Origin of the sequence: Janthinobacterium sp. SUN120, assembly GCF_030397735.1 — a bacterium.
In the GTDB taxonomy this organism is placed as follows: domain Bacteria; phylum Pseudomonadota; class Gammaproteobacteria; order Burkholderiales; family Burkholderiaceae_D; genus Janthinobacterium; species Janthinobacterium kumbetense.
Map to the genome: position 1 here is coordinate 288,358 of NZ_JAPUBW010000003.1, position 110,423 is coordinate 398,780.

Annotated in this window: 113 protein-coding genes and 1 other RNA gene (2 of these 114 only partly in view); 63 read left to right on the forward strand and 51 right to left on the reverse strand. The window is 62.9% G+C overall.

The annotated features are described in order from the left end of the window. The 5 genes from O0879_RS19130 to O0879_RS19150 all read right to left on the reverse strand — a co-directional run. A protein-coding gene (locus O0879_RS19130) for a GGDEF domain-containing protein (protein ID WP_099389628.1) crosses the window boundary here: on the reverse strand, positions 1-923 show its 5' portion. 43 nt of this gene lie to the left of the window's left edge; 923 of the gene's 966 nt are visible here — the first part of the coding sequence; it begins with the start codon at positions 921-923; its stop codon lies beyond the left edge, outside the window. 258 nt (positions 924-1,181) lie between these two features. Then, positions 1,182-1,559: an HPF/RaiA family ribosome-associated protein gene (locus O0879_RS19135; protein ID WP_034781728.1), complete on the reverse strand. Its 378-nt coding sequence runs from the start codon at positions 1,557-1,559 to the stop codon at positions 1,182-1,184. Between the two features lie 224 nt (positions 1,560-1,783). Further along, the gene (locus tag O0879_RS19140) at positions 1,784-2,449 is read right to left on the reverse strand and encodes a DUF1345 domain-containing protein (RefSeq protein WP_099665226.1); all 666 of its coding nucleotides are present in this window, start codon (positions 2,447-2,449) and stop codon (positions 1,784-1,786) included. Positions 2,450-2,489: 40 nt separating this feature from the next. Further along, positions 2,490-3,761, reverse strand: a complete 1,272-nt coding sequence (locus O0879_RS19145) for an MFS transporter (protein WP_289913378.1) — start codon at positions 3,759-3,761, stop codon at positions 2,490-2,492. Between the two features lie 77 nt (positions 3,762-3,838). After that, the gene (locus O0879_RS19150) at positions 3,839-4,864 is read right to left on the reverse strand and encodes a CDP-6-deoxy-delta-3,4-glucoseen reductase (RefSeq protein ID WP_251349880.1); all 1,026 of its coding nucleotides are present in this window, start codon (positions 4,862-4,864) and stop codon (positions 3,839-3,841) included. A 12-nt stretch (positions 4,865-4,876) separates the two neighbouring features. Between O0879_RS19150 and O0879_RS19155 the strand changes: the two genes are divergently transcribed. The 4 genes from O0879_RS19155 to O0879_RS19170 all read left to right on the forward strand — a co-directional run bounded on the left by O0879_RS19155 (position 4,877) and on the right by O0879_RS19170 (position 7,080). Then, entirely contained in the window at positions 4,877-5,794 is a 918-nt protein-coding gene (locus tag O0879_RS19155) for an SDR family oxidoreductase (protein ID WP_289918202.1), read from the forward strand. An 83-nt stretch (positions 5,795-5,877) separates the two neighbouring features. Next, the gene (locus O0879_RS19160; RefSeq protein WP_034759943.1) at positions 5,878-6,138 is read left to right on the forward strand and encodes a hypothetical protein; all 261 of its coding nucleotides are present in this window, start codon (positions 5,878-5,880) and stop codon (positions 6,136-6,138) included. Positions 6,139-6,328: 190 nt separating this feature from the next. Further along, entirely contained in the window at positions 6,329-6,598 is a 270-nt protein-coding gene (locus tag O0879_RS19165; protein ID WP_077400508.1) for a hypothetical protein, read from the forward strand. 242 nt (positions 6,599-6,840) lie between these two features. After that, a complete protein-coding gene (locus O0879_RS19170; RefSeq protein WP_029496207.1) occupies positions 6,841-7,080 on the forward strand; it encodes a hypothetical protein in 240 nt (79 codons plus the stop codon). An 87-nt stretch (positions 7,081-7,167) separates the two neighbouring features. On the opposite strand, the gene O0879_RS19175 is transcribed toward O0879_RS19170, so the two are convergent. The 3 genes from O0879_RS19175 to O0879_RS19185 all read right to left on the reverse strand — a co-directional run bounded on the left by O0879_RS19175 (position 7,168) and on the right by O0879_RS19185 (position 11,901). After that, positions 7,168-7,884, reverse strand: coding sequence for a hypothetical protein (locus O0879_RS19175; RefSeq protein ID WP_289899922.1), 717 nt, complete (start codon positions 7,882-7,884; stop codon positions 7,168-7,170). A 189-nt stretch (positions 7,885-8,073) separates the two neighbouring features. Next, entirely contained in the window at positions 8,074-9,933 is a 1,860-nt protein-coding gene (locus tag O0879_RS19180; RefSeq protein WP_289918206.1) for a CHASE domain-containing protein, read from the reverse strand. Positions 9,934-10,134: 201 nt separating this feature from the next. Next, the gene (locus O0879_RS19185; RefSeq protein ID WP_251349883.1) at positions 10,135-11,901 is read right to left on the reverse strand and encodes a glutamine--tRNA ligase/YqeY domain fusion protein; all 1,767 of its coding nucleotides are present in this window, start codon (positions 11,899-11,901) and stop codon (positions 10,135-10,137) included. A gap of 161 nt (positions 11,902-12,062) precedes the next feature. Here O0879_RS19185 and O0879_RS19190 point away from each other — a divergent pair, with 161 nt between their 5' ends. The 4 genes from O0879_RS19190 to O0879_RS19205 all read left to right on the forward strand — a co-directional run bounded on the left by O0879_RS19190 (position 12,063) and on the right by O0879_RS19205 (position 14,635). Then, positions 12,063-12,356 (forward strand): DnaJ domain-containing protein, encoded by a 294-nt coding sequence (locus tag O0879_RS19190; protein ID WP_010395442.1) that lies wholly within the window; start codon positions 12,063-12,065, stop codon positions 12,354-12,356. Positions 12,357-12,452: 96 nt separating this feature from the next. After that, positions 12,453-12,965, forward strand: coding sequence for a hypothetical protein (locus O0879_RS19195; protein WP_034781751.1), 513 nt, complete (start codon positions 12,453-12,455; stop codon positions 12,963-12,965). Beyond that, the gene (locus O0879_RS19200; RefSeq protein WP_289899924.1) at positions 12,955-13,743 is read left to right on the forward strand and encodes a hypothetical protein; all 789 of its coding nucleotides are present in this window, start codon (positions 12,955-12,957) and stop codon (positions 13,741-13,743) included. Before O0879_RS19195 ends, O0879_RS19200 begins: the two co-directional genes overlap by 11 nt. 19 nt (positions 13,744-13,762) lie before the next feature. Then, a complete protein-coding gene (locus tag O0879_RS19205) occupies positions 13,763-14,635 on the forward strand; it encodes a hypothetical protein (protein WP_077400518.1) in 873 nt (290 codons plus the stop codon). A gap of 28 nt (positions 14,636-14,663) precedes the next feature. On the opposite strand, the gene O0879_RS19210 is transcribed toward O0879_RS19205, so the two are convergent. Beyond that, a complete protein-coding gene (locus tag O0879_RS19210) occupies positions 14,664-15,566 on the reverse strand; it encodes a LysR family transcriptional regulator (protein WP_289918210.1) in 903 nt (300 codons plus the stop codon). A gap of 107 nt (positions 15,567-15,673) precedes the next feature. On the opposite strand from O0879_RS19210, the gene O0879_RS19215 reads away from it, so the two are divergent. Then, positions 15,674-16,948 carry an MFS transporter gene (locus O0879_RS19215; RefSeq protein WP_289918211.1) on the forward strand — a complete coding sequence of 425 codons (1,275 nt, stop codon included), beginning with the start codon at positions 15,674-15,676 and terminating at the stop codon, positions 16,946-16,948. A gap of 5 nt (positions 16,949-16,953) precedes the next feature. Here O0879_RS19215 and O0879_RS19220 read toward each other — a convergent pair whose 3' ends face one another. Next, positions 16,954-17,607 (reverse strand): hypothetical protein, encoded by a 654-nt coding sequence (locus O0879_RS19220; protein WP_289918213.1) that lies wholly within the window; start codon positions 17,605-17,607, stop codon positions 16,954-16,956. A gap of 167 nt (positions 17,608-17,774) precedes the next feature. On the opposite strand from O0879_RS19220, the gene O0879_RS19225 reads away from it, so the two are divergent. Next, the gene (locus O0879_RS19225) at positions 17,775-18,101 is read left to right on the forward strand and encodes a hypothetical protein (RefSeq protein ID WP_289918216.1); all 327 of its coding nucleotides are present in this window, start codon (positions 17,775-17,777) and stop codon (positions 18,099-18,101) included. Between the two features lie 5 nt (positions 18,102-18,106). Here O0879_RS19225 and O0879_RS19230 read toward each other — a convergent pair whose 3' ends face one another. Both O0879_RS19230 and O0879_RS19235 read right to left on the reverse strand, forming a co-directional pair. Next, positions 18,107-18,979: a LytTR family DNA-binding domain-containing protein gene (locus O0879_RS19230; RefSeq protein ID WP_289918218.1), complete on the reverse strand. Its 873-nt coding sequence runs from the start codon at positions 18,977-18,979 to the stop codon at positions 18,107-18,109. Then, entirely contained in the window at positions 18,976-20,106 is a 1,131-nt protein-coding gene (locus tag O0879_RS19235; protein WP_289918220.1) for a histidine kinase, read from the reverse strand. The genes O0879_RS19230 and O0879_RS19235 overlap by 4 nt, the downstream gene beginning before the upstream one ends. Positions 20,107-20,303: 197 nt before the next feature. Between O0879_RS19235 and ugpQ the strand changes: the two genes are divergently transcribed. Further along, a complete protein-coding gene (gene ugpQ / locus O0879_RS19240) occupies positions 20,304-21,044 on the forward strand; it encodes a glycerophosphodiester phosphodiesterase (RefSeq protein ID WP_289918221.1) in 741 nt (246 codons plus the stop codon). A gap of 137 nt (positions 21,045-21,181) precedes the next feature. Here the strand turns inward: ugpQ and O0879_RS19245 are convergent, their stop codons facing one another. Beyond that, positions 21,182-23,239: a TonB-dependent receptor gene (locus tag O0879_RS19245; protein WP_289918222.1), complete on the reverse strand. Its 2,058-nt coding sequence runs from the start codon at positions 23,237-23,239 to the stop codon at positions 21,182-21,184. A gap of 158 nt (positions 23,240-23,397) precedes the next feature. On the opposite strand from O0879_RS19245, the gene O0879_RS19250 reads away from it, so the two are divergent. The 6 genes from O0879_RS19250 (at position 23,398) to O0879_RS19275 (ending at position 30,913) form a co-directional block, all read left to right on the forward strand. Beyond that, entirely contained in the window at positions 23,398-23,856 is a 459-nt protein-coding gene (locus O0879_RS19250; protein WP_289899931.1) for a transcriptional repressor, read from the forward strand. A 119-nt stretch (positions 23,857-23,975) separates the two neighbouring features. Further along, on the forward strand, positions 23,976-26,588 hold the full coding sequence (gene alaS / locus O0879_RS19255; protein WP_289918223.1) for an alanine--tRNA ligase: 2,613 nt from the start codon (positions 23,976-23,978) through the stop codon (positions 26,586-26,588). A gap of 205 nt (positions 26,589-26,793) precedes the next feature. Further along, the gene (locus O0879_RS19260; RefSeq protein WP_225317265.1) at positions 26,794-27,051 is read left to right on the forward strand and encodes a sulfurtransferase TusA family protein; all 258 of its coding nucleotides are present in this window, start codon (positions 26,794-26,796) and stop codon (positions 27,049-27,051) included. 256 nt (positions 27,052-27,307) lie between these two features. Further along, positions 27,308-28,057: an electron transfer flavoprotein subunit beta/FixA family protein gene (locus tag O0879_RS19265; protein WP_034759884.1), complete on the forward strand. Its 750-nt coding sequence runs from the start codon at positions 27,308-27,310 to the stop codon at positions 28,055-28,057. A gap of 40 nt (positions 28,058-28,097) precedes the next feature. Next, the gene (locus tag O0879_RS19270; protein WP_077400542.1) at positions 28,098-29,030 is read left to right on the forward strand and encodes an FAD-binding protein; all 933 of its coding nucleotides are present in this window, start codon (positions 28,098-28,100) and stop codon (positions 29,028-29,030) included. Between the two features lie 92 nt (positions 29,031-29,122). Continuing rightward, a complete protein-coding gene (locus O0879_RS19275) occupies positions 29,123-30,913 on the forward strand; it encodes an acyl-CoA dehydrogenase (protein ID WP_289918224.1) in 1,791 nt (596 codons plus the stop codon). An 84-nt stretch (positions 30,914-30,997) separates the two neighbouring features. Here O0879_RS19275 and O0879_RS19280 read toward each other — a convergent pair whose 3' ends face one another. Beyond that, positions 30,998-31,624, reverse strand: a complete 627-nt coding sequence (locus O0879_RS19280; protein WP_099665213.1) for a glycine zipper 2TM domain-containing protein — start codon at positions 31,622-31,624, stop codon at positions 30,998-31,000. A gap of 136 nt (positions 31,625-31,760) precedes the next feature. After that, a complete protein-coding gene (locus tag O0879_RS19285; protein ID WP_289918225.1) occupies positions 31,761-32,195 on the reverse strand; it encodes an NINE protein in 435 nt (144 codons plus the stop codon). A 288-nt stretch (positions 32,196-32,483) separates the two neighbouring features. On the opposite strand from O0879_RS19285, the gene rpsP reads away from it, so the two are divergent. The 10 genes from rpsP to O0879_RS19335 all read left to right on the forward strand — a co-directional run bounded on the left by rpsP (position 32,484) and on the right by O0879_RS19335 (position 39,866). Next, positions 32,484-32,735 (forward strand): 30S ribosomal protein S16, encoded by a 252-nt coding sequence (rpsP, locus tag O0879_RS19290; RefSeq protein ID WP_010395524.1) that lies wholly within the window; start codon positions 32,484-32,486, stop codon positions 32,733-32,735. A gap of 13 nt (positions 32,736-32,748) precedes the next feature. Beyond that, the gene (gene rimM / locus O0879_RS19295) at positions 32,749-33,306 is read left to right on the forward strand and encodes a ribosome maturation factor RimM (protein WP_077400554.1); all 558 of its coding nucleotides are present in this window, start codon (positions 32,749-32,751) and stop codon (positions 33,304-33,306) included. 50 nt (positions 33,307-33,356) lie between these two features. Continuing rightward, the gene (gene trmD, locus O0879_RS19300; RefSeq protein ID WP_289906265.1) at positions 33,357-34,103 is read left to right on the forward strand and encodes a tRNA (guanosine(37)-N1)-methyltransferase TrmD; all 747 of its coding nucleotides are present in this window, start codon (positions 33,357-33,359) and stop codon (positions 34,101-34,103) included. A 134-nt stretch (positions 34,104-34,237) separates the two neighbouring features. Continuing rightward, the gene (gene rplS, locus O0879_RS19305) at positions 34,238-34,621 is read left to right on the forward strand and encodes a 50S ribosomal protein L19 (RefSeq protein ID WP_035825414.1); all 384 of its coding nucleotides are present in this window, start codon (positions 34,238-34,240) and stop codon (positions 34,619-34,621) included. Positions 34,622-34,699: 78 nt separating this feature from the next. Beyond that, positions 34,700-35,359, forward strand: a complete 660-nt coding sequence (locus O0879_RS19310; RefSeq protein ID WP_289918228.1) for a CoA pyrophosphatase — start codon at positions 34,700-34,702, stop codon at positions 35,357-35,359. A 97-nt stretch (positions 35,360-35,456) separates the two neighbouring features. Continuing rightward, positions 35,457-36,416 carry a CobD/CbiB family protein gene (locus O0879_RS19315; protein WP_099665209.1) on the forward strand — a complete coding sequence of 320 codons (960 nt, stop codon included), beginning with the start codon at positions 35,457-35,459 and terminating at the stop codon, positions 36,414-36,416. A 225-nt stretch (positions 36,417-36,641) separates the two neighbouring features. Next, positions 36,642-36,977, forward strand: a complete 336-nt coding sequence (locus tag O0879_RS19320) for a DUF3579 domain-containing protein (protein WP_029496213.1) — start codon at positions 36,642-36,644, stop codon at positions 36,975-36,977. An 82-nt stretch (positions 36,978-37,059) separates the two neighbouring features. Continuing rightward, positions 37,060-37,509: a CBS domain-containing protein gene (locus O0879_RS19325; RefSeq protein ID WP_289918230.1), complete on the forward strand. Its 450-nt coding sequence runs from the start codon at positions 37,060-37,062 to the stop codon at positions 37,507-37,509. A gap of 78 nt (positions 37,510-37,587) precedes the next feature. Continuing rightward, on the forward strand, positions 37,588-38,406 hold the full coding sequence (locus tag O0879_RS19330) for an AraC family transcriptional regulator (RefSeq protein ID WP_289918232.1): 819 nt from the start codon (positions 37,588-37,590) through the stop codon (positions 38,404-38,406). Continuing rightward, a complete protein-coding gene (locus O0879_RS19335) occupies positions 38,403-39,866 on the forward strand; it encodes a carbon-nitrogen hydrolase family protein (protein ID WP_289918234.1) in 1,464 nt (487 codons plus the stop codon). The genes O0879_RS19330 and O0879_RS19335 overlap by 4 nt, the downstream gene beginning before the upstream one ends. A 193-nt stretch (positions 39,867-40,059) precedes the next feature. On the opposite strand, the gene O0879_RS19340 is transcribed toward O0879_RS19335, so the two are convergent. Beyond that, complete coding sequence (locus O0879_RS19340) at positions 40,060-40,800, reverse strand: GntR family transcriptional regulator (protein ID WP_034781815.1); 741 nt, start codon at positions 40,798-40,800, stop codon at positions 40,060-40,062. Positions 40,801-41,188: 388 nt separating this feature from the next. Between O0879_RS19340 and O0879_RS19345 the strand changes: the two genes are divergently transcribed. Then, complete coding sequence (locus O0879_RS19345; protein ID WP_251349897.1) at positions 41,189-43,867, forward strand: TonB-dependent receptor; 2,679 nt, start codon at positions 41,189-41,191, stop codon at positions 43,865-43,867. 249 nt (positions 43,868-44,116) lie between these two features. Continuing rightward, a complete protein-coding gene (locus O0879_RS19350; protein WP_289918236.1) occupies positions 44,117-45,238 on the forward strand; it encodes a heparan-alpha-glucosaminide N-acetyltransferase domain-containing protein in 1,122 nt (373 codons plus the stop codon). A gap of 123 nt (positions 45,239-45,361) precedes the next feature. On the opposite strand, the gene O0879_RS19355 is transcribed toward O0879_RS19350, so the two are convergent. The 10 genes from O0879_RS19355 to O0879_RS19400 form a co-directional block, all read right to left on the reverse strand. After that, on the reverse strand, positions 45,362-46,678 hold the full coding sequence (locus O0879_RS19355; RefSeq protein ID WP_289918238.1) for a hypothetical protein: 1,317 nt from the start codon (positions 46,676-46,678) through the stop codon (positions 45,362-45,364). Between the two features lie 160 nt (positions 46,679-46,838). Beyond that, the gene (ugpC, locus tag O0879_RS19360; protein ID WP_289918240.1) at positions 46,839-47,972 is read right to left on the reverse strand and encodes a sn-glycerol-3-phosphate ABC transporter ATP-binding protein UgpC; all 1,134 of its coding nucleotides are present in this window, start codon (positions 47,970-47,972) and stop codon (positions 46,839-46,841) included. A 14-nt stretch (positions 47,973-47,986) separates the two neighbouring features. Beyond that, positions 47,987-49,309 (reverse strand): MFS transporter, encoded by a 1,323-nt coding sequence (locus O0879_RS19365; protein WP_077400590.1) that lies wholly within the window; start codon positions 49,307-49,309, stop codon positions 47,987-47,989. A gap of 26 nt (positions 49,310-49,335) precedes the next feature. After that, on the reverse strand, positions 49,336-50,172 hold the full coding sequence (locus tag O0879_RS19370) for a carbohydrate ABC transporter permease (RefSeq protein ID WP_289918242.1): 837 nt from the start codon (positions 50,170-50,172) through the stop codon (positions 49,336-49,338). Positions 50,173-50,184: 12 nt separating this feature from the next. Continuing rightward, positions 50,185-51,054 carry a sugar ABC transporter permease gene (locus O0879_RS19375; protein ID WP_289918243.1) on the reverse strand — a complete coding sequence of 290 codons (870 nt, stop codon included), beginning with the start codon at positions 51,052-51,054 and terminating at the stop codon, positions 50,185-50,187. A gap of 7 nt (positions 51,055-51,061) precedes the next feature. Continuing rightward, positions 51,062-52,321: an extracellular solute-binding protein gene (locus tag O0879_RS19380; RefSeq protein WP_289899943.1), complete on the reverse strand. Its 1,260-nt coding sequence runs from the start codon at positions 52,319-52,321 to the stop codon at positions 51,062-51,064. A 132-nt stretch (positions 52,322-52,453) separates the two neighbouring features. Beyond that, positions 52,454-53,467, reverse strand: coding sequence for an SIS domain-containing protein (locus O0879_RS19385; protein ID WP_071079063.1), 1,014 nt, complete (start codon positions 53,465-53,467; stop codon positions 52,454-52,456). Beyond that, positions 53,457-54,569, reverse strand: coding sequence for an N-acetylglucosamine-6-phosphate deacetylase (nagA, locus tag O0879_RS19390; RefSeq protein ID WP_099665200.1), 1,113 nt, complete (start codon positions 54,567-54,569; stop codon positions 53,457-53,459). Before nagA ends, O0879_RS19385 begins: the two co-directional genes overlap by 11 nt. Then, positions 54,566-55,300, reverse strand: a complete 735-nt coding sequence (locus O0879_RS19395) for a GntR family transcriptional regulator (protein WP_070282815.1) — start codon at positions 55,298-55,300, stop codon at positions 54,566-54,568. The genes nagA and O0879_RS19395 overlap by 4 nt, the downstream gene beginning before the upstream one ends. Before the next feature lie 2 nt (positions 55,301-55,302). Then, entirely contained in the window at positions 55,303-56,175 is an 873-nt protein-coding gene (locus tag O0879_RS19400; protein WP_289913405.1) for a BadF/BadG/BcrA/BcrD ATPase family protein, read from the reverse strand. Between the two features lie 348 nt (positions 56,176-56,523). Here O0879_RS19400 and O0879_RS19405 point away from each other — a divergent pair, with 348 nt between their 5' ends. From O0879_RS19405 to O0879_RS19445, 9 genes are all read left to right on the forward strand, one after another. Beyond that, on the forward strand, positions 56,524-56,811 hold the full coding sequence (locus O0879_RS19405) for a hypothetical protein (protein WP_029496217.1): 288 nt from the start codon (positions 56,524-56,526) through the stop codon (positions 56,809-56,811). Positions 56,812-57,041: 230 nt separating this feature from the next. Next, on the forward strand, positions 57,042-57,566 hold the full coding sequence (locus tag O0879_RS19410) for a hypothetical protein (protein ID WP_289918244.1): 525 nt from the start codon (positions 57,042-57,044) through the stop codon (positions 57,564-57,566). 51 nt (positions 57,567-57,617) lie between these two features. After that, on the forward strand, positions 57,618-59,252 hold the full coding sequence (locus tag O0879_RS19415; RefSeq protein WP_289918246.1) for an AAA family ATPase: 1,635 nt from the start codon (positions 57,618-57,620) through the stop codon (positions 59,250-59,252). A 1-nt stretch (position 59,253) separates the two neighbouring features. Further along, a complete protein-coding gene (locus tag O0879_RS19420) occupies positions 59,254-59,961 on the forward strand; it encodes a general secretion pathway protein GspB (RefSeq protein ID WP_289918248.1) in 708 nt (235 codons plus the stop codon). A gap of 100 nt (positions 59,962-60,061) precedes the next feature. After that, complete coding sequence (locus O0879_RS19425; RefSeq protein WP_289918250.1) at positions 60,062-61,549, forward strand: alkaline phosphatase family protein; 1,488 nt, start codon at positions 60,062-60,064, stop codon at positions 61,547-61,549. A 106-nt stretch (positions 61,550-61,655) separates the two neighbouring features. After that, positions 61,656-62,192: a molybdopterin-guanine dinucleotide biosynthesis protein B gene (gene mobB / locus O0879_RS19430; RefSeq protein WP_289913411.1), complete on the forward strand. Its 537-nt coding sequence runs from the start codon at positions 61,656-61,658 to the stop codon at positions 62,190-62,192. A 57-nt stretch (positions 62,193-62,249) separates the two neighbouring features. Further along, entirely contained in the window at positions 62,250-62,450 is a 201-nt protein-coding gene (locus tag O0879_RS19435; RefSeq protein ID WP_034781856.1) for a YjfB family protein, read from the forward strand. Between the two features lie 252 nt (positions 62,451-62,702). After that, positions 62,703-63,005, forward strand: coding sequence for a DUF2282 domain-containing protein (locus tag O0879_RS19440; protein ID WP_077400619.1), 303 nt, complete (start codon positions 62,703-62,705; stop codon positions 63,003-63,005). A gap of 17 nt (positions 63,006-63,022) precedes the next feature. Beyond that, positions 63,023-64,645 (forward strand): DUF692 family multinuclear iron-containing protein, encoded by a 1,623-nt coding sequence (locus O0879_RS19445; RefSeq protein WP_289918252.1) that lies wholly within the window; start codon positions 63,023-63,025, stop codon positions 64,643-64,645. Positions 64,646-64,649: 4 nt separating this feature from the next. On the opposite strand, the gene O0879_RS19450 is transcribed toward O0879_RS19445, so the two are convergent. The 3 genes from O0879_RS19450 to fumC all read right to left on the reverse strand — a co-directional run bounded on the left by O0879_RS19450 (position 64,650) and on the right by fumC (position 66,773). Next, the gene (locus tag O0879_RS19450) at positions 64,650-64,934 is read right to left on the reverse strand and encodes a hypothetical protein (protein WP_034759786.1); all 285 of its coding nucleotides are present in this window, start codon (positions 64,932-64,934) and stop codon (positions 64,650-64,652) included. A gap of 126 nt (positions 64,935-65,060) precedes the next feature. After that, positions 65,061-65,282, reverse strand: coding sequence for an RNA-binding S4 domain-containing protein (locus O0879_RS19455; protein WP_035825476.1), 222 nt, complete (start codon positions 65,280-65,282; stop codon positions 65,061-65,063). Between the two features lie 96 nt (positions 65,283-65,378). After that, positions 65,379-66,773 (reverse strand): class II fumarate hydratase, encoded by a 1,395-nt coding sequence (gene fumC / locus O0879_RS19460; RefSeq protein WP_289906246.1) that lies wholly within the window; start codon positions 66,771-66,773, stop codon positions 65,379-65,381. Positions 66,774-66,944: 171 nt separating this feature from the next. Between fumC and O0879_RS19465 the strand changes: the two genes are divergently transcribed. After that, positions 66,945-68,090 carry a hypothetical protein gene (locus O0879_RS19465; RefSeq protein WP_289918255.1) on the forward strand — a complete coding sequence of 382 codons (1,146 nt, stop codon included), beginning with the start codon at positions 66,945-66,947 and terminating at the stop codon, positions 68,088-68,090. 431 nt (positions 68,091-68,521) lie between these two features. Here O0879_RS19465 and O0879_RS19470 read toward each other — a convergent pair whose 3' ends face one another. Next, complete coding sequence (locus O0879_RS19470) at positions 68,522-68,773, reverse strand: flagellar protein FliT (protein ID WP_289918256.1); 252 nt, start codon at positions 68,771-68,773, stop codon at positions 68,522-68,524. Between the two features lie 223 nt (positions 68,774-68,996). Next, the gene (locus O0879_RS19475; RefSeq protein WP_289918258.1) at positions 68,997-69,824 is read right to left on the reverse strand and encodes an HDOD domain-containing protein; all 828 of its coding nucleotides are present in this window, start codon (positions 69,822-69,824) and stop codon (positions 68,997-68,999) included. 138 nt (positions 69,825-69,962) lie between these two features. On the opposite strand from O0879_RS19475, the gene O0879_RS19480 reads away from it, so the two are divergent. The 3 genes from O0879_RS19480 to O0879_RS19490 all read left to right on the forward strand — a co-directional run bounded on the left by O0879_RS19480 (position 69,963) and on the right by O0879_RS19490 (position 73,098). Then, positions 69,963-72,032: a M13 family metallopeptidase gene (locus O0879_RS19480; protein WP_289918260.1), complete on the forward strand. Its 2,070-nt coding sequence runs from the start codon at positions 69,963-69,965 to the stop codon at positions 72,030-72,032. A gap of 70 nt (positions 72,033-72,102) precedes the next feature. Continuing rightward, complete coding sequence (locus tag O0879_RS19485) at positions 72,103-72,738, forward strand: class I SAM-dependent methyltransferase (protein WP_289906243.1); 636 nt, start codon at positions 72,103-72,105, stop codon at positions 72,736-72,738. A 174-nt stretch (positions 72,739-72,912) separates the two neighbouring features. Beyond that, positions 72,913-73,098, forward strand: a complete 186-nt coding sequence (locus tag O0879_RS19490) for a CsbD family protein (protein WP_077400637.1) — start codon at positions 72,913-72,915, stop codon at positions 73,096-73,098. A gap of 73 nt (positions 73,099-73,171) precedes the next feature. Here the strand turns inward: O0879_RS19490 and O0879_RS19495 are convergent, their stop codons facing one another. Then, positions 73,172-75,382 carry a S9 family peptidase gene (locus O0879_RS19495; RefSeq protein WP_289918262.1) on the reverse strand — a complete coding sequence of 737 codons (2,211 nt, stop codon included), beginning with the start codon at positions 75,380-75,382 and terminating at the stop codon, positions 73,172-73,174. Between the two features lie 214 nt (positions 75,383-75,596). Further along, the gene (locus O0879_RS19500; RefSeq protein WP_289918265.1) at positions 75,597-76,991 is read right to left on the reverse strand and encodes an MATE family efflux transporter; all 1,395 of its coding nucleotides are present in this window, start codon (positions 76,989-76,991) and stop codon (positions 75,597-75,599) included. 189 nt (positions 76,992-77,180) lie between these two features. Here O0879_RS19500 and O0879_RS19505 point away from each other — a divergent pair, with 189 nt between their 5' ends. The 5 genes from O0879_RS19505 (at position 77,181) to O0879_RS19525 (ending at position 81,321) form a co-directional block, all read left to right on the forward strand. Beyond that, a complete protein-coding gene (locus O0879_RS19505; RefSeq protein WP_099665187.1) occupies positions 77,181-77,846 on the forward strand; it encodes a beta/gamma crystallin family protein in 666 nt (221 codons plus the stop codon). A gap of 264 nt (positions 77,847-78,110) precedes the next feature. Further along, positions 78,111-79,106: a beta/gamma crystallin-related protein gene (locus O0879_RS19510; protein WP_289913421.1), complete on the forward strand. Its 996-nt coding sequence runs from the start codon at positions 78,111-78,113 to the stop codon at positions 79,104-79,106. A 159-nt stretch (positions 79,107-79,265) separates the two neighbouring features. Continuing rightward, positions 79,266-79,949: a beta/gamma crystallin-related protein gene (locus O0879_RS19515; protein WP_289918267.1), complete on the forward strand. Its 684-nt coding sequence runs from the start codon at positions 79,266-79,268 to the stop codon at positions 79,947-79,949. Positions 79,950-80,079: 130 nt separating this feature from the next. Next, positions 80,080-81,006: a DnaJ C-terminal domain-containing protein gene (locus tag O0879_RS19520; protein WP_099665183.1), complete on the forward strand. Its 927-nt coding sequence runs from the start codon at positions 80,080-80,082 to the stop codon at positions 81,004-81,006. 3 nt (positions 81,007-81,009) lie between these two features. Further along, complete coding sequence (locus tag O0879_RS19525) at positions 81,010-81,321, forward strand: MerR family transcriptional regulator (RefSeq protein WP_099665182.1); 312 nt, start codon at positions 81,010-81,012, stop codon at positions 81,319-81,321. A gap of 3 nt (positions 81,322-81,324) precedes the next feature. Here the strand turns inward: O0879_RS19525 and O0879_RS19530 are convergent, their stop codons facing one another. Together O0879_RS19530 and O0879_RS19535 are read right to left on the reverse strand one after the other, a co-directional pair. Continuing rightward, positions 81,325-81,552, reverse strand: a complete 228-nt coding sequence (locus O0879_RS19530) for a hypothetical protein (RefSeq protein ID WP_099665181.1) — start codon at positions 81,550-81,552, stop codon at positions 81,325-81,327. 174 nt (positions 81,553-81,726) lie between these two features. Continuing rightward, positions 81,727-82,641 (reverse strand): LysR family transcriptional regulator, encoded by a 915-nt coding sequence (locus tag O0879_RS19535; RefSeq protein WP_289918269.1) that lies wholly within the window; start codon positions 82,639-82,641, stop codon positions 81,727-81,729. Between the two features lie 134 nt (positions 82,642-82,775). Here O0879_RS19535 and O0879_RS19540 point away from each other — a divergent pair, with 134 nt between their 5' ends. Together O0879_RS19540 and O0879_RS19545 are read left to right on the forward strand one after the other, a co-directional pair. After that, positions 82,776-83,381 carry an FMN-dependent NADH-azoreductase gene (locus O0879_RS19540; RefSeq protein ID WP_289913424.1) on the forward strand — a complete coding sequence of 202 codons (606 nt, stop codon included), beginning with the start codon at positions 82,776-82,778 and terminating at the stop codon, positions 83,379-83,381. Between the two features lie 153 nt (positions 83,382-83,534). Beyond that, a complete protein-coding gene (locus O0879_RS19545) occupies positions 83,535-84,041 on the forward strand; it encodes a nuclear transport factor 2 family protein (protein WP_289906236.1) in 507 nt (168 codons plus the stop codon). Between the two features lie 18 nt (positions 84,042-84,059). Here O0879_RS19545 and O0879_RS19550 read toward each other — a convergent pair whose 3' ends face one another. Beyond that, positions 84,060-84,359 carry a hypothetical protein gene (locus tag O0879_RS19550; protein ID WP_099665177.1) on the reverse strand — a complete coding sequence of 100 codons (300 nt, stop codon included), beginning with the start codon at positions 84,357-84,359 and terminating at the stop codon, positions 84,060-84,062. 139 nt (positions 84,360-84,498) lie between these two features. On the opposite strand from O0879_RS19550, the gene O0879_RS19555 reads away from it, so the two are divergent. The 3 genes from O0879_RS19555 (at position 84,499) to pncB (ending at position 87,008) form a co-directional block, all read left to right on the forward strand. Beyond that, the gene (locus O0879_RS19555) at positions 84,499-84,753 is read left to right on the forward strand and encodes a hypothetical protein (RefSeq protein ID WP_099665176.1); all 255 of its coding nucleotides are present in this window, start codon (positions 84,499-84,501) and stop codon (positions 84,751-84,753) included. 123 nt (positions 84,754-84,876) lie between these two features. After that, entirely contained in the window at positions 84,877-85,740 is an 864-nt protein-coding gene (locus O0879_RS19560; protein ID WP_289918271.1) for a cysteine hydrolase, read from the forward strand. Positions 85,741-85,817: 77 nt separating this feature from the next. Further along, the gene (gene pncB / locus O0879_RS19565; RefSeq protein WP_099665174.1) at positions 85,818-87,008 is read left to right on the forward strand and encodes a nicotinate phosphoribosyltransferase; all 1,191 of its coding nucleotides are present in this window, start codon (positions 85,818-85,820) and stop codon (positions 87,006-87,008) included. A gap of 42 nt (positions 87,009-87,050) precedes the next feature. On the opposite strand, the gene O0879_RS19570 is transcribed toward pncB, so the two are convergent. Together O0879_RS19570 and O0879_RS19575 are read right to left on the reverse strand one after the other, a co-directional pair. Continuing rightward, a complete protein-coding gene (locus O0879_RS19570; protein ID WP_034781921.1) occupies positions 87,051-87,350 on the reverse strand; it encodes an antibiotic biosynthesis monooxygenase family protein in 300 nt (99 codons plus the stop codon). A 68-nt stretch (positions 87,351-87,418) separates the two neighbouring features. Further along, positions 87,419-87,757 (reverse strand): hypothetical protein, encoded by a 339-nt coding sequence (locus O0879_RS19575; protein ID WP_289918272.1) that lies wholly within the window; start codon positions 87,755-87,757, stop codon positions 87,419-87,421. A gap of 195 nt (positions 87,758-87,952) precedes the next feature. On the opposite strand from O0879_RS19575, the gene O0879_RS19580 reads away from it, so the two are divergent. The 4 genes from O0879_RS19580 (at position 87,953) to O0879_RS19595 (ending at position 91,363) form a co-directional block, all read left to right on the forward strand. Beyond that, positions 87,953-88,534 carry a DJ-1/PfpI family protein gene (locus O0879_RS19580; protein ID WP_230522406.1) on the forward strand — a complete coding sequence of 194 codons (582 nt, stop codon included), beginning with the start codon at positions 87,953-87,955 and terminating at the stop codon, positions 88,532-88,534. A gap of 64 nt (positions 88,535-88,598) precedes the next feature. Next, positions 88,599-89,831 carry a GAF domain-containing protein gene (locus tag O0879_RS19585; RefSeq protein ID WP_099665170.1) on the forward strand — a complete coding sequence of 411 codons (1,233 nt, stop codon included), beginning with the start codon at positions 88,599-88,601 and terminating at the stop codon, positions 89,829-89,831. A gap of 3 nt (positions 89,832-89,834) precedes the next feature. Then, the gene (locus O0879_RS19590; RefSeq protein WP_170846465.1) at positions 89,835-90,512 is read left to right on the forward strand and encodes a response regulator; all 678 of its coding nucleotides are present in this window, start codon (positions 89,835-89,837) and stop codon (positions 90,510-90,512) included. Between the two features lie 155 nt (positions 90,513-90,667). After that, positions 90,668-91,363, forward strand: coding sequence for a Crp/Fnr family transcriptional regulator (locus O0879_RS19595; RefSeq protein WP_034781930.1), 696 nt, complete (start codon positions 90,668-90,670; stop codon positions 91,361-91,363). On the opposite strand, the gene O0879_RS19600 is transcribed toward O0879_RS19595, so the two are convergent. Then, positions 91,360-92,550: an MFS transporter gene (locus tag O0879_RS19600; RefSeq protein WP_289918280.1), complete on the reverse strand. Its 1,191-nt coding sequence runs from the start codon at positions 92,548-92,550 to the stop codon at positions 91,360-91,362. The two genes, O0879_RS19595 and O0879_RS19600, sit on opposite strands and share 4 nt — an antisense overlap. A 91-nt stretch (positions 92,551-92,641) precedes the next feature. Between O0879_RS19600 and O0879_RS19605 the strand changes: the two genes are divergently transcribed. Both O0879_RS19605 and O0879_RS19610 read left to right on the forward strand, forming a co-directional pair. After that, positions 92,642-93,094, forward strand: coding sequence for a helix-turn-helix domain-containing protein (locus tag O0879_RS19605; RefSeq protein WP_289918282.1), 453 nt, complete (start codon positions 92,642-92,644; stop codon positions 93,092-93,094). Next, positions 93,091-94,320 carry a D-amino acid dehydrogenase gene (locus O0879_RS19610; protein WP_289918284.1) on the forward strand — a complete coding sequence of 410 codons (1,230 nt, stop codon included), beginning with the start codon at positions 93,091-93,093 and terminating at the stop codon, positions 94,318-94,320. The genes O0879_RS19605 and O0879_RS19610 overlap by 4 nt, the downstream gene beginning before the upstream one ends. Here the strand turns inward: O0879_RS19610 and O0879_RS19615 are convergent. The 3 genes from O0879_RS19615 to O0879_RS19625 form a co-directional block, all read right to left on the reverse strand. Next, complete coding sequence (locus O0879_RS19615; RefSeq protein WP_289918285.1) at positions 94,295-95,374, reverse strand: hypothetical protein; 1,080 nt, start codon at positions 95,372-95,374, stop codon at positions 94,295-94,297. The genes O0879_RS19610 and O0879_RS19615 overlap by 26 nt on opposite strands. Before the next feature lie 67 nt (positions 95,375-95,441). After that, positions 95,442-96,476: a MerR family transcriptional regulator gene (locus tag O0879_RS19620; RefSeq protein WP_289918287.1), complete on the reverse strand. Its 1,035-nt coding sequence runs from the start codon at positions 96,474-96,476 to the stop codon at positions 95,442-95,444. A gap of 87 nt (positions 96,477-96,563) precedes the next feature. Then, positions 96,564-97,478, reverse strand: a complete 915-nt coding sequence (locus tag O0879_RS19625; protein ID WP_289918289.1) for a LysR family transcriptional regulator — start codon at positions 97,476-97,478, stop codon at positions 96,564-96,566. Between the two features lie 97 nt (positions 97,479-97,575). On the opposite strand from O0879_RS19625, the gene O0879_RS19630 reads away from it, so the two are divergent. Beyond that, positions 97,576-98,643, forward strand: coding sequence for an SDR family oxidoreductase (locus O0879_RS19630; protein ID WP_289918290.1), 1,068 nt, complete (start codon positions 97,576-97,578; stop codon positions 98,641-98,643). Here the strand turns inward: O0879_RS19630 and O0879_RS19635 are convergent. The 3 genes from O0879_RS19635 to O0879_RS19645 form a co-directional block, all read right to left on the reverse strand. Continuing rightward, positions 98,630-99,637 (reverse strand): SMP-30/gluconolactonase/LRE family protein, encoded by a 1,008-nt coding sequence (locus O0879_RS19635; protein WP_289918292.1) that lies wholly within the window; start codon positions 99,635-99,637, stop codon positions 98,630-98,632. The genes O0879_RS19630 and O0879_RS19635 overlap by 14 nt on opposite strands. 76 nt (positions 99,638-99,713) lie before the next feature. Next, positions 99,714-99,956 (reverse strand): hypothetical protein, encoded by a 243-nt coding sequence (locus O0879_RS19640; RefSeq protein WP_289918294.1) that lies wholly within the window; start codon positions 99,954-99,956, stop codon positions 99,714-99,716. Continuing rightward, positions 99,953-100,711, reverse strand: coding sequence for a hypothetical protein (locus O0879_RS19645; RefSeq protein WP_289918296.1), 759 nt, complete (start codon positions 100,709-100,711; stop codon positions 99,953-99,955). Before O0879_RS19645 ends, O0879_RS19640 begins: the two co-directional genes overlap by 4 nt. 272 nt (positions 100,712-100,983) lie before the next feature. Between O0879_RS19645 and O0879_RS19650 the strand changes: the two genes are divergently transcribed. The 4 genes from O0879_RS19650 (at position 100,984) to O0879_RS19665 (ending at position 104,434) form a co-directional block, all read left to right on the forward strand. Beyond that, positions 100,984-101,226 (forward strand): hypothetical protein, encoded by a 243-nt coding sequence (locus O0879_RS19650; RefSeq protein ID WP_251349934.1) that lies wholly within the window; start codon positions 100,984-100,986, stop codon positions 101,224-101,226. A gap of 197 nt (positions 101,227-101,423) precedes the next feature. Continuing rightward, positions 101,424-103,025 carry a sensor domain-containing diguanylate cyclase gene (locus O0879_RS19655; RefSeq protein ID WP_289918298.1) on the forward strand — a complete coding sequence of 534 codons (1,602 nt, stop codon included), beginning with the start codon at positions 101,424-101,426 and terminating at the stop codon, positions 103,023-103,025. Positions 103,026-103,134: 109 nt separating this feature from the next. Further along, positions 103,135-103,971, forward strand: coding sequence for a hypothetical protein (locus O0879_RS19660; protein WP_289918300.1), 837 nt, complete (start codon positions 103,135-103,137; stop codon positions 103,969-103,971). A 13-nt stretch (positions 103,972-103,984) separates the two neighbouring features. After that, complete coding sequence (locus O0879_RS19665; protein WP_289918301.1) at positions 103,985-104,434, forward strand: GTP pyrophosphokinase; 450 nt, start codon at positions 103,985-103,987, stop codon at positions 104,432-104,434. 47 nt (positions 104,435-104,481) lie between these two features. On the opposite strand, the gene O0879_RS19670 is transcribed toward O0879_RS19665, so the two are convergent. The 6 genes from O0879_RS19670 to ubiG form a co-directional block, all read right to left on the reverse strand. Then, complete coding sequence (locus tag O0879_RS19670) at positions 104,482-104,901, reverse strand: hypothetical protein (protein ID WP_289918302.1); 420 nt, start codon at positions 104,899-104,901, stop codon at positions 104,482-104,484. Between the two features lie 560 nt (positions 104,902-105,461). Next, on the reverse strand, positions 105,462-107,456 hold the full coding sequence (locus O0879_RS19675; RefSeq protein ID WP_289918303.1) for a hypothetical protein: 1,995 nt from the start codon (positions 107,454-107,456) through the stop codon (positions 105,462-105,464). 411 nt (positions 107,457-107,867) lie between these two features. Then, positions 107,868-108,467 (reverse strand): tyrosine-type recombinase/integrase, encoded by a 600-nt coding sequence (locus O0879_RS19680; protein WP_289918304.1) that lies wholly within the window; start codon positions 108,465-108,467, stop codon positions 107,868-107,870. A 320-nt stretch (positions 108,468-108,787) separates the two neighbouring features. Continuing rightward, positions 108,788-109,148: a transfer-messenger RNA gene (gene ssrA, locus O0879_RS19685) on the reverse strand. 83 nt (positions 109,149-109,231) lie between these two features. Continuing rightward, complete coding sequence (locus O0879_RS19690; RefSeq protein ID WP_289918305.1) at positions 109,232-109,936, reverse strand: HAD-IA family hydrolase; 705 nt, start codon at positions 109,934-109,936, stop codon at positions 109,232-109,234. A 68-nt stretch (positions 109,937-110,004) separates the two neighbouring features. Next, on the reverse strand, positions 110,005-110,423 hold the 3' portion of the coding sequence (gene ubiG, locus O0879_RS19695; protein WP_077400739.1) for a bifunctional 2-polyprenyl-6-hydroxyphenol methylase/3-demethylubiquinol 3-O-methyltransferase UbiG. The gene runs 277 nt beyond the window's last position; 419 of the gene's 696 nt are visible here — the last part of the coding sequence; its start codon lies beyond the right edge, outside the window; the stop codon is at positions 110,005-110,007.

Here is a 110,423-nt window from a genome sequence, read left to right on the forward strand (position 1 = left end):
AGCGCCGCGTCGGCCGCGGCGATCAGCGCATGGTCGTCCTGTTCGGCCGCCAGGCTGGCCACGCCGAAGGAACCCGTGATGTGCGGCAAGGCGCTGCGCATGTCAGCGAAGATGACGGCGAGCTGCATGCGCTCGCACAAGCGCTCGGCCACCCGCAAGGCCACGTGTTCGTTGGTGTCGGGCAAGATCACCATCATTTCCTCGCCACCGTAGCGCACGGCAAAATCCGTGGGCCGCAGGGCCGCGCCCAGCACTTGCGCGGCGATGCGCAGTGCCTGGTCGCCCGCCTGGTGGCCGTGCGTGTCGTTGAAGCGCTTGAAATGGTCGAGGTCTATCATCACCAGCGACAGGGGCGAGCCGCTGGCGTGGGCCGTGACGATCATGTTGGGCAGTAAATCCGTCAGCCAGGCGCGGTTGTACAAGCCCGTCAGGCTGTCGACCATCGACAGCTGGCGGTAGAATTCGCCCAGTTTCTGGCGCCGGCGCAGCAGGGCATTGGCGGCGCGGATGCGGAAGGACAGCAGCCGCAGCAGGTTGCGCGCCAGGCCGTTCGACTGCTCGATCAATTCCCATACGATGGCCGCGTCGATCACCAGCAAGTCGGTTTCTTCCAGGGCGGAAATGGCGGCCAGGTTGCTCGCTTCATCGAGCACCGATTGTTCGCCCACGCTTTCGCCGGGCAAGACCTTGCTGACGGTGCCATCGTCCATGCCCGTGTGGGTGTCGGCGGCCACGGCCAGCGAGCCGCGCAGGACGATGTACAGGCTGGCGCCTTGCGTGTCGGCAATGGCTTCGCCCGCTTCCAGGCGCATCACGGGGCAGGGCGCCAGCATGGCGGCCGTCTGGCTATCCGCCCCATCGCGAAATAGCTGTAAATCGCCGATGTTGCAGCCTGAAGCGCCGAAGTTGCCGATCTGTTCCACAATCACACTTTCAAAAAGCCGGCGCGCGAGCAGGGGGCCGGTAGCTTCATGATAGCGTAAAGCGGCCTTGGCTGTAACGCCAAAGGCTTGCTTGAGGTCACTTACTGTGAGAAATACGACAATTATTTCATTGCCGCGTCAATACGCAGGAATGCTTGCGGTTTTGTTATGGATGTTGCCGCGCGCGAAAGGCGGGCCGGATGTGCAAAGGCAGCCTTGAACGGCTGCCTCAGTCTCTGGAAATCCTGCGGGTGGGGATTACTCGGCGGTTTCTTCCGCTTCGGCCGTATCGATCACGGCATTCTTGCCGGTGGCGTGGCGCTTGCTGTCTTGCAGGCGGCCCAGGGCGCTATCGATGGCGCGTTTCAGTTTGTCGGTGGCGCCGGCAACGGATTGATGCACGGTGGCGTTCTGTTCGGTCACGGCGATCGGTTGATAGCCAGCAACGCGTGCTTCCATGACGCAGCGGATATCGTCGGCGCCGCCTTTCGGGCCATTCGTGTCGCTGATGTGGACTTCGATGCGGGTCAGGTTGTCGCGGAAGCGGTTCAGTGCGCTTTCAAGTACGGATTGCACATGTTCGTTCAGTCCAGCGGTGTTGGCGATGGTGCTGTCGGTATGAATATTGATTTGCATATGCTTACTCCTGTCAATTCAAAAAAAACCCATCTCAGGCGCCTTGCATGGCAGTGGTCAAATCCGCTGCCAGGGCGCGTCGGCACCTGGTTCTTGCCTCATGCACTTGATCCCTGTGCATGACTTATCTTACTCCTCTTTCCAGTATTTCAAGAGGGTGCGCACGATTAAGATGAGCTTAACCCTTCAGCCAGGTCAAGTTTCCACTACGAAATTATTTACCCTCAGCCATTGATGAGGCCGGCCGCGATATTGATCGACAGTCCCAGCACGACCAGGTTGAAGAAAAAGCTCAACACGGATTGTCCCAGCACGATTTGCCGCATCATGCGCGTCTGCACGGAAACGTCCGACGTTTGCACGGCGACGGCGATGGTGAAGGCGAAATACAGAAAATCCCAGTAGTCGGGGCTTTGCTCGTCGTCGGGAAACTTCAGGGGGCGCAGCGCGGGGTCGGCCTGGTAGTACAGGTGGGCGTAATGAAAGCAGAACAGGGTGCCGACGAGGAACCAGGAGCCGACCAGGGTGAGGATCGTCAGGCCGTAATGCAGCGCGCGCTCGTCCGGCGCCATGTCTTTCATCGAGGACAGCTGCGAAACGATGGCTACCAGGCTCATCACGGATGCGACGGACAGGGCCGACAGGACGGTTGCCGCCCGCTCATCCTGGCGCGCCGCCATGGCTTTGACCTTGTGGTGGTTGGCGCGCATCATCATCCAGGCCATCGTCGCCAGGTAGAACCAGACGGCGACATTCCACGCCGTCAGCAGGCGCGTCATCTGTTGCCAGGATGCGGGCAGCAGCAGGCCGGCCGCCACGCCGATGGCCGTGGCCATGCTCAGGTGGGGGCGGCTGCGGATGAAGCCGTGGAATGGAAGCGTGATTTTCATGGTGCGGATTCGTGTCAGTGGCGATAGCGCATCTTAGACCCTATGCGCTCGCCGTGGTGGCCGTCCTGGCGGCTGCTTCCTTCTCGTGGTGGGGGAAGCGGTCCATGCGCGACAGCACGGGGAACAGCACGGCCCAGATACCCGTCACGGCCAGGGTGGCGGCGCCGCCGAAGAGCACGGCGCGCACGAGGCCGAACCAGCCGGCCGTCAAGCCCGATTCGAATTCGCCCAGCTCGTTCGAGGCGCCGATGAAGACGGCATTCACGGCGCTGACCCGGCCGCGGATCTCGTCCGGCGTCTCGAACTGCACCAGCAGGTGGCGGATGTAGACGCTGACCATGTCGCCGGCGCCCATCAGGAACAGCGCCGCCAGGGCCAGCGGGAAATAGCTGGTGCTGCCCAGCACCAGGGTGCCCAGGCCGAAGACGGCCACGCCGCCGAACATCCACGCGCCCACGCGGCGCGTGATGGGAAACATGGCCAGCGCGATCGAGCACAGGGCGGCGCCCGCGCCCGGCGCCGTGCGCAGCAGGCCCAGGCCGCTGGGTCCGGCATGCAGCACGTCATGCGCCAGCGCCGGCAGCAGGGCTGTGGCGCCGCCGAACAGCACGGCAAACAGGTCGAGCGAAATGGCGCCCAGCACGATGGGCTTCGACCAGACGAAGCGCAAGCCTTCGAGCAGGGTATGCCAGCTGACGGGTTCGCGTTTCACCACTTGCGGCGCCGGGGTGGTGGCGCGCATCAGCAGGACGGACACGACCAGCAGCGCGGACGAGATCAGATACACGACCTTGGGGCCGAAGTAGTACAGCAAGCCGCCCAAAGTCGGCCCCAGGATGATGGCCACGTGCGAGCTCGACGAACTGAGCGCGACGGCGCGGCTGAAGTGTTGCGTGGGCACCATGTTGACCAGCACGGCTTGCGTGGCCGGCATCATGAAGGCGCGCGCGCTGCCGAACAGCACCAGCACGGCAAACACGGGCCAGACGATGGAAATATTGCTTAACGTAAACGCCAGCAGGGCCAGCGCGCACGCCAGTTGCGCCGCCAGGCACCACGCGATGATGTTGCGGCGGTTGTAGCGGTCGGCCACGTGGCCGGCCGGCAAGATGAGCACGAGGAAGGGGGCGAATTGCGCCAGGCCGATCAAGCCCAGGTCGAACAGGCTGCCCGTGATCTGGTACACCTGCCAGCCGATGGCCACGCTTTGCATCTGCACGGCCACCGTGCCCAGCACGCGGGCGGAAAGATAACAGGCGAAGTTGCGGTGACGCAGGATACTGAAGCCGTTGCCGGCAGAGGCGAGAGACATGAAATTTCCAGGAAACAGCGGGGTGGAGCGGTGGCGGCAGCGGATGCCGCGCCAGCAGCACCCCGCTGTCTGGATGCTTACTTGGCCAGGTCGGCTTCCGTGGTGAAGGCGTCCGCGTAGAATTCGTCGGCCGGCAATTGACACAATTGCACGAAATCGCGGTTGGCTGACTCGACGACGATCGGTGCGCCGCAGGCATACACTTGATACGCGGACATGTCCGGCAAGTCGGCGATGACGGCCTGGTGCACGAAGCCCGTGCGGCCTTGCCACGCGTCTTCCGGCAGCGCGTCCGACACGACGGGCACATAGGTGAACTGCGGCAAGTCGGCGGCCCACTGGCGGCACAGGGCATCCATGTACAGGTCGTGTGGACGGCGGCCGCCCCAGTACAGGGTGATCGGACGCGGCGACTGCTCGTTGATCATGTGCTCGACGATGGCTTTCAAGGGGGCGAAGCCCGTGCCCGAGGCCAGCAGCACGACGGGCTTGTCGGAATCTTCGCGCAGGAAGAAGGTGCCCATCGGGCCTTCGAAGCGCAGGATGTCGCGCTCCTTCATGCTGCCGAACACCTGGTCGGTGAACAGGCCGCCCGGCATGTGGCGGACGTGCAGGCTCACGGGGCCGCCTTCGACGGGCGCGCTGGCCATGCTGTAGCTGCGGCGTTTGTTGTCGCGCAGCATGATTTCGATATACTGTCCGGCGCGGTAGTGCAGGCGCTCGCTGGCTGGCAATTGCAGGGTCAGCACGACGACGTCGGGCGCGACTTTTTCGATGGTGGTCACGCGCGACGGCATTTTCTTGATCGGGTAGTCGCTGCTGCCCGCCACTTCGCGCGCCTGCACCACCAGGTCGCCCTGGGGCACGGCGCAGCACAGCAGCGAGTAGCCGGCCGCCGCTTCATCTTCCGTCAGGGAGCGGGCCTGGTATGGCTTATGCTGTACGCTGCCGGACACGATCTTGCCCTTGCACGAGCTGCAGGCGCCGCTTTTGCAGCTGTACGGCAGGCCGACGCCGGCGCGTATCGCCGCCGACAGGACGGTTTCGTCCGCTTCGCAGCTGAATTGGTGGCCGCTGGGCTGAACAGTAATTTGAAAAGTCATACAATCCTTGAGATGAAAAATATGTTAATGCACTCTTTGCGCAAGCCGTCAGGCTTGCCGCGCTTGCTGATCCTGGGCTGCGGCGACGTCGGCATGCGGCTGCTGCCCCTGCTGCGCGCGCGCTTTCGCGTCTTTGCCGTCACCAGCCAGCTGGCGCGCTGCGCGCAGTTGCGGGCGGCCGGCGCCGTGCCCATCGTGGCCAACCTCGACGAGCGCGCCAGCCTGAAACGGCTGGCGGGACTGGCGACGATGGTCGTGCACCTGGCGCCGCCCATGTCGTCGGGCTTGCTGGACCGGCGCACGCGCAATCTGGTCGCCATTTTACCCGAGCATGCACGCATGGTGTATGTGAGTACCAGCGGCGTGTATGGCGATTGCGGCGGCGCCTGGGTCGATGAGACGCGGCCGACGGCGCCGGCGAATGCGCGCGCGAAGCGGCGCGTGGACGCCGAACAGGTCTTGCGCGGCTGGGGCGCGCGCCGCGGCGCCAGCGTGGCCATCCTGCGCGTGCCGGGCATCTATGCGCAAGACCGCCTGCCGCTGAAGCGCTTGCGCGAAGGCACGCCAGCCCTGGAAGCCAGCGACGATGTGTACACCAACCATATCCATGCCGATGACCTGGCGCGCGTCATCGAGCGGGCCTTGTGGCGGGGCAAGCCGGGACGCGTGTATCACGCCAGCGATGACAGCGAACTCAGGATGGCCGAGTATTTCGATGCCGTGGCCGATACGTTCGGCTTGCCGCGCCCGCCGCGCCTGCCGCGGGCCGAGCTGCGGCAAGTGGTCACGCCGATGCTGCTGTCGTTCATGTCCGAATCGCGCCGCCTGCACAATACCCGCCTCAAGCGCGAGCTGGGCGTGCGCCTGCGCTACGCGCGCGTGGCCGATGCCTTGCAGGCGATGGCAGCCGATGGCGCCGGCATCGGGTAAAATGGCCGGTTATCTGCGCACTTTGCTGGGCCGGCGCGCAGCGCGCCGTTCCCGCGCTGCGCCACTCACTTAAGGACTACAGCATGAGCACCCTCACTTACGAAGAATACCTGGACGAGGTCACCACCGTCCTGACGGAACTGTACGACCTCGACGACGAGGCCGCCATCAAGCTCGTCGTGGCCGCGCAGGACGCCGAATTTTTTGTCCCGCACGATGCGCATGAGGAAATGCGTACCGTCGAACAAGCCAAGAAAGATGCGGTCACCTTGTTCGAGCGCAAGCAGAATCGCCAGCAAACGCAGGAAAAGCAGCAGCAGCGCGTGCGCCAGCAAAAGAAATAAGAATATGGGCCTGGCCGCTGGGGCCATGGCGCAGTACGGGTCTCGGCGCAACACCGGGGCCGTGACCTTTGACGCAGCGCAAACGCGTCATGGCGCGCTGGCGATATGGTGAGCAATGTCGTCACGCGTCTGGGCTCTTGTGGCGGGCTCTGCATAGCGTGACGCTGTTTCCCGTCAGCAGGAGCGAGCCATGCGAGCTACGAGTCACCCCAGCAAGGAACAGGTACGCGCTTACATGCGCCGTCGCGAACGTGCGCTGCAGCCGCCGCCGCCGCCCGATGAAATCCGCCGGCAACTGGCCTGGTGCCGCGTGGATGCCGTTTCGGGTACGTGCCCGCTTGCCACCCCGGCCGGCGTGGCCGCGCAAGGCTGGCATCTATCTGCCGAAATGGCGCGCCTGAGCGCCCTCATGGCCATAGCTTGGCTCATGCATAGCGGTGTTGCTCATCGTAAAAATTGATGACTTGCAGCAAATTTTTCCAATTTGAGTTATCCTCTAGCACATTCCAAGTGCGTCAATTCTCTTCAATTATCACAATTTTGCGTTAAGTTACGCAAAAATCAACAATAGCGTGTATTATATTGTTTGCGGCGTAAAAGCCGCATAAGTGATGGCGCTTTTTAGTGTGTTTACCCTGAATTATTGCAGAAGAGACATTCGGTTTCTTTTTGCTCTAATACAACAAGTACGGATTTTCGATCATGTCTCTCAAACAAATTACCTCTTTGCCTACCTACAACCCGAATCGCGTCCTCGATGCGATCATCGACAAGCTGCAACTGAAAAACGATGCCGCCTTGTCGCGAGCCCTGGAAGTGGCGCCACCGGTCATCAGCAAGATTCGTCATAATACCTTGCCGATCGGCGCCACGATCCTCATCCGCATGCATGAAATCAGCGATTTCAGCATTCGTGAACTGCGCGAGTTGATGGCTGCCTAAGAGCGCCTGACAGACGGCAAACTGAGAGGTGCCGTCTGGGTACGTCAGGCTTGCCGCGTGCGGCAGCCACATCTGTTTTCCGCTTTTCTATTGCGGGTCGCGGTTCAGCACCGGACGATCGACATAGAAGCGCCCCATTTCCAGGCCAGTCGAGGACGACTTGACCACCGCTGCGGCCAGTGAGGCAGGGGCGCTGGAAAATGCGGTGCTGGCAGCCCCGGTCGCGCGGCCCGAATACGCCGTCGCCTGCACTGCCGCACTGGAAAACGCCGTTTGCACGGCCCGGCCCGAGTAAGCCGTCGCTTGCACCGCCGCACTGGAAAACGCCGTTTGCACGGCGCGGCCCGAGTAAGCCGTCTCCTGCACCGCACGTCCCGAATACGCCGCCTGTACGGCGCGCCCCGAATACGCCGTTTCAGCGCGGATATAATCTTCCCCGAACGTTTGTTCATACAACTGCTTCATGCGCTCGCCCACGCGATGGTGCGCCGCTTCGTCGTCTTCGCCGCGCAAGCCGATGTAGGGGAAGTGATGGAGGAAGTAGCCGAACACCTGTTCGCAGTCGGCCGCATATTTCAGGGTATCGAGGATGTGGTAGTGCCAAAAGGTATCGACGTCCATCAAGGGCGCCGTCTCTTCTTGCGGAAACTGTTTCATCAGGATCAGGAAGCGGCGGTATTCGAATTCCACCGCGTTGGCCTTCTCCAGACTCCATCCTTCGCCTGACTCCCGGTGCATCAGTTTGACCTTGATCGCGTCCAAATTCAAATCGGCAATAGCCTTGAAACTGTCGTTCGTATCCATGAATGTCCTTTGGTAAAGAGCGTTGTGGGAAATACGGTGAAACAAGGGAAAGCGGCGCGTGTGTACTCCTGGCAAGTAGTCGAGGAATGCCTTGCCCATGGCGGGCAGGCGCTAAGTTGTTCTACATCAATATTGCATCTTATTACGAAATATGCAAGCTGAGCTTGATTCATGCGGGGCGCGTGCCGGTCAGCCGCTGGCCCGGCTTTCTTCCTCGTAGGGAAACGCGGTGGCGTCCGCGCCCAGCGGCACGCTGACGTGCACGCTCATGCCGGCGCCGGGGCTGCTTTCGATGTAAAAAGTGCCACCTAGCAACTTGATGCGTTCCTCTATCCCCACCAGGCCAAACGAACCGAGCTTGTTGCGCCCGTCGATGGCCGCGCCCACGCCGTTGTCGCTGACGCTCATCGACACCGTATCGCGGCACTTTTCCAGCTTGACTTGCACGCGGCTGGCATTCGCATGCTGGGAAATATTGCTGAGCGACTCTTGCAGGATGCGGAACAGGGCCGTCGCGCATTGGTCGCTGAGGCAAATGTCGTCATGGCTTTCGCTCACTTCGCAGGCAATGCCCGTGCGCTGGCGAAATTGCGCCACCTGCCATTCGACGGCCGCATTCACGCCCAGGTCCAGCACGGTAGGGCGCAAGTCGTTGATGATCTGCCGCACGCTCTTGATGGTGGCGTCGATCTGCTCCAGGGTCGAACGGGCGCGGGCGTTCAGGCGCGGGTGGCGGCGCTGCGTGCGCGAGGCCAGCATGTCGGCGTCGATGCGCAAGACGAGCAGGTTCTGTCCCAGGTCGTCGTGAATTTCGCGCGCGATGCGCTTGCGCTCTTCTTCCTTGATTTGGTCGGCGTGCGCGGCCAGGCGGCGCAGTTTCTGGTGCGACAGTTGCAATCGGATCTGGCTGGCGCGCAACTCCTCCGTCATGCCCGTCGCCATCTGGATGGCGCGCCGGCGCGACGATGCCAGGGTATGGAACAGCACATACAGCAGCATGGTGCTGGCAAAGCCGATCAGCAGGGCCAGCCACGGCAGGAAGGCGTCGAAGCGCGAATACAGGTCGCTCTTGCGCACGCTGAACAGCGCTTGCCAGGCGCGGCCATTGTGCTCGATCAGCAGCGTGCTGCTCAGGTAGCGGCCCGAACTGCCGGGCTGCCACCATGGCGCATGCATGCCCGCCGCCGTGCTGTCGAAGATGGGGCGCATGTCGTGCGGCAACTGCAGCGGCACGTCCCGCTGTTGCAGCGCCTGCGGGCCGATATCGAACAGGGTCAGGCGGACGTTGCGTACCGGCATGTCGGCCAGCGCGCTGCGCATCATCGTCACCAGGTCGTAGCCGATGCCGACGGAACCCTGGTAAGCGGCGCGCCTCTGCTCCACCGTCTCGACGGGCATGCCGAAACGGTACACGGGCAGGCGCATGGCCATGCCCGTCAACTGGGGACGGCCGTCCATCGGCACGGGCACGCCGGAATTGCTGATGTGGCCGGAATCGCGCGACTGCGCCAGCGCTTCGGCGATCTGCGGGCGCGAGGCGATGTCGTAGCCATACTTTTCCGGGGCGCTGGCGATCGGCTCGATGTATACGAGCACGGAATACTGGGCGCGCGGGCCGGGCGGGTGGATGGCAAACGCCGGATAGCCGTCGCGCCCGGGCGGATAGTCGCGCCGCATGGCCGCTTCATAAGCGGGGCGCTGCGTCTCGTCGAGTTCCTGGCTGTAATTGAGATTCATCACGCCCGGATAGTTCTGTTGCAGGGCGATGTTAGCCACGTAGCGGTGGAATTGCTCGCGGCTTACGTGTTCGTTGGCCTGGAACAGGCTGGCCGTGCCGCGCAGCAGGTTGGCATACGACTTGGTGCGCGATTCGATGTTTTTCTGGGTGTTGCGCGCCAGATTGTTGAATTGTTCGCTGGCATCGCTTTCGATCGACAGCGAAGCGGCCATGTAGAACAGCAGGCCCACCATTGTCGACACGACAAAGCCGAACAGCCACAGCGGTCTTTTTTCAGCAGCTAAGGGGTGTTCGCCGGCAGTAGAAGACATCGCCATCCGCATCAGGAAGAGGAATCGGGTGCCGCCTGTGTGGTGGTGGCTGTACTCAGTTGCACAAGGACTATCGAAATTGCAAATTGCTCAATAGCTGCCTAATATACAAAACTATCGTGAATATAGTCAACAGGCAATATTTCTCTTTGAAACGAAAAAAAACCGCCGCAGCGGTTTTTTTCGTGTGCCGTCCAGCCCTTATTTGGCGGGCTGCCAGCTGTCTTTCAGGGTGACGATGCGGTTGAAGACGGGCTTGCCCGGCTGGCTGTCGACCCGGTCGGCCGCAAAATAGCCGTGGCGTTCGAACTGGAAGCGCTGCTCCGGCTGGGCCAGTTCCGCGCCCGGTTCCAGCCACGCTTGCACCACTTCCTTGGCCAGCGGATTCAAGGCCAGCTTGAAGTCCTTGCCGCCCGCGTCCGGCTGCGGGTCGGTAAACAGGCGGTCGTACAGGCGCACTTCGGCGGGAATGGCCGTCGGCGCGCTGACCCAGTGCATATTGCCCTTGACCTTGTAATTGGCGCTGCCTTCCGTGCCCGACTTGCTGTCCGGGAAGTAGGTGCAATGCACGGCGATGACCTTGCCGTTTTCATCCTTGTCAAAGCCCGTGCACTCGATCACGTAGCCGTAGCGCAGGCGCACCTTGCTGCCCGGCTTGTCGTCGATCGGCGGATACAGGCGGAAATAGCCCTTGTTCGGCACTTCCATGAAGTCGTCTTCCTCGATCCACAGCTCGCGCGAGATGGGGAAGGTACGCAAGCCGCGCTCCGGGAAGTGCGGGTGCACGGGCGCCGTGCATTCCACGCTGTCGTTTTCAGGGAAATTGTCGATGATCAGTTTCAACGGACGCAGCACGGCCACCGAACGGGGCGCCTTCGGGTCCAGGTCTTCGCGCAAACAGCCTTCGAGCACGCTGTAGTCGATCCAGCCGTCGGATTTCGTCACGCCCGTGCGTTCGCACATCAATTGAATCGCTTCCGGCGTGTAGCCGCGGCGGCGCATGCCCACCAGGGTCGGCATGCGGGGGTCGTCCCAGCCGTCGACGATTTTTTCTTCCACCAGCTGGCGCAGCTTGCGCTTGCTGGTGACGATGTAGGTCAGGTTCAGGCGCGAGAATTCGAACTGGTGCGGCACCGGTTGCTGGAAGAAGCCGCCGGCGGCCAGGGTTTCCAGCAGCCAGTCGTAGAATGGGCGGTGGTCCTGGAATTCCAGGGTGCAGATCGAATGCGTGATGTTTTCCAGCGCGTCCGAGATCGGGTGCGTGTAGTCGTACATCGGATAGATGCACCAGGCGTCGCCCGTGCGGTGGTGGTGCGCATGGCGGATGCGGTAGATGGCCGGGTCGCGCAAGTTCATGTTCGGCGAACTCATGGCATCTTCGCTCATCTTCGCGCGCAGGATGTGTTCGCCATCCTTGAACTGGCCCGCCTTCATGGCGCGGAACAGGGCCAGCGATTCGTCGCGCGGACGGTCGCGGAACGGCGAATTCTTGCCCGCCTGGCCGAAATTGCCCCGGTTGGCGGCCATGTCTTCGGCGCTCTGGCTGTCCACATAGGCAAAGCCGGCCGTGATCAGGTACTCGGCCATCGCGTACAGCTGGTCGAAATAGTCGCTCGCGTAATGCAGGTGGCTCTGGCCATCGGCCTGCTTCGGTTCCCAGTCAAAGCCCAGCCATTTCACGCTGTCCATGATGGTGTCGACGTATTCCTGCTCTTCCTTTGCCGGGTTGGTGTCGTCGAAACGCAGGTTGCACTGGCCGGCGTAATCGCGCGCCAGGCCGAAGTTGACGCAGATCGACTTGGCGTGGCCCACGTGCAGGTAGCCGTTCGGCTCCGGCGGGAAACGCGTGATCACCTGGGGCAGGCCGGGACGCACATGGGCGCCGGCAGCCAGGTCGGCTTCGATGATGTTACGCAAGAAATTGGGCGCCAGCGCCGGCGCGGCGTTATTCGGTTTATCGTTGCTCATTGATCAATGCGGAAGAGTGACAGTAAAAAGCATTTTACCGTACCGCAAGCGCTTTATAAGCACGTATTTGCCCCCATTTCCCGGCATGCAAGCGACGCGGACGCCGTTCTATAGGATAATTCGCCTTTAATTAGTAGAAAAACGTGACCCCGGAGCCTTTTATGGAAAATTTATATAACGTCCTCGGTGTCGCGCCCAATGCCAGCGACGATGAAATCAAGAAGGTTTACCGCTCGCTGGCCATGCGCTTCCACCCCGACCGCAACCAGGCACCCGGCGCCGAGGCGCGCTTCAAGAGCGTCACCAAGGCGTATGAAATCCTGGCCGACCCGGCCAAGCGCGCCGAATACGACCAGAGCGTGAACCACCGCATCATCATCGATCCGGAAGCGGAAGCCTATGCCCTGTGGTGCGGCGTGTTCCGCCTCCACGGTACAGTATTACCTGCCGATTAAATCGATGCGGCCCGCATCAGCCGGCCAGAATTACTTGAAAAACAACAACAACGGCGCTGTTAATCCAGCGCCGCGCATTACATTGGAAAGCACAGTATGAGAAGAGTACACCCTGAATTCGCGTATCAGTCGCGCGAGCTGGAAGGCCAGATCGAAGGCATCCTCGGCGATCCGCCGAACCGCAAGAACTACAAGAGCATGGTCGACGCGCTGGTGGGCGAATACGCGAGCGGCGGCGGCATCGAAGACGTGAACATGCTGGCCTTCGCGCTGGTCGACCACATCACGTTCAGCGACCCGAAAGGCTTGCTGGCCGAAAGCGAAGACTACGAATTCGGCGATACGGCCCGCGTGTTTTCCATGGCCGCGTGCGCCGCGCCGGAAGCGGCCAAGATGTACGCCGCCATCGAGGAAAGCTTCCCCGACCTGGCGCGCCAGGCCATCATCACGGCCTTCCTGCACAAGAATCCCCGCCTGTGGGACGACGACGACCAGTCGCTGGACCAGCTGGCCGCCAATGACGACGGCGACGACGAGCACGATGAAGACGAAGCGACCGACGATTTCGCCCAGATGTTTGACCAGGATGGAGATGACCATGGCCGATAATAATGATCAAAAGAGCAATCTTCCCGCGCTGACGAAACAGGTCACGGAGCTGGTGCTGTCCGGTTCGCTGGGCCACGCCGAGCAGGCGTTTGCCGACGCGGCCGACCAGTACGGCGATCTTGCCGTGGTGGAAGTGCTGAATGCCATCCCGCCGCAAGTGACGGCCCTGCACCTGGCCGGCTTCGACGGCGGCAAGATGTCGCTGGCGACCTTGTTGGTGCCGCCGAAAGCCTGGGCCGACAGCCTGGCCTTCATCGCCGCCACCTGGAGCGACGACCAGATCGAGGATGATCCGGAACGCATCGCCGAAGCCCTGTTCGCGCACATCCACGGCGTGGTGTTTTCCACCGACGACGCCGAGCGCCGTCGCGAGCTGCTGCTCGAAGCGTCCGCCACCGACTGGGGCGCCACGGCGTTCGCCATCCTGTTCTCGATGGCGCCGAAGGAAATCCTCGAAGTGGCGGGCGAGATCGTCATCAAGGGACCGTATGTGACGGGCGTGACCTCGTCCGACAACGACGTCGTGCCGCTGGCCATCGAGCTGGCGCAAGCGAATGAAGACGGCTGGGACCGCTCGCTGTTCGAACTGTTCCCCGACTTCCGCCACAGCGCCGACCTGGCCGACGCGGAATACTCGGACGACCCGGACGAAGAGCCGACCATGTTGCAGCGCAGTACCAAGGAATTGCTGTACCGCCTGCGCAAGCAAGTGCCGAGCACGCGCAGCGCGCCGCGTTCCAGCACGCGCCGCAGCCTGGGCACGGGCATTTTCTCGTAATGAAAGCAGGGAACGTCTAATGCTGCCAGCAATTGTTGTAGAGAATCTTCCGCGCCTGGTGCGCGCCATCAAACTGTTGCCGGGCGACCCGCGCGAAGACGCGGCCCTGAACCTGGCCGATGAATTGACGGGTATCACGGCCATGGTGGCCGAGAAGTTCACGAATGAACGCACGGCCGACGGCATCCAGAAAGCGCTGTATCTGACGGTGGGCGGCGTGTCCTTGGGCCTGGAGCAGGCCGTCACGCATGAAGGCGACCAGGCCGCGCTCGATTTCCTCGTCGAGCACGGCGCCGAGCACGCGTTCCAGGTGGGCTTTCGCCTGATCAAGGAATTGTCGCAGCTGCCCGAAGACGCCCTTGTCGGCGAGTACGACCAGGACCCCGTCTACCTGCAGCGCCGCCTGCGCGAGCTGTTCATCGATATTTGCCAGGCCGACCCGAACCAGAACTGGGCCGGCTATGAAAAGTATGCGTTGCAGTTGCAACAGCGCAAGGAAGTGCAAGCCGTCGTGCGCCTGGCCGGCTGGCTGCGCCGCCACCACGACAATGGCCCCGTCAGCGACAGCGACTTGAATGCCGAGGGCGTCATCGCCCTGGCCATCATCTTCGCCATCGAAGGCGGCGGGCGCGTCATCGCGCGCACGGGGCAGAAGGAGTTCGAGCGCTTCGTGCGTTCCGTGCGCAAGAACAAGCCCGACTTCGAAGAAGGCTGGGCCGCCCTGGTGGCCAAGGTGCCCGTGCAGCATCACCCGGTGTTGCTCGACCGCATAGCTTCGTACCGCCGCAGCTGCACCGTCGTGCATAAGATCCTCACGCGGGCCAGCATGAAGAGCCTGTTCGAGGACCTGGAAAACTATGCGGGTTCGGAACTGGACGCCGACTACTCGTAATGCAGTACGTGGGCCGGCGCCTGCCGGCCTACGCTCCCCCTTCCAGCGCCGCTTCCTCGGCCAGTTTCACGAACGCCGCCACCAGCGGCGACGTTTCTTCTTCCCTTTGCGCCAGTAACAGACTGGTCGTCGCCTGCGGGTCGTCGATGGGGCGGTAGCACACGCCATCCATGCGGATGCGGTCGAACGAGGCGGGCAGGACGGAAATGCCGCAGCCGGCCGCCACCAGGCCGATGATGGTCGACGCCTCGCCCGCTTCCTGCGCCACCTGGGGCACGAAGCCGGCCGCCTTGCACAGGCGGAAGATCTGCGGATAAATCCCCGTGCCCGCATCCTTGGGGTACATGACAAAACCTTCACCCGCCATGTCGGCAATGGCAATCGCCTCCTTGGCCGCCAGCGCGTGGGCGACGGGCAGCACGAGGAACAGCGGGTCCTGGCGCAGTTGCGTCAGCTTGATATCGGAGGGGTACGTCGTTTCCGGCGGGCGCACGAAACCCAGGTCCATGATCCTGCCACTGATCGCTTCCAGTTGATGCAATGTCGCCATTTCGTGCAAGGTCAATGTGACGTGCGGAAAGAGCTGGCGGTAGCGGTTGATGACGGTGGCGAAATACGGCGTGAACGGCGTGGAAAAGGTAAAACCGATGCGCAATTCGCCCGCTTCGCCCCGCTGCGCCCGGCGCGCCGTCACGGCCGCCTGTTCCGACAGGGCCAGGATGCGCCGCGCATCGTCGAGGAACAGCGTGCCCGCCTGCGTCAGCCGCACGGAGCGCTTGTTGCGTTCGAACAACTGCGCCCCCAATTCCGCTTCCAGCGCCTGGATTTGCTGGCTCAGCGGCGGCTGGCCGATGTGCAGGCGCTCGGCCGCGCGCGTGAAGTGCAACTCCTCGGCGACGGCGACAAAGTAACGCAGGTGGCGCAGTTCCATATTCGTCCAGTAATCGTTTTAAAGTATGAGTTGGGCCTTAAATATATATTGGACGATATGAGTTGGCAATCCTAAGATGAAGACTCGCTTCTTTCACGAACACGGCCATGTCTGATTCATCGCTTGCTTATGCCTCCGCCGCCACGCCGGCGCTTTCGCCTGCCGCTCCCGCTTCCCGCACGGCCATCGCCAAGGGTTCCATCGAATTCAAGCGCAGCAACCGCGCGCTGTTCTTCGGCGGCTTTTCCACCTTCAGCTTGCTGTACTGCATCCAGCCCCTGTTCCCGCTGCTGTCGCACCAGTTCCATCTGACGCCGGCGCAAAGCAGCTGGTCCCTGTCCGTGTCGAGCGGCTTGCTGGCCATCTCGCTGGTGCTGCTGAGCGCCGTGTCGGACCGGGTGGGACGCAAGCCGCTGATGGTGGCGTCGATGTTTTCCGCCGCAATATTGACCATTTTGTCCGCGTTCGCGCAGGATTATGCGCAGTTGCTGGCGATCCGCGCCGCGCTGGGCGTGGCCCTGGGCGGCATGCCGGCCGTGGCCATGGCTTACCTGGGCGAGGAAATCGAAGGGCCGTCGCTGGGCTTGTCGATGGGACTGTATATCGCCGGCAGCGCGTTTGGCGGCATGTCGGGGCGGCTGGTGGCATCCATGCTCAGCGATTTCCTGTCGTGGCGCTGGGCCCTGGGCGTGCTGGGCGTGGCCGGCGTGCTGGCGGCGGCGGAATTCTGGCGCAGCCTGCCCGCGTCGAAGAACTTCGTGCCCAGCACCAAGGGCTGGAATGCCTTGCCGCACGCGATCAGGCAGCATTTTTCGGATAAGGGCTTGCCGTGGCTGTTCTGCCTGGCCTTCGTGCTGATGGGCTGCTTCGTCAGCCTGTATAACTACATCGGCTACCGTCTGCTGGCCGCGCCCTTCGGCTTGCGCCAGAGCACGGTCGGCTTGCTGGCCTTTTTGTACCTGATCGGCATCTTCAGTTCCGTCTGGGCGGGCCGCCTGGTGGACCGCCTGGGGCGCCGGGGCGTGCTGTGGATCATGTTGTCGGTGATGCTGTCCGGCATTGTATTGACCCTGTTCGACTCGCTGCCGCTGATCGTCATCGGCATGGCGCTGGCCACCTTCGGCTTCTTTGCCTCGCACTCGATCGCCAGCAGCTGGGTCAGCCGCCGCGCCCGCGCGCCGCAGGCGCTGGCCTCGGCCTTTTATTTGCTGTTCTATTACCTGGGTTCCAGCCTGATCGGGTCCGCCTCGGGCATGATGTGGGGCTTCGACGGCTGGACGGGCGTGGTCGTCATGCTGGGCCTGTGCCTGGGCGGCGGCGTGCTAATCGCCTTGCGCCTGCGCCATTTGCAACCATTGGGGGCGCGCGAAGCCGTCGGCTGAGGCAGCTATTTGGGACACATGCCGATCATCGTTTCCCCCTGCTTGCCCGCGCGCGTGGTCACGCACAAGGTGCCCAGCACGCTGGTGATTTTATAGGTGCGGCTGCCCTTGGCCTCATTCGCGCCGATCTCCTCGATCCTTGACGCTTCATACCATTTCGGCGGCACGGCCGCGTAGGCCTCGGCAAATCCCTGCTGCATGCGCTTGAAGCCCGTGTCGTCGAATTTCTCCCCACCCCGTTGCGGGAATTCCTTGCGTAGCTCCTTGTCGATCTTGCCCACGTCGCGCTTGGCTTGCGCCAGGATGTCGGCCGCGCTGGGCGGCGCGACGACCGTGATCGCTTCCGGAATTGCGGGCGCCGGCGCCTGTTCGGCGGCGGGAACGGGCAAGGGGCGGCTGACGGGCGCCGGCACGGGCAGGCGCGGCGGGCGTGCGGCGGCCGGTTTTGCGTCGGGCAACGGTACGGGGACCGGCTTGGGCGGCGCCGGGAGCGTGTGGCGCAGCCAGGCGATGGCCGGACCCTGCGGCAGGTTCTCGTCCAGGACGGCGCGGGGCCGCGACTGCAAGACGATATACGCAAAGCCAAGGTGCAGCAGGACGATCAGCAGCAGGCCGGGAGCGCGGCGGCGCAGGGTAGTTGGCGAGGTCATGGAGGACATGGTGGTTCAGGTACGCCAATGTATCTGAAGGATTTGATAATTATCTAAAATGTCACCAGTGCTTACAAAAAAGTGCCAGGTGGAAATTTCGATGCCATGGCGGCTGGCGGGGAACCCTGCGCCAGTCTGGTGATCCAACCCGGACACCACGCGAACAGGAGATCATCATGATGCAAGTAAAGGAAGTGGCACGGCGCTTTGGCGCCATTGAACATGCGATCGGCCAGGGGGCCCAGCTGTGCGGCAAGCAGCAGGGCATGCCGATGGACTTGAAGGATTGCATCAACCAGCTGGACCAGCAAAAGAACGCCGTGCGGCAAGCCATCGACACGCAGGACGATGCGCGCATCCGGCAAGCCGTCGACCAGATGGAATCGCTGGGCGACCGCGCCAAGCGGGCATGCGGCACGGCGGCCAGCGTGACGCCGGAAATGAAGAGTGCCGTGCTCAAGGTGCATGATGAATTATCGGACCTGAAGCATCAGCTGCACTAACGGTTTTACATCTGGCGGAACAAATGGGCATATAAAGGGCTGACGCGCAGTTGCGCCGGATGCTGGCGCAGGGTCAGCGACAGCTTGCCGGCCTCGTCGCGCACGGCCGTGGCGATGGCGCTGGCGTTGACGATGGTGCCCCGGTGGATTTGCCAGAATTGTTGCGGGTCCAGCTGGGGCAGCAACTCTTTCAGGCTCGTGCGTATCAGCGCTTCGCTGTCCTGGCACACGACGTTGATGTATTTGTCCAGCGCTTCGAAATACACGACATCGGCCAGGGCGATCATGCGCACGCTGTTGCCGACGGCGGCACGTATCATTTGCAGGCGCGGCGCGGGCGGCAGCATGGCTTGCAACTGGCTCAGCAGGCGGGCCATGTTGCCGTCGCTGGCGGAGTCGGCTGCCGACGCTGCCGTGGCGGCTGGCGCCGTCGCTGGCGTTGGGCTTGCCGTAGCTGTACCGTTGCCGTTGCCGCTGTCGCGCAAGCGTTGCTGCAGGCGTTCCACCGTCTTGCCCAGGCGCGCATCGTTGACGGGTTTTAAGACGTAATCGGCGGCCGCGTGTTCGAAGGCGGCCAGCGCGTATTCGTCGTAGGCGGTGACAAACACGATGTGGGGGAAAGGCACGCCGTCCGGCCACTGTTCCGCCAGTTCTTCGGCCGCTTCCAGGCCCGTCTTGCCCGGCATCTTGATGTCGAGAAAGAGTATGTCGGGTTGCAGCGCCAGGCCTTGCCGCAAGGCTTCCACGCCGTTGGGGCAAGTGGCAACGATGTCGAGCTCCGGCCATAGCCGTTGCAAGGCGTGCGCGAGGGCGGCGGCGAGGATGGGTTCGTCTTCGGCGATCAGGGCGCGCGGCGCGCGTGGGGTATGTGGGCTCATGCGAGGTGGCTCGTAATGGTGGGTGTGATGGTGGGTGGAAGGGGAAGTGTCAGTCGGGCGGTCGCGCCTGCCGGATGGTTGGCGGTCAGCGACAGGCTGGCGGCATCGCCATGCATGCCGTGCAGGCGTTCGCGGATATTCGCCACGCCCAGGTGCGTACCCTTGGTCTGGCCCGGATGATCGAGGCCCAGGCCATCGTCGCTGACGGTGAGCAGCAGCACGCCAGCGTCCGTGGATGCCTGCACGTGGATGTGTCCGCCTTCGATCTTTGGTTCCAGGCCGTGCTGGATGGCGTTTTCCACCAGCGGTTGCAACAGCATGGGGGGCACCTTGATCTGGCGCAAAGTGTCGGGCAAGTCCAGCGTAAAGCGCAGGCGCGCGCCCATGCGTATCGACATCAGGCCCAGGTAGGCTTGCATCAGGGAAAATTCCTGCTCCAGGGTGGTGGACCCGGCGCGCGAGGAAGAGAGGGTGGCGCGCAGATACTGGATCAGCTGGTCGAGCAGCAACTGGGCGCGCTCCGGGTCAAAGCTGATCAGGCCTTGCAGGTTGGCCAGGGTGTTGAACAGCATGTGCGGCTCGATCTGCGCCTGCAGCAGCTGCAGCTGGGCTTGCATAGCCTGGCGCGCCACGGATTCGGCGCGGGCTTTTTCCTGGGCGGCTTCCATTTGCAGGCGGGCAATTTTTTCGCGGCTGGAGAAAAACAGCACGGCGCCGCCCGTGGCCAGCAGGGTGAATACGAGCGTACTGATCATCTGGGTAGGCAGCAGGCTTTCGAAGCCGCCCACGTCCACGCCCGTCAGCCAGCTGAACAGGGTCAGGCCCAGCATTTGCGCCACGGGCACGGAAATGAGGATGATGAGCATGAAAGGCAGGAATTTCGGCCGCTGGCCTTCGCCCCACAGGGTCAGGCGCATGCCGTCGATCAGCAAGAAGGCGATCGTGCCGATGCACATCGAGGCGATCAGGTTTTGCCCGAAATGGCTGCCCGGATTGAGGATGAAGGTAATGACCAGCGCGCAAATCACGTTCAGCGCCAGCGCATAGCGCGCGTCGGGCAGCATGCGGTAGTACGGAGACCTGGCCTTGGCTGCTGGCGCTGCGGCGGATGTTGCGTCGGTTTTCATGGTGGTGTCTGCTGGTAGCGATGGGGCATTGTGTGCCAGCGCAAGCCTGGGCGCAACCGGGCTGCGACGAAACGGGGCTGGCGCGCCGCCATTCGCCGCGGAGGATCGCCAAACGGGGCCGCTTTACTTTTCAGGGCAGGCACGCAATAGTATGGCAAGACAGTCCATATCCATGGAATTGCTATAAAGGAAGCATCATGTGGCCTTATCCACGCACCCTGGCGCACCGCGGCGGCGGCACCCTGGCGCCTGAAAATACCCTGGCCGCCCTGCGCTGCGGCCTGGCCTACGGCTACCGCGCCGTGGAATTCGACGTCATGCTGGCATCCGACGGCGTGCCCGTCGTCGTGCACGACCCCGAACTGGGCCGCACCGTGGCCGGCAGCGGCCTTGTCAACGATTACACGGCCGCGCAACTGGGCGCGATGGAGGCGGGCGCCTGGTTCGGCCCCGCTTTTGCGGGCGAAGGCGTGCCCACCTTCGATGCCGTCGTGAACTATTGCAAGGCGCAGCGCATCTGGATGAATATCGAAATCAAGCCGGCGCCCGGCTTCGACGTGCCCACGGGCAAGACCGTGGCGCTGGCCACGCGCGATCATTTTGCGCAGGAAATCGCTGCAGGTGAATTATTGCCGCTGCTATCGTCGTTCAGCATTGCGGCGCTGGAGGCGGCGCGCCAGGCGGCCCCGGAACTGGCGCGCGGCTGGCTGGTCGAACAGATACCGGATGGCTGGGCGCGGACGGCCCGCGAACTGGGCGTGGTGGCGCTCCATTGCGACCACCAGCAGCTGACGCGCGCGCAGGCGCTGGAAGTCAAGGAAGAGGGATTGGGATTGTTTTGCTACACCGTCAACACCCCCGAGCGGGCCAGCGAGCTGCTGGCCTGGGGTGTGGACGGGTTTTGTACGGACAGGATCGATATCATCAAGGCAAGCTGACAACATTCAGCTCAACAGCGCCTGACAGAAGCGTAGCGAGCGGAAGTGAGATATGGCCGAGAAGCGCAGCTGTGCTATTGCACAGTGAGCATCGCAGGCCGTATATCACGACGCGCAGTAGCTTATGTCAGGTGCTACTAGAACGTCACGCGCACGCCTGCTGCAATATTGCGCCCCGTCAAAGGCGCCGCATTCTTGATGAACGAGGTGTGGCTGTACGCCAGTTCATTCGTCAGGTTGTTCGCCTTGATGTAGAACTGGGCTGGCGTCGTGCCGATGCGCGTGTCGTAGTTGGCGGACAGGTTCAGCATGTTGTAGCCCGGCGTGGCCGTTTCGAACGCTGCCACTTTATCCTGCTTGCCCACGCGGTAGAACTCGGCCACGCCGCTCCATGCCTGCCAGTTGGCGTCGACCTTCACGCCGACGCGCTGGGCCGGGATGCGCGGCAAGTTGCCTCCGCCGTCGGCCAGCTTGGCCCGCACGTAGTCGCCGAACACGCTGGCGCCGAACATGGGGTTCAATTGCTGGCGGATCTGGCCTTCCACGCCCGTGAAGGTTGCGTCGCGCTGCGCGTACTGGATCAGCTGGAAGCCTTCGTGGCTGTCCAGGGTGGAGCCGAAGATGTAATTATCCACCTTGTTGCGGTAGGCGCTGGCCGAGAAGGTCGTGGCGCCCGCGTATTTGCGCAAGGTCAAATCGATATTGTTCGACGTTTCCTTGCCCAGGTTTTGATTGCCCAGCTCATACGTGGCTGTCGCCATGTGCACGCCGTGCGCATACAGTTCCTCGGCGCTGGGCAGGCGGTGCGTGCGGGAAATGGTCGAACCGAGCGAATATTGCGGCGCGAATTTCCACACGGCGCCCAGGGAGATCGACGTGCCCTTGGCGCTGCGGTCTTGCAGGGTGGCGCTGTCGACGGTGATGTCTTGCCATTCGTGGCGCAAGCCCGCTTCGAAGCGCCATTGGTCGAGCTTGTATTCCTCGACCAGGAAGGCTGCGTGTTTCTTCGTTACCGTCGGCGCCACGTACGCTTCTTCGCCCAGGGCGGAGAAATCGCGCTTCGACGTTTGCAGGCCCACCACGCCGCGCCAGCCGAAGACGGGATGGTGTTCCATTTCCAGCCGTGCATCGTGGCCCTTGTTCTTGAAGGTGGTGGCGATTTCCGTGCCTTCGATTTCATCGTGCTTGTAATCGGTAAACGAAGCGCGCAGGCGCAGCTTGGCGAAGCCGGGCACGGGGTCGCGCAATTCGCCGCGCACGTCCCAGCGCTCGCTTTTGAGTTTCACGTAGGGAACGGCGCCATCTTCGTGGTCATGGTCGTGTTCTTCCTCATCGCCATGGCCGTGGCCTTCGTGGCCGCCGCAATGCAGATGCGTGCCGTGCGGGTGGCAGCTTTCGAATTCGTGGTTGTGGCCAGGCAAGCCGTATTCCGCATGCTGGCTCGTGAAGGCCAGGCCCAGGAAGCCGCGCTGTCCCACCCACGACACGCCCACGCTGCCCGTGTCCGTCTTGTTGTAGCTGCCGGCCACCTTGGAACCGCCTTCCCAGCCGCTGCCGACCTTGTATTCCTTCGCGTCGCGCTTGACGCCTTCCGCGTGGAAGGCGATGTTGCCGGAGCCGCCAGTGACTTCAAAGGCGCCCGCCTTTTCGCGCGCGGCCGAGTTGGCGCGCACTTCCGCGCTGCCTTCAAAACCTTTCGCCGGCACGCGCGTGGGGATTTTCTTGTCGATCACATTGACCACGCCGCCGACGGCGCCGCCGCCGTAGGCCAGCGCGGACGGGCCGCGCAAGACTTCGATCTGTTCCGACAGCATCGGTTCGGCCGCGACGGCATGATCGGGGCTGATGGTCGACGCGTCCTGCACTTCCGCGCCGTCGGACAGCACTTTCACGCGCGGGCCATCCATGCCGCGGATGATGGGACGACTGGCGCCGGCGCCGAAATGGCTGGACGTGATGCCCGGCTGGCCGGCCAGGGTTTCGCCCAGGGTCGCTTCGCGGGCGCGCACCAGTTCCTCGCCTTCGAGCACGGTGACGGGCGTGCTCATGTCGTCGCTGCCCAGGGCCAGGGCGCTGGCCGAGACGGTCACGGCGGGCAATGTTGTCGCCTGTTGCGCCAGGGCGCTGGCAGGGGCGGCAAAGGCCAGCATGATGGCCAGCGCGAGGGGAGTGGGTTGGTGAGGACGGACGGACATGGGCAAGAATTCCTTTATCGGCGATCGGTTTGACGGGTCGGGGCAGGCCATTGCCGGATGGGGTGGCTGCCAGAAGATGATAATGATAACCCATTATCATTACTGTGTGACAGTTTTTCCGGGCAGGGGAGTCAGGCGGATGGTGTATTCTGTCGGCTATGGAACGCACAACACGTCAAAAAACCGCTATTCAAGCCGCCATCGAGTCGGCCCAGCGCCCCTTGTCGGCGCAGGAAATCCTCGAACAAGCCAGCTTGCAGGTGACGCAGCTGGGCATCGCCACCGTTTACCGCAACTTGAAATCGCTGGTGCTGGAAGAAAAGGTGCACGTGGTGACCTTGCCGGGTGAAAACCCGCGCTATGAGTCGAACACGGCCGCCAATCACCACCACCACCATTTCCAGTGCACCACGTGCCAGCGCGTGTTCGACGTGCATGATTGCCCGGGCGACTTGAAGCGCATGGCGCCGCAAGGCTTTGTCGTCGAGCGCCACGAACTGACCCTGTACGGCCGCTGCGCCGACTGCAATGCGGCCGCCGGCGCCACGGCCACAGCGGGGAGCGCCGTAGTTGCCACCACTGTGCACGCCTGCGCCAGCCACCACGACCCGGCCTGAGCGGGCAGGTTGTCGATGTTGGCACGGGCGCAACAATGCCCTGGCCCGCCGTCATTGCCGTACCCCATATCACGTATAATCTTCCCTTTAAAGCTGCCGCCACTCTTTGCCAAAAAAACATGAAATCAACTGAAATCCGCGACAAGTTCCTCAAATTTTTCGAGTCCAAGGGCCATTCCATCGTCCGTTCCAGCTCCCTGGTGCCAGGCAACGATCCGACCTTGCTGTTGACGAACAGCGGCATGGTGCAATTCAAGGATGTGTTTACGGGCACGGACAGCCGTCCGTACACGCGTGCCACCTCCGTGCAGCGCTGCGTGCGAGCCGGCGGCAAGCACAACGACCTGGAAAACGTCGGCTACACGGCGCGTCACCACACTTTCTTTGAAATGCTGGGCAACTTCAGCTTCGGCGACTATTTCAAGCGCGACGCGATTCAATACGCGTGGGAACTGCTGACCAAGGTATATGGCTTGCCGGCCGATAAGCTGACCGTCACCGTCTACATCGAAGATGACGAAGCGTACGATATCTGGGCGAAAGAAATTGGCGTGCCAACCGAGCGCATCATCCGCATCGGCGACAACAAGGGTTCGCGCTACGCGTCGGACAATTTCTGGCAGATGGCGGACACGGGCCCATGCGGTCCATGCACGGAAATCTTCTACGACCACGGCGCCGACATTCCTGGCGGCCCGCCGGGCTCGCCTGACGAAGACGGCGACCGCTTCATTGAAATCTGGAACCTGGTGTTCATGCAGTTCAACCGCGATGAAGCGGGCGTCATGCACAAGTTGCCGAAGCCATGCGTGGACACGGGCATGGGTATGGAACGCCTGGCCGCCGTGCTGCAGCACGTGCATTCGAACTATGAAATCGACCTGTTCCAGCACCTGATCAAGGCTGCCGCGCGTGAAACGGGCGCCACCGACCTGGAAAACAAGTCGCTACGCGTGATCGCCGACCACATCCGCGCCGCCGCCTTCATGATCGTCGACGGCATCATCCCGGGCAGCGAAGGCCGCGCGTATGTATTGCGCCGCATCATCCGCCGCGCCTTACGCCATGGCCACAAGCTGGGCCAGACGAAACCGTTCTTCTACAAGCTGGTGGCTGACCTCGCCATCGAGATGGGCGGCGCCTATCCCGAGCTGGAAGAAGCGAAAGACAACGTCGCCAACATGCTGAAGGCCGAGGAAGAGCGTTTCGGCGAAACCCTGGAAACGGGCATGAAAGTGCTGGAAGCGCAGCTGGCCAAGGATGCCTCGGGCATCGACGGCGCCACCGCCTTCACCCTGTACGAAACCTACGGCTTCCCGCCGGACTTGACGGCCGACATTTGCCGCGAACGCGATATCACGTTCGACCAGGCCGGCTACGACGCGGCCCTGAAGGAAAGCCAGGAATTGTCGCGCAAGGGCGGCAAGACGCACAAGGACAGCAAGGTCGAGTACACGGGCGAGAAAAACACCTTCGTCGGCTACGATCAATTGACGTTCAGCAGCAAGGTCGTCGCGCTGTACGCGGCCGGCACGCAGGTAGCTGAACTGAAAGCCGGTGAAGCGGGCATCGTCGTGCTCGACACCACGCCGTTCTACGCGGAATCGGGTGGTCAGGTGGGCGACCAGGGCGTGATTTCCTCGGGCGCGGGCAGCTTTGCCGTCAGCGACACCCTGAAAATCCAGGCCGACGTGTTTGGCCACCACGGCGTGCTGGAATCGGGCGCGCTGAAGGTGGGCGACGCCGTCTCGGCGCAAGTCGACACGGCCAAGCGCGCGCGCACCATCCGCAACCACTCGGCCACGCACTTGATGCACAAGGCCTTGCGCGAAGTGCTGGGCAGCCACGTGGCGCAAAAGGGTTCGCTGGTCGACCCCGATAAAACCCGTTTCGACTTCAGCCACAATGCACCGATGACGGCAGAGCAAATCGCCGCCGTGGAAACCATTGTCAATAAAGAGATCCTGGAAAACCGCGCCACGCAAGCGCACCTGATGTCGTTTGACGATGCTGTCAAGCATGGCGCGATGGCCCTGTTCGGCGAGAAATACGGCGACGAAGTGCGCGTGCTCGACATCGGCAGCTCGAAAGAGCTGTGCGGCGGTGTCCACGTGCAGCGCACGGGCGATATCGGCTTGTTCAAGATCATCGCCGAAAGCGGCGTGGCCGCCGGCATCCGCCGCGTGGAAGCCGTGACGGGCGAGGGCGCGCTGGCGCTGGTGCAAACCATCAACCGCCGCCTGGTCGAGGCAGCCAATGCCCTGAAGGCGCAGCCGGAAGAGCTGACTGCCCGTATCGGCCAGGTGCAGGACCACGTGAAGGCGCTGGAGAAGGAACTGGCCGCGCTGAAATCGAAACTGGCGTCGGGCCAGGGCGATGAACTGGTCACGCAAGCCGTCGATGTCAACGGCATCAAGGTGCTCGCTGCCGTGCTGGACGGCGCCGACGTGGCCCGTCTGCGCGAAACCATGGACAAGCTGAAGGACAAGCTGAAAACGGCCGCCATCGTGCTGGCCAGCGTGGCCGACGGCAAGGTCAGCCTGATCGCCGGCGTCACGGCCGACGCGACTGGCAAGGTCAAAGCGGGCGAGCTGGTGAACTTCGTTGCACAGCAAGTGGGCGGAAAAGGCGGCGGACGCCCCGATATGGCGCAAGCGGGCGGCACCGATCCGAGCGGCCTGGCGAACGCCCTGGCCGGCGTGCCGGCCTGGGTCGGCGAACGCGCGAAATAAGGCGTAAGCTAGGCTCCATGCGGGGTTTTCGCCCCACAGCCCCTTGAAAACGGCCCGCAGACGGTGTTTGCGGGCCGTTTTGCCGTGTGGAATCTCGTTGTGACACCACAACAGCCGATGAACTATTTTGGTGCAGCGCGTCAATGCCCCTGATTTAGAGTAGTATGTCGAAAATCAGTACAACAAAAATGGCGGGATATTGATGATGAGCGACACACTACTTGATACCGAGATTATGGAATTTCATAAAGAACTCGACGCGCGGGGCTTGAATTGCCCCTTGCCGATTCTGAAGGCGAAAAAGGCTTTGTCAGAGCTGCAGAGCGGGGAAGTGCTGCGCATCATGGCAACCGATCCAGGTTCCGTGCGCGACTTCCAGGCTTTTGCCAAGCAAACGGGCAATGCCCTGCTGTCGCATGTGCAGACGGGTACCGAATTCGTCTTCCTGATGCAACGCAAATAATTCTGCCAGCCGGGGCCGCCGTGGCGCGGCCTGGTGAATACCCTGCCGTGTGCGTTACTTTCATGCCCTTTTGCTGCCTTGCAGCGTAGCGGCGGACTCCCCTGAAATCGTCAAAGCTGGACAGTTTAGATGGATTGCTCTAACAAAAAATCGCACGATCGTGCTTAAATTCGGTTCAAGATTCAAATTTCTCTTATAATCGAACGCACAATCAGCACTTGATCCGTCATTTTTATAATTTCCCAAAGGCATAGCTATGAAAGTCTTGGTACCCGTCAAACGCGTGGTCGACTATAACGTCAAAGTCCGCGTCAAGAGTGACGGCACTGGCGTCGATACCGCCAACGTCAAAATGTCGATGAACCCTTTCGATGAGATCGCGCTGGAAGAAGCGATGCGCCTGAAAGAAGCCGGCAAGGTCACTGAAGTGGTCGCCATCTCCTGCGGCGTGACGCAGTGCCAGGAAACCCTGCGCACGGCCATGGCCATCGGCGCCGACCGCGGCATCCTGGTGGAAACGACGACTGAACTGGAACCGCTGGCCGTGGCCAAGCTGGTCAAGTCCCTGGCCGAGAAAGAGCAGCCGCAACTGATCATCCTGGGCAAGCAAGCCATCGATGACGACAGCAACCAGACCGGCCAGATGCTGGCAGCCCTGCTGGGTTGGCCGCAAGCCACGTTCGCCTCGAAAGTCGTGCTGGAAGACGGTAAAGTCACCGTCACCCGCGAAGTCGATGGCGGCCTGGAAACCCTGGCATTGACCTTGCCAGCGATCATCACCACCGACCTGCGCCTGAACGAGCCACGCTATGTGACCTTGCCGAACATCATGAAGGCCAAGAAAAAGCCGCTCGAGACCGTCAAGCCGGAAGACCTGGGCGTCGATGTTGCGCCACGCCTGAAGACCCTGAAAGTCGTCGAGCCAGCCAAGCGCTCGGCCGGCATCAAGGTCCCGGACGTCGCTACCCTGGTCGCCAAGCTGCGTACCGAAGCCAAAGTCATCTAAGCGGCTTTGCCGTCTACCCAGAACAATTACAGGACATATCATGGTCGCATTAGTTATTGCTGAACACGACAACGCTACCTTAAAGGGCAGCACCCACCACACCGTGACCGCGGCTGCCCAGTGCGGCGGCGACGTGCACGTGCTCGTCGCAGGCTCGAACGCATCGGCCGCCGCCGCTGCCGCCGCGCAAATCGCCGGCGTGACGAAAGTCATCGTCGCCGACGCGCCATATTTTGCCGACGGCCTGGCCGAAAACGTGGCCGAGCAAGTGCTGGCCATCGCCGGCAACTACAGCCACATCCTGGCGCCAGCCACCGCCTACGGCAAGAACATCCTGCCGCGCGTGGCCGCCAAGCTGGACGTCGCGCAAATCTCGGAAATCACCAAGGTCGATTCCCCGGACACCTTCGAGCGTCCGATCTACGCCGGTAACGCCATTGCCACCGTGCAATCTGGCGACAAGGTCAAGGTCATCACCGTGCGCACCACCGGTTTCGACGCCGCTGCCGCCACCGGCGGTTCGGCTGCCACGGAAACCGTCGCCGCCGTCGCCGACGCGGGCAAGTCCGCCTTCGTGGGCCGCGAACTGGCCAAGTCCGACCGTCCTGAACTGACCGCCGCGAAAATCATCGTGTCGGGCGGCCGTGGCATGGGTTCGGCGGAAAACTTCCACATCCTGGAACCGCTGGCCGACAAGCTGGGCGCCGCCATGGGTGCTTCGCGCGCCGCCGTCGACGCCGGCTTCGTGCCGAACGACTGGCAAGTGGGCCAGACGGGCAAGATCGTCGCGCCATCGCTGTACATCGCCGTCGGTATCTCGGGCGCGATCCAGCATCTGGCCGGCATGAAAGATTCGAAGACCATCGTCGCCATCAACAAGGATCCGGAAGCGCCGATCTTTGCCGTGGCCGACTACGGCATCGTGGGCGATCTGTTCGAGATCGTGCCGCAACTGGTCAAAGAACTGGGTTAAGTCACACCCCTTCCGGTTTTGTTACTGACAAAGCCACGCCGGCCCGCCCCACACGGCGAGCCGCGCGTGGCTTTTTTCTTGGAGAAAAGAAGATGAGCTATCAAGCCCCGCTGAAAGACATGTTGTTCGTGATGAACGAACTGGCCGGCCTGGCCGAAATCCACACCTTACCCGGCTGCGAAGACGCCACGCCCGACACGGCCGAAGCCGTGCTGGAAGAGAATGCCAAGTTCTGCGGCGGCGTGGTGGCCCCCTTGAACGGCCCCAGCGACAAGGAGCCGAGCTTTTGGCACGACGGGCAGGTCACGACGTCGAAAGGTTTCAAGGACGCGTTCAAGGCGTATGGCGAAGCGGGCTGGCAGGGCGTGCAGCACCCGACGGAATTCGGCGGCCAGGGCTTGCCCAAGCTGCTGGCCACGCCGTGCATCGAAATGCTCAACTCGGCCAGCATCTCGTTCGCTCTGGTGGCCCTGCTGTCGGACGGCGCCATCGAAGCGCTGCTGACGGCCGGCAGCGACGAGCAAAAAGCGGTGTATCTGGAAAACCTGGTGTCGGGCAAATGGACGGGCACGATGAACCTGACGGAGCCGCAAGCCGGGTCCGACCTGGCCGCCGTGCGCACGCGCGCCGTGCCGCAGGACGATGGCACGTATAAAGTCTTCGGCACGAAGATTTTCATCACGTACGGCGAGCACGACATGGCGGAAAACATCGTCCACCTGGTGCTGGCCCGCACGCCGGACGCGCCCGCCGGCGTGAAAGGCATTTCGCTGTTCATCGTGCCGAAATTCCTCGTCAATCTTGACGGCAGCCTGGGCGCGCGCAACGACGCCCATTGCGTGTCCATCGAGCACAAGCTGGGCATCAAGGCCAGCCCGACGGCCGTATTGCAATTCGGCGACCACGGTGGCGCCATCGGCACCCTGGTGGGGGAGGAAAACCGCGGCCTCGAATACATGTTCATCATGATGAACGCGGCCCGCTTCGGCGTGGGCTTGCAAGGCATCGGCCTGGCCGAGCGCGCCTACCAGCAAGCCGTGGCGTTCGCCAAGGACCGCGTGCAGTCGCGCGACCTGGCCGGTTCGCCTGGCCCCGTTTCCATCATCCACCACCCGGACGTGCGCCGCATGCTGATGTCGATGCGCTCGCAAACGGAGGCGGCGCGTGCGCTGGCCTACGTGGGCGCGGCCATCAGCGACGTGGCGCACCACCATCCGGACGTGGAAGTGCGCGCGGAAAGCCTGGCGACGTATGAATACCTGGTGCCTGTCATCAAGGGTTGGGCCACGGAAATGTCGCAAGACGTCACGCGCGACGGCGTGCAAGTGCATGGCGGCATGGGTTTCATTGAAGAAACAGGCGCCGCCCAGCATTACCGCGACGCCAAGATTCTCACCATTTACGAAGGCACGACGGCCATCCAGGCGAACGACCTGGTGGGCCGCAAGACGGTGCGCGACGGCGGCGCCGTGGCGAAAGCCATCATCGCCCAGGTGCGCGCCACGGAAGCCCAACTGGGCGAACTGTCCGGCGCCGACTTCCAGGCCATGCAGCGCCACCTGGCCGAAGGCAGCGCCGCGCTCGAAGCGGTAGTGGAATATGTGGTGGCGAACATGAAGACGGATATCAAGGCCGTGTTCGCGGGCAGCGTGCCCTATTTGAAACTGGCCGGCATCGTGCTGGGCGGCTGGCAAATGGCCCGTGCGGCCGTGGTGGCGCAGCAAAAGTTGGGTGAAGGCAGCGGTGACGCTTCGTTCTACAAGGCAAAAATCGCCACGGCGCGCTTCTTTGCCGACCACATCCTGTCACAGGCGCCAGGCTTGCGCGCCACCATCATCGACGGCAGCGCGGGCGTGATGGCCTTGTCGGAAGAGCAGTTTTAAGTTGAAACTTGGCCGGCGCCCGCTGGCTGAATGCGAAAAAGCGCTGGAGATCACTCTCCAGCGCTTTTTTACTCTTTCAAAAGCTTATCTTCTGGCAATGCCGTTGCCCGAGTTGCGTACGAGGTCGCCAGCGGCCAGCCCAGGATCCTGATCAAACGCGAAATCGGCCTTGGCGCCCGTTTCGTACTGCACGGTAACGGTCCACACCTTGCTGTTTTTCATGTGGCCTTCGACTTGCTTGCCCGCGAAAGCGCCGCCGGCGGCGCCGGCCAGGGTGGCCAGGTCCTTGCCGCGTCCGCCGCCAACCTGGCGGCCCAGCAGGGCGCCGGCCACGCCGCCGCCGATCATGCCCAGCGCGCCGCCTTCGCCCGCTTTTTCAGCGACGTTGACTGCCAGCACCTTGCCGCACTCGGCGCAGATCTGCTGCTGGGCTGGTTTGCTGTTCTGGCCCGCATACGAATTGCCCGCCTTTTGCGCGGCCTTGGCGTTGATGATGGCCTGGTCGTATTCGCCCTTGGCGTCGCGCAGGCATTGCATACGGGCTTTCGAGCTGGTTTCTTCTGCGCACAGTTTCTTGTCGTCCGCATAGCGCGTGTTGGCTTGCTTGGTGTCGTACGCGTATTGCGCTTTCGGCGACAGGTTTTGCGCGAAGGCGGAGGTGCTGAACAGGGCCGTGACGGCGACTGCGAGGATGAGTGGGCGACGAATCATGATCTTCTCCTAGGGGGTGTTGAATGTGCCAGTAATGTCGGCATTGTGAATGCAGTATAGAGGAAAATCATGATTGCTTACCAACACTTACATGTGCGTGCGGCAGGCGCGATCCGATGCTATTTCCGGGTGGAAATTAACCGTAGGCGCCGCCTGTATACAGTAAGTCGAACAGGCGCGCCATGGTGGCGATCAGCACGCCTGCGCCTAGCATCAAGGTAGCGACCAGTACCACGGCCAGGGGCCAGCCCGTGTCCGACTGGCGGCTGGAGGCGGCGTTGTAGCGCGCATCCCACTTGTCGTCCGGCATCAGGCCCAGCACCAGCGCTTCCAGGAAGCCGCCCAGGGCGGACAGGGTCAGCGGCAATATCTGGTAAAACCAGTCCGCTTCGGGAAACAGCTGGCGTAGCAGTAGCGAGGCGGGCAGGGCGGCCAGGTGTAGCCAGCCCCAGCGGTCCCTGGCGCCGTGCAGGTAGAAGCGGTGGGCGCCCAGCATGCCCAGCAGGAAGGCCAGCAGTGTCGTGAAGGCCTTGTTCTTGTGCGACTGTTGCAAAATGGTAGCGGTGGTCATGGGACTCCAGAGTTGCTCATCGGTAAAGATTGCCAGTATCGGTCATTGCTTGCCGCAACGATAGCACTTTCAGGCGGCGTTCAGGCAATGCTGTCGTGCAATATCAACGCCTGGACGTGGCATGGCAGGCACGATAGACGCACGCGCCTATTGCGTCTTCGGCCATGACTGGTCATAATGTTTGATTAGCCCAAATTACACGCCCGTCATCATAACGCTTGCTGCCTGGCGGTAAAGCGCGCTATAATTTGCGGCTTTTTCCGCCTCAGCACACTTTTTGGAAATATTATGGTCGTTATTCGTTTAGCTCGTGGAGGCGCCAAGAAGCGCCCGTTCTTCAACATCGTCGCTACTGACTCGCGCAATCGCCGCGATGGTCGCTTCATTGAGCGTATCGGTTTTTACAACCCGATGGCGCAAGGTGGCGAAGTTCCACTGCGTATCACCGCAGACCGTCTGGCCTACTGGCAAGGCGTTGGCGCACAATTGTCGCCAACCGTTGCTCGCCTGGTAGCTAGCAACAACAAAGCAGCAGCTTAATTAGATCACTGGTTTGACGGTCAAGACTGCATCCGGGGTGAAAGTCCCCGATGACCTGGTACAGGTAGGCTATGTCTCCGGTGCTTATGGCATTGCTGGCGGGGTCAGGATCACTCCTTTCTCCGACGACGCGGATGCATTATTAAGCGTCAAAACCTGGTGGTTTGATAAACCGACCTTGCATGATGTTCAAGTCAGGCAAGCGAAGTTACACGGCGGCGACGTCGTGGCCCAGCTGGTGGGTGTGGTCGGGCGGGATGCCGCAGAAGCGCTGAAAGGCGTCTCTGTGCAAATTCCGCGTAGCCATTTCCCGACGCTGTCGGCCGATGAATTTTATTGGTCCGATCTGATCGGACTGACAGTCGAGAATTTGCAAGGCGAGTGCCTCGGCACAGTGCACGACATGATGAGCAATGGTCCGCAGTCGATCTTGCGCGTTACGCCCGTCGCCACTGCCGATGAGACCGTTGAAAAGGCGCCTGAGCGCCTGATCCCGTTTGTTGGCCAGTTTGTCATTAACGTTGACAAGGCTGCCAGCAAGATCACGGTCGACTGGGGCCTCGATTATTAAACCGCCTGCGCTTAACTTTGCGCCGGGCAAACTTTGCAGGATGGTGAACGATGCAATTTGATGTCGTGACCCTGTTCCCGGAAATGTTTGCCGCGCTGACGCAGTCGGGTGTGACCCGGCGCGCCTTCGAGCAGGGGAAATGTGGCTTGTCGCTGTGGAATCCCCGCGATTTCACCACCGACAATCACCGTACCGTGGATGACCGCCCATATGGCGGCGGCCCTGGCATGGTCATGATGGCCCGTCCCCTCGAAGCGACAATTAATGCCGCGAAGCAACGTCAGACCGATCTCGGCCTGGCGGCGCCCCGCGTGGTGTTCATGTCGCCGCAAGGCCGTCCGCTGACGCACGAGCGCGTCACGCAGTTGAAAGCCGAACCTGGTTTGGTGATCCTGTGCGGCCGCTATGAAGCCGTGGACCAGCGTTTGCTGGACCGTTGCGTCGACGAAGAAATCAGCGTCGGCGACTTTGTCCTGTCGGGCGGCGAGCTGCCCGCCATGGCGCTGATGGATGCGGTGATCCGCCTGTTGCCGGGTGTCTTGAACACCGAGGCATCGGCCATCGAGGACAGCTTTGTCAATGGCTTGCTCGATTCGCCGCACTACACGCGGCCGGAAACATATGAAGGCATGGCCGTGCCGCCCGTCTTGATGGGTGGCAATCATGCCGAGATCGTCAAGTGGCGCCGCCAGCGCATGCTGGAAGCGACCGCGACAAAGCGGCCTGACCTGCTGGTCAGTGCGCGCGCCGCCGGCTTGCTCAGCAAGACCGACGAAAAATTCCTGGCCAGCCTGTAAACCGTTCTCGGACGGCCAGCAGGGTGGCTTTGCAGTGCCGGGCATGTTGCCCAAATTGGTAATACCCATCCTCTACCGGGCGGATAGCACGCTATCCACAGTGCGCCGGCATGATGGTTTTCGGAGTTATAAAAATGGACTTGATTCAACAATTAGAGCAAGAAGAGATCGCCCGTCTGGGTAAATCGATTCCTGACTTCGCACCAGGCGATACCGTTATCGTCAGCGTCAACGTAGTCGAAGGTACGCGCAAGCGCGCCCAGGCTTACGAAGGCGTCGTTATCTCCCGTCGTAACCGTGGCCTGAACTCGAACTTCATCGTTCGCAAGATCTCGTCCGGCGAAGGCGTTGAGCGTACGTTCCAACTGTACTCGCCGCTGATCGCTTCGATCGAAGTGAAACGCCGTGGTGATGTTCGCCGCGCCAAGCTGTACTATCTGCGTGAGCGTTCGGGTAAATCGGCGCGTATCAAAGAAAAATTGCCAAATCGCCGCGTTGTGGCGAAAGCAAGCGCGTAATATCAGCGTCTGCGTTGGGAAAAGGGGTGCCTCTCGGCGCCCCTTTTTTATTCTGAATTGCTATTGAGGCAAGCTGCCATGGCCACCATCGCATTTGATCCCAAACAACTCGCCATCGATTCGATCGCCGGCGAGGCGGCGCTGGACGCCGAACGCCTGACGCCGGACTGGCTGCGCCAGCGCTTGGCCGAACAGCCCGACTGGCAGCCCGAGATTACCCAGGATTTCCTCTCCGCACGCGCCGTGCCCGTGCGCGCCGCCGTGCTCATTCCGCTGGTGCAACGGCCACAGGGCTTGACCATCTTGCTGACCATGCGCACGGACCACCTGAGCAGCCATGCGGGCCAGGTCAGCTTTCCGGGCGGGCGCAGCGAACCGTTCGACGGTTCGCCCGTGGCCACGGCCCTGCGCGAAACGGAAGAAGAAGTGGGCCTGGCGCGCGAACACATTGAAGTGCTGGGCTGCCTGCCCGACTACCTGACGGGCACCGGTTACCAGGTCACGCCCGTGGTGGGCCTGGTGACGCCGCCGTTCGAGCTGCGCGCCGACCCGTCGGAAGTGGCGGAAATCTTCGAAGTGCCGCTGGCCTTCCTCATGGATGGCCTCAACCACCAGCGCCTGTCGGTGGAATTGCCCGGCGGACGGCGCTCGTTCTACGCCATGCCCTACGAGCGCTTCTACATTTGGGGCGCCACCGCCGGCATGCTGCGCAATCTGTTTCACCTCTTGCGCGCGTAAAATGGCACCCCGCACGTAATAAGTTTGATTCCAGCACTGCACTGCGCTATCGTAGCGGGCATTGCGGTATTGCTGAAAAAGACAAAAAGGACCATTGATGACATTTCTCTCCATACTTTGCGCATTGCTGATCGAGCAGCTCAAACCTTTGCGCGCGGACAATCCGATCTACGCCGAAATCAAGAGCCTGGCAATGCGCATGGAGACCTGGTTCAATGCCGGCCACGCCAACCACGGCCGCATGGGCTGGTTCCTCATGATCGGCGTGCTGATGGTGCCGACGGCCGGCGTGTACTGGCTCTTGCGGCATTACCAGCTGACCCCCCTGGCCTTCGTCTGGAATGTCCTCATCGTCTACCTGACCCTGGGTTTTCGCCATTACAGCCATTATTTCACGTCGATCCAGCTGGCCCTGAGCGCCGGCGACGAGGCGTCCGCGCGGACCTTGCTGGCCGAGTGGACCAAGCTCGACACGGTAGGCATGGAAGCGAGCGAAATCGCCCGCATTGCCGTGGAAAAAGCCCTGATCACCACGCATCGCAATGTGTTTGGCGTGTTCTTCTGGTTCCTCATGCCGCTGGGCCCTGCCTGCGCCGTGATGTACCGCGTGGCCGAATACCTGGCGCGTGCCTGGAACGAGCCCGAGCACATGCGCAATGAAGCGTTCGGCCAGTTCGCCGCGCGCGCCTTTTACCTGATCGACTGGATTCCCGTGCGCCTGACGGCCGTGGCGTTTGCCGTGGTCGGCAATTTCGAGGATGCCATCTACGCCTGGCGCAATTTCGCCCAGCGCTGGCAGGACGAGGCCATCGGCATCATCCTGACGGCCGGCGGCGGCGCCATGGGCGTGCGCCTGGGCACGCCGGCGGAAACGGCGGCCCGCGTGGTCGTCACGCCCGACATGGCCGTCGACGACAGCGACAGCGAAAGCGATATACTGCCGGGCGAAGAGCCGGGCGCACGCGCTTTGCAGAGCACGGTGGGCCTGGTCTGGCGCGCCTTGCTGCTGTGGATGCTGCTGCTGTTGTTGATGTCGGGCGCCGTTTTCCTCGGCTGACGCGGGCGCACACGCGCCATCCATGCGCCCGGCGCGTGGAACAAGGTTAAAATAGGGGCTGGCGCGTTACGCGTGCCGGCCCCTGTTTGCATCGTCAGGGCAGATCGAGGTAGAACCCAAGTCTTCTATAAGATATAATACTGGCTTACCGCAGCAAACGTAGTTGAATTACCAGCCCGGCTTACCCGCCGGGGCCATTCACGCAATCCAGTCCCGACAAGCCACATGGCCGAGTTATCTCAAAAAACAGGGGAACTCTCAGACGAGTTCTTCATCCTTGGTCTCACCAGCAATGGCAAGCAATTCCGACCCAGCGATTGGGCCGAGCGCCTTTGTGGAGTGATGTCCTGTTTCAATCCCGAAGGCGGCGGGCGCAATGCGCACCTCCAGTATTCGCCCTACGTGCGTCCGACCGTCGTCAACGGCGTCAAGTCGGTGGTCGTCAACACCAAGCTGCGCGAAATCGAGCCGATGGCGTTTCACTTCGTGCGCGAGTTCGCCAAGGATAACGACCTGCAGATCGTCGAAGCCTGCTTCCTGCCGCCCCCCGAAGAAAAGTAAGACCCGTTTCAATTGATTTGCCTCAAGCCCGCCACGGCGGGTTGGCGTAGCGTGGACACTCTGCCTCAAACGGAGTGGCGACATGCGCATCGGCGACATCTGTACCCTGCACACCATCCATTGCCAGCGTGACACCAGCGTGCAAGACGCGGCGCTGCTGATGCGCCAGCACCATGTGGGCGACCTGATCGTGGCCGAACAGCCGAACGGCGAGCGCGTCCCTATCGGCATCCTCACCGACCGCGACATCGTCATTTCCGTCATCGCCCTGGGCCTCGACCCCGCCAGCCTGCTGGTGGGCGACATCATGAGCGCGCAACTGCTCACGGCCAGCGAAGACGAAGACGTCTACGACATCATCGAACGCATGCGCGTCAACGGCATCCGCCGCCTGCCCGTGGTCAACAGCCTGGGCGCGCTTTCCGGCGTCGTCAGCATCGACGACCTGCTCGCCTTCCTGGCCCAGGAGATGGCCGAGCTGGCGCGCATCAGCAGCTGCCAGCTGGTTTACGAAAAGCGCACGCGCAAATAAGCCCGCATTGCGCAATTTCAGTCAAATCCTCGTGATCTGAAAATGCTACAGTCGCAGCTCGTTCAACGGGAAGCGTCCATGCACTATCTGGCCAAGGCACTCTGGTATATCGAATCGCATTATGCGGAAAATATCTCGCTCGGCGACATCGCCCACGTGGGCGGCGCCTCGCCGTGTCACCTGACGCGCGCGTTTGGCTTGGCCACGGGCCATTCCGTGATGCGCTATGTGCGGGCGCGCCGGCTCAACGAGGCGGCCCGCGCGCTGGCGCAGGGCGCGCAAGACATCCTCGCCGTCGCCCTGCAGGCTGGCTACAGTTCCCACGAGGCATTTACGCGGGCCTTCCGCGAGCAGTTCCAGCGCACGCCGGAAATGGTGCGGGCCCAGCGCCATGTCGCCAACCTCGTGCTGGTGGAGGCCATCAAACTGGATGTGGCGCCTGGCGTGGCCCTGGAAGCACCCCGTTTCGAACAGGGCCCCGCCTTGCTGGTGGCGGGCCTCGTCGAACGTTATCGCGCAGAAACGGTTGCCGGCATCCCCGCCCTGTGGCAGCGTTTCCTGCCCCATGCGGCGCCCGGCCAGCTCGTGTATGGCGTGTGCTGCAACAATGATGATGCGGGCAATTTCGATTACCTGTGCGCCATGCCGGTGAACGACTTTTCGCAGTCCCCCGACGGCTGGACGCGGCTGCGCATCGCCCCGCGGCGCTATGCCGTGTTTCATCACCGCGGTCACATTTCCACCATCCGCGCCACCTGGCACACGGTGTGGAACGAGTGGCTGCCCCGGTCCGGCCTGGAAGTGGCCGACGCGCCCGATTTTGAACGCTACGACCAGCATTTCGATCCCGCCAGCGGCAGCGGCGGCGTGGAAATCTGGCTTCCCTTGAAAGCATGACCATGCTCCATACCTTGTCTGCGCCGGCTGCCGGCGGCACCGCGCTGCGCCAGCGCCTGTTGCAAACCGCCGCAGCGCTGGCGGCGGGCCTGCCCCTGTACTGGGTGCTGGGGCCGCAGCCGCTGGGCTGGCTGGCCTGGTGCGCGCCGCTGCCCGTGCTGTGGCTGGCCCTGCGCTCGTCGCGCCGCGATGCGGCCTGGATGACGTTCCTGGCCGCTCTGCTGGGCCTGTCATCGAACGTTGCCTATTTTCGCCTGCTCATGCCCTTGCCGGCCATGCTGGCCGTGATGTTCGTCAAGGCACTGCTGTGGCTGCTGGTGGTGCTGGCCACGCGGCGCCTCGTGCTGCGCTACCGCTCCGGCTGGACGGTGCTGGCGTATCCCGTGCTGTGGGTGGCCATCGATACGGTGATGGCGGCCTTGCTGCCGGACGGTAACTGGGGCAGCCTCGCGTATTCGCAAGCGGATAATCTTGCCGTGCTGCAGGTGGCGGCCCTGGCGGGCGTGCCCGGCCTGCTGTTCTTGCTGTGCCTGGCGCCATCCGCGCTGGCCTTGCTGCTGGCGGGCGGCCGCGCATATGCGCCAGCGGCTGGCGCGGCCGCGCTGCTGCTGGCGGCCGCGTTCGCCGGCGGCGCCTGGCGCGTGCAGGGCGCGCCGGCCTTGGCGCCGGCAGGGCCGCTGGCGGGACTGGTGGCCATCGATGACTTTATCGGCCCGGCCACGCCGCCCGCACGCGCGCAAGCCGTCTGGGACCAGTACGCGCGCCATGTCGGGCAACTGGCCGGGCAGGGCGCCACGCTGGTGCTGTTGCCGGAAAAGATAGCCGTGCTGGCCCCTGCGCAGGCGGATGCCGTGCGGCAGCGTTTCCAGGCGCTGGCGCGCAGCACGGGCGCGTGGATTATCCTGGGTATCGGCGTGCAGGACGCTGCCGGGCGGCGCAACCTGGCCTGGCTGTTCGCGCCCGATGGCGCCGCGCCGGTCAGCTATCAGAAGCATCATCTGGCGCCGCCCGAGCGCGAGTTTCTTGCTGGCAGCGCGTATGCCGTGCAGCCGGTGGCGGGGCAGGTCATGGGGCTGGCCATTTGCAAGGACATGCATTTTGCGCCACTAGGGCGGGCATATGGCGTGGCCGGCGCGCAAACGATGCTGGTGCCGGCCTGGGATTTCCAGCTGGACGCCTGGATGGGCGCGCGCATGACCGTGGTGCGCGGCGTGGAAAACGGTTATGCGGTGCTGCGCGCGGCGCGCGAGGGCGTGCTGTCGGTCAGCGATGCGTATGGGAACGTGCTGGCGGAGCGGGCCAGCAGCGCCATGCCGGGCAGCACCTTGCTGGCGCCGCTGCCGGCAGCGAGGCCCGTGGCCACGTGGGCCGGTTGGCTGGGGCCGCTGTTCGGCTGGCTGTGCGTGGCGCTAAGCGTGATCCTGCTGTGCGTGGGCCGCCGCGCCGCGCCCGCCGTTTGACGTATAACGCCACGTTTTGTTGCAATGCGCAAAACCGTATTGCACAGCTTTCTTTTATATTCTGCGCGGGCGGCCACATAATCGCCGTTGATAATTGCACCATTGCCGTGCATATTATAGGTGGGATACCGGCATATATATTGCACTGCAATAAGTGGTGTTATCCGGTATTGAGAAATTCGCGCATCCGGTATTAATTGGTACTTAATTCGGCCACGAAGTCATACATATCGCCGCGGAAGTAGGAGCGGCAAAATTCCACGGCGCGCCCATCGCGCAAAAAGCCCAGCCTTTCCACCGACAAGCCCGCGTCGCCTTCCTCCGCCTGCAGCAGGCTGGCCTGCTCCCCCGTCAACAACAAGGCGCTGAGGCGCTGCAAGGCGCGCACGGGCCGGTTGCCCGCCTGTTCCAGCGCGTCATACATGGAGATATCGACAGCGTCGAGGTTCGGCAGGCAGCTGGCGACGATGGTCGCGTATTCCAGGCACATCGGCACCTCGTCCGCATAGCGGATGCGGTGGAAGCGGTACACGGGCGCGCCCGGCGACAGCCGCAGGCGCAAGGCTTCTTCCGGCGTGACGGTGCCTTCTGCGCGCTTGAGCCACACGCTGCGGGGCGTGCGTCCGCGCGCGCGCATGTCCTCGGAAAACGAGGTCAGCTTGGCGAAGTTTTTCTCGATGCGCGTATTGATGAAATTGCCCGAGCCGGGGCGCCGCACCAGCAAGCCCTCGTTGACGAGCCCATCGATGGCCTTGCGCACGGTGATGCGCGAAACGGACAGGTCGCTGGCCAGCTGGCGCTCGGCCGGCAAGGCTTCCTCGGGGCCGAGGATGCGCTTATCGATCGCTTCGCGCAGCGCGCGCTGCAGTTGCTGGTACAGGGGCAGGCTACTCGTCTGCCCCAGGCCTTGCATGATGTGAGCGAGGGTTGTCATACGCTGAGGGTCTCCGTTACGGCGCGTTGCAGACGCGCTCTGTATCTGTTTTGTGTCGCTGGATAATACCAAAAAAGGCCGTTATAAAACCAATTTGAATTATCAGGCCAACAATTTATGCCTGGCTTCCCCCATATTTAAGCCGCTCATACGGGCTACGGATTGATTTAGATAAAGTGGTCTGTGTGATTCAAACAACGTTATAAAAAAAAAGTTGCAACTGGTAGTGTTCTGGTATTGGATAGTAGTATATTGGCGTTGAATTGGTTTTGTAAGTGGTTGTGCCGAAGGGTCTGCAGCATGCCGGCGTGAGTGGGCGGGCTGGAAAGAAGACCTACGTTAAAAATGAAAAGGTTCCAATCCTGGAGCCTAAATCAAGGGGGAGTACATGAAACGCAATTTGACACCTGCAGCTGCCGTCGTGAAATCCGGATCGCGTAGCCGTACGCCGATCGCCGCGGCCGTTGCCGTGATGGTCGCTGGTCTGGCTTTTTCGGCGCAGGCGCAAGAAGCACCCGCCGACGACGTGACGACCGTCACCGTGACCGGCGTGCGTGCCTCGCTGGAAAAGTCGCTGAAGCAAAAACGCAATGCGGATTCCGTGGTGGAAGTGGTGACGGCCGAAGATATCGGCAAGATGCCTGACCGTAACGTGGCTGACGCGATCCAGCGCCTGCCAGGTGTGAATACCCAATCGTCGGCCGGCGGTGAAGGCGGCTTCGGCGAAAACGACCGCGTCAGCCTGCGCGGCACCAGCCCCAGCTTCCAGCAAACCCTGTTCAATGGTCATGCCATCAGCACGGGCGACTGGTTCGTCCTGAACCAATTCGGCGGCAACGTCGGCCGCAGCAGCAGCTTCTCCTTGCTGCCATCGGAACTGGTGAGCTCCGTTGTCGTGCACAAGAGCGCCACGGCAGACCTGCCTGAAGGCGGTGTTTCGGGCGTGATCGACGTGATCACCCGCCGTCCGCTGGAATTCAAGAACCAGATCACTGCTGAAGGTTCGATCCAGGCTTTCCACAATGACCTGGCCGGCAAGACCGACCCGCAGTTCTCCGGCCTGGTAAACTGGAAGAACGACACCAATACCCTGGGCATCATGGTGCAGGGCTTTTCGCAAAAATCGACCGTGCGCCGCGATGGCCAGGAAATCCTCGGCTACACGCCGATTGCCGCAGACAGCGTTGCGGCCAAGGCCCGTCCTGAACTGGCCGGCGTGAAAGTGCCGACCTTTATCGGCGCCACCCTGTTCGAGCAAAAGAAAACCCGCGAAGGCGGCGCATTCGATATCGAATTCAAGCCCAGCAAGGACTTGACCCTGGACGTGAACGGCTTCTATTCGCAACTGAAGGCGCCGCATCAAAACACGAACTGGCTGGCCGCGCCCGCCAACTCGATCAACAGTACGAAAGACGGCGTGCCGAACGGCCAGATACCGACCAACTACACGGTCAAGAACGGCACCATGACAGGCGCGACCTTCGCCAAGAACGCTGGCGAAGTCGACAATATCTACCGTCCTGATGCCGGCGGCGAATCGTACTACCTCGATTTCAACTTCAAGTACCGCGCCACCAAGGACCTGACCCTGACCGGCAAGCTGGGCAAGACCCATGGCCTGGGCTATGACCGCAACGATGTCTACTACCAGAACAACGTCGATGGCGGCATGGTGTATCAATTGAACGGCATGAGCCCGGCCAGCGTTTCCTATCCGGGCGGCACCACCACCAAGCCAGGTTCGACGGCATGGATCGGCGGTGGCGAATCACGTTCCGTCGACCAGGAAAAATATGCCCAGATCGACGCGGAATTGCGCCTGTCGTCCGGCATCTGGGATTCGATCAAGTTCGGCGGCCGCCTGACCGATCACAAGCGTTCTGCCGAGCATCCGATTGATGCCAAACCGGGTCCTCTGGGTATCTCCAATCCGGGCCCTGTTTGGAATGGTACCCAGTATCCTGGCGATTTCGGCAAGGATCTGGGTGGCAACCTGTCGAGCAATTACTTCAAGTATGACGGTGCAGCACTGGCCGCCTGGGCCGCGATCCCTGGTAACCGCAATCTCGATCCAGTGCAACGCCATAACTGGACAGACGAATTCAAACTGCAGGAAAAAACCTCGGCCATCTATGCCATGGCCAATTTGACGGGCGATAACTGGAGCGGTAACTTCGGCCTGCGTGCCGTGCAGACCAAGCAGTCGACCCTGGTCAACAAGCTCGGCGGCCCGATCGTCGGCTCCGACTGGAAACCGTACTCGCAGAACTTGTTTGAGCGCACCTATAATGACTACTTGCCTAGCGCCAACATCAAATTCGATGTGCGCAACGATCTGGTCATCCGCGGCGCCGTTGCCCGTACCATCGCCCGTCCTGATTACAGCGCGCTCGGTGGTTCGGTATCGCTGAACGACGATGCATTGAGCGGTGTCGGCGGAAACGTCAAGCTTGACCCTGTCAAGTCGGACAACGCTGAGATTAGCGCAGAATGGTACTTTGCGCCAAAATCGGCATTCTCGGTGGGCCTGTTCTACATGGATTTGAAGTCCGTCGTATCCAATGGAACTGTTAGCGGGACTTATTACAATAGCAAGCGCGGTACCGACGCCGTGTACCAGATCACGTCGCCATTCAATACCAGCGGCAAGAACAAGGGCGCGGAGTTCAGCTACCAGCAACCGCTGTTCGGCGACTTCGGTATTTTGGCCAACTACACCTATGCCGACGGCAAGCTGGATAACGGTGATGAACTGGTCAACGCATCGCGCAGCACGTATAACCTGACGGCCTTCTACGAAGCCAATGCCCTCAGCGCTCGCCTGGCCTACAACTACCGTTCGTCCTACAAGGCGGGCGTGGATCGTGGCGCCAGCCAGCACGTCGAAGGCGCTGGCGGCCTGGCCGGTTCGCTCAACTACAAGATCAACGAACATTTCACGGTCACGTTCGATGCGCTTAACCTGACGAACACGACCATCAAGATGTACGCTGAAAACCGCGATCAGCCACGCGCGTTCTACAGCAATGGCCGCACCTTCTACCTGGGCCTGCGCGCCAAGCTGTAAGCAAGACGACCCGGCCTGGCGCACACGTGCTGGGCCTGGCCTTCCTCGGTCTTTTCAAGGCAAGTCCCTGCATCAGGGCCTTGCCTTTTTTGCTGAGTGGGTGAGTTGTTTCTGTTATTGCCATTCAGTAACAGTCACCGTGTGGCAGGCTACGCCATCGGTGGTTGCCAGTACGTCGTACCCAGCCTTCGGCGGTACAGCCCTTCTACCAGCAGCGGGCGAATATTTATCTTTTTATATGGCATCATTATGACTATTGCACCTCAACGCTACCTCGCCCTCGATGTCTTGCGCGGCCTGACCGTGGCCCTGATGATCGTCGTCAATACGCCCGGCGACTGGGGCAGCGTGTACGCCCCGTTCCTGCATGCCGAATGGCATGGTTTTACCTTGACGGATCTGGTCTTTCCCAGCTTTTTGTTTGTCGTCGGCAATGCCTTGGCCTTTGCGCTGGGCAAGTACGAAAACCTGGACCATGGCGCCGTGCTGGCCAAGCTGTGCAAGCGCAGCGCGCTGATCTTTTTACTGGGCTTCCTGCTGTACTGGTTCCCTTTCTTCAAGATCGACGACGCGGGCCAGTTCGCCTGGTCGCCCCTGTCGCACACGCGCATCCCCGGCGTGCTGCAGCGCATCGCCGTATGCTACCTGGCCGCCGCGCTGATCCTGCATTACTGGAAGACGCGGGGCGCGCTGGCCTTCAGCGCCTGCGCCTTGCTCGGCTACTGGGCCATCCTGGCATGCTTTGGCGACTACAGCTTGCACGGCAACGCGCCGGCCAAGCTGGATCTGATCCTGCTGGGCGACAGCCATTTGTACCACGGCGAAGGCATCGCCTTCGATCCGGAAGGCATCCTCGGCACCTTGCCCTCGATTGTCAATGTGATCGCCGGCTACCTGGCGGGCAGTTTCCTGCGCCAGGCGGCGCCGGCGCGGCTGCGCTCCAGCTTGTATCAGCTGGCCGTGGCCGGCGCCATTTGCGTGGCGGTGGCTTTGTGTTGGAACGAGGTGTTTCCGATTAACAAGAAGCTGTGGACCAGCTCTTACGTGATGCTGGGCATCGGCCTGGACTTGCTGCTGCTGGCGCTGCTGATGTTCATCATTGATGTACGTCAAATGACGGGCTGGACCTACTTCTTTGAAGTCTTCGGCAAGAACACCCTGTTCATCTACCTGGTGTCGGAAGTGCTGGTGATTATCGCGTTTACCGTGCGCATCGGCAGCGGCAACCTGTACCAGTGGCTGTACCAGCAGTGGTTTACGGGCTGGGCGCCGGCGCGCGTGGGGTCCATGCTGTTTGCCGTCAGCTTCATGTTGCTGTGCTGGCTGATCGCCTACGGCATGGACAAGCGCAAGATCTATATCAAGGTCTGAAACTTGACGTCAGTCCATGCCGCGTGGTCAGGGCGACGATAGCCATTCTTGGGTGAATGGTCGAAAAAAAAGCAGCCCCGGCCTGAGCCGGGAACTGCCTTGCGTCTGCTTGAGGGGCAGGAATTACTGTGCCGCTGCTGCCGGTGCCGCCGCTGCCGTGGCAGGACGGTTCAGCCACAGGATCCAGTAGCGGGCCAGGTCGCCCACGCCGTCGCCGCCCTTGACCGTTTCCAGGACCTTGATGGCGTCGTCTTTCTTGCCGGCCATGGCATAGGAGTAGCCGAGGCGCAGCTTGGCGTCTTCAGCACGTTTCAGGCCGCCCTTGGCGATGCCTTTCTGGATCAGGTCGATACCTTTGTCGAACTGGTCCATCGTCACGAAAGCGTAGCCGAGGTTGATCAAGCCCGTGCCATCCTTGCTCTTCATGGCCGACGCTTCGCCGCTGGCGATGTTTTTCGCATCGTCGGCGGCAGCCTTGTTGGCCTGGTCGCGCAGTTTCTTGTGCTTGGCAGCATTCGCGCCCGTGCCCAGCACGCCTTTGGCAAAGCCCGCGTCCAGCACTTTTTTCGCTTCCGTCGGGAAAGCGTTCTGCAAGGCAATTTCAGCCATGTCGCTGTAATCTTGCGGTGGCATGGTGCCGACGGCCTTGAATTGCAGGCGCAGCACGTCCAGCGCGAAGCGGTCGGAATAGCCGGCCTTGCCTTGCGTGCGGCTCAGCAAATCGCTCCAGTAGTCATCCGACGGGTAGTAGCGCACCAGGTTTTCCATGGCGACCAGGTAGATGGCCGGGTCCTTGCTTTTCGAACCCGTGTTGGCCAGCAATTGCAGTTCTTCGATGGTCGGCGTCTTGCCCGCCTGCTGCTTGGCCGTCAGGTCGGACATCAGTTCCTGTTTCGCGCGCGCGAAATCATTGCTGAAGTAATACGCGCGGATGATGTAGGGACGCACGCCAGCCACATCGCCTGTTTCCGTCTGGTAACGGGTGAACCACTTGATGGCGTTCGGATAATCCTTGGCGTTGTAGTGGTAGTTGGCCAGTGCCTGGATGAAATCGCCCTGCACCTTTTTTTCCAGCTTGCCCGATTCGATCACCGCTTCCAGCGCCGTCATGGCCATAGTCGCATTGTTGGTGGTCGAGGCCAGCGCCACGCGCAGGCGGTTCAGTACGAACAATTCATAGGGCGTCAGGGCGGGAATGGCGGCAGCCTGGTCGATGCGGCTTTGCACGTCGGCATAGTTTTTCGCATCCATCGAAGCCTTTACGGCGTCCGGATCGAGCAGCTTGAACACTTCAGGACGTACCGTGTCGGCGGGCACGGCGGCGGGCGCACCCGCAGCGGCGGCTGGCTTGGCATCCTGCGCGTGCGACAGGGATGGCAGGACATTCAGGCCGATGGCGGCCAGGAGCAGGCTAAGACGGGCAAGACGGAATTGGGACATGGGTTATCCTTCAATCAATAACAAAAATACGCACCTGCACTGGCAGCCGCAACATCGTGCAGTGGCATTGCCAGAGGGGCAAGGAAGCTCGAAAAAACACATTTCTGCCGTTCTGCCTGCATAAGTCAAACAGAAGCGGCATGATACGAAGCGGCTATTGTCACATAAACGGCTGAGCGGGTGCGGCAAACGTGCGCGCTAGGGCTTGCCCTGCGGCATCGAACAGCAGGCAGCGCTGCGCCGGCAGGTGCAGGCGCATGGCGTCGCCCGCCTGACGCAAGCCTTCCTCGGCCGGCAGCTTGACGGCCAGCATCTCGGTCACGCCCGGCATGCTGGCGTAAACGATGGCCACGTCGCCCAGGTATTCGACATGGCTGACGGCAGCGTCGATGACGTTGTCGCCTGCAGCGTCCCGGTCCTGCAGGACGACGTGCTCGGCGCGCACGCCCAGGGTCAGCTGGTCGCCCGGCGCCACGTTCCCGCCCAGCGCTTCGACGTCGATGACGGCGCCGCCGGGCAGGCGCACGGCCACCGAACCGGGGCCGCTGGCGACGGCTGTGCAAGCGATGAAGTTCATCTTCGGCGCGCCGAGGAAGCCGGCCACGAACAGGTTGCCGGGATTGTTATACAGCGCGTGCGGACTGCCCACCTGTTCGATGCGCCCGCCGTTGAAGACGACGATGCGTTCGCCCAGGGTCATCGCCTCGACCTGGTCGTGCGTGACGTAGATCATGGTCGTCTTCAATTCCTGGTGCAGGCGCGAGATTTCCACGCGCATCTGCACGCGCAGCGAGGCGTCGAGGTTCGACAGCGGTTCGTCGAACAGGAATACCTGCGGCTTGCGCACGATGGCGCGGCCGATGGCCACGCGCTGGCGCTGGCCGCCCGACAGGTCCTTCGGCTTGCGTTTCAACAGTGGCGTGATCTGCAGGATCTCGGCCGCGCGCTCGACGGCGGCGCGCACCTCGGCCTTCTTGTGCCCCGCCAGCGAGAGGGCGAAGGCCATGTTTTCGAATACCGTCATGTGCGGGTACAGGGCGTAGCTCTGGAAAACCATGGCAAGGCCCCGCTCGGCCGGCGCGATATCGTTGGCCAGCTTGCCGCCGATATGCAGCTCGCCGTCCGTGATGTCTTCCAGTCCCGCGATCATGCGCAGCAGGGTTGATTTACCGCAACCGGACGGCCCCACGAAGACGACGAATTCGCCGTCGCGGATATCGAGGTCGATGCCGTGGATGACCGGGTGCTTGTCGTCGTACAGCTTGACGATGTTCTTTAACGCGATATGTGCCATGAAGTGGTTCTATCCTAGCTGGCGCTGGCCGGTGCGGACGTGGCGCCCGTGTCAGTCTGGCCGGAGGCATCCTTCGGTCCGATGCGCATGAAGCGCGACAGGATCAATACGGGGACGGCCGACACCAGCACCCACAGGAAAAAAGTCTTGTAGCCGAGGGCTGTCTGGATGTCGCCGCTGATCATCTTGAACAGCACGAAGCCCAGCTGCATCACGCCGGTGGCGAACGCATAGTGGGCCGTCTGGTACTTGCCGACGGAGACCACCTGCATCATGAACAGGATCAGGCCGACGAAGCCGAAGCCATAGCCGAACATCTCGACGCTGAGCGCGGCCGTGATCAGGGTCAAATCGGTGGGCATGCTGTGGCTCAGGTAGTAGAACACCAGGTTCGGCAAATTCATGGCCAGGATCAGGAAGAACATGGCGCGCTTCAGGCCCAGCCACGACGTGAAGTAGCCGCCGCCGATGCTGCCCAGCAGGAATGCGACGGTGCCGGCCGTGCCGTACACGGCGCCCACTTCCGTCGTCGACAGGCCCAGTCCCCCCAGTTCGCGCGCTTCGCGCAGGAACAGCGGGCCGATGGTCTGCACTTGCGCCTCGCCGGCGCGGAACAGGATGATGAAGGCGATCATGCCCCAGATGCCGGGTTTTTTCAGGAAGTCCACCAGCACGTCCCACAGCGTGCGGCTGATGCCGGCCACGCTCTTGTCGGCCACGGCCGCGTTGCGCACCTGCGGCAGCGCCCACAGGTGGTACGCGGCCAGCGACAGCATCATGGCGCCGATGATCAGGAAGATCACCGACCATGCGGGCTTGATGCCGATTTTTTTCTCCAGGTAGCCGGCCAGGATCACCAGGCCGCCCAGCGAGATGAATTTGCCCGCGTTGAAGAAGGCGCCTTGCCAGCCCGCGTAAGCCGCCTGCTGCTTGTCCGACAGGCTGGCGATATACAGGCCGTCGCAGACGATGTCGTGCGTGGACGAGGCCAGCGCGGCGACGAACAGCACGGCGATGCAGGCGGCAAACCACAGCGGCGTTTGCAGGGCCAGCGCGATCAGGCCCAGGCTCAGGCCACCGGCGAACTGGAACAGCACCACCATGGTCTTCTTGCTCGATGCCAGTTCCAGGAAGGGGCTCCACAGCGACTTGAAGACCCAGGCAAAGCCGATCAGGCCCGTCCAGCGGGCGATCTGGTCGTTCGGCACGCCCATGCTCTTGAACATCAGGCCGGCCACCAGGGCCACGGCGTAGAACGGCAGGCCCTGGGCGAAGTACAAGGTCGGCACCCAGGAAATCGGGCTGCGTTTGCCAATGTTGGTGCGCTTGTCGTGCATGGAGGCTTCCTTATCGAGAGACGTTTTCATTTGACTGCGCCGTCCATGCCGCGCATGAAGAAGCGTTGGGTAAACAGGAAGGCGAGCAGGGTCGGCACGATGGTGATCAGGGTGCCGGCCGCAATCACGCGCGTGCTGCTGCCGAAGGTGCCGCGCAAGTACAGCACGCCCACCGACAGGGGGAATTCATCGGGCTTGCTCATGACGATCGACGGCCAGATGTATTCATTCCACGATTCGATGGCCGTCAGGATGCCGACGGTGGCCAGCCATGGCGTAATCAGCGGCAGCATGATGCGGCTGAAGATCACCCATTCGGAGGCGCCATCGACCCTGGCCGCGTCGATCAGGTCTTGCGGCACTTCCTCGAACGCCTGCTTGAGCAGCAAGATGGCGACGGCCGTCACCACGTTGGGCAGGATCACGCCCGTGTAGGTGTCGACCAGGCTCATTTGCGTGATGGTGATGAAGTTGACGAGGAAGTTCACTTCCGACGGCAGCACCAGCGTGGCGAGAATCAGGCCGAATACCAGTTTGCGGCCGCGGAATTTCAGGCGCGCCAGCGGATACGCGGCCAGTGAGCACAGCAGCAGTTTCCAGAATACGGTGAACACGGCGATCAGTACGGAGTTCCTGAAGAACGACCAGATGGGAATCGCGTTGAACACTTCGATGAAGTTGTCGAAGGACGGCGCCTTCGGCCAGAAGGTGGGCGGGAAGGCGAAGATATTGCCCTCCGTGGAAATGGCCGTCACCAGGGTCCACCAGAACGGGAAGACGCAGACGACGGCGATCGCGCATAGCACGGCATAGTGGCCCAGTATTTGCAGGCGGGTTTTCAGGGGGCGGGAACGTTTTTGCATGGTCATTCCCGATCAACGGTGCTTGGGTTTGAGGTAGCGCAGGCACAGCAGGGCGATGCCGATGCAGAATAGGGACACGACGAAGCTGGCGGCCAACGCGCGCGGCAGTTTCAAGTGCTTGAGGCCCTGGTCGTACGCGTAGTACAGCGCCGTGAAGGTGGAATTCATGGGGCCGCCCTGGGTCAGCACGTCGACTTCCTGGTACGCCTTCAGGGCCGCCAGCACGGACAGGATGGAGCACAGCATGATGGTGGGGCGCAGCATGGGCACGGTGATCTTCCAGAAGCGCTGCCAGCGGTTGGCGCCGTCGAGCATGGCCGCCTCCTGCATGTCCGACGGAATCGATTGCAGGGCCGCCAGGTACATCACCATGTACCAGCCCAGGCCGCGCCACAGGGTGACGAACATGACGGCAAACAGGGCCAGGCTGTCGTTCGACAGCCAGCCCACGGGCGCGTTCACCAGTTTTAACGTCATCATCACGTAGTTCAGCGCACCCTGCTCGTGGAACATGAAGCCCCACATGATGCCGACCACGGACACGGTCGTCACCACGGGCACGTAGAAGGCGGCGCGGAACAGACGGATGCCGGGCAGGCGGTTGTTCACCAAGACTGCCAGGGTGATGGCGCCCACCTGCACGAAGGGCACCATCAGCAGGAACATCAGCGAATTCTTCAGGCCCGCGACAAACATCTCGTTATTGAAGATGTAGCGGAAGTTATCGAGGCCGACGAAGCGCGTCTCGCGTATCAGGCTGTAGTCGGTGAAGGCCAGCACGGAGCCGTAGCCGACGGGCCAGAAGGAAAAGGCGGCCAGCAGCAGCAGGGCGGGGGTCAGGAACAGCCAGGCTTGCAGAGTGTGGCGGTGGGAGAATGTCATGGTGTCCTCAGTGGCGCGGCAGGGTGGCCAGCTTGCGGTTCCAGATGGCGACGGCCTGGTCCAGCGCCTGCTTCACATCCTGCTTGCCCGTCACGCCCGCCTCGACGGCTTTCACCAGCGAGCGGCGCAGCTCGTCGTAGTCGTCGATGCCGGCCACGTACAGGGTGCGCGAGTGGCCCATCGACAGGGCGCCGGCGGCGACCGCCTTTTCGGCCGCGCCCGCGTTGGTCGGCGTGGCGAGGAAAAACGGATCGGCCGCCGCTTTCACCGTGGTGGGGAAGACGCTGGCCTGGCGCGCGAACGCCAGCTGGTTTTCGTCGTTCGTCAGGAAGCGCGCGAACTTGCCGACCGATGGCAACTGGCGCGCCGGCACGCCTTTCGGAATGGCGAAGTGCACCAGCCAGCCGCCGTCGGCGATGCCGGTGGGGCCCAGCGGCGCGGGCGCCACGTCGGTGATGGCGTAGATGTCTTTCGCGTCGCCGCGGATGCGCTGCATGGCCGTGGGCGGCGCGAGCAGCATGCCCAGGCGGCCGCCCTTGTAGGCGTCGATCACGGCGGGGAAGTTATCTTCGGCGAACAGGCTTTCCTTCAGCAGGCCGCCCACCTTGTAGGTGTCGGCCAGCTTCTGCACCAGCGCCACGTGCTGCGGCGAATTGAAGACGGCGCGGTTGTCGGTAATCACGGCCAGGCCCTGCTGCATGAACAGGCCGTCGATTTTCGACAGGGCGGGGGCGATGCCGGCCTTGCCCGTGCGTTGCGCGATCTGGCGCGCGAACGCCAGCTGTTCATCGAGGCTGGCGGGGCCGCGCGCTAGGCCCGCCTGCTTGAAGATGGCGGTATTGAAGGCGATTACCGCGACATTGCTGTACATGGGGAAACCGTAGGTGCCGCCCTTGAAGCGCAAGTCCGCCAGGGCGCTGGGGATGTAGCTGGCGCGCGCTTCTGCGATCAGGCCATCGACGGGCGTGAGCAAGCCGTCGCGCGCGAATTCGTCGGCCCAGGGCACGTTCAGGCTGACCAGCGCGGGCGGCGTGCCGGCCACGATGCGCGTGACCAGCTTGGTCTGGATGACGTCCCACGGGAAGTCGATCCATTCGATCTTGACGCCGGGATTCTGCGCCTCATAGCGCGCCACCACCGCATTGAAATACGGCGTGAACTTGGGCTTCATGCTGAAGGTCCAGAATTCGATTTTCTCGGCAGCCCATGCCTGCGGCGCGAGCAGGCCCGCGCAGGCAACAACCGCCAACAGTCTCTTGATCGTCATTTTTATCCTGGAGCGCGAGGCTCCAATGTCCATGAGTCCGCGGCGCGGGTACATGCCCTTGCCGTCGCTTATATTCGGGTGCTACGGACGGCAGCCGCGCCCCGTGCCGGGGGCGCAGCTGCCGCTTGCTGCTTAATTGGTTTTGGTGACCTTGCTCAGGTGACGCGGCGCATCCGGGTCCATGCCGCGCGCGGCCGACAGTTTGGCCGCCATCACGTAGAAGGACTGGATGGCGACGATCGGATCGAGATCCGGCGTGGCCGCCACGGGCAGGGTCAGGTCGCGCTCGGCCACGTCGGCGGGGGCCGCCAGCAAGACCTTGGCGCCGCGGCCGCGCATCTCGGTTGCCAGTTGCAGCAGGCCGGCTTGCGTCGGGCCGCGCGTGGCGAAAATGAGCAGCGGGTAGCCGTCTTCGATCAGGGCCATCGGGCCGTGCTTGATTTCGGCGCCGCTGAAGGCTTCCGCCTGCAGGGCCGAGGTTTCCTTGAATTTCAGCGCCGCTTCCAGCGCCACGGGGAAGCTGATGCCGCGGCCGACGACCATGATGTTGCGGGCCGGCGCCAGTACGTCGATGGCGGGCGACCAGTCGACGCGGGTCGCTTCGAGCAGCGCTTCGGGCAGCGCTTCCAGGCCCGCCTGCAGTTCGGGGTCGTTCTGCCACTGCGCCACCATGCGCGCGCCGGCGACCAGGCTGGTGATGAAGCTCTTGGTGGCGGCGACACTTTGTTCCTTGCCCGCGCGCAGGGGCATGGCCCACTCGGCGGCGTGCGCCAGCGGCGAGTCGATATCGTTGACGAGGGCCACGGTGGTGGCGCCGCCGTCGCGGAAGTAGCGGATCGGCTCGACCACGTCAGGGCTTTGGCCCGATTGCGAGATCGAGATGGCCAGCGTGTCGCGCGTCACCAGCGGCGACTTGTTCAGCGTCACAAGCGACATCGGCAGGGATGCGACAACGCGGCCCAGGCGCGCCATGATTAGGTAGGCGACGTAGTTGCAGGCGTGGTCCGAGCTGCCGCGCGCGATGGTCAGCGCGGTCGAGAACGAGGTGCTCCTCAATTTGCGGCCCAGTTCCGCGTAGCGTTCCGTGTCGCTGGCCAGTTGCAGGGCGACGCATTCGGCGGCGGAAATGGCTTCTTTAAGCATCATTGAGGTCACAGATTTCTCCTTCTATATACACAGCTTTGAGTTTGAGATCGCGATCGAGTACCACCAGATCGGCGTAAGTACCGGGGGCCAGCCGGCCGCGTTCTTCCAGGCCCAGGTAATCGGCGGCGTTGGTCGACACGCGCTTGGACGCGTCGGCCAGGTCCAGTCCCAGTCCCACCAGGTTGCGCAGCGCCTGGTCCAGGGTCAGGGTGCTGCCCGCCAGGGTGCCGTCGGGCAGGCGCACGCCGCCCATGCATTTCTGCACGGCGTGGCGGCCCAGCATGTATTCGCCGTCCGGCATGCCGGTGGCGGCGGTGGAATCGGTGACGCAGTACAGGCGCGGGATGGCGCGCAGGGCCACCTTGATGGCGCCCGGATGCACGTGCAGCAGGTCGGGGATCAGTTCGGCGTATTCGGCGTGCGCCAGGGCGGCGCCGACCATGCCCGGCTCGCGGTGATGCAGGCCGCTCATGGCGTTGAACAAATGCGTGAAACCCATGGCGCCATGTTCCAGCGCGGCCACGCCGTCTTCGTACGAACCGAGCGTGTGGCCGATCTGCACACGCACGCCGGCGTCGGCCAGGGCGCGCACTAGGTCCAGGTGGCCGGCGATTTCCGGCGCCACGGTGATGACGCGCAGCTTGGCCAGGGTTTGCAGGCGCTCGATTTCAGCCAGGTTGGCGGCGCGCGCGTAGTTCGGCTGCGCACCCAGCTTGCCGGAATTGATGTACGGGCCTTCCAGGTGGGCGCCCAGCACGCGCGCCGTGTTCGGGCGGCGGTGGTTGGCGGCGATGCCGATGGCCGTCAGGGCCATGTCGATGTCTTCCGGCGGCGCCGTCATGGTGGTGGCCAGCAGGCTGGTGGTGCCGTGGCGCGCATGAATGCCCGCGATGGTGTAGACGGCTTCGCCGCCTTCCATGATGTCCTTGCCGGCGCCGCCATGCACGTGCAGGTCGATAAAGCCGGGCAGGATGTAATCGTCGCTGTTGCCCGACGGGTGGAGCGAATCGCCCGTGATGCTGTCGACCCGCTCGCCGAAGGCGATGGCGCCGTGGATCCAGCCGCCGGGGGTAAGGATATTGCCTTTGATAGTGCTGCTCATCTGCGCGACTCCGCTACGAATTCATAATAATCACTGCGGCAATACGAGTGGGTCAGTTCCACCGCTGCGCCGTTGTCGAGATAACTGACACGGGTGATGTGCAGCATGGCTTCACCCGTCTTGATATTGGCCAGCTTGGCCTGTTCCGCCGTGGCGTTGACGGCGCGGATATGCTGCAGCGCGCGCATCGGGATGGTGCCGCGCGACTCCAGGTAGCCGTACAGCGAATCGGTGACCTGCTGCGGGTCCGGCATGTACAGCGCGGGGATGGTGGTCGTTTCGATCGCCATCACCACTTCGTCGGCCGTGCGCAGGCGGCGCAAACGCGCCACCGGCATGTGCGGCGACAGTCCCAGCGACAGCAGTTCCAGCGGCGCGGCCGCGCCGATGTCGCGCTGCAGCCAGCGCGAGCCGGCCGTGAAGCCCCGCTGGCGCAATTCTTCCGAAAAGCTCGTCAGGCGCGACAGCGGCTGTTCCAGCTTGGGCGTGATGTAGGTGCCCGAGCCGCGCTTGCGCGTCAGCATGCCCCTGTCGCACAGCATGTCGATGGCCTTGCGCGCCGTGACGCGCGAGATTTCCAGGATGTCCGACAGCACGCGCTCGGAAGGCAAGGCCTGGTTGGCGCGCCAGTCGCCGCTGGCGATGCCGTCCGACAGCATGTTCGCCAGCTGCATGTAGAGCGGCGTGTCGCTGGCCGGATTGGGTTTGAAGGCGGACAGTTTGGCCAGCATGGTCATTGCTCCTGCAAGTGCTTGCGTATCAGGCGCAGGCCGCCTGCGGCCGAGTCGCCCTGTGCCGGCACGACCAGTTGCAACAGTGCCGCCGGCAGGTAGCTCGACAAGGGCGCCGCCAGGCCGCCGCACAGGGCCACGGGCAAGGCACCGGCCGGGTCGAGGGCCCTGGCGATGAGGGCGATCTGCTGGCCCGCGTCCACCAGGATGGCGCGCGCCACCGCATTGGTGGCTGCGTGTTCGAGCACCAGGCGCGCCAGTTGAGCGAAATTGGTCTGGCTGGCGGCCGCCAGCCACACCTGCATGGCGTCGCGCTGGCCGCCGCAGGCATCGATGATGGCTGTGGCGAAGGCGCTGCCGGGCACGCGGCCGTCGGCCACCTGCTGCGCATGGTTGATGGCGCGCATGCCGATCCAGGCGCCGCCCGCTTCGTCGCCGGACGGGAAGCCCCAGCCGCCCACTTCATGGCGGCTGCCGTCCGCGTGCAGCACTTCGCCCACGCTGCCCGTGCCGATGGCAACGATGGCGCCCGGCTGGCCCGCATGCGCGCCCAGCAGGGTGGTCAGGGCGTCCGATTCGAGCGCGACGGCGGCATAGCCGGGATTGTGTTCGATGAAGCTGGCGGCCCACTGCTTGTTGTGCACGCCGGCCAGGCCCAGGCCGATGGCCATGCGCTGCAGCGGCGGCTGTTCCAGTGCGGCGGCGCGGAAGGCCAGGGTGACGGCATGCGCGACGGACGTCCAGGCCCGTTCGATGCCCAGTCCCAGGCCGGATGGGCCGCTTTGTCCCTGCGCCAGTTCCTGGCCATCGAGGCGCGCCAGGCGTACGCGGGTTCCGCTGCCCCCGCCGTCGACGCCGATTATGTATTCGATCATGTTGTGCAGTCCCGCGTTTGGTTGATTGCGCCTGTCTCGGTTCTTTTATTTGTCGGGCGGCGAAAAAGCTGAAGGCACTATATTGTCGCCCCGATGGCTTGTCAACAGGTATTTAAGTGGTATTAACAAATGCGTTGCGCGCTGTCGCCGCATGCCCGAGGGCATGATTGCAAGTGATTGTTAATAAAGGGATTTTCATGCTTGCCGAATGGTATTGAAATTGGCCTTGTTTAATGCCAATTTTTTCAGACTGGTCTGCGCCGCGCGCGGTAGTGTTGCTTCCGCGCATGCTTGGCAAGGGACGCCATGAAGAGTAAAGTCCGCCTTTTACACCTGAGTTGGAAGAGCATGATGAACGACAAGGCAGCAAAGAGCGATTACTGGGACGACTGGCAGCAAGAGGCGCTGGCCGCTGGCGTGTCGGCGCCGCTGGCTGCGCTGGGCATGGAAATGATGCGCACGCACCGCAAGAACCGCTGGCCGAAGGATTTCCTGGGCCGCGAAAGCGATGGCCCGGTCATGATCGAAATGTGCCTGGAAGACGAAGCGGAAACGGAATTGTTCTTCATCGAGAACCTGTATCCCTACGATGCGGCGCTGATCGAAAAGACGCGCCGCCGCCTGTGCCTGCACTGAGAGTGCGCTGACGCGCGACTGGAACGGCCGCCTTGTGCGGCCGTTTTGCTTTTCGGGTGGCATTTTCATGGGGGAGTGTCATAATGGCCCAGGCATTTCCGCCCAGGTATGGAGTAGATAATGAGCAAGGCACAGGACAGCAAGAAGGAAGCCAAGAAGGAACCGGCCAAGACCATGAAGGAAAAGAAGGAAGCCAAGAAGGTCAAGAAAGAAGAGCGCAAGCGCTGATCATGCGCCTGCGTCGCTTACTGTCGCGCCCGTGGCGTGCGCCGGCCCTGCTGGCGGCGTTCGCCCTGCTGGCCGTGGGCACGCCCGTGTCCGGCGTGCTGGCGCAGCAAAAGCCGCCGCCATCCACGTTCGGGCAGGTGGTGGGCAACGCCGTGCTGTGCATCGACCAGATCGACAACAAGGCCTTCTATACGTATCTGCTGACGGCCTTCGGCCCCGCCTACAAGCATGAAGGGGGCGCTTACTGGTTCCGCACGGACGCCACCTTGTGGGGCGCGCCGATTACCGACGTGATCGTCAGCGACGACACCAGTCCCCTCGTCTTCATGGGCGTGGTGGCGGACGCGACGCCGGAAAAGCTGGAGCCGGCCATCCGCGGCGTCTCGGGCCTGCGCTTCAATAAGCTCGACAATTCCGCCTTTCCTGTCCGTGGTTCCGTGCCTGGCAGTAAAATCGTCTACTTCCGCAGCAAGGCGAAAGTGTATTGCGCCAAATACAAGCCGTTGCCGCCCGCCCGCACCCGATGAGGGGTTCGGCTTGCCGCCGCGCATTTTGATCGTTTCATCCGCAGGGTCTCCATGTACACGCATTATTTCCAGCTCAAGCAATCGCCGTTTTCGATCGCCCCCGATCCGCGCTACCTGTTCATGAGCGAACGCCACCGCGAAGCGCTGGCGCACCTGCTGTATGGCGTGGGCAGCGGCGGCGGCTTCGTGCTGCTGACGGGAGAAATCGGCGCCGGCAAGACCACCGTGTGCCGCTGCTTCATGGAACAGATTCCGGAAAATTGCCAGCTTGCCTACATCTTCAATCCGAAACTGTCCGTCGAGGAATTGCTGCTGTCGATCTGCGAGGAATTCCGCATCGCCCTGGCGCCCGGCGTGGCCAGCGTGAAAGGCTATGTCGACGCCATCAATGCGCACTTGCTGGCCAGCCATGCGCAAGGCAAGAATAATGTGCTGATCATTGACGAAGCGCAAAACCTGTCCGCCGCCGTGCTGGAGCAGCTGCGCTTGCTGACCAACCTGGAGACGAGCGAGCGCAAGTTGCTGCAGATCATACTGATCGGCCAGCCGGAATTGCGCGCCATGCTGGCCCGTCCCGAACTCGAGCAGCTGGCGCAGCGCGTGATCGCCCGCTACCACCTGGGGTCGCTGACGGCGGACGAGACGGCCAGTTATATCCGCCACCGCCTGGCCGTGGCGGGCAGCACGGCGCAGACGCCGTTCGCGCCGCGTTTGATGGCGCAGATCCATGCCTTGAGCAAGGGAGTGCCGCGCCGCATCAACCTGCTGTGCGACCGCGCGCTGCTGGGCGCCTACGTGGAAAACCAGCCGCAGGTGACGCGCCAGATACTGCGCCGCGCCGCCGAGGAAGTGTTTGCGGAAGAGGGGAAGTCGGCTGCCGGACGGGGTCTGCGCTGGCCGCACGTGGCCGGTGGCGTGCTGGCCGGCGCCGTGGTCACGGCCGCGCTGGCCTGGCATTTCATGCCGCGCCCGTCCGCCGTGCCCCCTGCACCTGCCGTGGCCGCCTCTGTGCCGGCCGTCTCCGCCGTGGCGGTTGCCGCCGCGTCTGCCCCCGCACCGGCCAGCATGCCGGACCGCAACGCGGTGCTGCGCCAGCTGGCCAGTCTGTGGGGCGAGCAGTTGCCGGCCGGTGACGCTTGCCAGGCGGGCGCCCGCGCCGGCCTGCGCTGCCTGCATAGCCGGGGCGGTATCGCCGAGCTGCGCGTGCTGGACCGTCCCGCCCTGCTGGCCTTGCGCGACGGGGAGGGGACGGAACAACTGGCGCTGCTGACGCGCGTGCAGGACGAGAACGCCACCGTCCTGCTCGATGGCAAACAACAAAGCGTGCCGCTGGCCCAGCTGGCGCAGCGCAGCGACGGCAGTTTCACCACCTTCTGGCGTGCCCCGCGCAGCTGGCGCGACGAAGTGCCGCTGGGCGCCCGCGGCGCCGACGTGGACTGGCTGGCGCAGCGCCTGGCGCAACAGCAGGGCTTGCCTGCGCCGGCCGCCAATCTGCCGCTCGATGCCGAGATGCAAGGCCTGCTGCGCGCTTTCCAGCAGCGCCAGAACTTGCGTGCCGATGGCCTGGCGGGCCCGAAAACATTCATACGCCTGATGCAGCTGGGTGACAATTCGGAGCCGCGCCTGAGCAGCGCGGCTCCTGCCGTGGCAGCGCCCGCTGCGACGGCGATGGTGGCGGGGAAATAAGATGTCCTACATACTTGAAGCACTGAAAAAGTCGCAAGCCGAGCGCCAACTGGGCGAGTTGCCGTCGATCCACGCACCGCAAGTGCCGCTGCACGATGCCGCCGCATCCGGCGCCGTGCGGCGCGCGCCCGTGTGGCTGGCGCTGGGCGGCGTGACGGTGGCCGTGGCTGCCGCGCTGCTGCTGTGGCAGCCGTGGCAAGCGGACGCGGCGGCGCCTGCGGCCGTCGCCCCTGCCGTGCTGGCCCAGGCCGTGCCCGCGCCGCTGCCGGCAGCGCCGCCGCCTGCTGTCCCCGCGCCCGCGGCTGTGCCCGTACCCGTGCCACCGGCGGCCACCGCCGCGCCCGTGCACCATGCGAGGCCCGTGCCGGAACCGAAGCAGGAGACGCCAGGCCAGGCCGCTCCGCCTGTCCCCGCTCCGGCTCCCGCTCCCGCTCCGGCGCCGGCCATGCCCGCGCCAGCGCCCGCGCCGTCAGCCGAAGAGACCGTGCCCGGCATGCGCGACTTGCCCGAGCCGATACAGCGGCAAATCCCCGCCATCGCCATCGGCGGCTATATCTATTCGAAGAATCCGGCCGACCGCCTGTTGTTGATCGACAAGGTCTTGCGCCACGAGGGTGAGGAACTGGCGCCCGGCCTGGTGCTGGAAAAGTTGCAGCCGAAGGCGGCCATCTTCAGTTTCAAGGGCTACCGCTACCGCGTGCCATATTGAGTTGTTGTGCATCAAGGCCGGGCCGCCATAGCTGAACCATACTGGCCAGGCCTGGTCGAACCAGGGTCGCTGCGACCGTGTGCGCGGCCGGGGAGGTCCGATGATTGCTGCCGCAACTGCTGGCGAGGGTGTGCTTGATGCGCAGGGCCTGGGAAACCTGGCGCGCATCGACCATATCGTCGTGCTGATGATGGAAAACCGCTCGTTCGACCACATGCTTGGCTATCTGAGCCTGGAAGGCGGGCGCACCGATATCGATGGCTTGCAGGCCAGTCATGCCAACGTGCATGCGGGCGTGCGCTACCCCGTGCACCATTTGCTGCGCACGGCCTTTGGCCCGCAGCAAGACCCGTCGCATACGGGCATGTCGGTGGCGCAGCAATTGCAAAACAATAACGGTGGCTTCGTCGACGATTATGCGCAAACGCATCCGGGCGATCCCGACATCGACCTGGTCATGGGCTACTACAATGGGGCCGACTTGCCCATGTACGATTTCCTGGCGCAGCAATTCTGCGTCTGCGACCGCTGCTACAGCTCCGTGCCGGGCGCCACCTGGCCCAACCGCCTGTATGCGGTCAGCGGCAAGGCGGCCGGCAGCAAGGACAGCAAGCGCGTGCCCCTGTATGCGAACAAATCCTTCGTGCGCCACCTCGAGCGGGCCCAGGTCAGCTGGAAGTTTTATTCCGCCTGGAAACCCTGGAGCCTGGCGTTGACGGACGACCATTACCGCTCGTCCGACATGTACGAACCGTTCGGCTCCAGCGCCCGCCGCTATGGCTTCATCGGCGATGCGCTGGCGGGCGCCTTGCCCTCGGTCAGCTGGATCGATCCCCATTTCTTCGACAATGACGACCACCCGCCGGCCGATATCCGCGCCGGCCAGGCGCTGGTGGCGCAGGTCTACCAGGCCCTGTCGCGCGGTCCCGCCTGGGCGCGCACCTTGCTGATCCTCAGTTATGACGAGCACGGCGGCTTTTTCGACCATGTGCCGCCGCCCGTCGCCGTGGACGACGACCCTGCGTTTCGCCGCTACGGCGTGCGCGTGCCCATGCTGCTCGTGTCGCCGCTGATCGCGCCTGGCAGCGTCAGCCACGAGGTGGTCGATCACGCGTCGATCATCAAGACCATCCTGCAGCGCTTTTGCCGCGCCGCCGATGGCGCCTTGCCCCAGATGGGCGCGCGCGTGGCGGCCGCCAGCGGCCTGGGCGCCGTGCTGACCCTGGCGCAGCCGCGCGCTGCGCCTGCCGTGCCCGCAGCCGTGCAGGCGCAGCGGGCCGCCTGGGAAGCGGATGTGCGGGCGCAGGATTTCGCCCCGCTGGCGCCTGCTTCCCCGCCGGATGGCGCGCTGGCCGCCGCTGTCGCCGTTCCCTTCCAGTCCGATGCGGAGGCGGGCGCGATCGCCGCCCACCGGCAATTGGCGCGCAGGGCGAGGAATGCGCAGGCGGTGGATGGTAGAACGGCGAGTAAAACGGCGAGTCAAGCGGCGGGAGCGGCAGCGCCGAAGCCGGCGGGCAGGCGCCGGCGGCAGGGCGGCAAGCCGGGGCCCGCCAGTGCCAGGAATGGCGGGAAATCCGGCGGCGCTTGATTTGCGCGATGAGTTGCGCGATGAGTCGGGCGATGCGCGGTGCCTGCGCCAGGCGGCAGCGCCGGTGGGCTGCGTATAATCATTCCTTCTCAATCAAGGAGTGACCATGCACGATGCGATGCCCGCACACCCGGTACTCGGTGTGATCGGTCGTTCCGGTAGCGGCAAGACGACCCTGCTGGAATTTGTAGTGAAGGAAATGGCGGCGCGCGGCTTGCGCGTCAACCTGGTCAAGCACAGCCACCATGACCTGGCGCTGGAGCCGCCGCAGAAGGACAGCGCCCGCCTGCGCCTGGCCGGTGCGGCGGAAGTGCTGGTGGCGTCGCCGTACCGTTTTGCCATCGTGCATGAACTGCGCGGCGCGCCGGAACCCAGCCTGGCGCAGCAATTGGCCCGCATGGGGCCGGCAGACCTGACCCTGGTCGAAGGCTTCAAGACGGACCCGATTCCCAAGCTGGAAGTATTCCGTCCGGAAGTGGGGCAGGCACCCCTGTATCCGCATGACCCGCATGTGATCGCCGTCGCGTCGGACAGCCCGGCGCCGACCGATTTGCGCGAGGGCGTGCAATGGCTGGACTTGAATGCGCGCGAACACGTGCTGGCCTGGCTGCTGCTGCAGTTGGAAAATAAGCTGGAAAAATAAGCTAAAGGTTTGCCGGCGGCATCCGTTAACAAGGGTAGAACCTCATTGGAGAAACGTATGGACGTCGGAAGCATTGCTCAACTGTCAACCACGATGGCGGAGACAGGCACGCGGCAAGCCGTCGGCTTGACTGTCCTGAAAAAAGCCCAGGATATCCAAAGCTCGACCGCCACGGCCTTGCTGGCAGCGCTGCCACCGGTACAGTCGGCGCCAAGTCTGCCGGCTCACCTCGGCAACCGCATCAACACGACCGCCTGAGCGCAGTCCCGCGGCGCCCGTCTGGCGCTTGCATTACTTACGGCCACACCACCGTCATCGACGGTGGCGCGTGGGCGTTTTTGTCTGCAGCCTGCCTTCCTTCCGTTTTTCTCCCCGCCTCTGTCAAGTTGATTAATTGACCATGGTTCGCCATGGCACGGCCGATTCAGTAGAATGGCGTCCATCACCTCGCGTTGCCCATCGCGCAGCCCGGGGCGTGCCATTACTTTGACCCATGCAAGAGGATTCCCCATGAACAAACGTCAAGCTCTTATCGCCGCCGCCCTCGCGGGCATCTGTGCCGGCACCACCCTCAACGCGGCCGCGCACGATGGTCCCGCCCCCGGCGACAAGGAAAAGTGTTACGGCGTGGCCAAGGCAGGGCAGAACGATTGCGCCTCGTCCGACGGCGCGCACTCCTGCGCAGGCCAGGCGGAAGCGGACAACTTGCCGACCGAATGGACGTATGTTGCCAAGGGCACGTGCGAACAGGCGGGCGGTTCCGTCAAGCCCATCAAGGCCGGCAAGGCGGCAAAACCAGCCACGCAGCCGTAAGCATCCGCCGCCTGCCCATGCCGCCGCCAGTTCAAGCGCTTGCCGGCGTCGGCTTGCGCGCCGCGCACTACCGCGACTTCCTGGCGCGCCGCCCCAGGGTGGGCTGGCTGGAAGTACACACCGAAAATTATCTGCAGCCGTCGGGCTGGGATAACCATGTATTAGACACCCTGCGCCAGGATTACCCCGTCAGCCTGCATGGCGTGGGCCTGGGCCTGGGATCCGCGCGCGGTTTTTCCGAGAGTCACCTGCAGCGCGTGCGCGCCGTGGTCGAGCGCATCGAGCCGGTCCTCGTGTCGGAACACCTGAGCTGGGGCGCCGTGGCGCAGCAGCAACTCAATGATCTGTTGCCGCTGGCCTTGAATGGCGCCGCCCTCGATTTGCTCTGCGCCAGGGTGGGGAGGGTGCAGGATGTGCTGAAAAGGCCGATCTTGCTGGAGAATGTCTCCACTTACCTGCGTTTTGCCGACGATGCCATGAGCGAGGCGCAATTCCTGGCGGAGCTGGCGCGCCGCAGCGGTTGCGGGCTGCTGCTCGATATCAATAATCTGTATGTGAATCAGTGCAACCACGGCGAAGACGCTATGACGGCCATGCAGTCCATCGCGCCGGGCAGCGTGGGCGAGCTGCACCTGGGCGGCCATCTGATAACGCCGCATGCCGTGATCGACCATCACGGCGCCGCCGTGGCCGATCCCGTCTGGGACTTGTATGCGGCCGCCTTGCAGCATTTCGGCGCCGTGCCCACGCTGGTCGAATGGGATACGGACTTGCCCACCATCGATGTCTTGCTGGGCGAGGCGGACAAGGCGCAAGCCATGCTGGCGCGGCATGCGCCGCCAACGTCATGGCAGGGAATAGCGCTGCCGGCGCCGCCGCCGCCCGCGTCGCTTGATGCGCTGTCGGCCGGCCAGCAAGCGTTTGCCACGGCCTTGCTGGATGCCGAGGCAACATTGCCATCGTTCGCGGGAGAAGCGGTGCCGCAGCGTTTTGCACTGTATCGCGGCAATATGAACGCCACCTGGCGCCGCACCCTGGCGCACGCCTATCCCGTCGTGCTGGCGCTGGTGGGCGAGGAATTCCTGGGCGGCCTGGCGCGCGCGTATGGGCGGCAGATGCCATCCGATAGCGCCGATTTGAACCAGTTTGGCGCCCGTTTCGCCGATTTTCTGGCCACTTTCCCGCATATCTCCGACTTGCCCTATCTGCCGGACATGGCGCGCCTGGAATGGGCCGTGCACCTGGCCCATTACGCGGCCGATGCGCAGGGCCTGGCGCCCGAGTCGCTGGCCGCCTTGCATCCCGACCAGTTGGAAGTGCGGCGTTTCAGCTTGCATCCCGCCTGCGCCTTGCTGGAATCGGATTGGCAAGTGGCGGCCCTGTGGCAGGCGCATCAGGAGGGAGGGCGGCAGGGGATGTTTCCGCAGGATATGCAGGTGGCGAGCTGCGCGCTCGTATGCCGGACGCGCTGGAAGGCGCAGGTGCTGCTACTGGATGCGGCTGCGCATGCCGCCTTGCTGGCGTTAAGGCAGGGGCAGACGTTTGGCGCCGCGCTCGATGCTGCATTCGAGCTGGACCCTGCATTCGACCTGGCCGCGCACTTGCGCCAGTGGCTGGCGCATGCGGTGTTGACGGCGTGAGGGGTTATTCGAAGGCCCGCAGCAGACGCGCCTCGCCCGTCTGATCGCGGTACAGGGCATTCGCGGCCAAGGTGGCGTCCATCATGCGCGTGACTTGCTCTTCTTCAAAGCGGGCGAGTTCGGCCGTGGCCGCGACGAGGGCCAGTTCCAGCCTGGCGCGCGCGCTCTGGTACAGGCTGCTGGTGTATTTGTCTGTGTTACGCAGCAATTCTTCCGCGTTTTCTATTACCTGGCGCAAGTCGCCGATCAGGCGTTCCTGGCTGCGCGTACCTTGTTCGGGATGGTCCATGGCGCTTCCCTTCTGCAATCGATATTTATCTGACAATAACGACGTGTTTGCAGCTTGATCCAGGCAGCCGGCTGGCAGCGGCGCTGGCTGGACGCATGGGGCTGCTTTCGCACCCCCATGCCGGGGTCAGACGGGAGCGACGACCGTGATACGGATATCGCCCACGCTGACGACCTGGCCGGCACGGATCTTGGCGGTCTTGCGCAATTCCTTCTTGCCATCGACCTTCACCACGCCGCTATCGACCATGACCTTGCCTGCGCCACCGCTGTCGCACAGGCCGACCAGCTTCAGCAGCTGGTTCAGCTCGACGAACTCGGATGTTAAATCAAAGCTTACTTTTTGCATTGTATCCCTTATTGCAACGATGTGTTTTAAACACTTAATGACGGTGTCAACTAAGGTCATAGTTTACATGAAGCCAGGAGGAATGCAGGCTGAGCCTTAACTTTTGTTGGGCCGCGTCATGTCCAGGGGCACGATCCACGCACCGAATTGCTCTTCCGTCACAAAGCCCAGGGCCAGCGCCGCTTCCTTCAAGGTCGTGCCTTCATGCTGGGCCTGCTTGGCGATTTGCGCCGCCTTGTCGTAGCCGATGTGCGGCGCCAGCGCCGTGACCAGCATCAGGGAGCGCTCCATCAGTTCGGCGATGCGCTCGCGGTTCGGCGCGATGCCGTGCGCGCAATGCTCGTCGAAGCTGCGCATGCCGTCGCCCAGCAGGCGCGCGCTTTGCAGGAAGTTGTGCGCAATCAAGGGCTTGAAGACGTTCAGCTCGAAATTGCCCGAGGCGCCGCCCACCGTGATGGCGACATCGTTGCCGAACACCTGGCAGCACAGCATGGTCAGCGCTTCGCATTGGGTGGGGTTGACCTTGCCCGGCATGATGGAGCTGCCCGGCTCGTTTTCGGGGATGGTGATTTCACCGAGGCCGGAACGGGGGCCGGACGCCATCCAGCGCACGTCGTTGGCGATTTTCATGAGGGCCGTGGCCAGGGTTTTCAGCGCGCCATGGGCGGCCACCAAGGCGTCGTGGGCCGCCAGCGCGGCAAACTTGTTGCTGGCCGTCTCGAACGGCTGGCCCGTCAGGCGCGCCAGTTCCGTCGCGATGCGGCCGGCAAATTCCACGTGGGCATTCAATCCCGTGCCCACGGCCGTACCGCCGGCGGCCAGCTGCAGCAGCGGCGGCAACGATGCCGTGATGATGTGCTCGGCAAAGTCCAGCTGCGCCACGTAGCCGGAAAATTCCTGGCCCAGGGTCAGCGGCGTCGCATCCTGCAAGTGGGTGCGGCCGATCTTGACGATGTCGGCAAATTCCGTGGCCTTCGCGTCCAGCGTGGCGCGCAGCTGGCGCAGCGGCGGCAAGACCGTGTTGGCGACGGCCAGGGCTGCGGCCACGTGGATGGCGGTGGGGAAGATGTCGTTCGAGGACTGGCCCAGGTTGACGTCGTCGTTCGGGTGCAGCAGGCGCCCCTCGCCCCGCAAGCCGCCGATCAGCTCGGAGCCGCGGTTGGCCAGCACTTCATTCATGTTCATATTGCTTTGCGTGCCAGAACCCGTCTGCCAGACGGCCAGCGGGAATTCCGCGGCATGCTTGCCGGCCAGTACTTCGTCGGCCGCTTGCGTGATGGCGATGGCTTTCTTGCCATCCAATAGACCCAGGTCCAGGTTGACGTGGGCGGCCGCGCGCTTGACGGTGGCCAGGGCGGCGATCAGTTCGGGCGGCATCTTTTCCGTGGAGATATGGAAGTGCTCGAGCGAGCGCTGCGTTTGCGCTCCCCATAGCCGGTCGGCGGGTACGTCGATCGGGCCGAAACTGTCGCGTTCGATTCTGCTACTCATGGCATCCCTTTCATCGATGGAGGTGGATCGAGTGTACTCCAGGCGTCAAAAAAGCACAGGATGATGCTGTATTGCATCATTTTTGCCCTGACCCATCTATATTTTTGCGATTTCCTGCCGTTAAAGACAGGCGAGTTCCCCTTCCTATCCTGTTATCAAAGCGATCAGTCCATGCAGAGCAGCATCTTTCCCCGTTGGTCCCTGATCGCGTGCGCCGCCGCCAGCCTGGCCTTGCCGCCCGTCATGGCGGCCGAACTGGGTGACATGGCCGTGCTGTCGTACGTGGGCCAGCCCTTGCTGGCGGAGATCGAACTGACGGCCCTGGCGCCCGAAGAAGCCGGCGGCGTGGCCGTGCGCCTGGCTTCGCCCGATGTGTACCGCGGCGGCGGCATCGGCATGGATCCGGCCCTGCAAACCTTGACCATCAGCCCGCTGGAGCGCGGTGGACGCCACTATGTGCGTGTGACAACGCGGCAAGCGATCCAGGCAGGCCACGTGCACCTGTATTTATTGCTGGGCAGTGGCAATGGCGCCGTCGTGCGCCTGGGCACCTTGTGGCTGACGCCGGCCCCGCCCGCCGCCGCCGTCGCCGCTGTCAGCGCGCCAGCCAGGCCCGCCGTTCCGGCGCCCGCGCCCGCGCCCGTGCCGCAACCGTTGCCATTGCCGCGCGCCGTGTCCGCCGCGCCGTTGCCCGATGCCGCCGCCTTGGCGGCCCGCGCGCGCGCCGAAGGCCTGGTGCGCCCGGCGCGCGTGTTCGTGCCGCCGCCCGCCGTGCCCGCGCCGGCCGCTACCGCACTGCGTTCGGCGCCGTTGCGCCGCGCCACGGCGCCCGTCGCCGCTTGCGCGCCGCAAGCCAATATGGAGCAGGCGCAAGCATGCGTGGCGCTGGATGAGAAAAACGCGGCCCTGAATGACAAGCTCGGCGAATTGGAAGGCAAGATCGGCGCCTTGCAACAGGCGCTGGCGCAACCTGCCGCCGCTGCTGCCGCCGTTGCGCCGGTTGCCGCGCCGGCCGAGGTGCAGGCGCCGCATGCCAAGCCCAAACCCCTGCACGCGGCGCCGGCAGCCGAGAAGAAGGCGGGCGGCAACGGTTTGCTGTGGCTGGGTATCGGCACCCTGGCCTTCCTGTTGCTGACGGCCCTCGTCGTGTATGTCGTGCGCAAGCGCAGGCAGGCGGCGGGGCCTAGTGCGCCGTCGAAATACTGGGTCTTGCTGCGCAAGCCATTCGGCCGCAAGAAGAAGGAGGCGCCCGTGCTGACGGAAGCGGTGGAAGAGGGCGCGGCGGATGAGCCGGAACCGGAGCCGTTCTCGCGTTGATGATGTTGCAAGGGCTACGTCAAGGCGGTGCCGGAATTTGATATAAAAAAAGATATTGAAAAAAGACAGAAAAATGCGCGTATCGCGTGTTGCCTGTTTCTTAAATATGGTGATATGATTAATTCAGTGGACTTGCTCTACGACAAAACAGCCCCAGCCTGGCGCAGTCACCAACGATAGTGTGGCGCGGCAAACAGGTGTAGCGTTGCATAAACGCCTGGGTCTGGAAGCGGTTCGCGATGCCGACGATGTGCTCGCGAACGCCGGATGCAACCGGCAGCGAGGCGACGCCAGGAGATACCTGGGGCTCGCCTTCCAAATTCCCCTTCCTTGTTTCCCGAGCGCCGCAGATGGCGCGCTCCCCGGCAAGGCGGCAGACGTAAAAAAAGCACCCGCGGGTGCTTTTGTCGTTTCTGGCGCTGCAATATGACTTACATGCGGGCGCGCGAACCTTGCATGGCGTTCGGCAGCTGCGTCATCCACGGTTCCGTGATGGTGCGGATTTCGCGGTCGTTGGCCAGGATTTGCTTGAGTAAGTCGATCTTGCGCAGGCGCGAGGCGCCGGCCAGGGCGGGTACCTTGCCCGTCATGACCGTGCTGGCGGCGCTGGCGCACTGGTTTTCCAGGGCATCCAAGTCATTCCAGTCGCTCGAACGTGCGGCCACGACCATTTTATTGGTCATTCCTGCAATATTTTCATACATCGAGAGAACGTCGTTGGAGGTCATGAGCACACCCGTAACTAGTGAATGGATTACCGCTTGTCTAGATTAACGGCGTGCTTAACGGGAACTTGAGGGTGTTTTTGAAAAAAAAGTGAAAATAATTTGGATAATTTTGGCGATCCGCAGGAATCGCCCGCAAACCCGCATGGATGCAGGGTCGGCGATGCCGGCGGTGGGGGATTTATTTGACGAGTTCTTCCAATCCCGCGCTCAGTTCGGCTGGCGGCGGCATCTTGTCGACCAGTACCGAGGGCGGCAAACCGAGCGCTTCGGCCACGCTGCCGGGGTAGCAGGCGATGATTTCTTCATTGCTCAGGGCGTTTTCATCGATGCGGGCGCGCCAGGCGGCCAGGTGGATGATGGCGGCCAGGCGGTTCAGCGGCGCCTTGGCCAGCGGGTCGGGAAAGGCGGCGATGGCGTCGGCAAAGGCGCCGGGGAACTTCCAGTGGCGCGCCAGTTCGGCGCCCACCTGCGCATAGTCATAGCCCAGCGAGACCCGCTCCGCGTCGAGCCGGCGCGCATCGAGCGGTGGCGCGATCTTGTCAAGCTGCATGGCTTGCTCGGGCATGGCGGCATGGATCACCAGTTGTCCGATCGCATGCATCATGCCGATGGTGAACGCCAGGTCCTGGTTGTCGCCCGTCTGCCTGGCGATCCAGCGGGCAGACACGGCGCTGTGCAGGCTGTAGCGCCAGAATTGCGGCAGGTTCAGGCCGGGCACGGCCTTGAAGCCGCTGACCAGGCCCGAGCTGATGACGAGGGTGCGCACGGTAACAAAACCGAGCATCAGCACGGCGTCTTCCACCGTGCCGATGCTGCGCGAGACGTGGTAATAGGCTGAATTGGCCAGCCGCAGCAGCTTGGCGCTCAAGGCCGGGTCCGCTCCCAGCTGGCGCGCGATGTCTTCGGTGGCGATGGCGGGGTTGTCGAAACTGCGCACCAGTTCATCGACGATCTTCGGGGCGGCAGGCAGGGCGTGGGGTTGCTGGAACAGCGCTTCCAGTTGCATGGCAATCTCCTTGGCGTACGCGCGGCACGGGGTCGTGAAACTATAGGCCGATTTTTTGTCCGCATGCAAAAAAGTTCCCGGATGCTTTTTGCATGGGAAACAGGCTATGATTTTGACTATTCCATCGAAAGGATCGCCATGCACGGTTTGCGTTTTTCCTGGTCCCGGACGCCAGTCCAGGCCGCCATCGTCCTCGCCCTGGCCGGCGTTTCGCTGACCGGCTTGCCCGCCCGGGCGCACGGCCAGCCGGCCGCCGCCGATGTCGCCGGCGCCGCCGTCCCCGCTGCCTTGCCCGGCGACGACTTCTATGACTACGTGAATGGCGACTGGCTGCGCGGCACGGAGATTCCCGCCGACCGCAGCAGCTGGGGTTCGTTCGCCATCCTCGCCAATGCGACCAACGAGCGCATCATCGCCCTCGTCGAAGGCCTGGCGGCGGCGCCGCAGGCCGATGCCTCCGCGCGCCAGGTCAGCGATTTTTACCGTTCCTGGATGGACGAATCGGCTATCGAAGCGAAAGGCTGGGCCCCGATCAAGCCCTTGTTGAGCAAGATCAATGGCATACGCGACCAGGCAGGGCTGGCCCGCGCGCTGGGCGAGAGCTTGCGCGCCGATGTCGACCCGCTCAATTCCACCAATTTTTATACGGAAAACCTGTTCGGCCTGTGGGTGGCGCAAGACTTGAACGACACCACGCGCAATGTCGCCTACCTGCTGCAGGGCGGCCTGGGCTTGCCCGACCGCGCCTTTTACCAGGACGACAGCGCCCGCATGCAGGGCTTGCGCGCGGGCTACCAGGCGCATATCGCCGCCATGCTCAAGCAGGCCGGCTACCGCGATGCACCGGCCCGCGCCGCGCGCGTGTTTGCGCTGGAACAGAAAATTGCCGCCAGCCACGCCAGCCGCGAGGATTCGGCCGATGTCGCCAAGGGCAATAACGCGTGGCGCGCCGCCGACTTCGCCAGCAAGGCGCCGGGCCTGGACTGGCAAGCTTTCTTCCAGGCGGCGGGCCTGGGCAAGCAGACGGATTTCATCGTCTGGCATCCGACGGCCATGACGGGCAGCGCCGCGCTGGTGGCGAGCGTGCCGCTGGCCACGTGGAAGGATTTCCTGGCCTTCCACGCCATCAACCATTTCAGCACCACCTTGCCGAAGGCGGCCGCCGACCAGCGCTTTGCCTTCTATGGCAGCGCCCTGAGCGGCACGCCGCAGCAGTCGCCGCGCAGCAAGCGCGCGCTGGCCGCGACGAATGCGGCCCTCAGCGACTCCGTCGGCAAGCTGTACGTGGAACGCTATTTCCCGCCGGAATCGAAAGCCCGCGTGCAGGAGATGGTGACGAATATCGTCGCCGCCTTCTCGCGCCGCATCGACAAGCTGGACTGGATGGCGCCCGCCACCAAGGCGCAGGCGCAGGAAAAACTGCAAACCCTGTATGTGGGCGTGGGCTATCCGGAACGCTGGGACAGTTATGCTGGCTTGCGCGTGGTGCGCGGCGATGCGCTGGGCAATGTGCAGCGGGCGGAACAGTTCCACTATCGCCAGGAGCTGGCCAAGCTGGGCCAGTCGCCCGACCGCAAGGCCTGGGCCATGCCGGCGCAGCTGGTCAATGCCGTCAACCTGCCGCTGCAAAATGCGCTGAACTTCCCGGCCGCCATCCTGCAGCCGCCATTCTTCGACCCGCAGGCATCCGATGCGGCCAATTACGGCGGCATCGGCGCCACCATCGGCCACGAGATCAGCCACAGCTTCGATGATCAGGGCGCCCAGTTCGACGCCCAGGGCAAGCTGCGCGACTGGTGGACGCCGGCCGACCTGGCACATTTCCAGACGGCATCCAAGCAATTGGTAGCGCAGTTCGCGGCCTACAAACCATTCCCCGACCTGGCCGTGAATGGCCAGCTGACCCTGAGCGAAAACCTGGCCGACCTGGCCGGCGTGGCGGCCGCGCATGATGCGTTCACCCTGTCGCAGCAGGGCAAGCCGGTGCAGGCGGGCGCCGACCGCGATTTCTTCACGGGCTATGGCGTCAGCTGGCGCAGCAAGGCGCGCGAAGCGGCGGCGCGCCAGCAGATCCTCACGGATGGCCATGCGCCGGCGCAATACCGTGCCGCCACCGTGCGCAATCTCGACGCCTGGTACCCGGCCTTCGACGTCCAGCCGGGCCAGCAGCTGTACCTGGCGCCGGAGCAGCGCGTGCGCGTCTGGTAAGAGTGCTGACGCTGCCGGCCGGGGAACTGGTCGGCAGCGTAAAATGGCGGAACATATCGACAGGACCGCCATGCAGCCAAGCCCACCGCAAGACCCCATCCACGCCATCACGGGCCGCACCCTGGCCCATTACGACGCCAGCGCCGAGCAGTTTTTCGAAGGCACGCGCGACCACGACGTCAGCCAGAACATCGCCGCGCTGCTGGACGCCATCGGCAAGCCGGCGCCGCTGGCCATCCTCGACCTCGGTTGCGGCCCTGGCCGCGACCTGAAGGCGTTCACGGCCATGGGGCATCACGCCACGGGCGTCGATGGCTGCCCCCGCTTCGTCGAGATGGCGCGCGCCTACAGCGGCTGCACCGTGTGGCAGCAGGATTTCGTCGACCTCGATTTGCCGGCCGCGCACTTCGACGGCGTGTTTGCCAATGCCGTGCTGTTCCACGTGCCCAGCGCCGTCTTGCCCGGCGTGCTGCGCGCCTTGCACGCTTGCCTGAAGCCCGGTGGCGTGCTGTTCAGCTCGAATCCGCGCGGGCAGAACCAGGAAGGCTGGAATGGCGCCCGCTACGGCAGCTATCACGACGAGGAGACGTGGGCCGCCTACGTGCAGGCGGCCGGTTTCAGCCTGCTCGACCAGTACTACCGCCCGCCGGGCTTGCCGCGCGACCAGCAGCCGTGGCTGGCCACCGTGTGGCGCAAGCCCGCGTGATCGCCGATATTGGCGCAAATTGAGCATGTGTTAGGAACCGTACAGAGCATTGATCCCCCGCCCCGTAGTATGGACACATCGACACGCAGCAAGCAGTTTGCAACAGCGTGTGAGCCGCAGTACCGGCCCTTCGGGGCCGGACAACAGATGTACCAACTACAGTGAGGATCCATCATGAACAAAGATCAAGTCGAAGGTAAACTGAAGGAAGTCGGCGGTAAAATCCAGGAAGCCGCTGGCAAGATCGTCGGCAGCGAAGAACAGCAAGCCAAGGGCCTGGCAAACCAGGTCGAAGGCAAAGTGCAGAAGAAAGTCGGCGACGTCAAGGACGCGGTGGAAACCGTTACCCGTAAGCCGTAATCTGGCGCACGCATAAAAAAACCGCCGCCTGTCGCGAGACAGGCGGCGGTTTTTTATTTGATGCCGGTCAAACCTATTTCACTGGATCGGCCAGGTTCTGCTTGAAGAACAGCTCGATTTTCTTGTACACGTGGCGCTGGCCCGCGCGCGACGAGATGCCGTGCTTGGCGCCAGGATACGTCATCAGGTCGAACTGCACGCCGCGGTTCACCAGCGCGTCGATCAGGCGCGTGCTGTTGCTGAACAGGACGTTATCGTCGGCCATGCCGTGCACCAGCAGCAGCGGCGACTTCAGGCCGTCCAGGTGGGCGAACACCGTGCTGGCCTTGTAGCCGTCCACGTTTTCCTTCGGCATGCCGAGGAATTGCTCCGTGTAGTGGGTGTCGTACAGCGACCAGTCGGTCACGGGCGCCACGGAAACGCCCATGGCGATCTTGTCGGACGCTGCCGACAGCAAGCGCAGGGTCATGAAGCCGCCGTAGCTCCAGCCGAACACGCCGATGCGTTTCGCATCGACGAAGCTTTGCTTGCCCAGCCAGTCGATGCCGACCAGCTGGTCGGCCACTTCCGCCGCGCCCAGGTTGTGATAGATGGCGTCCGTGAACGCGCGCTCGCGGCGCGACGAGCCGCGGTTATCGAGGCGGAAGACGACAAAGCCCTGCTGCGCCATGTACTGGTCGAAGTTGTTGCCCCAGCGGCGAGCCACGTGCTGCGAGTGCGGGCCGCCATACGTCGACAGGTAGACGGGATAGCGCTTGCCGGCGTCGAAGTTCGACGGCTTGACGATCGAATAGTGCAAGGTCTGGCCATCGTTGGCCTTCAGGGTGCCGTATTCGGTCGGCAGGTGGTCCGCCTTGTACTTGAAGTATGGGTGGCTGGCGTTCAGCGCGTTTTCTTCCAGCCAGCCCACCATGGCGCCGTCCGGACGGCGGATGCTCACTTGCGGCGGCGTGGCCGGGTCCGAGTACGTGTCGACGAAGACTTCGCCATTGCGCGAGAACGTCGTGTCGTGCCAGCCATCGGCTTTGGTGACGCGCTGCGGCTTGTCGGCCGTGCTGCCGTCCAGCGCAAGGGCGTAGGTCTGCTTGTCGATGACGGCGTCGCGGTTCGACGATACGTAGACCTTGCCCGTCTTCTGGTTCACGGCCAGCACGCTGTCGATGCCCCACTCGCCGGAAGTGACCGGGTGCAGCAGCTTGCCGCCCATGTCGTACAGGTACAGGTGGTTGCGGCCCGTGCGCTCGGACGACCACAGGAACTGGCCGTTCGGCAGGAAGCGCAGGTCGTCATGGATGCTGACCCAGGTTTTCGACGTTTCCGTCAGCAGGGTGCGCTGCGCCAGGGTGGCCGCATCGACGGCGACCAGGTCGAGGGTCTTCTGGTCGCGCGACTGGCGCTGGTACACGAGCGACTTGCCGTCCGCGCTCCAGTCGGCGCGCACCAGGTAGATGTCCGGGTTCGTGCCCAGGTCCACCTGGCGCTGCGCGCCCGTTTCCGGCGAGACGATCAGCAGCTGCACCAGCACGTTCGGGTCGCCCGCGGCCGGGTAGCGCTGCTCGACGACGTCGGTGCGGTCGGCGAAGATTTCGAAGCGGCGCACGACGGGCACGGGCGCTTCGTCATAGCGTTTATAGGCGATGGCGGAATCGTCGGGGGCCCAGTAGTAGCCGGTGCGCTGGCCCATTTCTTCCTGCGCCACGAATTCGGCTTCGCCGTTGCGGATGGTGCCCTTGCCATCGGTGGTCAGCTGGCGTTCCTTGTTCGTCTTGAGGTCGATCACATAGATGTTTTGATCGCGCACAAACGATACGTAGCGGCCTTTCGGCGAGATTTTCGGATCGAGCACATTGCCCTTGGCGACCAGGCGCGCCTTGTCCGGGTGGGCCGCGTCGACCAGGTACAGATTGCCGGCCAGCGGCACCAGCAGCTGCTTGCCGTCCGGCGACCAGCTGTAGCTGAGAATGCCGTTCAGGCTGGCCGTGCGCTCGCGTTCGCGGCGCGCCTGCTCTTCGGGCGAAATCGTTTCATTCGGCACCAGCGCCTTCGAGTCGACCAGGCGGTGCGTGCTCTTGTCCTTCAGCTTGAATTCCCACAGGTCGAGCTGGAACTGGTTGTCCGCGCGGCCGCGCAGGAACGTGACGCGCTCGCCGTCGGGCGAGACCTTCAGGTTGCGCACGCCGGGGCCGGCCAGCGCCGGATCGGCGTGGATGCGTTCCAGGGTCAGCTTTTCAGCCGATGCGGGAACGCTGGCCATCGCGGCCAGAAAACAAAGAATAAAACGCATGGATGTCTCGGTGATTGTAAAGGGATGTCAAGAAGATGCTTGACAGCAAACGATACCAGAGCACGGCGTTTAATGCGATAGGGCCAGCCACGGAATAATCCGGCAATTGCCTTCTTTACTTTGGCGGAAAGAGTGCGGCGCTGGGGCTTTGTATGGCGAAGCAGGGAGGGCGGCATGCATAAATTGCGCGCCGCCCTGTGTTCCATGCATTGTTTCAATGCGCCGCGCGCAGGCGCTGCAGCGACAGCCGGTTCAAGTACCAGGTCAGCAGCACGGCGGCGACCGTCAAACCCGTGACGAGGCCGATCCAGAAACCGGCGGCGCCCATCGGCTCGGCCGGCGACCAGGGGAAGCCGGCTGGCGCGAGGCCCAGCACGTAGCCGATCGGCAGCGAGAAACCCCAGAAGGCCAGCAGCTGGATCAGCATCGGCTGGCGCGTCACCTTGTAGCCGCGGATGGCGCAGGATGTGGCCACCTGCGTCGCGTCGGACAGCTGGAACAGGGCGGCGAACAGCAGCAGCTGCGCGCACAGGGCCTGCACTTGCGGGTCGGACGTGTAGGCTTGCGCGATCTGGTGGCGGAACACGGTGATGACGGTGGCCGAGACGATGGCCGCCGTCAGCGACATGGCCACGCCCACCCACGAAATGAAGCGCGCGCGGCGCAGATTGGCTTCGCCCACGGCGTGGCCTACGCGCGTGACCAGCGCGATGCCGAACGTGAGCGGCACCATGAAGACGACGGACGAGAAATTCAGGGCGATCTGGTGCGCGGACACCTGGATCACGCCGAAGCGCGCCACCAGCAGGCTGATGACGCCAAACGCGCTCACTTCGGCAAAGTAGGTCACGCCGATGGGCAGGCCCAGGCGCAGCATGGGGCCGATGGACGACAGCTGCGGCCCTTCCCAGTGCGTGAACGGGTACGTGGCGCGGTAGGCGGGCGCGATCTTGATCCAGGCCAGCATGGCCAGCAACATCATCCACACGCAGCAGGTGGTGGCCACGGCGCAGCCCACGCCGCCCATCTTCGGCATGCCCCAGTGGCCGTAGATCAGCAGGTAGTTGACGAGGATATTGATGCCCAGCGCGGCCAGCGCGATGACCATCACGGGCTTGGTCTGGTTGATGCTGGTGCTGTAGCCGTACAGCGCGCGGTAGGCGGCGAACGGCGGCAGCGCGCAGCTGATGATGTGCACGAACAGCTTGGCCTTGGCCGCGACATGGGGTTCGAGCATCAGGTGGTCGAATACCAGCGCCGCCATGTTCGTCAGCAGGCAAGCCACGAGGCCCACGAGCAGCGCCTTCCACAGCGACTGGCGCACGATGTGCGGCACCCGGTCGTGGCGCGCGGCGCCGATTTCATGCGCCACCAGCGTATTGATCGCCATCATGATGCCGCTCACGGTGACGAGTACGATGGACCAGATGGCCGCGCCCAGCGAGACGGCGGCCAGTTCCTCGGGATTCGTATGCCCCGTCATCGCCACGTCGGCCGCGCCCATGCCGACGGTGGCCAGCTGGCCGATCAGGATGGGCCATGCCAGCTTCCACAGCGAAGAAATTTCAGTACGGACGGCGGGCAGGGTGAACGAGGTAGTGTGCGGCATGGTCGGCAAGCTTGACTAAACACAAGATTCTACCGGCATTCGCCGTGCTTGTCCGCCGTGGCGCCCCCGGGGGCGGCGCGCGGTAATCATTTGTTACAGCTAAGTGGGCCAGTCGCGGATAGACTGCGCGCTCTATTTGGCAAAATGACCAAATAGTCAACCGCAGTACCCTGACTATGGAGTAAGACCATGTTGAAGAAAGCTTTGAACTGCGCCCTGCTGCTGGGCGCCGCCATGACGGCCGAACTGGCCGGCGCCGGCGAACTGACCCTGTATTCGCGCGACGATTATCACGGCCGCTCGCACACCGTGCGCGACGCCGTCGCCGACCTGGAAGAGGTCCGTTTCAACGACACGACGCAAAGCATCCGCGTGCGCTCGGGCCGCTGGGAAGCGTGCGAGGAAGCCGATTTCCGCGGCGCCTGCTTCCTGCTCGAGGCGGGCGAGTATCCGTCGCTGGACGGCCATGCCAACAAGATCACTTCGCTGCGCGAAGTGCGCGGCGGCTGGGATGGTTATCCGGGCCGCGACCGCGACCGGGGGCGCGACTGGGACGGCCGCCGTGACCGCGACCGCGAGCGCGGCCATTTGCCGGGGCGCTCGCTGGGCGGCGAACTGACCTTCTATACGCGCGACGATTTCGCCGGCCGCAGCTTGACCGTGCGCAACGCCTCGGCCGATTTGCGCGAACGCGATTTCAACGACACGGTGCAAAGCGTGCGCGTGCGCTCCGGCTATTGGGAAGTGTGCGAGGACGTGGATTTCCGCGGCCGCTGCCGCACCCTGGAACCCGGTGAATACGCGAGCCTGGAGCGCCTGAGCAACCGCATCTCGTCGGTGCGCGAAGTGCGCTGACGCGGGGCTGGCACGAGTGGCCGGTCCCTGCCGGGGCCGGCTATTGCTTTTGGTAACAATTTATTGTGCTTTTCCCATACTTTGTTACACCGTTTTTTCTGCGGATGGTTACACTGGTATCAGTTGTCATGTCGATCACTTGCCTTGACAGACCCTGGCTAACGCTGGCGGCTTTCCGCGTGGACGGGCGGGCACTTGTTACAATGGCATCCTGGCGTTTTGGCCAGGCGAATCATCACCAAAGAATGAAGAATGGAGTTAATCATGACGGGCCCTTTCAAACACGCGCTGGCATGCGCGGCGACCTTGCTGCTCTCGCTGGGGGCGCATGCAAGCGCCCATGCGGGCGATATCACCTTGTTCGAAGACGTTGATTTCCGTGGCCGCGCCGTGAACCTGCGCGAGACGACGGACGACTTGTCGCGCTTTGGCTTCAATGACAAGGTGTCGAGCATCCTGGTGCGTTCAGGGACCTGGGATGTGTGTACCGATGCCGGCTTCCGCGGCAATTGCAAGACCCTGGGGCCGGGCGAGTACCGCTCGATGCCGGGCATGAACGACGCCATCAGTTCGGTGCGCGAATCGGGGCGCGGCGACGGCTACAATCCGGGACGTCCCGGGCGCGATCCGGACCGCGGCCATGGCGGCTATGGCCGTGGCGGCACCCTGGAAGTGTATTCGGGCGCGGGGCAGAATGGCGGCTCGGCGCGCCTGAACCGCGATACGGACGATTTCGTCAGTATCGGCTTCAACGACCGCACCACGAGCATCGTCATCTACAACGGCTATTGGCAGCTGTGCAGCGATGCGAACTACAACGGCGTGTGCCGCATCTTCGGCCCCGGCCGCCACGACGACCTGGGGCGCGGCCTCGATGGGCGCGTGTCGTCGGCGCGCATGGTCGACGAGCGCGAAGCGCGCCGCCAGCAGCAGTATGAACAGCAGTACCAGCGGCCGCAATACGAGCAGCAGTATCCGCAACAGCAATATCCGCAACAGCAGTACCAGCAGCGCGGCGCCGTCCTGCTGTTCCCCGAAGCGGGCATGCGCGGCGAACCGCTGGCGCTGGACCGCAATGCGGAAGACCTGGTGCGCTACAACTTCAATGACCGCGCCTCGTCCATCGTCGTCAACGAGGGCCAGTGGGAGGTGTGCAGCGATTCGAACTTCCGCGGCCGCTGCGAAGTGATCGGGCCGGGAGAATACGGCCGCCTGAACAGCATGGAAAACCAGATTTCCTCGCTGCGCCGCGTGCGCTGATCGCGTCTTGACGCGGTACTGACAGGCCGCCTGCCGGGTTGATCCCGCCAGGCGGTTTTTACATTCCCTGCCGTGTGCTGACATTTGCTTGCCCTTTGTTACACTCGCCGCCTGCCGCCTGGACTACACTGGCGAAAATGTCTCAGTATTGGAGTTGTCATGGTTCGATCTTTCCGGCCCGCGCTGCTGTGCGCCGCCACCTTTCTCGCCCCCCTTGCCGCATCGGCGGGCGAAATCACCCTGTTCGAGGATGCCGGTTTCCGCGGCCGCCCGGTCACCCTGCGCTCCGATACGGGCGATCTGTCGCGCATGGGCTTTAACGACAAGACCTCCAGCATCATCGTGCGCTCGGGCACCTGGGAAGTGTGCAAGGACGCCAATTACCGTGGCAACTGCCGTACCCTGGGACCGGGCCGCTACGACACCATGCCGGGCATGAACGACGCCGTTTCCTCCGTGCGCGAAGTGGGCCGGCCGGGTCATGGCGGCGGCGATCACCGTCCCTACCCGCCGCGGCCGAACCGCCCGTATCCGGAGCCGGAACGCCCGTATCCTGGTCACGGCCATGGCGGCGGCCACCGTCCCGACATGAATGGCGCCGTGCTGATGTTCCCCGATGCGGGCATGCGCGGCCGGCCCGTGCGCCTGGACCGCGAAGTGCATGACTTGAGCCGCTATGGCTTCAACGACCGCGCCGAATCGATCGTCGTCAATTACGGCCGCTGGGAATTCTGCGTCGACGCCAACTTCCGCGGCCGCTGCGTGGTGATGGGGCCAGGTAGCTACGGCCGCCTGCACCATGGCCTGGACCGCCGCATTTCCTCGCTGCGCCGCGTGCGCTAGGCGTTTCCGCTTCCCTGCTGCCGCCCGCGCGACCCCAGTCCCGCGGGCGGTGTTGTATTGTGCGCACGCGCCATCGGCGCCAATTCGTGTACTCTTCCCATAGGCACTTCAACCATGGGGAGCAGGCACGGTGGAATACAAGGATTATTACAAGGAACTTGGCGTCGAAAAGACGGCGACCGAGGCCGAGATCAAGAAGGCGTACCGCAAGCTGGTACGCAAATACCATCCCGACGTGAGCAAGGAGCCGGACGCCGACAAGCGCACCAAGGCCCTCAACGAAGCCTACGGCGTGCTGGGCGACGCGGAAAAGCGCGCCGCCTACGATGAACTGGGGCGCAGCGCGCAGGGCCATCCCAAGGGAGAACCTTTCCGACCGCCGCCGGACTGGGGTGCGGGCTACGAATCGTCGGGCGCCGACGACAGCGACTTCTTTGCCGACCTGTTCGCCCACGTGGGCGGGCGGCGCCGCGCCAACAGCACGTTCCAGATGCAGGGCGAGGACAGCCACGCCGCCATCACCATCGATTTGCAGGACAGCTACCAGGGCGCCAAGCGCCATATCGTCATGCGCGTGCCCGAGGCGGATGCGCAAGGCCACGTGGTGACGCGCGAACGCACGCTGGAAGTGACGATACCGAAAGGCGTCACGGAGGGCCAGCAGCTGCGCATGAAGGGGCAGGGCAATCCGGGCAGCGGCGGCGCGCCCGCCGGCGACCTGTACCTGGAAATCCGCTTCCGGCCCGATGCGCGCTACAAGGTGGAAGGGCGCGACGTCTTCGAGACGGTGCCCGTCACGCCGTGGGAAGCGGCGCTGGGCGGCGAGATCGACGTGCCCACGCCATCGGGCACGGTGTCCGTCAGCGTGCCGCCCAATTCGCAGACGGGGCGCAAGCTGCGCCTGAAGGGACGCGGCATCCCCGCCGCCCAGCCGGGCGACCTGTATCTGCTGCTGGAAGTGGTGCTGCCGCCGGCGAACGATGACAAGGCGCGCGAACTGTATGCAACCATGGCGCGCGAGATGGCTTTCAATCCGCGCCAGAAGCTGGGAGGGTAAATCATGACAAACAAGGTAATTGGCGAATTGCTCGAAGACCGTGCCCTGAGCCTGGAAGAACTGGCGCGCGCCTGCGCCGTGGAGCCGGATTGGGTGGTGCAGCACGTGCAGACGGGCGTGCTGCTGCAAAATGGCCCGCCGGCGGGGCAACTCACGGCCTGGCGCTTCACCAGCCTGGACCTGGTGCGCGCGCGCCGCCTGCACGAAATCGAATCCGTGTTCGACGCGAACGCCGAACTGGCCGCGCTGGTGGTCGACTTGTCGGAAGAAGTGGCGCGCCTGCGGCGCCGCCTGCACGTGCTGGGCGTCGATTAGGCCTTATGCCGGCTCGCCGTGCCGTTGCACGGTGAGCCGGGCAATATAGAACTGCCCGTCGACGACCACCCGGTGCGGGATGCCGGCCACGTCGAAGCCGGGGCCGCCGTCTTCCATCCATTCCTGCGCCAGCGAATCGAATTGCTGCGGCGTCATGCGCAGCATCTGCGCCGTGATGACGAAGCGCGCGCCAGGTTTTTGTTTGTTGACGAAGTCGTCGATGCCGGCCATGTGGTTCCTTATTAAAGTGTTACCCGCATCATACCTGTGTCAATTGTGAACTCACAACGCCTAACAAAACCGTAGCGAGCGGCAGCGATTTGTGGCTAAGAAGCGCAACCGTACTTTAGTACGGTGAGCATCGCAGGCCGCAAAGCGCGACGCGCAGTAGGTTTTGTTTGGCGTTTAAAACCCTTGGGCCAGCAACGGCAACTGCTCCGCAAACCGCTCCGTCAGCCACTTGCCCGCCTGGCCCGGCGGCGTGTCGGCGCGCTGGATCAGGTAAATCGGGTAATTCTCGCCATTGTCGACGGCCAGCGGCAGGTGCATCAGGCGGCCTTCCGCCAGGTCGTCGCGCACCATCGCTTCGGGCATGTTGCCCCAGCCCAGGCCCGCGCGCAGCAGCGCGTGCTTGGAACCGAGGTCGCCCAGGCGCCAGTTGCGCAATCCCAGCACGCCGAAATCCTGGCCTTCCGTCAGCACGCTGCGGTCGCTGAGTACCAGCTGCACGTGTTCGCGCGCCACGTTGGAGGGAATCGGGCCTGCCAGCTGCGCCAGCGCGTGGCTGGGCGCTGCCACGGGAATCAGGCGCACGTGGCCCACGGCCAGGCGCTCGAAGACGCTGGCCGTGGCCGTCATCCAGCCACCGAGGCCGATGTGGCAGCTGCCATCCATCACCAGTTGCGCCACGGCGCCCATCGCCTCGATGCGCAGGCGCAGGGCGACGGTGGGGAACTGCGCCTGGAACGCTTCGAGCACGCGCACCAGCACGCAGGTGGGAAACATCACGTCGACCACCACCGACACTTCCGCCTCCAGCCCGCCGGCCAAGGCCTTGGCACGCGCACGCATGCCGTCGACCTTCAGGGCCACGGCGCGCGCGTCGGCCAGCAGGGCCTTGCCCGCGTCCGTCAGGGTGGGCTTGCGCTTGCCGCGGTCGAGCAGCACCACGTTCAGTTGTTCTTCCAGGTTGGCGATGGTGTAGCTGATCACCGACTGCGTGCGGTGCAACTGGCGCGCCGCGTGGGCGAAACCGCCCGCGTCGATGACGGCGACAAACACGCGCAACTGGTCGAGCGAAGGTTGGCCCGGTTCTCTCATGCTGACTCCATATCTAGAAATTCGATGCTAATCATTTATATTTACACGGTTTTCTCGATGGTAGACCCGAACTATGCTGTGTACAAGGGCTGCGATGCGGCCATTCCCGTCACCCGTTTTCACAGGAGCACTTCATGAGCAAGGTCTTATACATTAATAGCAGCGTGCGCAACAGCGGTTCCCTTTCTCGTCAATTGTCCGGCGAATTCGTCGCCAAACTGGCCGCGCAAGGCGCCAGCGTGGTCGAACGCGACCTGGCGGCGCAGCCCGTGCCGCACTTGACGGAAGAGGTGATGGGCGCCTTCTTCACGCCGGCCGACCAGCGCAGCGCGCACGCGGCAGCGGCCGTGCAATTGTCCGATACCCTGGTCGACGAATTGCTGGCGGCCGACGTGCTGGTGCTGGCCGCGCCCATGTACAACTTTTCCGTGCCCTCGACCCTGAAGGCGTGGATCGACCACGTGGCGCGCGCGGGCCGCACGTTCCAGTACACGGCGACGGGCCCGGTCGGCCTGGCCACGGGCAAGAAAGCGGTCATTTTCACGGCCAGCGGCGGCGTCTACAGCGAAGGCCCCGGCGCCGCGTATGACTACCTGAGCACTTATCTGCGCACGGCGCTGGGCTTCATCGGCATCACCGAGATCGAGTTCGTGCAAGCCGAAGGCGTGGCCATGGGCGAGGAAGCCGTCAGCAGCGCGATCGCCAAGGGCCGCGCGTCGATCGAAGCCCTGGCTGCCTGAGTCAGGCTCGCCTCTAGTTCCAAAGGGGGATTGCCAATCTGCCATGGTTGACATAAGCTTGCCGGCGGCACGCCCCGTGCCGGCCCGGCGAGCGGTTCGCCATGAAAGTCCCTCATGCACAAGTTGGCAAGCGCAATATTGTTCGGATGTTCTTTGTTTTCAGCAGGCATTGCGCTGGCGCAAACTGCGCCCGTGGCGCCGCCCCACGTGGGGCGCCACGCTTCCACGCCCGAAGATATCCGCGCCATCGAAAAAGTCGTCGCCGACTTCCAGGCGGCCCTGATCGCCAAGGATGTCAAGCTGCTGTCGTCGCTGCTGCTGCATACGAACATCCTGTTCGCCTCGCCTGCCGACGACGATTTCATCAAGAAAATGCGCGACACGACGGACGTCCACTTCGACGGCGTCGGGGCGGCCGGCTATGTCGGTTTCGCCAACTTCATCAAGCGCGAACCCCAGCGCACGGAAGAAAAATTCTACAACGTCAAGATCACCCAGGACCGCCATGTCGCGTGGGTCAACTTCGACTACGAATTCCTCGTCGGCAATAAATTGTCCAACTATGGCGTGGAAGCGTGGCAAATGGTCAAGCGCGATGGCGAATGGAAAATCCTCAGCGTCGTGTGGTCCATGCATTCCGCGGCCGAGGCCGGAAAGTAGGGGGCCGGCGACGCCGCGTCAGTCGCGCGGCAGCTCGCGGATTTCCACCGTCCCCCCTGCGTTCAGTACGGGGTTTCCGATTAACAATTTTTTTGCATCGTCTATACTTTCAGCTTGTACACGTATATAACCTGACAAGTGTGGCGTGACCGGTTTGGCCTGGCCGGACCGGTGTACGCAGATACCGGGACCGATGGAACTGCCGCCGCAGAAGCGGCCGCTGGCCCTGAGCATGGCGAAGTAATCTTCCCAGGCCGGCGTGGCGACGTCCACCGGTGTTTCCGTGTCGTCGTGCATGAAGATGAGGTAGTCATTCATCCATTTTCTCCTATGCCGCGTTATAAAAACAAAGCCGCATCGGGTATCCCGAGCAGGCGTGAACGCATGGTTTTACCTTTTTACCGCGTCAGTCCGTAGAGACAAGCTGTCCGGCCATGTCATTTTTGGAGCGAACATCGTGCCGATAAAGTATGTTGATTTTTATGAGGTGAATTACACGGCGGAACCCTTGCGGGGCTGCAAGCTATGGGGCGCCTACGTCGCCATCTATGCCCCGTCGCGCAACCCCATGCACCGGGTCAACCTGGTGAAAAAGCGCCGGGTATCGGCCGACCACCAGTTTACAACGGAAGCGGACGCCGTGGCGGAAGCGGGCGAGGTGGCCGTCAAGCTTGTCGAGCGGCGCCAGCGCCGCTATGTCTTCCATCCCTGAAGCGTCGCGTGGCTTGTTTCGGCGCAAGTTATTGCGAGTGAGCACAGTCCGGGCGTAGCCGGTGCAGGCGCGCCGGCGCAGTTGCCCGTATCATGCGAACTATTGCCACGCCAGAGGACCGCCATGAAACGCCAGTTGCACCTGCTCGTCATCGATCCGCAAAACGATTTTTGCGACTTGCCCGCCGCCTGGCTGCCGCCAGACGCCGCACCGGCGCTGGCCGTGCCCGGCGCCCACCAGGATATGCTGCGCGTGGCGCAATTGATCCGCGAAGGGGGCGGCGGCTTGACGCAGATCAGCATCACGCTCGACGCGCACCACCGCTACGACATCGCCCACCCCGCCTTCTGGCGCACGGGCGATGGCGGCGCCGTGCCGCCATTTACGCAGATCAGCGCGCAGCAGGTGCGCGACCGCCTGTTCCTGCCCGCCGCCAGCGGCGCCTTGCCGCGCGCGCTGGCCTATCTGGATGCCTTGCAGCAAGCGGGGCGCTATCAATTGATGGTGTGGCCCGTGCATTGCGAGATCGGCAGCTGGGGGCAGAATGTCCACGCGGCCGTGCGCGCCGCCTACAACGCGTGGGAAGTGGAGCGGCTGCAAGTGGTGGCCAAGCTGAGCAAGGGTTCGAATCCATGGACCGAGCATTACTCGGCCGTCATGGCGGAAGTGCCCGATCCGCAGGATGCGGCCACCCAGCTCAACCGCGCCTTCCTCGATACCTTGCTGCCGGCGCAGCAGATTTATGTCACCGGCGAAGCGGGCAGCCACTGCGTGAAAGCCAGCACCGAGCACATCGCCGACTACCTGCAAGCGCAGCAGGGACCGCAGGCGCTGGCGCGCCTGGTCTTGCTGACGGACTGCATGAGCCCTGTCACGGGCTTTGCATCACAGCAGCGCGACTTCCTGGCCGCCATGCATGCGCGCGGCGCGCGGCTGGCCACCTCCGCCGACGTCTTGCCCGAACTGCAGGCGAACGCGCCGGCCTGAGCCATTGTCGATTGTGTCCTGCTGAAATGCTTGCAGTGGCGTACTATTCTGGCTTCAGGAAGTTGGAGAAAACACACATGACCCCGATAGTGCGCAGTTTGCTGGAAACCGATCTGTATAAATTTACAATGTGGCAAGCATTGCTGCACGGTCATCCGAATACCCATACCGAATACGAATTTGTCTGCCGCAACGCCACGGCCTTTCCCCTGGCCGAACTGAAGGGCGAGCTGGAAGAGCAGCTCGACCATTTATGCTCGATGTCGTTTGCCGACGACGAGCTGGCGTATCTGCGCACCCTGCGCTTCATGAAGAGCGATTTCGTCGACTTTTTGACGGTGTTCCGCTTCCAGCGCAAGTTCATCGAAGTGAGCACGGATGGCGACACCTTGCTCGTGCACGCGGCCGGGCCGCAAGTACACGTGATGGGCTTCGAGATTTTCGTGCTGTACATCATCAACGAACTGTATTTCCGCCGTTTCGACCTGGACGCGGCCATGCGCGAAGGGCGCCACCGCCTGGGCTTGAAAGTGGCGGCCGTGAAGGAATTCGGCAAGCTGCCAAGGCGCAAGCATCCATTCGAGTTTTCCGACTTCGGCGTGCGCCGGCGCTTTTCCGGTGCCTGGCATGACGAGGTGGTGCAGCGCCTGGCGCGCGAGGTGCCCGAGTATTTCAAGGGTACGTCGAATGTCTACCTGGCGAAAAAGCTCGGCATCGTGCCGATCGGCACCATGGCGCATGAATACATGCAATCGTTCCAGTCGTTTGGCGTGCGCCTGCGCGACTTTCAAAAGGCGGCACTGGAAGACTGGGTGCAGGAATACCGGGGCGACCTGGGTATCGCCCTGACGGACGTGGTGGGAATGGACGCCTTCCTGGCCGACTTCGACCTGTATTTCGCCAAGCTGTTCGACGGCTTGCGCCACGATTCGGGCGACCCCGTCGAGTGGGGCGAGAAGGCACTGGCCCATTACGCGGCCCTGCGCATCGACGCCAATACCAAGCGCCTCGTGTTTTCCGACGGCCTGGACCTGGACAAGGCGTTTGCCCTGTACCAGCACTTCGCCGACCGCATCATGACGGGCTTCGGCATCGGCACCAATCTCACCAATGACGTCGGTTTGACGCCGCTCAACATCGTCATGAAACTGGTGCGCTGCAATGGCCAGTCCGTGGCGAAATTGTCGGATTCGCCGGGCAAGACCCTGTGCAAGGATGAAACTTTCCTCGCTTACTTGCGGCAAGTGTTTCACCATCCTGCCGTTTAAGGCGCCGGCCCGGACATTTACAGCCCGTGCCGCCTGCCGATATTAAAACCCGGTCACCACCGTGTTCATGTGCTCGACCTGGGGCGGGGCGGCAAAGAATTCGCCCACCAGGCCGCGCCAGGCCTGGAAGTCGTCGCTGCCGCGGAAATGCACGGTATGGTCTTCCAGCGTCGTCCAGCCCACGACGAGGCGGTAGGCGTCGCCGTTTTCGATCGAGCGCTCCAGGCGCATCGACTCGCAGCCGCGCGCGCGCTGGAACAGGGGGATGGCTTTCGTCACGGCCGCTTCGAAGGCAGCGTGCGTGGCCGATTTGATCTGGATGTGGGCAATTTCAAAAATCATGGCAAGTTCCACTGAGGAATGAAGGAAGCTTGATCTTGCCATAATTTGGCCGCGCGGGGGAGGGCGCCTCAGCCAGCGAGCGTAGCGACGCCTGCGCGCCGCCCGCCCGCGTGGCTGGCCGTGCGCTGGTCGATATCGCAGCCGTGATGCGCCTGCACGATGGCGTGCGCCCGTTCCCGTTCCTGCGCATTGCCGATGGCCACGACGAGGCGGAACATGCCGCGCCACGCGGCCTTGCCCTGTATGGGGACGGTGGGGACGGCCTCGTCGTCGACCGTGTCGAGCTGCACGGCGTGCGCGGGGAAACCATCGTCGAGCAGGGCGCTGCGGGCCTGCTGCGCATCGGCAAAATGGTCGAAGATACGGATCAGGGCAGGTGTAGCAAGGGGGCTGGTGGCGGTGTGCATGGCCAGGCTTTCGAGTGGGGGCGTCCGAGTTTGACCTGCCAGCCTGTAAAAAATTCTGCCTCAGCCTGTAAAATCCTCGATCAAGGCGCAAAAGTTTGATAAATATCCAGTATGGTTGCCAAGTCGCGCTAAGATACGCCTTGCGGTGTGTCCTGCAGGCAAGGATATGGGATCAATCTTTCATAGGAGAACTAAATGGCAGCGAAGAAAATTCTGTTTTTGACCGGCGATTTTGCAGAAGATTATGAGACGATGGTGCCGTTCCAGGCCCTGCTGATGCTCGGCCATACCGTGCATGCCGTGTGTCCCGGCAAGAAGAGCGGCGAGACGATCAAGACGGCCATCCACGATTTCGAGGGCGACCAGACCTACACGGAAAAGCCGGGCCATTTGTTCACCCTGAACGCCAGCTTCGACGACATCGACCCGGCCCACTATGACGCCGTGATGATCGCCGGCGGCCGCGCCCCCGAATACCTGCGCCTGAACGAGAAAGTCATCGCCGCCGTGCGCCATTTCGCCGAGGCGGGCAAGCCTGTCGCGGCCGTCTGCCACGGTGCGCAATTGCTGGCCGCCGCCGACGTCATCCGCGGCAAGCGCATTTCCGCCTATCCCGCCTGCGCGCCGGAAGTGAAGCTGGCGGGCGGCACGTATGCCGACATCGCCGTCACGGACGCCGTCACGGATGGCCAGTTCGTCACGGCGCCCGCGTGGCCCGCGCACCCGGCCTGGCTGGCGCAGTTCGTCAAGCTGCTCGGTACCGAGATCCGTTTGTAACCTTTACCAGCCCGGCAAGCCGCAGCGCTTGCCGGGCGCACTACTTTTCAGATTCGAGTTCTTCATGCATGCGCCGCGCAGTCAATCTTCCCGCAAACAACTTCCAGCGTCGCGCTGGCGCCAGCGCCGCCTGGCGCAAGCCGAATCGGGCCTGAGCGCCGCGCAGGAACGCCAGCTGGCCACCCTGCATGAGATTTCCACCTTGCTGGCGGGACAGCACGCCATCGATGCGCTGTGCCGCGGCTTCCTGCGCCACGTGATGCAATTCGCGCAGGCGGAAGGGGGCACCGTGCGCATCCTCGATCCGCAGCACGATACCGTGCACATCATCGTGCACGAGGGCATTTCCGACGCCATGGTGGAAGAGGAACACTGCATCCGCAACAACGATTGCCTGTGCGGCGCGGCCGTGGCGCAGGGCGTGATCCAGATCCGCGATTTCCGCCAGGTCGATGCCTTGCAGCGTTACCGTTGCCAGGATGAAGGATTTATCGCCATCGCCGTCTTCCCCATCCTCGCGCGCGACCAGGTGGTGGGCAGTTTTTCGCTGCACTTTGCGCGCCCGCAAGCCGTGCATGCGCAGCAGCAGGGCTGGCTGGAAACGCTGGGCCAGAGCCTGGGCATCGCCATCGAAAACCAGCGCCTGATCGCGCGCGAAAAGGAATTCGCCGTGGCGCGCGAACGCAGCCTGCTGGCCGAAGGCTTGCATGACAGCATCGCGCAAAGCCTCAACTTCATCAGCCTGCAAGTGCAGATGCTCGACGATTCCGTGCGCCGGGGCCAGCTCGACGAAGCGGCCGAAGTGTTGCCGCTGATGCGCATGGGCGTCGAGCAAAGCTACCAGGACGTGCGCGAATTGCTGGTCAATTTCCGCACCCGCTGGCATGGCAGCGACCTGGAAAGCAAGCTGTCGGAAGTGCTGGCCAAGTTCGAGCTGCAGACGGGCGTCGTCGGCACCCTGGACATGAGCGGCAATGGCGCGCCGCTGGCGCCCGAGCAGCAGTTGCAGATCCTGTTCATCGTGCAGGAAGCGCTGTCGAATATCCGCAAGCACGCGCAGGCGAGCAACGTGGCGCTGCGCGTGGTCAACGGGCGCGATTTCGCGCTGCAGGTGCGCGACGATGGCGAAGGCTTCGCCGCCAACCTGCGCGACAAGAAAACGGAATTGCAGATCGGCTTGCGTATCATGCAGGAAAGAGCCGAGCGGCTCGGTGCGCAATTTGCCATCGACAGCACGCCCGGCGGCGGCACGACGATCTCGCTGGCCTTGCCGGCAGCCCGGCGCCAGGCCGCGTAACAGATGACTTATCCCTATCAGGCCACAAACATAGTGAACGCACCAATCAAAATCCTGCTGGTCGACGACCACACCTTGCTGCGCAGCGGCGTCAAGCTGCTGCTGCAGCGCAATCCTCAATTCCAGGTGGTGGGCGAGGCATCGAACGGGCTGGACGGCGTGCGCCTGACGGCCGAACTGCGGCCCGACGTGGTGCTGATGGACTTGAACATGCCCGGCGTGTCCGGCGTCGAGGCGCTGCAGCTGATCTTGCAGGACTTGCCGCAGATGGTCGTGCTGATGCTGACCGTGTCGGAAAACGCGGCCGACCTGGGCGCGGCCCTGCGCGCGGGCGCGCGCGGCTACCTGCTGAAAAATATCGAAGCCGAGCAGCTGGGCCAGGCCATTTGCCGCGCCGCCGCCGGCGAGTCCGTGATTGCCGACGCCATGACGGCCAAGCTGGTGTCGCAGTTCCGCGCGGGGCAGAACGCGCCCCAGGCCGACTATGACAAGCTGACGCCGCGCGAACGCGAAGCCATGGCTTGCCTGGCGCAAGGATTGAGCAACAAGGAAATCGCGCGCCAGCTCGATGTGGCCGAAAGCACGGTGAAAATCCACGTGCAAAACATCCTCAAAAAGCTTAAGCTCAGCAGCCGCGTGCAGATCGCCGTGTATGCCGTCGAGCGTGAGTTGAGCAAATAAAGATCAAACAAAGTGCAAATAGTGCGCAAGGAATGCGAGATTGTTTGATCTGCATGGCGTTCCGGCCTAGACAACCCTAGTTCCTTTGACGTATGGCCTTGACCGTGCCTGCGCATTACACTCTTAGTCATTCGCTAATCTAATAAGAGAGTGTCATGCATAAGGTCAACGTCGATGGCTTGCTATCGAGCCAGGCTCTGTTTCGCCATATTTCCCCTTCGCAATTAGAGCAATTGCGCCAGGATGTCGTGCGCGTCGAAGTGGAAAAAGGCAAAGTGCTGTTCCGCAAGGGCGAAGTGGCGGAAGGCGCCTATGTGGTGGTCTTCGGCCTCGTCAAGCTGAGCGTGTTTTCCATGGAAGGTACCGACAAGGTACTGGAACTGATCCGCCCGGGCCAGAGTTTCGGCGAAGCCATGATTTTCCTCGATGAACCGTATCCGTTCTGCGCCGAAGCGCTCGAGCACTGCCTGCTGCTGCGCATTCCGCCGCATGCGCTGCTGCGCCTGCTGGACCAGTCGCCCCGTATCGCGCGCCAGATGATGAACAGCCTGTCGCATCACCTGATGGGTTTTATCCGCAACGTGGAGCGCTGCTCCGTGCAGAACGCCACCCAGCGCGTGGTCGAGTACCTGCTGCAAGCTTCGGACCAGCAGCGTTCGAACGAGGTCAAGCTGGACTTGAAGAAAAGTCTGTTGGCATCGTTCCTGAACCTGGCGCCCGCCACCCTGTCGCGCGTGCTGCACCAGTTGACGGACTTGCATTTGATTAAAGTCAGCGGTTCGCTGATCCAGATTCAGCCGGATGCCTTGAAGACGTATCGCCATGGTTCTACCGCGGCCATGCTGAACTAAGCTTTTTCAGCAGGCAAGGTCAGCCGCCAGAACAGCAGGGCGAGCAAGCTGACCGCCGCGCCCAGCGCGCATACCCCATGCCAGCCCGCCAGCGCATACACGCTGGTGGCGGCAATCGCACCGAGTCCGCTTCCCACCGCATAAAACAGCATGTAGCACGCCACCAGGCGGCTGTGCGCGTCGCTGTCCTGCTTGAAAATCAGGCTCTGGTTCGTCACATGGATGGCCTGGCCCGCCAGGTCCAGCGCGATGATGCCGACGATCAAAGGCCACAGGGACGCGCCCGCAAAGCTGAGCGGCAGCCACGCGGCCAGCAGCAGCAACAGGGCTGCGCCCGTCGTCCACTGCGCGCGGCCATTATCGGCCAGCGCCCCGGCGCGCGCCGCGCCCAGCGCCCCCACCACGCCCACCAGGCCAAACGCGCCGATGGCCGCATGGCTGTAGCCTTGCGCCGTCAAGGGCAGCACCAGGGCGCTCCAGAAAATATTGAACACGGCAAACATCAGCAGGGCCAGCGTACCCCGCACGCGCAAGACTTTGTTGTGCATCAACATCCCCGCCATCGAGGCGAGCAGGGCGCCATACGCCAGTTGTCGGTTGGCCGGCTGCGCCGGCGGCAGCTTGCGCCACAGCAGCAGCAACAGGGCGCAGGCGATGGCCGCCGAAACAAAGTACACGGCGCGCCAGTCGGCCACATCGGCCACCACGCCGGACAGGGTGCGCGCCAGCAGCAAGCCGATCACCACGCCGCCCTGCGCCATGCCGACCACGCGGCCCCGCTCGTGGCTGGCCGCCGCGCTGGCCGCATAGGCGATCAAGCCCTGCGTCATGGCCGTCCCCAGCAAGCCGACCAGGAGCATGCCGCCCAGCAAGGCGGCCGTGGAGCGGGCGCAGCCCAGCGCCGCCAGGGAGATGGCCAGCAAACCCAGCTGGAACAGGGTCAAACGGCGCCGGTTCAGCATGTCGCCCAGGGGCACCAGCAGCAGCAGGGCCAGCGCGCAGCCGAGCTGCGTGGCCGTGATGACCATGCCGCTGGCCGCTTCCGTCATGCCGAATTCCTGCGCCAGGGTGGCGAGCAAGGGCTGGGCGTAATACACATTGGCCACGCTGAGGCCGGCCGCCGTGGCAAACAGCCAGACGAGGGAAGGGGGAAGTGCTGTCGTGATGGATAGGTTGGTATCGCGCATGGGTCTGTATGTAAGTGGTTTCAAATTAAAACCAGTTGGAGTCTACGCCGGGAAGTTTTAAAATGCAACCACTCAATCCTGGAGAATGCCCGTGGCCAAGCGCAAGAGCCTGAAAACCGACCCCTGTCCCGTGGCGCGCGCGCTCGACGCGATCGGCGAGCGCTGGTCGCTCCTGATCGTGCGCGACGCCTTCGACGGCATGCGCCGGTTCGGCGAGTTCCAGAAAAGCCTGGGCGTGGCGAAGAACATCCTGGCCGACCGCCTGCACACCCTGGTGGAAGAGGGCATCTTTACGGTTGCCCCCGCCTCGGACGGCACGGCTTACCAGGAATACGTGCTGACTGCCAAGGGACTGGCCCTGTTTCCCGTCATCGTCGGCTTGCGCCAGTGGAGCGAGGCGCAATTGTTCGAAGCGGGCGAGGCGCATTCGACCTTGCTGCAGCGCGCCTCAAGCTTGCCCGTGCGCAGGATGGACGTGCTGGCGCCGGACGGCAGCGTACTGCAGGCGGGCGATACCGTCGTGCACAAGGTGTCGCCACCATGACGCGGGTGGCCGTGCTGGGCGGGGGCATCACAGGCGTCACGACCGCTTACGCGCTGGCGAAACGGGGCGTCAATGTCACCCTGATCGAGCGCCACCGCTACGCCGCCATGGAAACGTCGTATGCGAACGGCGGACAATTGTCGGCCTCGCACGCGGAAGTGTGGAACCACAAGGCAACGATTTTGAACGCCCTGAAATGGATGGCGCGACGCGATGCGCCCTTGCTGCTGCATCCATGGCCCAGCTGGCACAAGCTGAGCTGGTTTGCGCAATTCCTTGCCGCCATGCCCGCCTACGAGCGCAACACCATCGCCACGGCGCGCCTGGCGATCGCCGCGCGCGCACACTTGTTTGCCTGGGCGCAGGAAGAGCATATTGATTTCGATCATCGCCGCGCCGGCATCCTGCACGTCTACCGTGACCGGCGCGGCTTCGAGCGGGCGGCGGGCGTGTCGCGTTTGCTGGCACAGGGCGGACTGGAGCGGCGCGCCGTCACGCGGCAGGAAATGCGCGCCATCGAGCCGACCTTGCAGGGCGACTTTTACGGCGGCTACTACACGGACAGCGATTCCACGGGCGACATCCACAAGTTCACCAGCGGCCTGGCCGACGCCTGCCTGCGCCTGGGCGTGGCTTGCCGCTACGGTGCACAGGTCACCGCGCTGGCGCGCGAACACGGCAAGGTGCGCATCAGCGTGGGAGACGGCGCGGGCGAGGACAGCACCCTGTTCGACGCCGTCGTCATCTGCGCGGGCACGGCCAGCCGCGCCATGGCGGCAATGCTGGGCGACCACGTGAATGTATATCCCGTGAAAGGCTATTCGATCACGGTGCAGCTCGACGACGCAGCCAGCCGCGCGGCGGCGCCGAAGGTCAGCCTGCTCGACGACGCGACCAAGCTGGTCAGCAGCCGCCTGGGCGAAGACCGGCTCAGAGTGGCGGGCACGGCGGAATTCAATGGTTTCAATGACGACATCCGCGCCGACCGCATCCGCCCGCTGGTGCGCTGGGTGGAGCAGTGTTTTCCGGGCATCAATACGCGCAAGGTGATCCCGTGGGCGGGCTTGCGCCCCATGCTCCCGGACATGCTGCCGAAAGTGGGGCCGGGCAAGGCGCCGGGCGTGTACTACAACACGGGCCACGGCCACCTGGGCTGGACCCTGGCGGCCGCCACGGCGGAGATGGTGGCAGAGGTGCTGCTTAGTTCTTCGGCAGCAAATCGCTGAGCGCGGCGCGGCCCTTGACGGTGAGGAAGGGGCCGACCTTGCTGTAGGGTAGCAAAAAGTCGTTTTCGCAGCCGCTGCCGTTCGAGTCTTCCCAGAACGACACGCCTTCCGGCTTCAGGGACAGGTGGAAGCGGCCGCGGCCGTCGTAATCCGTGCCCTTGCATTCGGCATCGATTTTCACGTCCTTGAACAGGGCCTGGCGCAAGCGGTCCGGCAATTCGGCCTTGTCGTCGCCATCGCTGGCGCTGGCGCCAAACCAGTTCCACACGTCCGTTTCCTGACCCGTTTTGACGTCCCAGGTACGGAATTTGATGGAGATGCCGTTGGCGCCATAGCCTGCCGCCCAGCGGTAGAACTTGACCGTCACCCAGCGCGGCGACCAGTAGGTCGGCTCCGCATACACTTCGTCTTCTGTCGTGAAACCGTTGCGGCCCAGGTATTCGCGGCGCGTGGCATAGAAGTCGGCCAGGTCTTTTTTATTTTTTGCCAGCACGGCGCGCAACTGAGCATTGATTTTTGTCACGCCATCGCCGGGCGCGATCAATTCCACGGTGATGGTGTCGCCCACTTGCAGGTTGCGGTATTGCCTGCCTTCGAAGGTGATCGGCTTGCTCGTCTTGGTGCTGGGAAAATCTTCCAGCGCCAGGTTGTAGGCATCGCTGGCGCAGGATGGATGCTCGCGGTCGCCCGCCGCTTCCAGCAGGGTCAGGGCCAGGGGCAGGGTCTTGCCGCTTTTCGGGTCCGCCCAGGTGCCGGTGACTTTGCCATCTTGCGGTGCATTCAAGGACCAGGTGCCCGTCGTGTCGCCCTTGGCGTCGAGTTCCTGCCACAGCGTCTTGCCGTTCTGCTTGGCCAGCATGATCGGCGTCTTGTAGCGCGTGTAGTAATAGTTGCCGCTGCGGTCCGCGCCTTGCGTGGGGCTGGGCTGGTTGAAGCAAGCCACGATATTGGCTTTGCCCACAGTGCCCTGCCACACCCCTTGCACGGGCGGCTCGGCCGCCATGGCGGCATGCAGGGCGGGCAGGGTCAGGCAAGCAAACAGAAAGCGGCGCATCGGTTGTTCCTCTCGTGGGCGAAGGCCGATTCTACATGGCCCCGCCCACGAGATGCCACACGTCAACTTATTTGCCGGGACGCTCCTGCGCCACCACGGCCATCGCCGCGCCCAGGTATTGCAGCATGGCCCCGTCGACGAAGCTGCCTTCCATCAGACGCGGTTCCTGCTGGTGCGCCTGGCGGAATTTCAGCTGCGTGGCCGGGTTCGTGCCTGCATACGAGCGGAACAGGTCCAGCCACTGCCGCGCCAGCGGCAGCACGGCCGGGTCGGTGGGCGGCGTGCGCGCATCCATGGCGGCGCGCACGGCGGCGATCAGGGCCGGCCACTCGCCCGAGCGCCTGCCGTAGTTGGCCATCAGGTACGCGTATTCCTGCTCATCGAGGAAAGGTTGATACAGCGCAATGCGCGAGGTATTGAAGGCGGCGATGATGAATTGCATCATGTCCGCATCGACGCTGGTCGTCGCTTGCATCGATGGTTCCTGCTCGTGCATGCTGTTCAGGCGCGCGAACAGGCCCGGGTGGGCGCCCGTGTCGCGCACCAGCTTGACCATCCATTCCGTGGCCAGCGCTTGTGCTTGCGCATCGCCGGGGCCGGCGCCCGCCTCCTTGACGGCGCGCACCCTCGCTACCAGTGCTTTCCATTCCTGTTCCACGGCGCTATCTGTCAGCAGCGGCAGCTGTTGCAGTTCTTCGGGACTAAAGTATTTGTCGTACATGGTCATTAACTCCATAGTGGTAAGCCACTCGGCCAGTTCCGGCGCCTGCCCCTGCGCCAGTTGCGCCTGCAGGGTGCGCAGGCGTTCGCGCAAGGTGGAAGCTTGCGCGATCTGGTGTTCCAGCATGGCGATCTGCTGCGCCACGATGGAATGCAAAGGCAGGTCCGGGCCGGCGAGGGCGTTGGCGATATCGGCCAGCGACAGCCCGAACTTGCGCAGTGCCATGATCCGGTGCAGCCGGTCCATGTCGCCGTGCTGGTACAGGCGGTAGCCAGCTTGCGTGCGCGCCGAGGGCGAGAGCAGACCGATGCTGTCGTAGTGGTGCAGGGTGCGGATGCTCAAGCCTGTCATCCTGGCCAGTTCACCGATTTTCAACAGCATGGGGTACTCCTTTCCGGGTGCGTGCAAGCAGAATCGCACCTGACGTAACGTCAGGGTCAAGCGGAATTTTCAACTGAATCAACTGAATCAACTGATCGTCAGCCGCTGCCGCAGTTCCTGCAGCAGGGTGCCTGTTTTCGGCGTCAGCTGGCGCGCCAGCGGCCACGCCAGGTACAGGGGCAAGCCTTGCGTGGCCAGTGCCGGCAGCACCGCCACGATGGCGCCCGTGGCCAGGTGCTCGTGCACCAGCCACGTGGCCAGCTGCGCCACGCCAAGGCCGGCCAGTACGGCGGCCGTGCGCGCTTCCGCGTCGCCCACCGTCATGCGGGGAGATGCCAGGCGGTGCTCGACCTGCCCGCCCGTGGCGACGTCAGGAAAGACCCACGGCATGGGCGAACCATCGCCGCGTCCGTAGGCGATGCAGTCATGGCCATCCAGATCCGCGATGGACGCGGGCGTGCCGCGCCGCGCCAGGTAGCTGGGCGCCGCGCACAGGATCAGCTGTTCGTCGCCCAGGTGCATCTGGCCCAGCGCGGCCGGCCAGTGCGAGGGCGCGCCGATGCGCACGGCGATGTCGATGCGCTCTTCGAACAGGTCGACAAAGCGGTCGCTGAAGGCGATCGACGGCTGCAGGCGCGGATACTGCGCGCACAGCTCCAGCAGCGCAGGCATCACGCGCAGGCGGCCATACGAGGCGGGTACGCCGATGCGCACCTTGCCCGCCAGCTCCGTCGCATGCTCGCCCAGCACGTCTTCCGCATCCATCAGTTCCTGCAGCACGCGCTTGCAGGTGGCGTAGTAGGCGCGGCCCGCGTCGCTCAGTTTCAGCCGGCGCGTGCTGCGCTCGAACAGCAGCACGCCCAGCCGCTCTTCCAGCCGCGCCACGCTCTTGCTGACGGCCGAGCTGCTCAGGTGCAGGTGCTCGGCCGCCCTGGTAAAACTGCCCGCGTCGGCCGTGGCGAGAAACGGTGTGAGGCCCTTGAGATGTTCCGATGAAAACATGATTCGCGAATTTTATTCATGAATAAGGGGAAATAGTATCGCGGATAAGAATTGATGGCGCGGATATGATGTTTTTTTCTTTCGGAGGCTTTCTCTCATGCAAAAACACGCTCTCATCATCGGCGCCAGCGGCATCATCGGCAACAATCTGGCCACGCACTTGCTGGCGCAGGGCTGGCAAGTGACGGGCGTCTCGCGCGGCCGTACGCCCGTGCCGGCAGGCTGCACTTCCCTGCAATTGGATGCCACGGATGGCGCGGCAGTAAACGCCGCCCTGGCGGGCCTGGACGCCAGCCACGTCTTTTTCACGGCCTGGGCACGTCAGGCAAACGAGCAGGAAAACATCCGCGTCAACGGCGCCATGGTGGCCAATGTGCTGGCCGCGCTGGGACCGGCCGGCCACTTGCGCCATGCGGCGCTGGTGACGGGCCTCAAGCATTACCTGGGACCGTTCGATGCGTATGGCAAGGGCAGCGTGCCCGTCACGCCATTTCGCGAAGAGCAGGGCCGGCAGGCGGTCGAGAATTTCTACTATGCTCAGGAAGACCGGTTGTTCGAAGCGGCCGCGCAGTACGGATTTACGTGGAGCGTGCACCGCCCGCATACCATCATCGGCTATGCGCTGGGCAATGCCATGAACATGGGATTAACTTTGGCCGTGTATGCGCACCTGTGCAAGGCCAGCGGCCAGCCCTTTGTCTTTCCGGGTTCGCCCGCGCAATGGCACGGCCTGTCCGACATGACGGACGCGGGCCAGATCGCGCGCCACCTGGCGTGGGCAGCGGACAGCCCCGCCGCGCGCAACGAGGACTTCAATATCGTCAATGGCGACGTGTTCCGCTGGAAGTGGCTGTGGCCCCGCCTGGCCGCGTATTTCGGTATCGAGGCGGCGGACTTGCCCGAGACGACGGCGCCGCTGGCCGGCCGCATGCAGGACGCGCCCGCCCAATGGCGCGCCATCGCGCAGCAGCATGGCCTGGCGGAGCCTGACATTGGCCGCCTCGCTTCCTGGTGGCATACGGATGCCGACCTGGGCCGGCCGATGGAAGTGATGACGGACATGGGCAAGAGCCGCAAGGCCGGCTTCCCCGATTACCAGGATACGCAAGACGCCTTCTTCAACCTGTTCGAGAAGTTGAAGGCGGAGCGCGTCATTCCGCGCTGACGGACTCCGCGGCAGCCGGTGGCGGGGCTGCCGCCGCTGCCGCCGCATTGGCCGCATTTACTTTATGCTGCTGCGCCCGCTGCCATTCCAGGCCCGGGCGGTCGACGCGAAATTGCAGCAGCCGTCCCTGCACCACTTCCGTCACGTACGCCGTGCGGCCATCGGGGCCGCCGAAGGTGATGTTACTCGGCTTGGAGCCGGGCACGCTGATCTCGCGCAAGATGCGGCCTTGCGGCGACAATTTGACCACGCTGCCCTTGCCGTAGCGCGTCACGTACAGGTTGCCGTCGACATCCACGCGCATGCCGTCCATGCCGAAATCGTCGAACTTGATCAGCAATCGCTTGCCGCTCAGGCTGCCGTCCGCGGCGATGTCGTACATCCAGATATTGCGCTGCACGCTTTCATTCACATACAAGATCTTGCCGTCGGGACTCACCTCGATGCCGTTGGCCGTGCCCATGGTGTCGAGCGCCAGGGTCACCGTGCCGTCCTGCGCGATGCGCCACACGCGGCCCGTGTTTTCCTTCCAGTTCGGGTCGCTTGCATACAGCACGTCATCGGCCGTGATGGCGATGTCGTTCGGCTGCGTCATGCGCGGTTCGCGCGCGTGGATGGTAAGCGCGCGCGTGGCCGGGTCGACCAGGTAAATCGTGTGTTCCATGTAGTCGGCCAAATACATCTGCCCGCGGCTGCCGAAGCGGATGCCGTTGGCGATGCTGGTGCCAGGCAGGGTCAGGTACACCTCGCCCATGCCGCCCGGGCTGACCTTGCCGATGGTTTGCTGGCGCGCAAAGTTGACGGCATAGATATTGCCATCCGCATCCACGGCCGGGCCTTCGATGCCCTTGGTGAAGGAGTGCGCGGGCGTGAGGGTGGTGGCGAGGAACAGCGTTTCGTGCGCGGGCGGGCTGGCGCAGGCGGACAGGTTGGCCAGCGCGGCGGCCAGCACGGCCGTGCGCAGCGACGGCAGGGCGTATCGGGAATGGGGCATCGGGTGTTCTCTGTATGGCAAAGGTGGCGTATGTTACCCGACGCGCGCCGACGCAGGCGCCGGGCTAGGTTGCCACCTAGGCCGCCACCACGACGAGGTCGGGGAAGTCGTCCTGCCAGCCGTCCCATTCGTCTTGCAGATGGGCGTGCATGCCGGCCCGGTCTTGCGCCTGATCAAAGGTGTCGGCGCTGGCCAGCAGGAAGCGGGCGATGGCGCGCAGGGTGGCCGGGTCGGCCTGGATGGTCACGTCGGAGCAGGGCAGGGGCCGCTCGGCGGCGGCGTCCTGCAGATAGCAGTGCAGCGATAAATGTGTGGTCATGGGTGTCGGTGGCTGATATAGGCGCCCAGCATGGCGTGTGCGTTCAGCGCGGTGCGGGCGGCGTCCAGTTCCTCGGGCGGCAGGTACCAGAAAGTCAAGCCGGCATGCTCTTCGCAGCGGCCATACGCCTGCATCGCGTCGCGCAGCGCTTGCCGGCGCTCGGGCGGCAGCGCATCCAGTCTGGCCTGCGTGAAACCGTTGATCGGATATACATCGCGCAGGTGCGAATCTAGCAGCCCGCGCCGCTTGATGGCGGCCCAGTTATTTGCGGGGCAAGGAGTGCCAAAGGTCATCGGATGGGCTTCATCGATCTGCCGGTAGCCGAGTGCGTAGCCGGTGCCATAGCCCTGCGTTTCAGCGTAGCAGTACACATATTCGCAATGCTCAAACAGGCCGGGTATGGCCCGGGCACCGTCGAACAACGGCATCAGCGCAAGCTTGCTGGCGCGTATGGACAGAACCAGCTCCGAGCCCGATGAATACATGGCCTGCGCGTCGCAGTTGACGGCCTCGTCAGCTTCGTCGGGCGGCACGAGACGCGGCGAAAGCAGTCCGATGCCGTCGGTCTCTGGCGCGAACAGCATCTTCTCGTAATTTCGCTGTGAGAACTTGACGATCTTGCCGCGCTTGTTGCCGTAGCGCTCGACGGGTTCGCCGATGTGCGCGAACCAGGCGAACAGCTGTGCGCTGGCCGCGGCGGCAATGAAGGGGGTATTTTTCTTGAATTCGCCAACGAGGAAGTGATATTGGTCCATGTGTCGCCAGAGTAAATGGGTAACGCGCATGATGCCATGTGCGGGAACGTGCGGCTAGCGCGCACGCGAGGAATGGCGCAGGTCTGGATGCACGGTGACGTAGCAGGACGGGTGGAATGGAAAAAGATGCGCGACAGGACGGCGCAATGGCCGGGTTGAGGCGTATGATGGAAATACGGATGTGGTTGCCGCAATGCAGTGCGACCGGCATGGGCCGCATGTCTTGCAGGTTTTTTTCGTGGTTTTGGCAGCAATAACAACGAGGAGACATCATGGACAAACCCGAATTCATCCTGGCCGCCAAGGCCATGGAAACCCTTGAGATGTATCAAACGTTTTACGGGCACTCCAGCGAATACCAGGCGCACCAGCAGGAAGTGTTGAAACTGCTGCGCCACAAGGGCGCCTCCCTGCTGGTGTCGGACCATGGCCCGGCGAAGTTCTTGCTGGCGTTTGCCGATGCGCTGGAGGTGTCGGGCTTGCCGGGGGAATACGTGCCGTTGAGCCGGCGGTAGGGCGGGCGCTGCCTGTCAGCCGCATGTGCCGTTGAGAAAAGAGCGAGCACCATGGCGCAGCAGGCAAAGTGATTCTTCATCCATGCCCCCTGACAAGTGCAGTGGTAATTTTTTTGTATCTTGTTTGTGACGATGTGTGAGTATGTTGCTGCCTATTTGGTGCACACTTTGCGGCATGTCAATCCGGGAGTGTCGCCATGATCAGGTCACGCAGCTTGCCGCCACGCTTGTTGGGAGCAGGTTTCCGTGGATTTTCCTTGCTGCCGCTGGCCATCTCATTTGTCGTGCTGGTGTGCCTGTCGCTCCTGGCGATCCAGTTCTGGATGACCTTGCGCGCACGGGAAGTACAGCTGAGTGAGGCGGCCCGCGAAAGCGCCAATCTGGCGCAATCTGTTGCACAGCATGCCTATGACACCATCAAGGAAGCCGATACGGTGCTGGTCGGACTGGTGGAGCGGGTGGAAACAGACGGTGTTTCCGATCTTGAATTGGCCCGCATGCACAAATTGCTGGTCACCCGTGTCGCTGAGCTGCGCCAGTTGCACGGCATCTTCATCTATGCCAGGGATGGCAGCTGGCTCGTGAATTCGCAGAAAACGCTGTTGAGCAATCTGAATAATTCTGATCGGGATTATTTCAACTACCATCGAACGCATGAGGAGCGGGGGCCCTATGTCGGACCTCCCGTGCGCAGCAAATCAACGGGGCAATGGATAGTCACGGTATCACGGCGAATCAATATGCCCGACGGAAGTTTCGGCGGCGTGGCGCTGGCGACCATCGACATGAATTATTTCAGGTTGTTTTATGAACGCTTTTCGATAGGGAAAAAAGGCGCCATTTTCATTGCGAATGGAAAAGGCATTCTTTTATTGCGAAGGCCTTTCGATGAAAGCCTGTTGGGACGCGATATTTCGCAATTCCCCGTGTTCCACGATTATTTGCCCAAAAGTCCCGTTGGCACGGCCGTGATCAAGTCGGGCGTCGATGGCGTGACGCGTATCAATAGCTATCGAAGGGTCGAGGAATACCCACTGGTGGTCTCTGCCGCACTGTCACAGGATGAAGTCCTCGCTTCGTGGCGTCTCGACACGATTTTACAGAACGCGGTGGGTGGCGTGCTGGTGCTGCTGATTGCCTTCATCGGATACCGCGTGGTGCGGCAAATCGATTTGCGGGTCAAGAGCGAGGCTGGATTGCTCGAGGCGCGCAATGAGCTGGAATTGATCAATGAAACCCTGGCCCGCCTTGCCAACCAGGATGGATTGACGGGGCTGGCGAACCGGCGCCACTTCGACCAGTCGCTGCTTGCCGAGTTCAGCCGTGCGCAGCGTGAAGACGGCTCGCTTGCGCTGGTATTGATCGATGTCGACTTCTTCAAGCAATACAACGATATCTATGGCCATGTGGCCGGCGACGAGTGCCTGAGAAAAATCGGCAAAGTGGTCGGCTACAGCATGCGCAGGCCGGGCGACCTGGCGGCACGCTATGGTGGCGAGGAAATGGTCATTTTATTGCCTGGAACGGATTTGCCGGGCGCCCTGGCGGTGGCGGAAGGCGTTCGCCAGGCAGCGCAATCGCTGGGCGTCGAGCATCGGGGCAATCCCCTTGGCGTGGTGACGGTCAGCGTCGGCGTGGCGGCTTTCATGCCGACGCACCTGGAAAACCAGGCGGTCGAACTGGTTGAACTCGCTGATACGGCACTGTACAAGGCCAAGGCATCCGGCAGAAATCAAGTCTGTTATGCCTCGCCTTGCGAGCCGGCCGAGCAGGCCGCGACTGCTTTTGCGTTTCGATAGCGATTGCTGACGGCTGAGGAAGGGGCGCGCGTGCGCCAGCCTTGTCCATGTACAATCGGCAACATCCGGATCGACGTATCCGCCCCTTCATTGCGGAGTACGCCTGAGCGTGACACAAACATTGCAAACCTGGCTGCTGGCCTGGCGGGAAGCCTTCACGTGCATCGGCCTGGGATTGCGCGATGCGCGTCATGCGGGGCTGTGGTGGCGCTCCGCGCTGTGGTGCATGGCGGTCGTGGCCCTGTGGCTGGGGCTGTATGGTTGCTTCGGCCGTTTTTTTGTCGAGCTGAGCGCCATGCTGGCGCTGGTATCGGTTACCGGCTTGCTGGGCCTGGGCGTGATGGATGGCGTCGGGACACTGGCCAACGGGCCTGCCACGCTTTCGCAGATGGGTAGTATCGCCGGCGGCCTGGGCAGCGCCGCCAAGGCCCTGCTGTCGATCGGCCAGATCGCTCTGGCCTTGCTGGCGCTGGCCACCTTGTTCTATGTCATGGTCTTTATCGTCGGCGCCATCGGCACGGCGCGTTTGCCGCTGCGCTGGTTGTTGCTGGAACAGGCCAAGACTGTAGCGGCACGCCGCTATGCCCCGTGGCAACCTCCGGCCGGCCTGGAGCTGCCCGCCCCGCGCCCCGTCTGGCGGCGCCTGTTGCTGCTGCTTTCCCTGCTGATTCCCGTGTGGGCCATGTGCGTGCTGGTGTCGTACCTGCTGGCCTGGAATGTCCGGATGATCTACGGCGCGGCGGCCGAAGACGTGCTCGGCGCAGAACAGCAAGCGGCGTTGCGCCGCGCACAGCGCCCGGCGATTGCGGCCCTGGGTCTGCTGCTGTGCTTGCTGATGCTGATACCGGTGCTCAATTTACTGGTGCCAGCCTTGCTGTGCAGCAGCGTTTGCCATTTGCAGCGCCGCGGCTGGCGCACAACGGGGTCAGCAACCAACGTGGACTGAACAAGGAGTAAACATGAGTGAACACGCAAGACGCGGCACCCTGGAACGCGCGATTGAAATCGCCGCCGCCACCCATGCCGGCCAGACGGACAAGGGCGGCGCGCCATACATACTCCACCCCTTGCGCGTCATGCTGCGCGTCGCCCCTGGCGCCCAGCAAATTGTCGCCGTACTGCATGATGTGGTGGAAGACAGCGATGGAAAAATCACCTTCGACGACCTGGCGCGCGAAGGATTTTCCCGGGGAGTCATCGACGGCGTGCGCGCCGTGACCAAGATCGAGGGCGAGTCGTACGAGGATTTCATCGCCCGCGCAGCCCTGAATCCGGTCGGCAAGGCCGTCAAGCTGGCGGATCTGGCTGAGAACAGCGATTTGTCGAGGATAGGGGAGCCGACGCAGAAGGATTTGGAGAGGGTGGAGAAGTATCGGAGGGCTGTTCAGCGACTAATGTCGCAGGAGTGATTCTTGAATGTAGAGATCGTGTCCGGGCGGCAGATCTGCCCCCGGGGTCACCGGGTGCGGCCAAGAGCCTTGCGGATGGCCTGCTCGACAGGACGGTCTATCAGCGCCAGGACGATGACCACGACAGTGGTCACAATCAGTCCGGCCAGTAAATCAGAGTCAGGGAAAAGTTGCTGATTGGCGATGGCACCGGGCACGGTTGCTCGTTTCCAGACAAGGAGCATCAGGGCGGTGCCAGCGGCGAGCAGCATGGCCGGTCGACGATGGTGCAAGCGGGCGATTTGTCCCATCAGCAGCAGCGCGATACCCCACGCAAAAGGATAGAAGCCGTGGTCGAACAGGATCATGCGCTCATCATAGTATGCGCCCGTGTACCAGGCAAAACGGGAGAGGCCGAAAAGACCATAGACGACGAGGGCCACGGCTAGCACGAGGAAACTGGAGGAAAGCAGGCGAGCAATTTTCATGGTTTGGGTTTCTCTGCCAATGCCTTGAGATAGCGCAGATCAGCTGGCCCTTCTGTTTGGTTACTTGGATAGTCTTGTCTTTGCTGAATATGGCTCGCTGGCCGTGTTTGTAGTTTTACTCGCTATTTTTCTCGCCGCCGGCGTGGCTTGCCGGGCCACCTTTGCGTATGATTTTACCGGCTAAAGGGCGAGGGGCAGGTCCGCCATTCGTACACGGCCTGAGCAGCTCATGTTGTTGTTAGGAAAAACCGCCTGCGGCGCAAAACCTAGCCAGACGAATCGGAGAGGGTTGCGCTTGCAAGCGCAACCCGGTTTTGCGGCTATCGGACGAGCAGTGCTCGTCCCCCGCAAAACCCCCGCGTCCGTACCGGACGCGGATTCGACGCCCGCGTTCTGCATGCATGGAATTAATAAAAAGGGCCTCCCCGCCAAAACGGGGAAGCCCTTTTATTTATTCAGTGGTGGAGACGGCGGGAATCGAACCTACCGTAAACATAGATTCCTTCGGTATCTTGAGGGTTTGGTTGTCAAAATACTGACAATAGAGCTTTGTTAAGATTTTAGTCACTAAGTGAAACAAGATCGGCAATTCGAGCATGGACATTTCCTGTCGGATGTGCTAAGCCAGTGATGGGATCTTGGCGAAATACCTTTTGACCAGGTGATTTTTCGAAGACTCCAGCTGCCGCAAGGAAAGCGTCATTTCCAAAGCGCAACCCACGTCTACGCGTAGGATCGTAGGCGTCGAAGTATGATGGATTTCGCATAGGGGCCGCCTTGCAAAAATAGCTAACTTGTTGCTTGGTTAAGTTGGCTTTTTCGCATGATTTCTCACTCCACGGTATATTGTGCTCATCAGAGTCACGCCATTGCCATCGGATTAAATCACCTGTAGAACAATTGTCGCCTTCGCAAACATCAGTGTCACAGAGGCCGCGCCCCTCGAACGCAGTAGCGGTGTCTATCGTACGCCATAAACCTATGTTTTTCTTCTGCGCTTCGCGTAATGGGGTGATGTAGTCTTCCTTGAGTCTGTCGAGGTTATTGATGATAGCTCCAAAACGTGCACCTTCATGAATTGCTCGTTCCCCAACAAGCGTCTGCAGAGGCATAAATCCGTCTGCAGTTCGTAGCGTGCAAGATGTGCGAGCCTCGGGGGTTGCGACACTTTCAGCAGAAAGGATGAACGGGTACAGCGCCAGTTGCGTGGATTCTTCCTTGACCCCAACTCTGGCCAATGCCAATCGGACATTGGAGTACAGTCCTTCAAAATGTGGAAAAGCAGCTCCTGCTTGCTCAGGCGTCAAAGGATGCATGGCTTTGGTTACCGCGGCATTGAGAATTGGAGATAGAAAAGGAAGCCTAATTTTCAATTCTTGTGGACGCAAAACCCACATAACGATACTGCTGAATCCGGCATCGTTTCCACCAACCATCAACAGCAGATCATCGACTTGATGTCGCACCTTAGTGCATTGAGGCGTATAGACCTTCTTGAAGAAAGTGGAGTGATTAACTTGGATTTTTTCGCCCCCAATACCGTTCAATGTAGCATCATTTGACTTTTCGCATACCAAATGAGAAAGTGAACTGATCTGTGAGTGACGTAATCGAGTGATTTTAGTATTCACGCGATCGACGGTGCCTAGTGCGTAGCCTGCTCCTGGTGGGTTTTCCTGCCGAGTCAGGATGCCGTCGTAAACCTCCGCCCCAGAGCAGGCAAATGATGCGAACTGAACCACTTCATGGGGATTCATTACTGCTCTGCGGAGAGCTGTCAGGGCGGGCCAAGACATGAGGGATCGATGGCATGCATCATCGAGCCATCGTGCACCATTCGTCGGGGAACTGTCTTTAAGCCGGAAGTTACCTTTTCCAATAGGTAAGATCATCCATTTTTCAGGAACGGTGTGCTCGCTGCTGCCTAGAATTGCAGGATGGTCAGGATTGCCCTCGCCTGAAGCAAATGAATCTCCCATAGCAACCACAAGACGGGAGCGAGTCTTTACGCGAGTTGCAGGCAACAGAGCTAGGCCATTTCTGTCCAGAAGTCGCAACTCATAGGTCTTGGTAATATCAATGGGAAGTGCAGGTGAGTATGCGCAGTCCGCGTCGACACGCTTGGTGATTGACTCCGCCATCAAGTCCTTGAGTTCCCATTGACAGTTCTGGCCCACGATCGACGATTGAGCCACGATTGAATTCCTCGTTCGCATCAATTCCGGTTCAGCATACGTGCCTGAAACTGGCTGCCAAGCGGTTTCGGAAACGACTGGGAAAACGTCCCGTAACTTCTGGGTAAACCCTTTTGTGTCTACGGTATCGCCTGCACTTCCATTAGCATTCCATAAACGATCGCCAGAGGGATTTTCGGTAGTGCGAATACCCGCAATTCGTGCAAAATAAACATCTTTAAGGAATAAAGGAAATCTATTCACTACCTGCCATGTGACTTCCGTAGTGGGCGAGGGTTGTGCAAATGAAGTGGTGGTAAATAAAGTGCAGGTAAGTGCCATGCATCCCATGGCCAAAGTGCGACTATTTCTCTTCAACATACCGCTCTCCTCATTAATGAAGTAAAACGTATTGATTTGATAATGAATGGCAGGCAAAGATCAAAGATTTGTCAGCAAGCGGTAAAACTGGTGGAGATTCTAGCTTAAATTAATTTGCTTTTTGTTATTTTTTTTGTGGCTGTAGAGAGGCGTTTTCTGCCCCTCTGTTAGGGGAGTTATTAATGTGTGAAAACCAACTATCAGATGAGAACTCGGTACTAGAGCTAATCCTTAAGTTCCGAAAACACTTTCTGCTTTTGATCCAGCAGTTTGATCGGCATCCGGCATCCACCGTCCGTACACCCGCGCTATCATCGTCCAATCCGCATGCCCCATCTGCTTTGCAACCCACATTGGGTGCTCACCGGCCGAAAGCATCATGCTGGCATAGGTATGACGGTCTGATATGGGTTACGATATCGAATGCCAGCCCCCTTGCAGGACGCCGGTCCATAATGTTTTTCGGATCGGCTGGTCACCTTTCCAGCGCCGTTCCAGGCGTGGATTTTGAAAGACTTCCTCTCCATTGGCCCAGATGAACGCCTTTTGCTCCTGCAGCGCATGCATGGCTCGCTCCAGCAACTTGACTTCGCGACGACCGGCGTTCGTTTTCGTGCTCTCTGCCGCTTTGGAATGCTGTGTGAGAGCACGCGTCACCAACACAACGCCGCGCACGAAGTCCACATCGACCCAGTCCAGTGCCACCAGCTCAGACGTGCGCAGGCCGGTCCAGAAGGCAAACTGCAACAGGTTGCGCCCCTGGCCGGTTGCTTGCGTCAGAATTGTCGCCTGCTCCTCTTTCGTGAATGGGGCGATATCGTCCTTCGATTGCGGCGCCTCGACCTTGGAATAGCACCAGCGCGCCAGCGGATTGACCTCGATCAGCTCGTCCTCTATCGCGTCGTCCAGCGCCTTGCGCAGTACGCTCTGGATGTTCGCCATGGTTTTGTTGGTCGCGGTCATGGGCTCCAGCTTCGCCCGCACGTCTTTCTTGCGCAACGCCGACAGCATGATGGTGCCGAACCAGGGGATCAGCTGGCCAACGACGATCTTGCACGGGCAAGGGTCTGGTCCGCCATTCGTACACGGCCTGAGCAGTTCATGTTGTCGCTAGGAAAAACCGCCTGCGGCGCAAAACCTAGTCAGACGAATCGGAGAGGGTTGCGCTTGCAAGCGCAACCCGGTTTTGCGGCGCCGAGCTGTGCTCGCCGAAGCCCCGCAAAACCCCCGCGCCCGTACCGGACGCGGATTCGACGCCCGCGTTCTGCATGCATGGAATAAATAAAAAGGGCCTCCCCGCCAAAACGGGGAAGCCCTTTTTATTTATTCAGTGGTGGAGACGGCGGGAATCGAACCCGCGTCCGCAAGCACTCCACAGACAGTTCTACATACTTAGCACTATCATTTAATTTAACTCAGCCAGCACGGATGTGCACGTTATGGGCAAGCGAGTTACCTATTATTTAGTCGGACGCTAAGTAACCCAGCATACGACGAGTCCCTGTAAATGACTCTAGAGCTTTTGACGGCCCACCCCAGGGACGAGGTGTTCTAGAGCTAACAGCGATTAAGCTGCCAGTGCGTACGAGTTATCGTTTGCAGTTAAGTTTTTTCAGGTTGTATTTACGAGGTAGCCCGCCCTCGGTATGCCCTGCGCTGCTTTGCAACCCACGTCGAAACCAGGTCGTCCCCACAGAACCTTCATTGTAGCGCAATCCGCCCACTCTTGCATGGTGCATTCGCTTGCTGGTGTGCCAGATCAAGCGCAGGCCGATTTATGCCGCCAATTGCCGCGCCTGCGCCGCCTTCACTACCGCGCTGACCAGCTCGAGCAGCGCATGCGGGGTATCCAGCAGGTGGTCGGCGTTCCAGTGCTGCGGTTCGACGGGGCCGCAGTAGCCCCAGGCGCAGGCCACCGTGCGCATGCCGGCGGCGCGGCCGGCCTGGATGTCGCGCAGGTCGTCGCCCACGTACCAGCAGTCTTGCGGCGCCAGATCCAGGCGGCGCGCCGCTTCCAGCAGGGGGGCGGGATGCGGTTTCGGGTGAGACATGGTGTCGCCCGAGATCACGCAGCCGGCGGCGCCCAGGCCGATCTGGCCGACCAGCGGGTCGGTGAAGCGGGCGGCCTTGTTGGTGACCACGCCCCAGGCCAGGCCCAGGGCTTGCAGGCCTTCCAGCAGGGCGGGGATGCCGTCGAACAGGCGGCTTTCCACGGCCAGGGCCGCTTCGTAATTGTTCAGGAATCCGTCTTTCAGGGCTTCGTAGCCGCTTTCGCCGGGGCCGATGCCATAGGACGCGACTATCATGCCGCGCGCGCCGGCCGAGGCCGTGGGGCGCAGGACGTCATACGGGGTCGGCGCCAGGCCGGCGCGCGCGCGCAGCAGGTTGATGGCCGCCGCCAGGTCGGGCGCGGTGTCGGCCAGGGTGCCGTCGAGGTCGAACAGGATGGCGCGCGGGGCTGGCAGATGGTCAGTGATCATGGCGGACAAAGTGTGTCAAGTAGGAATGAAAAATGGCGGCCGCAGCCGCCTTGTACTGTGCGTGATGGTTACAGCGGCCGGGTGCAGGCCACCAGATAATTGACGCTGGTATCGCTATTAAGTGAGTAAATCTTGGTCAGCGGATTGTAGCCCATGCCGCGCATGCTGTTGACGTCCAGGCCGGCGCTGCGCACGTATTGCGACAGTTCGGACGGGGTGATGAATTTGTCATAGTCATGCGTGCCTTTCGGCAGCAGGCGCAGCAGGTATTCGGCGCCCAGGATGGCAAACAGGTACGCTTTCGGGTTGCGGTTCAGGGTCGACAGGAAGACGTGGCCGCCCGGCTTCACCAGCGCGGCGCAAGCCTTGACGATGGCGGCGGGGTCCGGCACGTGCTCGAGCATTTCCATGCAGGTCACGACGTCGTACTGGCCTGCCTCTTCCTCGGCCATGGCTTCGGCGGCGATCAGCTTGTAGCGCACCTTGG

Excerpts from the sequence above, each read along its gene's own strand:
- O0879_RS19135 (WP_034781728.1), bottom strand. The coding sequence starts at position 1,559 with ATGCAAATCAATATTCATACCGACAGCACCATCGCCAACACCGCTGGA.
- O0879_RS19140 (WP_099665226.1), bottom strand. The coding sequence starts at position 2,449 with ATGAAAATCACGCTTCCATTCCACGGCTTCATCCGCAGCCGCCCCCAC.
- O0879_RS19145 (WP_289913378.1), bottom strand. The coding sequence starts at position 3,761 with ATGTCTCTCGCCTCTGCCGGCAACGGCTTCAGTATCCTGCGTCACCGC.
- O0879_RS19150 (WP_251349880.1), bottom strand. The coding sequence starts at position 4,864 with ATGACTTTTCAAATTACTGTTCAGCCCAGCGGCCACCAATTCAGCTGC.
- O0879_RS19155 (WP_289918202.1), top strand. The coding sequence starts at position 4,877 with ATGAAAAATATGTTAATGCACTCTTTGCGCAAGCCGTCAGGCTTGCCG.
- O0879_RS19160 (WP_034759943.1), top strand. The coding sequence starts at position 5,878 with ATGAGCACCCTCACTTACGAAGAATACCTGGACGAGGTCACCACCGTC.
- O0879_RS19165 (WP_077400508.1), top strand. The coding sequence starts at position 6,329 with ATGCGAGCTACGAGTCACCCCAGCAAGGAACAGGTACGCGCTTACATG.
- O0879_RS19170 (WP_029496207.1), top strand. The coding sequence starts at position 6,841 with ATGTCTCTCAAACAAATTACCTCTTTGCCTACCTACAACCCGAATCGC.
- O0879_RS19175 (WP_289899922.1), bottom strand. The coding sequence starts at position 7,884 with ATGGATACGAACGACAGTTTCAAGGCTATTGCCGATTTGAATTTGGAC.
- O0879_RS19180 (WP_289918206.1), bottom strand. The coding sequence starts at position 9,933 with ATGTCTTCTACTGCCGGCGAACACCCCTTAGCTGCTGAAAAAAGACCG.
- O0879_RS19185 (WP_251349883.1), bottom strand. The coding sequence starts at position 11,901 with ATGAGCAACGATAAACCGAATAACGCCGCGCCGGCGCTGGCGCCCAAT.
- O0879_RS19190 (WP_010395442.1), top strand. The coding sequence starts at position 12,063 with ATGGAAAATTTATATAACGTCCTCGGTGTCGCGCCCAATGCCAGCGAC.
- O0879_RS19195 (WP_034781751.1), top strand. The coding sequence starts at position 12,453 with ATGAGAAGAGTACACCCTGAATTCGCGTATCAGTCGCGCGAGCTGGAA.
- O0879_RS19200 (WP_289899924.1), top strand. The coding sequence starts at position 12,955 with ATGGCCGATAATAATGATCAAAAGAGCAATCTTCCCGCGCTGACGAAA.
- O0879_RS19205 (WP_077400518.1), top strand. The coding sequence starts at position 13,763 with ATGCTGCCAGCAATTGTTGTAGAGAATCTTCCGCGCCTGGTGCGCGCC.
- O0879_RS19210 (WP_289918210.1), bottom strand. The coding sequence starts at position 15,566 with ATGGAACTGCGCCACCTGCGTTACTTTGTCGCCGTCGCCGAGGAGTTG.
- O0879_RS19215 (WP_289918211.1), top strand. The coding sequence starts at position 15,674 with ATGTCTGATTCATCGCTTGCTTATGCCTCCGCCGCCACGCCGGCGCTT.
- O0879_RS19220 (WP_289918213.1), bottom strand. The coding sequence starts at position 17,607 with ATGTCCTCCATGACCTCGCCAACTACCCTGCGCCGCCGCGCTCCCGGC.
- O0879_RS19225 (WP_289918216.1), top strand. The coding sequence starts at position 17,775 with ATGATGCAAGTAAAGGAAGTGGCACGGCGCTTTGGCGCCATTGAACAT.
- O0879_RS19230 (WP_289918218.1), bottom strand. The coding sequence starts at position 18,979 with ATGAGCCCACATACCCCACGCGCGCCGCGCGCCCTGATCGCCGAAGAC.
- O0879_RS19235 (WP_289918220.1), bottom strand. The coding sequence starts at position 20,106 with ATGAAAACCGACGCAACATCCGCCGCAGCGCCAGCAGCCAAGGCCAGG.
- ugpQ (WP_289918221.1), top strand. The coding sequence starts at position 20,304 with ATGTGGCCTTATCCACGCACCCTGGCGCACCGCGGCGGCGGCACCCTG.
- O0879_RS19245 (WP_289918222.1), bottom strand. The coding sequence starts at position 23,239 with ATGTCCGTCCGTCCTCACCAACCCACTCCCCTCGCGCTGGCCATCATG.
- O0879_RS19250 (WP_289899931.1), top strand. The coding sequence starts at position 23,398 with ATGGAACGCACAACACGTCAAAAAACCGCTATTCAAGCCGCCATCGAG.
- alaS (WP_289918223.1), top strand. The coding sequence starts at position 23,976 with ATGAAATCAACTGAAATCCGCGACAAGTTCCTCAAATTTTTCGAGTCC.
- O0879_RS19260 (WP_225317265.1), top strand. The coding sequence starts at position 26,794 with ATGAGCGACACACTACTTGATACCGAGATTATGGAATTTCATAAAGAA.
- O0879_RS19265 (WP_034759884.1), top strand. The coding sequence starts at position 27,308 with ATGAAAGTCTTGGTACCCGTCAAACGCGTGGTCGACTATAACGTCAAA.
- O0879_RS19270 (WP_077400542.1), top strand. The coding sequence starts at position 28,098 with ATGGTCGCATTAGTTATTGCTGAACACGACAACGCTACCTTAAAGGGC.
- O0879_RS19275 (WP_289918224.1), top strand. The coding sequence starts at position 29,123 with ATGAGCTATCAAGCCCCGCTGAAAGACATGTTGTTCGTGATGAACGAA.
- O0879_RS19280 (WP_099665213.1), bottom strand. The coding sequence starts at position 31,624 with ATGATTCGTCGCCCACTCATCCTCGCAGTCGCCGTCACGGCCCTGTTC.
- O0879_RS19285 (WP_289918225.1), bottom strand. The coding sequence starts at position 32,195 with ATGACCACCGCTACCATTTTGCAACAGTCGCACAAGAACAAGGCCTTC.
- rpsP (WP_010395524.1), top strand. The coding sequence starts at position 32,484 with ATGGTCGTTATTCGTTTAGCTCGTGGAGGCGCCAAGAAGCGCCCGTTC.
- trmD (WP_289906265.1), top strand. The coding sequence starts at position 33,357 with ATGCAATTTGATGTCGTGACCCTGTTCCCGGAAATGTTTGCCGCGCTG.
- rplS (WP_035825414.1), top strand. The coding sequence starts at position 34,238 with ATGGACTTGATTCAACAATTAGAGCAAGAAGAGATCGCCCGTCTGGGT.
- O0879_RS19310 (WP_289918228.1), top strand. The coding sequence starts at position 34,700 with ATGGCCACCATCGCATTTGATCCCAAACAACTCGCCATCGATTCGATC.
- O0879_RS19315 (WP_099665209.1), top strand. The coding sequence starts at position 35,457 with ATGACATTTCTCTCCATACTTTGCGCATTGCTGATCGAGCAGCTCAAA.
- O0879_RS19320 (WP_029496213.1), top strand. The coding sequence starts at position 36,642 with ATGGCCGAGTTATCTCAAAAAACAGGGGAACTCTCAGACGAGTTCTTC.
- O0879_RS19325 (WP_289918230.1), top strand. The coding sequence starts at position 37,060 with ATGCGCATCGGCGACATCTGTACCCTGCACACCATCCATTGCCAGCGT.
- O0879_RS19330 (WP_289918232.1), top strand. The coding sequence starts at position 37,588 with ATGCACTATCTGGCCAAGGCACTCTGGTATATCGAATCGCATTATGCG.
- O0879_RS19335 (WP_289918234.1), top strand. The coding sequence starts at position 38,403 with ATGACCATGCTCCATACCTTGTCTGCGCCGGCTGCCGGCGGCACCGCG.
- O0879_RS19340 (WP_034781815.1), bottom strand. The coding sequence starts at position 40,800 with ATGACAACCCTCGCTCACATCATGCAAGGCCTGGGGCAGACGAGTAGC.
- O0879_RS19345 (WP_251349897.1), top strand. The coding sequence starts at position 41,189 with ATGAAACGCAATTTGACACCTGCAGCTGCCGTCGTGAAATCCGGATCG.
- O0879_RS19350 (WP_289918236.1), top strand. The coding sequence starts at position 44,117 with ATGACTATTGCACCTCAACGCTACCTCGCCCTCGATGTCTTGCGCGGC.
- O0879_RS19355 (WP_289918238.1), bottom strand. The coding sequence starts at position 46,678 with ATGTCCCAATTCCGTCTTGCCCGTCTTAGCCTGCTCCTGGCCGCCATC.
- ugpC (WP_289918240.1), bottom strand. The coding sequence starts at position 47,972 with ATGGCACATATCGCGTTAAAGAACATCGTCAAGCTGTACGACGACAAG.
- O0879_RS19365 (WP_077400590.1), bottom strand. The coding sequence starts at position 49,309 with ATGCACGACAAGCGCACCAACATTGGCAAACGCAGCCCGATTTCCTGG.
- O0879_RS19370 (WP_289918242.1), bottom strand. The coding sequence starts at position 50,172 with ATGCAAAAACGTTCCCGCCCCCTGAAAACCCGCCTGCAAATACTGGGC.
- O0879_RS19375 (WP_289918243.1), bottom strand. The coding sequence starts at position 51,054 with ATGACATTCTCCCACCGCCACACTCTGCAAGCCTGGCTGTTCCTGACC.
- O0879_RS19380 (WP_289899943.1), bottom strand. The coding sequence starts at position 52,321 with ATGACGATCAAGAGACTGTTGGCGGTTGTTGCCTGCGCGGGCCTGCTC.
- O0879_RS19385 (WP_071079063.1), bottom strand. The coding sequence starts at position 53,467 with ATGATGCTTAAAGAAGCCATTTCCGCCGCCGAATGCGTCGCCCTGCAA.
- nagA (WP_099665200.1), bottom strand. The coding sequence starts at position 54,569 with ATGAGCAGCACTATCAAAGGCAATATCCTTACCCCCGGCGGCTGGATC.
- O0879_RS19395 (WP_070282815.1), bottom strand. The coding sequence starts at position 55,300 with ATGCTGGCCAAACTGTCCGCCTTCAAACCCAATCCGGCCAGCGACACG.
- O0879_RS19400 (WP_289913405.1), bottom strand. The coding sequence starts at position 56,175 with ATGATCGAATACATAATCGGCGTCGACGGCGGGGGCAGCGGAACCCGC.
- O0879_RS19405 (WP_029496217.1), top strand. The coding sequence starts at position 56,524 with ATGATGAACGACAAGGCAGCAAAGAGCGATTACTGGGACGACTGGCAG.
- O0879_RS19410 (WP_289918244.1), top strand. The coding sequence starts at position 57,042 with ATGCGCCTGCGTCGCTTACTGTCGCGCCCGTGGCGTGCGCCGGCCCTG.
- O0879_RS19415 (WP_289918246.1), top strand. The coding sequence starts at position 57,618 with ATGTACACGCATTATTTCCAGCTCAAGCAATCGCCGTTTTCGATCGCC.
- O0879_RS19420 (WP_289918248.1), top strand. The coding sequence starts at position 59,254 with ATGTCCTACATACTTGAAGCACTGAAAAAGTCGCAAGCCGAGCGCCAA.
- O0879_RS19425 (WP_289918250.1), top strand. The coding sequence starts at position 60,062 with ATGATTGCTGCCGCAACTGCTGGCGAGGGTGTGCTTGATGCGCAGGGC.
- mobB (WP_289913411.1), top strand. The coding sequence starts at position 61,656 with ATGCACGATGCGATGCCCGCACACCCGGTACTCGGTGTGATCGGTCGT.
- O0879_RS19435 (WP_034781856.1), top strand. The coding sequence starts at position 62,250 with ATGGACGTCGGAAGCATTGCTCAACTGTCAACCACGATGGCGGAGACA.
- O0879_RS19440 (WP_077400619.1), top strand. The coding sequence starts at position 62,703 with ATGAACAAACGTCAAGCTCTTATCGCCGCCGCCCTCGCGGGCATCTGT.
- O0879_RS19445 (WP_289918252.1), top strand. The coding sequence starts at position 63,023 with ATGCCGCCGCCAGTTCAAGCGCTTGCCGGCGTCGGCTTGCGCGCCGCG.
- O0879_RS19450 (WP_034759786.1), bottom strand. The coding sequence starts at position 64,934 with ATGGACCATCCCGAACAAGGTACGCGCAGCCAGGAACGCCTGATCGGC.
- O0879_RS19455 (WP_035825476.1), bottom strand. The coding sequence starts at position 65,282 with ATGCAAAAAGTAAGCTTTGATTTAACATCCGAGTTCGTCGAGCTGAAC.
- fumC (WP_289906246.1), bottom strand. The coding sequence starts at position 66,773 with ATGAGTAGCAGAATCGAACGCGACAGTTTCGGCCCGATCGACGTACCC.
- O0879_RS19465 (WP_289918255.1), top strand. The coding sequence starts at position 66,945 with ATGCAGAGCAGCATCTTTCCCCGTTGGTCCCTGATCGCGTGCGCCGCC.
- O0879_RS19470 (WP_289918256.1), bottom strand. The coding sequence starts at position 68,773 with ATGACCAATAAAATGGTCGTGGCCGCACGTTCGAGCGACTGGAATGAC.
- O0879_RS19475 (WP_289918258.1), bottom strand. The coding sequence starts at position 69,824 with ATGCAACTGGAAGCGCTGTTCCAGCAACCCCACGCCCTGCCTGCCGCC.
- O0879_RS19480 (WP_289918260.1), top strand. The coding sequence starts at position 69,963 with ATGCACGGTTTGCGTTTTTCCTGGTCCCGGACGCCAGTCCAGGCCGCC.
- O0879_RS19485 (WP_289906243.1), top strand. The coding sequence starts at position 72,103 with ATGCAGCCAAGCCCACCGCAAGACCCCATCCACGCCATCACGGGCCGC.
- O0879_RS19490 (WP_077400637.1), top strand. The coding sequence starts at position 72,913 with ATGAACAAAGATCAAGTCGAAGGTAAACTGAAGGAAGTCGGCGGTAAA.
- O0879_RS19495 (WP_289918262.1), bottom strand. The coding sequence starts at position 75,382 with ATGCGTTTTATTCTTTGTTTTCTGGCCGCGATGGCCAGCGTTCCCGCA.
- O0879_RS19500 (WP_289918265.1), bottom strand. The coding sequence starts at position 76,991 with ATGCCGCACACTACCTCGTTCACCCTGCCCGCCGTCCGTACTGAAATT.
- O0879_RS19505 (WP_099665187.1), top strand. The coding sequence starts at position 77,181 with ATGTTGAAGAAAGCTTTGAACTGCGCCCTGCTGCTGGGCGCCGCCATG.
- O0879_RS19510 (WP_289913421.1), top strand. The coding sequence starts at position 78,111 with ATGACGGGCCCTTTCAAACACGCGCTGGCATGCGCGGCGACCTTGCTG.
- O0879_RS19515 (WP_289918267.1), top strand. The coding sequence starts at position 79,266 with ATGGTTCGATCTTTCCGGCCCGCGCTGCTGTGCGCCGCCACCTTTCTC.
- O0879_RS19525 (WP_099665182.1), top strand. The coding sequence starts at position 81,010 with ATGACAAACAAGGTAATTGGCGAATTGCTCGAAGACCGTGCCCTGAGC.
- O0879_RS19530 (WP_099665181.1), bottom strand. The coding sequence starts at position 81,552 with ATGGCCGGCATCGACGACTTCGTCAACAAACAAAAACCTGGCGCGCGC.
- O0879_RS19535 (WP_289918269.1), bottom strand. The coding sequence starts at position 82,641 with ATGAGAGAACCGGGCCAACCTTCGCTCGACCAGTTGCGCGTGTTTGTC.
- O0879_RS19540 (WP_289913424.1), top strand. The coding sequence starts at position 82,776 with ATGAGCAAGGTCTTATACATTAATAGCAGCGTGCGCAACAGCGGTTCC.
- O0879_RS19550 (WP_099665177.1), bottom strand. The coding sequence starts at position 84,359 with ATGAATGACTACCTCATCTTCATGCACGACGACACGGAAACACCGGTG.
- O0879_RS19560 (WP_289918271.1), top strand. The coding sequence starts at position 84,877 with ATGAAACGCCAGTTGCACCTGCTCGTCATCGATCCGCAAAACGATTTT.
- pncB (WP_099665174.1), top strand. The coding sequence starts at position 85,818 with ATGACCCCGATAGTGCGCAGTTTGCTGGAAACCGATCTGTATAAATTT.
- O0879_RS19570 (WP_034781921.1), bottom strand. The coding sequence starts at position 87,350 with ATGATTTTTGAAATTGCCCACATCCAGATCAAATCGGCCACGCACGCT.
- O0879_RS19575 (WP_289918272.1), bottom strand. The coding sequence starts at position 87,757 with ATGCACACCGCCACCAGCCCCCTTGCTACACCTGCCCTGATCCGTATC.
- O0879_RS19580 (WP_230522406.1), top strand. The coding sequence starts at position 87,953 with ATGGCAGCGAAGAAAATTCTGTTTTTGACCGGCGATTTTGCAGAAGAT.
- O0879_RS19585 (WP_099665170.1), top strand. The coding sequence starts at position 88,599 with ATGCATGCGCCGCGCAGTCAATCTTCCCGCAAACAACTTCCAGCGTCG.
- O0879_RS19590 (WP_170846465.1), top strand. The coding sequence starts at position 89,835 with ATGACTTATCCCTATCAGGCCACAAACATAGTGAACGCACCAATCAAA.
- O0879_RS19595 (WP_034781930.1), top strand. The coding sequence starts at position 90,668 with ATGCATAAGGTCAACGTCGATGGCTTGCTATCGAGCCAGGCTCTGTTT.
- O0879_RS19600 (WP_289918280.1), bottom strand. The coding sequence starts at position 92,550 with ATGCGCGATACCAACCTATCCATCACGACAGCACTTCCCCCTTCCCTC.
- O0879_RS19610 (WP_289918284.1), top strand. The coding sequence starts at position 93,091 with ATGACGCGGGTGGCCGTGCTGGGCGGGGGCATCACAGGCGTCACGACC.
- O0879_RS19615 (WP_289918285.1), bottom strand. The coding sequence starts at position 95,374 with ATGCGCCGCTTTCTGTTTGCTTGCCTGACCCTGCCCGCCCTGCATGCC.
- O0879_RS19620 (WP_289918287.1), bottom strand. The coding sequence starts at position 96,476 with ATGCTGTTGAAAATCGGTGAACTGGCCAGGATGACAGGCTTGAGCATC.
- O0879_RS19625 (WP_289918289.1), bottom strand. The coding sequence starts at position 97,478 with ATGTTTTCATCGGAACATCTCAAGGGCCTCACACCGTTTCTCGCCACG.
- O0879_RS19630 (WP_289918290.1), top strand. The coding sequence starts at position 97,576 with ATGCAAAAACACGCTCTCATCATCGGCGCCAGCGGCATCATCGGCAAC.
- O0879_RS19635 (WP_289918292.1), bottom strand. The coding sequence starts at position 99,637 with ATGCCCCATTCCCGATACGCCCTGCCGTCGCTGCGCACGGCCGTGCTG.
- O0879_RS19640 (WP_289918294.1), bottom strand. The coding sequence starts at position 99,956 with ATGACCACACATTTATCGCTGCACTGCTATCTGCAGGACGCCGCCGCC.
- O0879_RS19645 (WP_289918296.1), bottom strand. The coding sequence starts at position 100,711 with ATGGACCAATATCACTTCCTCGTTGGCGAATTCAAGAAAAATACCCCC.
- O0879_RS19650 (WP_251349934.1), top strand. The coding sequence starts at position 100,984 with ATGGACAAACCCGAATTCATCCTGGCCGCCAAGGCCATGGAAACCCTT.
- O0879_RS19655 (WP_289918298.1), top strand. The coding sequence starts at position 101,424 with ATGATCAGGTCACGCAGCTTGCCGCCACGCTTGTTGGGAGCAGGTTTC.
- O0879_RS19665 (WP_289918301.1), top strand. The coding sequence starts at position 103,985 with ATGAGTGAACACGCAAGACGCGGCACCCTGGAACGCGCGATTGAAATC.
- O0879_RS19670 (WP_289918302.1), bottom strand. The coding sequence starts at position 104,901 with ATGAAAATTGCTCGCCTGCTTTCCTCCAGTTTCCTCGTGCTAGCCGTG.
- O0879_RS19675 (WP_289918303.1), bottom strand. The coding sequence starts at position 107,456 with ATGTTGAAGAGAAATAGTCGCACTTTGGCCATGGGATGCATGGCACTT.
- O0879_RS19680 (WP_289918304.1), bottom strand. The coding sequence starts at position 108,467 with ATGCTGTCGGCGTTGCGCAAGAAAGACGTGCGGGCGAAGCTGGAGCCC.
- O0879_RS19690 (WP_289918305.1), bottom strand. The coding sequence starts at position 109,936 with ATGATCACTGACCATCTGCCAGCCCCGCGCGCCATCCTGTTCGACCTC.